This window comes from Marinobacter iranensis, assembly GCF_029207565.1.
In the GTDB taxonomy this organism is placed as follows: Bacteria; Pseudomonadota; Gammaproteobacteria; order Pseudomonadales; family Oleiphilaceae; genus Marinobacter; species Marinobacter iranensis.
Genome location: NZ_JANCMW010000002.1, coordinates 286,202 through 401,544, shown reverse-complemented (window position 1 = coordinate 401,544; position 115,343 = coordinate 286,202). Strand labels below are relative to the sequence as shown.

The 115,343-nt window shown below is 58.0% G+C and carries 99 protein-coding genes, 1 tRNA gene and 1 other RNA gene (1 of these 101 cut by a window edge); 34 read left to right on the top strand and 67 right to left on the bottom strand.

Annotated elements, in window-relative coordinates; translation table 11 throughout:
* Together NLU14_RS05080 and dctP (NLU14_RS05075) are read right to left on the bottom strand one after the other, a co-directional pair.
* Window positions 1–162: the start of a TRAP transporter small permease subunit gene (locus NLU14_RS05080; protein ID WP_275705088.1), read on the bottom strand. It extends 552 nt beyond the left edge of the window; the window shows 162 of its 714 coding nt (coding positions 1–162); its start codon is at window positions 160–162; the stop codon falls past the left edge of the window.
* 98 nt (window positions 163–260) lie between these two features.
* Entirely contained in the window at window positions 261–1,397 is a 1,137-nt protein-coding gene (gene dctP, locus NLU14_RS05075; protein WP_275705087.1) for a TRAP transporter substrate-binding protein DctP, read from the bottom strand.
* 249 nt (window positions 1,398–1,646) lie between these two features.
* Between dctP (NLU14_RS05075) and NLU14_RS05070 the strand changes: the two genes are divergently transcribed.
* The 6 genes from NLU14_RS05070 to astE all read left to right on the top strand — a co-directional run bounded on the left by NLU14_RS05070 (window position 1,647) and on the right by astE (window position 6,770).
* On the top strand, window positions 1,647–2,405 hold the full coding sequence (locus NLU14_RS05070) for an FCD domain-containing protein (RefSeq protein ID WP_275705086.1): 759 nt from the start codon (window positions 1,647–1,649) through the stop codon (window positions 2,403–2,405).
* Between the two features lie 153 nt (window positions 2,406–2,558).
* Window positions 2,559–3,329, top strand: a complete 771-nt coding sequence (locus tag NLU14_RS05065) for an ABC transporter ATP-binding protein (protein WP_275705085.1) — start codon at window positions 2,559–2,561, stop codon at window positions 3,327–3,329.
* A 135-nt stretch (window positions 3,330–3,464) separates the two neighbouring features.
* A complete protein-coding gene (locus NLU14_RS05060; RefSeq protein ID WP_275705084.1) occupies window positions 3,465–4,217 on the top strand; it encodes a transporter substrate-binding domain-containing protein in 753 nt (250 codons plus the stop codon).
* Between the two features lie 51 nt (window positions 4,218–4,268).
* Complete coding sequence (locus NLU14_RS05055; protein WP_275705083.1) at window positions 4,269–4,973, top strand: ABC transporter permease; 705 nt, start codon at window positions 4,269–4,271, stop codon at window positions 4,971–4,973.
* 3 nt (window positions 4,974–4,976) lie between these two features.
* Window positions 4,977–5,699 (top strand): ABC transporter permease, encoded by a 723-nt coding sequence (locus NLU14_RS05050; RefSeq protein ID WP_275705082.1) that lies wholly within the window; start codon window positions 4,977–4,979, stop codon window positions 5,697–5,699.
* Between the two features lie 36 nt (window positions 5,700–5,735).
* On the top strand, window positions 5,736–6,770 hold the full coding sequence (astE, locus tag NLU14_RS05045) for a succinylglutamate desuccinylase (protein ID WP_275705081.1): 1,035 nt from the start codon (window positions 5,736–5,738) through the stop codon (window positions 6,768–6,770).
* Between the two features lie 12 nt (window positions 6,771–6,782).
* On the opposite strand, the gene NLU14_RS05040 is transcribed toward astE, so the two are convergent.
* Window positions 6,783–9,812 (bottom strand): efflux RND transporter permease subunit, encoded by a 3,030-nt coding sequence (locus NLU14_RS05040; protein ID WP_275705080.1) that lies wholly within the window; start codon window positions 9,810–9,812, stop codon window positions 6,783–6,785.
* The gene (locus tag NLU14_RS05035) at window positions 9,812–10,891 is read right to left on the bottom strand and encodes an efflux RND transporter periplasmic adaptor subunit (protein ID WP_275705079.1); all 1,080 of its coding nucleotides are present in this window, start codon (window positions 10,889–10,891) and stop codon (window positions 9,812–9,814) included. The genes NLU14_RS05040 and NLU14_RS05035 overlap by 1 nt, the downstream gene beginning before the upstream one ends.
* A 165-nt stretch (window positions 10,892–11,056) precedes the next feature.
* Here NLU14_RS05035 and NLU14_RS05030 point away from each other — a divergent pair, with 165 nt between their 5' ends.
* Window positions 11,057–11,698 (top strand): TetR/AcrR family transcriptional regulator, encoded by a 642-nt coding sequence (locus NLU14_RS05030; RefSeq protein WP_275705078.1) that lies wholly within the window; start codon window positions 11,057–11,059, stop codon window positions 11,696–11,698.
* A gap of 196 nt (window positions 11,699–11,894) precedes the next feature.
* On the opposite strand, the gene astB is transcribed toward NLU14_RS05030, so the two are convergent.
* Genes astB through NLU14_RS05000 form a run of 6 tightly spaced genes read right to left on the bottom strand, consistent with a single transcriptional unit; the run spans window position 11,895 to window position 19,591 of the window.
* On the bottom strand, window positions 11,895–13,235 hold the full coding sequence (gene astB, locus NLU14_RS05025; protein WP_275705077.1) for an N-succinylarginine dihydrolase: 1,341 nt from the start codon (window positions 13,233–13,235) through the stop codon (window positions 11,895–11,897).
* Between the two features lie 13 nt (window positions 13,236–13,248).
* Window positions 13,249–14,724, bottom strand: coding sequence for a succinylglutamate-semialdehyde dehydrogenase (astD, locus tag NLU14_RS05020; RefSeq protein WP_275705076.1), 1,476 nt, complete (start codon window positions 14,722–14,724; stop codon window positions 13,249–13,251).
* Between the two features lie 5 nt (window positions 14,725–14,729).
* Window positions 14,730–15,776, bottom strand: coding sequence for an arginine N-succinyltransferase (astA, locus tag NLU14_RS05015; protein ID WP_275705075.1), 1,047 nt, complete (start codon window positions 15,774–15,776; stop codon window positions 14,730–14,732).
* 28 nt (window positions 15,777–15,804) lie between these two features.
* Window positions 15,805–16,821, bottom strand: a complete 1,017-nt coding sequence (locus NLU14_RS05010) for an arginine N-succinyltransferase (protein WP_275705074.1) — start codon at window positions 16,819–16,821, stop codon at window positions 15,805–15,807.
* Between the two features lie 50 nt (window positions 16,822–16,871).
* Complete coding sequence (locus NLU14_RS05005; RefSeq protein ID WP_275705073.1) at window positions 16,872–18,089, bottom strand: aspartate aminotransferase family protein; 1,218 nt, start codon at window positions 18,087–18,089, stop codon at window positions 16,872–16,874.
* 50 nt (window positions 18,090–18,139) lie between these two features.
* Window positions 18,140–19,591 (bottom strand): exonuclease domain-containing protein, encoded by a 1,452-nt coding sequence (locus tag NLU14_RS05000; RefSeq protein ID WP_275705072.1) that lies wholly within the window; start codon window positions 19,589–19,591, stop codon window positions 18,140–18,142.
* Between the two features lie 206 nt (window positions 19,592–19,797).
* Here NLU14_RS05000 and NLU14_RS04995 point away from each other — a divergent pair, with 206 nt between their 5' ends.
* Window positions 19,798–20,943, top strand: a complete 1,146-nt coding sequence (locus tag NLU14_RS04995; RefSeq protein ID WP_275705071.1) for a DcaP family trimeric outer membrane transporter — start codon at window positions 19,798–19,800, stop codon at window positions 20,941–20,943.
* A gap of 664 nt (window positions 20,944–21,607) precedes the next feature.
* Here the strand turns inward: NLU14_RS04995 and aceF are convergent.
* Together aceF and aceE are read right to left on the bottom strand one after the other, a co-directional pair.
* Complete coding sequence (aceF, locus tag NLU14_RS04990; protein ID WP_275705070.1) at window positions 21,608–23,290, bottom strand: dihydrolipoyllysine-residue acetyltransferase; 1,683 nt, start codon at window positions 23,288–23,290, stop codon at window positions 21,608–21,610.
* Window positions 23,291–23,300: 10 nt separating this feature from the next.
* Entirely contained in the window at window positions 23,301–25,970 is a 2,670-nt protein-coding gene (gene aceE / locus NLU14_RS04985; RefSeq protein ID WP_275705069.1) for a pyruvate dehydrogenase (acetyl-transferring), homodimeric type, read from the bottom strand.
* 643 nt (window positions 25,971–26,613) lie between these two features.
* Here aceE and NLU14_RS04980 point away from each other — a divergent pair.
* Complete coding sequence (locus tag NLU14_RS04980; RefSeq protein WP_275705068.1) at window positions 26,614–27,978, top strand: KamA family radical SAM protein; 1,365 nt, start codon at window positions 26,614–26,616, stop codon at window positions 27,976–27,978.
* A 161-nt stretch (window positions 27,979–28,139) separates the two neighbouring features.
* Window positions 28,140–28,322 carry a hypothetical protein gene (locus NLU14_RS04975; protein ID WP_275705067.1) on the top strand — a complete coding sequence of 61 codons (183 nt, stop codon included), beginning with the start codon at window positions 28,140–28,142 and terminating at the stop codon, window positions 28,320–28,322.
* 117 nt (window positions 28,323–28,439) lie between these two features.
* Here the strand turns inward: NLU14_RS04975 and NLU14_RS23085 are convergent, their stop codons facing one another.
* Together NLU14_RS23085 and NLU14_RS04970 are read right to left on the bottom strand one after the other, a co-directional pair.
* Entirely contained in the window at window positions 28,440–28,829 is a 390-nt protein-coding gene (locus NLU14_RS23085; protein ID WP_420845032.1) for a PaaI family thioesterase, read from the bottom strand.
* 91 nt (window positions 28,830–28,920) lie between these two features.
* The gene (locus tag NLU14_RS04970) at window positions 28,921–29,325 is read right to left on the bottom strand and encodes a carboxymuconolactone decarboxylase family protein (protein WP_420845031.1); all 405 of its coding nucleotides are present in this window, start codon (window positions 29,323–29,325) and stop codon (window positions 28,921–28,923) included.
* A 269-nt stretch (window positions 29,326–29,594) separates the two neighbouring features.
* Between NLU14_RS04970 and NLU14_RS04965 the strand changes: the two genes are divergently transcribed.
* From NLU14_RS04965 to NLU14_RS04955, 3 genes are read left to right on the top strand one after another with little or no spacing between them, the layout of a single operon-like run.
* Window positions 29,595–30,425: an N-acyl homoserine lactonase family protein gene (locus NLU14_RS04965; protein WP_275705066.1), complete on the top strand. Its 831-nt coding sequence runs from the start codon at window positions 29,595–29,597 to the stop codon at window positions 30,423–30,425.
* Window positions 30,422–31,207: a 3-hydroxybutyrate dehydrogenase gene (locus tag NLU14_RS04960; protein WP_275705065.1), complete on the top strand. Its 786-nt coding sequence runs from the start codon at window positions 30,422–30,424 to the stop codon at window positions 31,205–31,207. Before NLU14_RS04965 ends, NLU14_RS04960 begins: the two co-directional genes overlap by 4 nt.
* Window positions 31,208–31,230: 23 nt before the next feature.
* The gene (locus NLU14_RS04955) at window positions 31,231–32,019 is read left to right on the top strand and encodes an SDR family NAD(P)-dependent oxidoreductase (protein WP_275705064.1); all 789 of its coding nucleotides are present in this window, start codon (window positions 31,231–31,233) and stop codon (window positions 32,017–32,019) included.
* Window positions 32,020–32,142: 123 nt separating this feature from the next.
* Here the strand turns inward: NLU14_RS04955 and gabD are convergent, their stop codons facing one another.
* The 4 genes from gabD to NLU14_RS04935 all read right to left on the bottom strand — a co-directional run bounded on the left by gabD (window position 32,143) and on the right by NLU14_RS04935 (window position 38,116).
* Window positions 32,143–33,603, bottom strand: a complete 1,461-nt coding sequence (gabD, locus tag NLU14_RS04950; RefSeq protein ID WP_275705063.1) for an NADP-dependent succinate-semialdehyde dehydrogenase — start codon at window positions 33,601–33,603, stop codon at window positions 32,143–32,145.
* Between the two features lie 81 nt (window positions 33,604–33,684).
* Window positions 33,685–35,058, bottom strand: coding sequence for an MmgE/PrpD family protein (locus NLU14_RS04945; protein WP_275705062.1), 1,374 nt, complete (start codon window positions 35,056–35,058; stop codon window positions 33,685–33,687).
* A gap of 11 nt (window positions 35,059–35,069) precedes the next feature.
* Entirely contained in the window at window positions 35,070–35,996 is a 927-nt protein-coding gene (locus NLU14_RS04940) for an NAD(P)-dependent oxidoreductase (RefSeq protein WP_275705061.1), read from the bottom strand.
* A gap of 35 nt (window positions 35,997–36,031) precedes the next feature.
* A complete protein-coding gene (locus NLU14_RS04935; protein WP_275705060.1) occupies window positions 36,032–38,116 on the bottom strand; it encodes a TRAP transporter large permease subunit in 2,085 nt (694 codons plus the stop codon).
* A 218-nt stretch (window positions 38,117–38,334) separates the two neighbouring features.
* On the opposite strand from NLU14_RS04935, the gene dctP (NLU14_RS04930) reads away from it, so the two are divergent.
* The gene (dctP, locus tag NLU14_RS04930; RefSeq protein ID WP_275705059.1) at window positions 38,335–39,384 is read left to right on the top strand and encodes a TRAP transporter substrate-binding protein DctP; all 1,050 of its coding nucleotides are present in this window, start codon (window positions 38,335–38,337) and stop codon (window positions 39,382–39,384) included.
* A 201-nt stretch (window positions 39,385–39,585) separates the two neighbouring features.
* Window positions 39,586–40,203, top strand: a complete 618-nt coding sequence (locus NLU14_RS04925; RefSeq protein ID WP_275705058.1) for a GntR family transcriptional regulator — start codon at window positions 39,586–39,588, stop codon at window positions 40,201–40,203.
* Window positions 40,204–40,329: 126 nt separating this feature from the next.
* Here NLU14_RS04925 and NLU14_RS04920 read toward each other — a convergent pair whose 3' ends face one another.
* On the bottom strand, window positions 40,330–41,199 hold the full coding sequence (locus NLU14_RS04920) for a thioredoxin family protein (protein ID WP_275705056.1): 870 nt from the start codon (window positions 41,197–41,199) through the stop codon (window positions 40,330–40,332).
* A gap of 216 nt (window positions 41,200–41,415) precedes the next feature.
* On the opposite strand from NLU14_RS04920, the gene lon reads away from it, so the two are divergent.
* Window positions 41,416–43,866 carry an endopeptidase La gene (lon, locus tag NLU14_RS04915; RefSeq protein ID WP_275705055.1) on the top strand — a complete coding sequence of 817 codons (2,451 nt, stop codon included), beginning with the start codon at window positions 41,416–41,418 and terminating at the stop codon, window positions 43,864–43,866.
* A gap of 258 nt (window positions 43,867–44,124) precedes the next feature.
* Here the strand turns inward: lon and NLU14_RS04910 are convergent, their stop codons facing one another.
* A complete protein-coding gene (locus NLU14_RS04910) occupies window positions 44,125–44,619 on the bottom strand; it encodes a MarR family winged helix-turn-helix transcriptional regulator (protein WP_275705054.1) in 495 nt (164 codons plus the stop codon).
* 298 nt (window positions 44,620–44,917) lie between these two features.
* On the opposite strand from NLU14_RS04910, the gene NLU14_RS04905 reads away from it, so the two are divergent.
* From NLU14_RS04905 to NLU14_RS04880, 6 genes are all read left to right on the top strand, one after another.
* Complete coding sequence (locus NLU14_RS04905) at window positions 44,918–45,790, top strand: TPR end-of-group domain-containing protein (RefSeq protein WP_275705366.1); 873 nt, start codon at window positions 44,918–44,920, stop codon at window positions 45,788–45,790.
* Between the two features lie 164 nt (window positions 45,791–45,954).
* A complete protein-coding gene (locus tag NLU14_RS04900; protein ID WP_275705053.1) occupies window positions 45,955–47,067 on the top strand; it encodes a branched-chain amino acid ABC transporter substrate-binding protein in 1,113 nt (370 codons plus the stop codon).
* A gap of 163 nt (window positions 47,068–47,230) precedes the next feature.
* Window positions 47,231–48,157 carry a high-affinity branched-chain amino acid ABC transporter permease LivH gene (gene livH / locus NLU14_RS04895; RefSeq protein WP_275705052.1) on the top strand — a complete coding sequence of 309 codons (927 nt, stop codon included), beginning with the start codon at window positions 47,231–47,233 and terminating at the stop codon, window positions 48,155–48,157.
* Window positions 48,157–49,428: a high-affinity branched-chain amino acid ABC transporter permease LivM gene (locus NLU14_RS04890; RefSeq protein WP_275705051.1), complete on the top strand. Its 1,272-nt coding sequence runs from the start codon at window positions 48,157–48,159 to the stop codon at window positions 49,426–49,428. Before livH ends, NLU14_RS04890 begins: the two co-directional genes overlap by 1 nt.
* Window positions 49,429–49,434: 6 nt before the next feature.
* Complete coding sequence (gene livG / locus NLU14_RS04885; protein WP_275705050.1) at window positions 49,435–50,190, top strand: high-affinity branched-chain amino acid ABC transporter ATP-binding protein LivG; 756 nt, start codon at window positions 49,435–49,437, stop codon at window positions 50,188–50,190.
* Between the two features lie 9 nt (window positions 50,191–50,199).
* The gene (locus NLU14_RS04880; protein WP_275705049.1) at window positions 50,200–50,901 is read left to right on the top strand and encodes an ABC transporter ATP-binding protein; all 702 of its coding nucleotides are present in this window, start codon (window positions 50,200–50,202) and stop codon (window positions 50,899–50,901) included.
* Between the two features lie 101 nt (window positions 50,902–51,002).
* Here the strand turns inward: NLU14_RS04880 and NLU14_RS04875 are convergent, their stop codons facing one another.
* Entirely contained in the window at window positions 51,003–51,443 is a 441-nt protein-coding gene (locus NLU14_RS04875) for a hypothetical protein (protein ID WP_275705048.1), read from the bottom strand.
* Between the two features lie 325 nt (window positions 51,444–51,768).
* Here NLU14_RS04875 and NLU14_RS04870 point away from each other — a divergent pair, with 325 nt between their 5' ends.
* The 3 genes from NLU14_RS04870 (at window position 51,769) to NLU14_RS04860 (ending at window position 55,030) form a co-directional block, all read left to right on the top strand.
* Window positions 51,769–52,233 (top strand): DUF3015 domain-containing protein, encoded by a 465-nt coding sequence (locus NLU14_RS04870; protein ID WP_275705047.1) that lies wholly within the window; start codon window positions 51,769–51,771, stop codon window positions 52,231–52,233.
* Between the two features lie 95 nt (window positions 52,234–52,328).
* The gene (locus NLU14_RS04865; protein ID WP_275705046.1) at window positions 52,329–54,194 is read left to right on the top strand and encodes an Lnb N-terminal periplasmic domain-containing protein; all 1,866 of its coding nucleotides are present in this window, start codon (window positions 52,329–52,331) and stop codon (window positions 54,192–54,194) included.
* Window positions 54,164–55,030, top strand: a complete 867-nt coding sequence (locus NLU14_RS04860) for an alpha/beta hydrolase (protein WP_275705045.1) — start codon at window positions 54,164–54,166, stop codon at window positions 55,028–55,030. Before NLU14_RS04865 ends, NLU14_RS04860 begins: the two co-directional genes overlap by 31 nt.
* Window positions 55,031–55,222: 192 nt before the next feature.
* Here the strand turns inward: NLU14_RS04860 and pnp are convergent, their stop codons facing one another.
* From pnp to rlmE, 14 genes are all read right to left on the bottom strand, one after another.
* Window positions 55,223–57,346, bottom strand: coding sequence for a polyribonucleotide nucleotidyltransferase (pnp, locus tag NLU14_RS04855; RefSeq protein ID WP_275705044.1), 2,124 nt, complete (start codon window positions 57,344–57,346; stop codon window positions 55,223–55,225).
* A 308-nt stretch (window positions 57,347–57,654) separates the two neighbouring features.
* Complete coding sequence (rpsO, locus tag NLU14_RS04850) at window positions 57,655–57,924, bottom strand: 30S ribosomal protein S15 (protein ID WP_275705043.1); 270 nt, start codon at window positions 57,922–57,924, stop codon at window positions 57,655–57,657.
* Window positions 57,925–58,017: 93 nt separating this feature from the next.
* Window positions 58,018–58,938: a tRNA pseudouridine(55) synthase TruB gene (gene truB, locus NLU14_RS04845; RefSeq protein ID WP_275705042.1), complete on the bottom strand. Its 921-nt coding sequence runs from the start codon at window positions 58,936–58,938 to the stop codon at window positions 58,018–58,020.
* Window positions 58,935–59,372, bottom strand: coding sequence for a 30S ribosome-binding factor RbfA (gene rbfA / locus NLU14_RS04840; protein WP_275705041.1), 438 nt, complete (start codon window positions 59,370–59,372; stop codon window positions 58,935–58,937). The genes truB and rbfA overlap by 4 nt, the downstream gene beginning before the upstream one ends.
* 25 nt (window positions 59,373–59,397) lie before the next feature.
* Window positions 59,398–61,956 carry a translation initiation factor IF-2 gene (gene infB, locus NLU14_RS04835; RefSeq protein WP_275705040.1) on the bottom strand — a complete coding sequence of 853 codons (2,559 nt, stop codon included), beginning with the start codon at window positions 61,954–61,956 and terminating at the stop codon, window positions 59,398–59,400.
* A 17-nt stretch (window positions 61,957–61,973) separates the two neighbouring features.
* Window positions 61,974–63,467 (bottom strand): transcription termination factor NusA, encoded by a 1,494-nt coding sequence (gene nusA / locus NLU14_RS04830; protein ID WP_275705039.1) that lies wholly within the window; start codon window positions 63,465–63,467, stop codon window positions 61,974–61,976.
* Window positions 63,468–63,509: 42 nt separating this feature from the next.
* Window positions 63,510–63,971, bottom strand: coding sequence for a ribosome maturation factor RimP (gene rimP, locus NLU14_RS04825; protein WP_275705038.1), 462 nt, complete (start codon window positions 63,969–63,971; stop codon window positions 63,510–63,512).
* Window positions 63,972–64,301: 330 nt separating this feature from the next.
* A tRNA-Leu gene (locus tag NLU14_RS04820) sits at window positions 64,302–64,386 on the bottom strand.
* A 7-nt stretch (window positions 64,387–64,393) separates the two neighbouring features.
* Window positions 64,394–64,771 (bottom strand): preprotein translocase subunit SecG, encoded by a 378-nt coding sequence (gene secG / locus NLU14_RS04815; protein WP_275705037.1) that lies wholly within the window; start codon window positions 64,769–64,771, stop codon window positions 64,394–64,396.
* A 76-nt stretch (window positions 64,772–64,847) separates the two neighbouring features.
* Window positions 64,848–65,606: a triose-phosphate isomerase gene (gene tpiA, locus NLU14_RS04810; RefSeq protein ID WP_275705036.1), complete on the bottom strand. Its 759-nt coding sequence runs from the start codon at window positions 65,604–65,606 to the stop codon at window positions 64,848–64,850.
* Window positions 65,607–65,681: 75 nt separating this feature from the next.
* Window positions 65,682–67,025: a phosphoglucosamine mutase gene (gene glmM, locus NLU14_RS04805; protein WP_275705035.1), complete on the bottom strand. Its 1,344-nt coding sequence runs from the start codon at window positions 67,023–67,025 to the stop codon at window positions 65,682–65,684.
* Complete coding sequence (folP, locus tag NLU14_RS04800; protein WP_275705034.1) at window positions 67,022–67,855, bottom strand: dihydropteroate synthase; 834 nt, start codon at window positions 67,853–67,855, stop codon at window positions 67,022–67,024. Before folP ends, glmM begins: the two co-directional genes overlap by 4 nt.
* 92 nt (window positions 67,856–67,947) lie before the next feature.
* Window positions 67,948–69,891, bottom strand: coding sequence for an ATP-dependent zinc metalloprotease FtsH (gene ftsH, locus NLU14_RS04795; protein WP_275705033.1), 1,944 nt, complete (start codon window positions 69,889–69,891; stop codon window positions 67,948–67,950).
* 155 nt (window positions 69,892–70,046) lie between these two features.
* On the bottom strand, window positions 70,047–70,667 hold the full coding sequence (gene rlmE / locus NLU14_RS04790; protein ID WP_275705032.1) for a 23S rRNA (uridine(2552)-2'-O)-methyltransferase RlmE: 621 nt from the start codon (window positions 70,665–70,667) through the stop codon (window positions 70,047–70,049).
* Window positions 70,668–70,831: 164 nt separating this feature from the next.
* Between rlmE and yhbY the strand changes: the two genes are divergently transcribed.
* Entirely contained in the window at window positions 70,832–71,143 is a 312-nt protein-coding gene (gene yhbY / locus NLU14_RS04785; RefSeq protein WP_275705031.1) for a ribosome assembly RNA-binding protein YhbY, read from the top strand.
* A 94-nt stretch (window positions 71,144–71,237) separates the two neighbouring features.
* Here yhbY and greA read toward each other — a convergent pair whose 3' ends face one another.
* The 7 genes from greA to grpE form a co-directional block, all read right to left on the bottom strand.
* Complete coding sequence (gene greA, locus NLU14_RS04780) at window positions 71,238–71,717, bottom strand: transcription elongation factor GreA (protein ID WP_275705030.1); 480 nt, start codon at window positions 71,715–71,717, stop codon at window positions 71,238–71,240.
* Between the two features lie 4 nt (window positions 71,718–71,721).
* The gene (gene carB, locus NLU14_RS04775; protein WP_275705029.1) at window positions 71,722–74,937 is read right to left on the bottom strand and encodes a carbamoyl-phosphate synthase large subunit; all 3,216 of its coding nucleotides are present in this window, start codon (window positions 74,935–74,937) and stop codon (window positions 71,722–71,724) included.
* Window positions 74,937–76,061 (bottom strand): glutamine-hydrolyzing carbamoyl-phosphate synthase small subunit, encoded by a 1,125-nt coding sequence (gene carA / locus NLU14_RS04770; protein ID WP_275705028.1) that lies wholly within the window; start codon window positions 76,059–76,061, stop codon window positions 74,937–74,939. Before carA ends, carB begins: the two co-directional genes overlap by 1 nt.
* A gap of 431 nt (window positions 76,062–76,492) precedes the next feature.
* Window positions 76,493–77,293, bottom strand: a complete 801-nt coding sequence (dapB, locus tag NLU14_RS04765; protein WP_275705027.1) for a 4-hydroxy-tetrahydrodipicolinate reductase — start codon at window positions 77,291–77,293, stop codon at window positions 76,493–76,495.
* A gap of 11 nt (window positions 77,294–77,304) precedes the next feature.
* A complete protein-coding gene (gene dnaJ, locus NLU14_RS04760; protein WP_275705026.1) occupies window positions 77,305–78,432 on the bottom strand; it encodes a molecular chaperone DnaJ in 1,128 nt (375 codons plus the stop codon).
* 78 nt (window positions 78,433–78,510) lie between these two features.
* The gene (gene dnaK, locus NLU14_RS04755) at window positions 78,511–80,436 is read right to left on the bottom strand and encodes a molecular chaperone DnaK (RefSeq protein ID WP_275705025.1); all 1,926 of its coding nucleotides are present in this window, start codon (window positions 80,434–80,436) and stop codon (window positions 78,511–78,513) included.
* Between the two features lie 111 nt (window positions 80,437–80,547).
* Entirely contained in the window at window positions 80,548–81,153 is a 606-nt protein-coding gene (grpE, locus tag NLU14_RS04750; RefSeq protein ID WP_275705024.1) for a nucleotide exchange factor GrpE, read from the bottom strand.
* Window positions 81,154–81,398: 245 nt separating this feature from the next.
* Between grpE and recN the strand changes: the two genes are divergently transcribed.
* Window positions 81,399–83,078 (top strand): DNA repair protein RecN, encoded by a 1,680-nt coding sequence (gene recN / locus NLU14_RS04745; RefSeq protein WP_275705023.1) that lies wholly within the window; start codon window positions 81,399–81,401, stop codon window positions 83,076–83,078.
* Between the two features lie 113 nt (window positions 83,079–83,191).
* Here the strand turns inward: recN and fur are convergent, their stop codons facing one another.
* Window positions 83,192–83,602, bottom strand: a complete 411-nt coding sequence (gene fur, locus NLU14_RS04740; RefSeq protein ID WP_275705022.1) for a ferric iron uptake transcriptional regulator — start codon at window positions 83,600–83,602, stop codon at window positions 83,192–83,194.
* Between the two features lie 122 nt (window positions 83,603–83,724).
* Here fur and NLU14_RS04735 point away from each other — a divergent pair, with 122 nt between their 5' ends.
* Window positions 83,725–84,051 (top strand): outer membrane protein assembly factor BamE, encoded by a 327-nt coding sequence (locus NLU14_RS04735; protein WP_007153121.1) that lies wholly within the window; start codon window positions 83,725–83,727, stop codon window positions 84,049–84,051.
* Window positions 84,052–84,058: 7 nt separating this feature from the next.
* On the opposite strand, the gene NLU14_RS04730 is transcribed toward NLU14_RS04735, so the two are convergent.
* The 3 genes from NLU14_RS04730 to NLU14_RS04720 form a co-directional block, all read right to left on the bottom strand.
* Window positions 84,059–84,340 (bottom strand): RnfH family protein, encoded by a 282-nt coding sequence (locus NLU14_RS04730; protein WP_275705021.1) that lies wholly within the window; start codon window positions 84,338–84,340, stop codon window positions 84,059–84,061.
* A complete protein-coding gene (locus NLU14_RS04725; protein ID WP_275705020.1) occupies window positions 84,337–84,783 on the bottom strand; it encodes a type II toxin-antitoxin system RatA family toxin in 447 nt (148 codons plus the stop codon). The genes NLU14_RS04730 and NLU14_RS04725 overlap by 4 nt, the downstream gene beginning before the upstream one ends.
* An 80-nt stretch (window positions 84,784–84,863) precedes the next feature.
* On the bottom strand, window positions 84,864–86,489 hold the full coding sequence (locus NLU14_RS04720; RefSeq protein WP_275705019.1) for a sodium-dependent transporter: 1,626 nt from the start codon (window positions 86,487–86,489) through the stop codon (window positions 84,864–84,866).
* Window positions 86,490–86,668: 179 nt separating this feature from the next.
* Between NLU14_RS04720 and smpB the strand changes: the two genes are divergently transcribed.
* From smpB to ssrA, 3 genes are all read left to right on the top strand, one after another.
* Window positions 86,669–87,148 carry an SsrA-binding protein SmpB gene (gene smpB, locus NLU14_RS04715; protein WP_275705018.1) on the top strand — a complete coding sequence of 160 codons (480 nt, stop codon included), beginning with the start codon at window positions 86,669–86,671 and terminating at the stop codon, window positions 87,146–87,148.
* 164 nt (window positions 87,149–87,312) lie between these two features.
* Window positions 87,313–88,731 carry a WS/DGAT/MGAT family O-acyltransferase gene (locus NLU14_RS04710; RefSeq protein ID WP_275705017.1) on the top strand — a complete coding sequence of 473 codons (1,419 nt, stop codon included), beginning with the start codon at window positions 87,313–87,315 and terminating at the stop codon, window positions 88,729–88,731.
* A gap of 85 nt (window positions 88,732–88,816) precedes the next feature.
* Window positions 88,817–89,181: a transfer-messenger RNA gene (gene ssrA, locus NLU14_RS04705) on the top strand.
* A gap of 117 nt (window positions 89,182–89,298) precedes the next feature.
* Here ssrA and NLU14_RS04700 read toward each other — a convergent pair.
* Entirely contained in the window at window positions 89,299–89,658 is a 360-nt protein-coding gene (locus NLU14_RS04700; RefSeq protein WP_275705016.1) for a hypothetical protein, read from the bottom strand.
* Window positions 89,659–89,880: 222 nt separating this feature from the next.
* Here NLU14_RS04700 and NLU14_RS04695 point away from each other — a divergent pair, with 222 nt between their 5' ends.
* On the top strand, window positions 89,881–90,480 hold the full coding sequence (locus NLU14_RS04695; RefSeq protein WP_275705015.1) for an exopolysaccharide biosynthesis protein: 600 nt from the start codon (window positions 89,881–89,883) through the stop codon (window positions 90,478–90,480).
* 141 nt (window positions 90,481–90,621) lie between these two features.
* On the opposite strand, the gene NLU14_RS04690 is transcribed toward NLU14_RS04695, so the two are convergent.
* The 5 genes from NLU14_RS04690 to mqo all read right to left on the bottom strand — a co-directional run bounded on the left by NLU14_RS04690 (window position 90,622) and on the right by mqo (window position 98,200).
* Window positions 90,622–91,494 (bottom strand): hypothetical protein, encoded by an 873-nt coding sequence (locus NLU14_RS04690; protein ID WP_275705014.1) that lies wholly within the window; start codon window positions 91,492–91,494, stop codon window positions 90,622–90,624.
* 58 nt (window positions 91,495–91,552) lie between these two features.
* Window positions 91,553–93,223, bottom strand: coding sequence for an acetolactate synthase large subunit (locus NLU14_RS04685; RefSeq protein WP_275705013.1), 1,671 nt, complete (start codon window positions 93,221–93,223; stop codon window positions 91,553–91,555).
* A gap of 30 nt (window positions 93,224–93,253) precedes the next feature.
* The gene (locus tag NLU14_RS04680; RefSeq protein ID WP_275705012.1) at window positions 93,254–95,278 is read right to left on the bottom strand and encodes a hypothetical protein; all 2,025 of its coding nucleotides are present in this window, start codon (window positions 95,276–95,278) and stop codon (window positions 93,254–93,256) included.
* Window positions 95,279–95,331: 53 nt separating this feature from the next.
* Window positions 95,332–96,564 (bottom strand): ATP-grasp domain-containing protein, encoded by a 1,233-nt coding sequence (locus NLU14_RS04675; protein WP_275705011.1) that lies wholly within the window; start codon window positions 96,562–96,564, stop codon window positions 95,332–95,334.
* A gap of 154 nt (window positions 96,565–96,718) precedes the next feature.
* Entirely contained in the window at window positions 96,719–98,200 is a 1,482-nt protein-coding gene (gene mqo, locus NLU14_RS04670) for a malate dehydrogenase (quinone) (RefSeq protein ID WP_275705010.1), read from the bottom strand.
* Window positions 98,201–98,485: 285 nt separating this feature from the next.
* Here mqo and NLU14_RS04665 point away from each other — a divergent pair, with 285 nt between their 5' ends.
* Window positions 98,486–99,457: a calcium/sodium antiporter gene (locus NLU14_RS04665; protein ID WP_275705009.1), complete on the top strand. Its 972-nt coding sequence runs from the start codon at window positions 98,486–98,488 to the stop codon at window positions 99,455–99,457.
* A 19-nt stretch (window positions 99,458–99,476) separates the two neighbouring features.
* On the opposite strand, the gene msrB is transcribed toward NLU14_RS04665, so the two are convergent.
* The 3 genes from msrB to chrA form a co-directional block, all read right to left on the bottom strand.
* Window positions 99,477–99,905 carry a peptide-methionine (R)-S-oxide reductase MsrB gene (gene msrB / locus NLU14_RS04660; RefSeq protein ID WP_275705008.1) on the bottom strand — a complete coding sequence of 143 codons (429 nt, stop codon included), beginning with the start codon at window positions 99,903–99,905 and terminating at the stop codon, window positions 99,477–99,479.
* Between the two features lie 10 nt (window positions 99,906–99,915).
* Window positions 99,916–100,563, bottom strand: a complete 648-nt coding sequence (gene msrA / locus NLU14_RS04655) for a peptide-methionine (S)-S-oxide reductase MsrA (RefSeq protein ID WP_275705007.1) — start codon at window positions 100,561–100,563, stop codon at window positions 99,916–99,918.
* An 83-nt stretch (window positions 100,564–100,646) separates the two neighbouring features.
* Window positions 100,647–101,825, bottom strand: a complete 1,179-nt coding sequence (gene chrA / locus NLU14_RS04650; RefSeq protein WP_275705006.1) for a chromate efflux transporter — start codon at window positions 101,823–101,825, stop codon at window positions 100,647–100,649.
* A gap of 145 nt (window positions 101,826–101,970) precedes the next feature.
* Between chrA and NLU14_RS04645 the strand changes: the two genes are divergently transcribed.
* Window positions 101,971–102,945 (top strand): metallophosphoesterase, encoded by a 975-nt coding sequence (locus tag NLU14_RS04645; RefSeq protein ID WP_275705005.1) that lies wholly within the window; start codon window positions 101,971–101,973, stop codon window positions 102,943–102,945.
* Window positions 102,946–102,954: 9 nt separating this feature from the next.
* On the opposite strand, the gene NLU14_RS04640 is transcribed toward NLU14_RS04645, so the two are convergent.
* The 12 genes from NLU14_RS04640 to exaC all read right to left on the bottom strand — a co-directional run bounded on the left by NLU14_RS04640 (window position 102,955) and on the right by exaC (window position 115,127).
* Window positions 102,955–103,437, bottom strand: coding sequence for a CDP-archaeol synthase (locus tag NLU14_RS04640; RefSeq protein ID WP_275705004.1), 483 nt, complete (start codon window positions 103,435–103,437; stop codon window positions 102,955–102,957).
* Between the two features lie 42 nt (window positions 103,438–103,479).
* Window positions 103,480–104,856, bottom strand: coding sequence for a class II fumarate hydratase (locus tag NLU14_RS04635; protein ID WP_275705003.1), 1,377 nt, complete (start codon window positions 104,854–104,856; stop codon window positions 103,480–103,482).
* A 30-nt stretch (window positions 104,857–104,886) separates the two neighbouring features.
* Complete coding sequence (locus NLU14_RS04630) at window positions 104,887–105,171, bottom strand: hypothetical protein (RefSeq protein WP_275705002.1); 285 nt, start codon at window positions 105,169–105,171, stop codon at window positions 104,887–104,889.
* A gap of 49 nt (window positions 105,172–105,220) precedes the next feature.
* Window positions 105,221–106,972, bottom strand: coding sequence for a PAS domain-containing hybrid sensor histidine kinase/response regulator (locus NLU14_RS04625; protein ID WP_275705001.1), 1,752 nt, complete (start codon window positions 106,970–106,972; stop codon window positions 105,221–105,223).
* Window positions 106,956–108,119 carry an alcohol dehydrogenase-like regulatory protein ErcA gene (ercA, locus tag NLU14_RS04620; RefSeq protein ID WP_275705000.1) on the bottom strand — a complete coding sequence of 388 codons (1,164 nt, stop codon included), beginning with the start codon at window positions 108,117–108,119 and terminating at the stop codon, window positions 106,956–106,958. The genes NLU14_RS04625 and ercA overlap by 17 nt, the downstream gene beginning before the upstream one ends.
* Before the next feature lie 58 nt (window positions 108,120–108,177).
* Window positions 108,178–109,872 carry a S9 family peptidase gene (locus tag NLU14_RS04615; protein ID WP_275704999.1) on the bottom strand — a complete coding sequence of 565 codons (1,695 nt, stop codon included), beginning with the start codon at window positions 109,870–109,872 and terminating at the stop codon, window positions 108,178–108,180.
* A 169-nt stretch (window positions 109,873–110,041) separates the two neighbouring features.
* Window positions 110,042–111,196: a pyrroloquinoline quinone biosynthesis protein PqqE gene (gene pqqE / locus NLU14_RS04610; RefSeq protein WP_275704998.1), complete on the bottom strand. Its 1,155-nt coding sequence runs from the start codon at window positions 111,194–111,196 to the stop codon at window positions 110,042–110,044.
* Window positions 111,193–111,471, bottom strand: coding sequence for a pyrroloquinoline quinone biosynthesis peptide chaperone PqqD (gene pqqD, locus NLU14_RS04605; RefSeq protein WP_420845030.1), 279 nt, complete (start codon window positions 111,469–111,471; stop codon window positions 111,193–111,195). The genes pqqE and pqqD overlap by 4 nt, the downstream gene beginning before the upstream one ends.
* Entirely contained in the window at window positions 111,468–112,223 is a 756-nt protein-coding gene (gene pqqC, locus NLU14_RS04600; RefSeq protein WP_275704996.1) for a pyrroloquinoline-quinone synthase PqqC, read from the bottom strand. The genes pqqD and pqqC overlap by 4 nt, the downstream gene beginning before the upstream one ends.
* The gene (gene pqqB, locus NLU14_RS04595; protein ID WP_275704995.1) at window positions 112,220–113,149 is read right to left on the bottom strand and encodes a pyrroloquinoline quinone biosynthesis protein PqqB; all 930 of its coding nucleotides are present in this window, start codon (window positions 113,147–113,149) and stop codon (window positions 112,220–112,222) included. The genes pqqC and pqqB overlap by 4 nt, the downstream gene beginning before the upstream one ends.
* A 53-nt stretch (window positions 113,150–113,202) precedes the next feature.
* Window positions 113,203–113,274, bottom strand: coding sequence for a pyrroloquinoline quinone precursor peptide PqqA (pqqA, locus tag NLU14_RS04590; RefSeq protein WP_007153157.1), 72 nt, complete (start codon window positions 113,272–113,274; stop codon window positions 113,203–113,205).
* A gap of 332 nt (window positions 113,275–113,606) precedes the next feature.
* Window positions 113,607–115,127 carry an acetaldehyde dehydrogenase ExaC gene (gene exaC, locus NLU14_RS04585; RefSeq protein WP_275704993.1) on the bottom strand — a complete coding sequence of 507 codons (1,521 nt, stop codon included), beginning with the start codon at window positions 115,125–115,127 and terminating at the stop codon, window positions 113,607–113,609.
* Window positions 115,128–115,343 lie beyond the last annotated feature (216 nt).

Genomic DNA, 115,343 nt, shown 5'->3' with positions numbered 1-115,343 from the left:
TTGCTGAAGCTTTTCATTGGCCGCAGCATTTTTGTCGACGGCTTTAACGCCGCGCTGGGAAAGCCAACGATCCAGCGCCATCATGATCAGCGGCATTACCGCCAGCCAGCCCCAGTAAAACCAGTGAGGCATCACAAAGCCGAACGCACTCAGATCAGACATGTTTTATCACCTTTAATCACAGAGCGGGGAAGGCAGGGGATGTGCCGTCAGCGCACTCCCTGCCTTCCCCGTGATCAGTTTGTTATGGTTGTGCAGGCTTACATGCCTTTGATGTCTTCCTCGTCGATGTAGCCGACGGTCTCGTTCATCATGTACTCAAGCTGAATATCCAGTATCGCCCTGGCATCCTCGTTCTTGGCGGCCCAGTTGAACCAGATCGGGATAGCAGCCTTACGGAAGTCCTCGAGGTCTTGCTGGCTCAGGCGTGTCACCGTATCGCCATCAGCCTTGAACTTCTTCATCGCCTCAATGTTGCGTTTCTGGATGGTGAGGTAGTGCTTCTGGGAATAGTTGCGAACCTCGTCCTCAACCAACTGCTGCAGTTCCGGATCCAGTGCATTCCACGCCCGCAGGTTGACGGTCAGGTCCATCAGGTCCACCGGCTGGTAGATAGACATAACGCCTGGAGGGCCGAACATGATGTAGTCAGTCACCTGGGAAAAGCCAAGCTCATAGTTCACCGCAGGGCCGACGTAGTCAGCCGCATCGATGGTGCCCTTCTCCAACGCCGGGAAAATATCCGAGCCCGGCAGGCTCACCGTTGACACACCAAACTGCTGGAACACCTCGGCCACCATGCCGCCCGGTACACGCATCTTCATGCCTTCCATGTCTGCCAGGCTGTTAACCGGCTTCTTGGAGTGGATGATGTTGGCGTCGTGTTGAATCGGGCCGACGTAAAACAGGCCGAACTTCTCATAGATTTCGCGGGTTTTTTCCAGCATGCCCATGGAGTAGAACATGATGTCCCACTGGTGCGGCTGGTCAGGGCCGGCGGGGTAGGATGACAGGAAAACCGAGGCCGGAATCTTGCCGGACCAGTACAGGGTGAAGGGGTTCATGCCCTGCAGAACGCCGTTGCGAACTGCTTCAAAAAGAGCGTTGTTATCCGCTGCGACCGACTTGGCCGGGTACGGCTTGATGATCAGCTCGCCGCCGGATTTCTCTTCCATGCTGTTGGCCCATTCCTCGAACAGGTCATAACCGACGGTGCCAGCGTCCCATACTGACTGTATTTTCCAGGTGGTGGCAGCCATGGCCTGGCCAGCCCCCGCAAGCGCGATGCTACAGACGGTGGCCAGAGCAGCCGACCTCAGGAAGCCGCGCCTGGGGGCGATTTTTCCGGCCTGCGAATCCTGAGCAATATACTGCTCACTGTTGTTGTTGGTATTCATCGACACATCTCCGTTGACATTGTTTTTATCTGGGTCAGGTCAACGCCGGCAACAACCGGCATTGAATCGATATTCGTAGTCCTGCCCGGTTTAGTCCAGTGGATTGCCAACTGGTCAGACCAGTTTCGTAAATCGCAGATAGACGAATAGGCTGTAATGGGCCATATTTACTGGTCCCGAAAGGGATTCTTTAATTCGCAACACAATAAAAACAACTGGTCAGACCAGTGCATCCTTGCAGGTAGAACCATGGCGATCGCGCAGGAAATCTCCTATCGACTTGAACGACTGATCCTCGACGGCGGGTTGGCGCCGGAACAGAAAATGCCGTCAGAACGGCAACTGGCCACCAGGCTTGGCGTGTCCCGCGCCATCATCCGGGAAGCCCTGCACGAACTGCAGGGCCGTGGCGTGATTGAAACCCGGCACGGCAAGGGCTCGTTCGTGGCCCGAATCGTGCCCGGCAGCGAGGAGGATGGCGAGGACAGCCCGCTGTTGCAGATGTTCACCGGCCATCCGCGCACCCTGTATGACCTTCTGGAAGTTCGCGAGCAACTGGAGGGCCAGGCCGCCTATCTGGCGGCACAAAGGGCCACCACGCTGGATCTCCACCGTATTACCAAGGCTTACTCCGCCCTGGAACAGACCGACCCCCTGACCAACGCCCGCCCGGACCACAGTTTCCATCAAGCCATCGTGGAAGCCTCCCACAACCCGGTGCTGGTCCACGTACTCAATGGCCTCAAGAACCTGATGCTGTTGACCGTGGAGGCCTCCGTGGCGAACCTGAACCCACGGGAGGAGATGCGCAACAAGATCTCCCGACAGCACAAGAGGATCTACCAGGCGGTGATGGCAAGAAAACCCGAGGCAGCAAAGCGCATCGCCATGGCCCATGTGCGATTCGTCAGTGATGCCATGCGCACCATCGAACAACAGGGAACCGCCATCATTCGCGTTTCCTTCAATGCGTCGGCGTCGCCGGAAAAGGCATCACAACGGGCGTAATCGGCAAAAAGCTTGCATCAAACGTTCAATAATCCACAATTAACAGGCGGCATCTGTGGTGAAAGACAATAAAACCCTCCCCCCGGGGTATTGATTTCCACCACCACAGTCCGTAAAACTTGCGCCTTTGTTACATAGCCTCAGGAGCCACCTATGGCAGATTCAGCGCCTCTGATCTGCAAGGATATCCACAAGACCTTCGATCAACTGGAAGTCCTTAAGGGCATTTCACTGGAAACCAAAAAAGGTGACGTTGTATCCCTGATCGGCAGCTCCGGCTCCGGGAAGAGTACATTTCTGCGCTGCGTCAACATGCTGGAAACACCCACTTCCGGCGACATTATCGTGCACGGCGACCCGATTCGGTTCACAACCAACCGCAAGGGTGAGCGAATTCCCGCCGACAACAAGCAGGTGGAACTGATTCGCGCCCGGCTTTCCATGGTGTTCCAGAGCTTCAATCTCTGGTCCCATATGACCGTTCTTGAAAACATCATCGAAGCCCCCGTCCACGTCCTGAAAGTCCCCAAGAAAGAAGCCATCGAAAGAGCCGAAGCCTACCTGAACAAGGTCGGCATCTATGAACGCAAGGACTACTACCCGGCCCAGATGTCAGGCGGCCAGCAACAGCGGGCTGCCATCGCCCGGGCCCTGGCCATGGAGCCGGAAGTAATGCTGTTTGACGAACCCACCTCCGCGCTTGACCCTGAGCTCGTTGGCGAGGTTTTGAGGGTTATGCAGAACCTTGCGGAAGAAGGCAGAACCATGATCGTGGTCACCCACGAGATGTCTTTTGCACGGGATGTATCGTCCCAGGTCCTGTTCTTGCATCAGGGCGTGATCGAGGAGCAAGGCACACCGGACAAGGTCTTCGACAATCCGGACTCAGAACGAATGAAGCAGTTTCTGGCTCCCAACTTCTGATGTGCAGTGCTATCTTGAAACCATGTTTCCTTGCCGGGGCGGATCCGCTCCGTAAGAAAACACCAAAACCAGCAAAATAAGGCAGACCACTGCCGATAATAAAGCCCACAAGGCTGACTACTGGAGAAGTGACTCATGAGAAAACTGATTGTTGCAGCAAGCGTCGCCCTGGCCATGATGGCAGGTGTCGCCCACGCCCAGGAACGCAATCTTCGCATCGCCTTCGACGTGCCCTACGAGCCGTTCGAATACAAGGATGAAAACGGCGATCTGACCGGTTTTGAAGTGGAACTGGCCGAAGCCATGTGTGAAGAGATGAACGCCAACTGCGAATTCGTCATTCAGGCATGGGACGGCATGATTCCGGGCCTGCTGGCACGCAAGTTCGACCTGATCATGTCTTCCATGTCCATCACCCCGGAGCGCGCGGAGCAAGTCCTCTTCTCCGAGCCATATTACAACACCCCGGGTGGCTGGTTCGCACCTGAAGACTTCAACACCGACGTGACCGACATGGAAGCCATGGAAGGTATGACCGTTGGCGTACAGCGTGGCACCACCATGGACACCTTCGTGACCGAGGAAATGGGCGGTGTTGTATCCATCAAGCGCTACACCACCGCGGACGACATGGTCCTTGACCTGGAAGGCCAGCGCCTGGACGTAGTCTTTGTTGACTACCCAGTGGGCGAACAGACCGTCCTGAGCAAGGAAGGCTTCAAGGAAGTGGGTGAGCCGGTCAAGCTTGGCCAGGGTGTAGGCGTTGCCATGCGCAAGCGTGACAAGGAACTGGCCGAGGAAGTGAACGATGCCCTCGCCACCCTGAAGGAAAATGGTACCTACGATACCATCATGGAAAAGTACTTCGCATACGACGTCAAGATGTAAAACTGGCCCGGGGGCAGCCGTTTTGGCTGCTCCCGCTTACCGGATGTTCCCATGATTGACTTGAAAGGCTACGGGCCGGCCCTGCTGGATGGGGCTGTGGTCACCATTGAACTGGCCTTCCTTTCCCTTGCCCTCGCGTTGGTGCTTGGGCTGATTGGTGCCTCTGCCAAGCTATCCAAAAGCCGGGCAGCCATAGGGATTGCTACCACCTATACCACCCTGATCCGTGGCGTACCGGATCTGGTGATGATGCTCCTGTTTTACTACGGCGGTCAGGTGGCCGTTAACAACCTGTCTGATTATCTGTACAACGCCTACGGTGTGGACTTCTTTTTCCAGTTTGACCCGTTTATTTCCGGCGTAATCACCATTGGCCTGATCTTCGGCGCCTACATGGCGGAAACCTTCCGCGGTGCCTTCCTGGCCGTTGACAGTGGCCAGATTGAAGCGGCCCGGGCCTATGGCTTCAGCCGCTGGCGCACCTTCCACAGAATCATACTGCCGCAAATGCTGCGCCATGCCCTGCCCGGCATCGGCAACAACTGGCAGGTACTGCTGAAAACCACCGCGCTGGTATCCATCATCGGTCTTACCGATATGGTGCGCGTGGCCGAGGAAGCGGCCAAAGCCGAACGCATGCCGTTCCATTTCTTTATTCCGGTGGCGTTTGTCTACCTCAGCCTCACAGCCGGTTCCGAGCTGTTTATCAAGTGGCTCAACAAGCGCGCCAATGTTGGCGTGGTACAGGGGAGCTGAACCATGCCTGATTTTATCGCTGAACTACTCAACCGCAACGATATCTTTACCGCCTCGACCATCATGGAGTACTGGGGCGGGCTGGTTACCACCGTCCAGCTGGTCTTCCTGTCGCTGGTACTCGGCCTGGTCATTGCCATTCCGCTGGCAATCATGCGCACCTCGAAAAACCCGCTGATCAATGGCCCGGTGTGGTTCTACACCTACCTTTTCCGGGGCACGCCGCTACTGATCCAGCTGTACATTATTTACTACGGACTGGCCCAGATTGAGGGCATCCAGCAGACATTCTGGTGGGAGATCTTCCGTGGGGCCTTCTACCCTGCCCTGCTGGCATTCACCCTGAACACGGCTGCCTACACCACGGAGATCATCCGTGGCGCCATTGTGGCCACGCCCAGCGGCGAGATTGAGGCGGCAAAGGCCTATGGCATGAGCTGGGCCCTGCGGATGCGCCGGATTATCCTGCCGAGCGCGGCCAGACGGGGGGTACAGGCGTACTCCAATGAAGTTATTTTCATGCTTCACGCCAGTGCCATTGCCAGCGTGGTAACCCTGGTGGACCTGACCGGCGCGGCGCGGAATATTTATTCCCGGTTCTACGCGCCGTTTGATGCCTTTATCTTTGTGGCATTGGTGTACATGGCCCTGACCTTCATACTGGTATTTGCGTTCCGCAAACTGGAAAACTACCTGTTGCAGCATCAGCGGCCCGTCAGTGGCTGACATTCCAGTTTGTGGCCTGTTATAGCGGGAAGTTGCATGAACCTACAAGCACAGTTGTTCGGCCCTGACCTGGACTGGCTCTCCCACACGCTTGCACGGGCAGAGCACGTCTCGTCCGAAAAAATTGTTGTGCTGGATGATGGCGCAGGGCTGCAGCTGCAGGATTCCGGATTGCTCTACCTGGAACCGCCGGCGGATCGTCCCAACCCCAATAACGAATCACTGATCGTTTCCGCCGGCGTACACGGTAATGAAACGGCGCCCATTGAGGTTCTTAACAACCTGCTGAACGAGTTGCTGCACGGGAAGTGGCAGTTGGCCTGTCCGGCCCTGTTCATCCTCGGTAATCCGCCAGCAATGGATGCCGGCAAGCGGTTTCTTGATGCAAACCTCAACCGGCTGTTCGGGGGAGCTCACCGCAAGCCGGAATATCGGGGCCTTCCCGAGGCGGATCGTGCCCGGCTTCTGGAGAACGCCTGCAAGGCCTTCGCTGCAAAACATTCCACCAATCTGTGCCACTACGACCTGCACACAGCCATTCGCCCTTCCCTGCGGGAGAAGTTCGCACTCTACCCGTTTGTGGAGGGCAGGGACATTCCCGACGAGCAGGTTGATTTCCTGTTGGAAGCAGACGTGGAAACGCTGCTGTTGCAGCACCGCGAAGGCACCACCTTCGCCTCCTTTTCCTCGTCCGAACTGGGGGCGGAGAGCTTTACCGTGGAACTGGGCAAGGTGCGGCCATTCGGGCAGAACGACCTCAGCCGGTTCACCGGCATTGCCAACGCATTGCGCCGGCGCCTGCAAGGCGAGCCCCCACCAAAGCCTGATAGGGCCTCAGGGCAGATCACGGTGTTTGAAGTGGTGCACGAGATTCTGAACACCGGCGACAGCTTTCGCTTTCACGTGCCCGACGGTGTTGCCAACTTCACCATGTACGACCCCGGCACGGTGATCTGGGAAGACGACACCACCTGCTACAAGGTGGGCGACACGCCCGAAGGCATTGTCTTCCCGAACCGCGACGTGCCCGTGGGCCAGCGTGTGGGCCTGATGATCAGGCCCCGGAGCTAACCAGACGGAATACTAGGCCGGTGCGTTCTCCGGCTCCGCCACCTTGCAACTGATCACCCGGGTACAGACCGAGGGCACCACCAGCAATGTCAGTACGGTGGAGGCCAGCAACCCGGAAATGATGGCCCAGGCCATGGGTGGCCACAGGGTGGAGCTGGAGAACGCCAGTGGCAGTAGCCCGGCAACGGTGGTGGCCGTTGTCAGCAGGATGGGCCGGGTGCGCTGCTCCACCGCCTTGCGAACGGCATCACGAATGTCATCCCCTTTTTCCAGCTGCCGGTCCATCACATCCAGCAGTACGATGGCGTTGTTCACCACGATGCCCACCAGCGCGACCACACCCAACAGCGACTGAAAACCGAACGGCGAGCCGGAGAACACCAGCCCCGGGAAGATACCCACCGTTGCCAGCGGCACCGTCAGCAGGATAATCCCCACGCGGCGGAAAGAATTGAACTGTATCAACAGGAAGAACAGCAACAGCAGCACACCGATGGGCGCCGTGGTCAGCAACGCATTATTGGCATCACCGGAGCCCTCGGCATCACCGCCCATTTCCAGCCTTGTTCCCGGTGGCAACGGGTTGCTTGCAAGAGCCGCGTCCAGCCCTTCCAGGACCTGGCTGAAACTGTAACCGGTATGCAGGTTGGACCAGACGGTATTCATCCGGGTGCCATTGCGCTGGTACCGGGCGGCCGATTGCCACGAGGTTTCCACCGAAGCGATGGCAGACAGTGGCACCGCGTCGCCCTGATCATTGTAGATGTTCACCGACAACAGCCGTGGCAATGACAGGCTGGTGCCTTCGCGGGAACGCAGCACCAGAGGAATCGGGTCTTCCTCCTGGCGATACTGCTCCGCCACCACACCGAAGCTCTGGCCATACAGGCTTTGGGCAACATCGGCGCGGTCCAGGCCATAACGGGCGGCGCTGGCATCGTCCACATTGATGGCGATGCTGGGCACGCCGATATCCAGGTCGTGGCGGACATCCACAGTGCCTTCAACCCGGCGTAGCGCTGCAAACAGCTGTTCCGTTGCCTGGGCACGGGTTTCGTCGTTAGCGTGATACACCCGTACTTCCACCGGCGCTGCCCGTGGTGGCCCCTGGCCGAGGATACCCACGGTTACCTGCAGTTCGGGCATTTCCTGCCCGGCATAATCCCGTATCCACTGCACCAGGCCGGTGGTGTCTTCCAGGGTGGGTGTCGACACCACAATCCGCCCACGATTCGGGGCCTGGGGCTCCCGCTGCAGGTTGTAATAGAAGCTGGGGCCGGTAAAGCCGGTGAACCGGTGTACCAGCAACGCCTCCGGACGAGTACGAATGGCCCGTTCAAGATCCGCTGCCACGCTGGATGTGCGTTCCTGGTCAGTGCCCTCCGGCATATATAGCTCAACCACCACTTGCGGGCGATCCGCATTGGGAAAAAACTGCTGTTTCATGAAGGGCGTCAGCGACAGGCTGAACACCACCAGTGCCGTACCGGCAAGAATCAATGTACCGGGTCGCCTGGCTACCAGACTGCCCAGGTAGCGGGACAGGCCGATCAACCGGTCCTCCCGCGCATCCGCCTTGCGGGGCTTCAGGAAGCGGGCCGCCAGCAGGGGCACGGCGGAAACCGCCAGCAAGTAGCTGACCGACAGGGTAAGCATGATCATCACCGGCACACCGCGGGTAAAATCCGCCGTTCCACCCTTGGACAGCAGCAACGGCATGAATGCCGCTATGGTGGTGCCCGTGGAGGCTCCCAGCGGGCCTGCAAGTTCCCGTACTGACCGCTTCAGGGCGTCCAGCCGGCGCATGCCGTCGTCCAGGTACCCCTGGATGCTCTCCACAATCACGATGGCGTTATCAATCAGGATGCCCAGGGAGATCACCATGCCGATCACCGCAATCTGGTGCAGCACTCCGCCACCCAGGTCGTAGAGGCCGATACTGATCAGCGCCACCATGGGCAGGATCGACGCCACCAGGATGCCCATGCGGATACCCATGCCGGTGAACACCACCGCCACAATGATGATGACCGACATCACCAGGCTCCAGGCCAGGTTATCCAGGCGCTCTTCCACTTTGTCGGGCTGGAAGAACATCTCGCGGATCTCGTAAGGCGCGAATTCGTCACGGATCAGCGACAACCGCTCCCGCACACGTTCGCCGAAACGGATGGCATCGGTACTGCCCTCTTCCATGATCATCGACACCAGGACTACCCGTTCACCGTCGTACCAGGCTTCCGGCTGCCGGGGCTCGGCGGGGCCACGCCACACCTCCGCTGCTGCGGCCAGGGGCACCTGTGAACCGTCCGGCAACTCAATCGGCGTGGCACGAATGGCATCCACGCTGGTGAACTCACTGTTGGGCAACACCGACAGGCGGCGGCCGTCCGAGACCACAAACCCCCCGGGTATGGTCTGGTTGCGGCGTGAAAGGGTGTCCAACACCCGTGCGGGTGAAATGCCCAACCGATACATGGCGGCATCGTCCAGTGCCAGGGTGATCTGTTCGTCGGCGTCGCCGTCCAGCTCAATGCGGGATACACCGGGAATATCCGCCAGGTTCTGTTTTAACCGCTCGGCAACGTCACTCAGTTCCGTTACCGAACCGGAACCACCAACGGCCAGTATGATGGCGGGAATATCGATCAGGCGGTCATCAAGCACCATCTGGCCGACATCATCCGGGAAATCCAGCCGCGCCCGGTCCATCGCCTGGCGCACCCGGTCCCAGGCCGAGTCGGTATCGTAGATGGTATCGTTCAGGCGCACGTTGAACACCGCTACCCCCGTGCGAGCAGTGGCCTTGGTGAAATCCACTTCCTCCACCTGGCGAAGCTCATCCGACAATGGCTGCAGCACCAGCCGTTCAACCGCTTCGGCACTGGCGCCAGGGTAGTTGATGGTGATCAGGCCGGCACGGTAGGGAAAGGATGGGTCTTCCTGGCGGGGCATGGTGCTGTAGGCAGCAATACCCAAAAGGCACAGCATGGTGACCACCATGCCCAGCAAGCGCTGGAAATTAAGCAGGCGCACTGACATTAGTGCACCTCCACGGCATCACCGTCGGAAATACGGGTCATGCCTGCGAACACCACCTGGTCACCGGCGGTAAGGTCGGTTGCGTCCACCACCACACGCTCGCCGATAATCCGCTGAACCGTTACTGGCACCCGGTGGGCAATGCCATCCGCAATACGAAACACACTGGCGCCACCGTTGGATTTCATCACCGCCAGCAGCGGCACAGTAGTGGCAACGGTTTCGCGGGGTGTAATGCCCACCTCCACCGGCTCGCCCGGCTCCAGCGTGTCCGCCGGCAGGCTCACCAGCACCGGATGAAGCTCTCCGCGAACACCACCGGACTGGGCAATCTCCACAATAGAGCCGGTTACCGGCGCACGGTTGCGGTCCTGCACCGACCATACGGGCAGCAGTTGCGACAGCGCCACATGGTTGAGCATGTAGGCGGGTACTCGCACCTCCACCTCACGGCCTTCCGGTGAAGACAGTCGCATCACCGGTTGCCCCGACGCCACAAACTCATCCCGCTCCACCAGCAGGGCTTCCACCCGGCCATCGAACGGTGCCCTCAGTTCACTCTCCCGCAACAATCGCGTCGCCTCTGCCAGCGACGCTTCCGCCGTTGCCACACTGGCCTTCAGGCTATCGCGCCGGGAGGCCAGTTGTTCCAGCCCCTGCTCCGACACCACACCGCGTTCGTGCAACTGGCGGGAACGCTCCCATTCCCGTCTGGCCTGGTCATACTGGGTTTTGAGTTCTTCCAGCCGCGCGGCGGCGGAATCCCGGGCCGGCTCCAGGGCCGGGTTGTAAACCCGCCCCAGCAGGTCGCCGGCTTTCACGGCCTGCCCCAACTCCACCGCCCGTTCACGCAGAGTACCGCTTACCTGGAATGTCAGCGTCGCTCGCTGGGCCGCCCGCACAATACCGGAGAAACGCAGTGATACACCTTCCGTCTGGCCGCCGGTCACCTCGGCAGCACGCACCGTCACCGGGGCAATGCCCCTGTCCGGAGCCGGCTCACTGGATTTACAGCCACTGACAAGCAAGATTGCAACGGCCGCGAGGGAAACGATAGCGGAGCGCCGGGTAGTGTTCATTGAGAAGTCCTCTCTTCCATCTTCACGATGTGTTATTGCTCGTCCATCCGGTGGACAAAAATTTATTATTAGACATAATGTCATTCTTTGACAATTTGTCAATAACCAGCTTTGATCGTATACCATGTATCATGAGAGCGCAGTTTCAATAATCCGGAAGCCCCTATGAGTGAGCCGTTAAAAACCCGTAGAGAGAAAGAAAAGCAGGCCAGGTACGACGCCATCCTGGACGCTGCGGAACTGGTGTTTTCGGAGAAGGGCTACGAGCGCACGTCCATGGACGACATCGCCCGCACGGCCGCGCTCAGCCGCGCACTGCTGTATGTGTACTTCAAGGACAAGGCGGCGATCCAGCGCGGCATCATGCTGCGCGCTGGCCACAGCCTGTGCCAACGCTTCGAGGACGCCCGCCAGACGGCGGATACCGGGCTGGCTCAGATTACGGCCATGGGGAATGCCTATTACCAGTTCTACCGTGAGCAGCCGGATTATTTCTCGGCGCTGACAACAGCCTCAACGGCCATGGCGGAGGCGGATGACGAGTTGGCGGGAGAGATGTTCTGCTGCAAGGCCCAGACCATGGACCTGATGGTGGGTGCGATAAACCTGGGGCTGGAAGACGGCACCATGAACCGCGACCGCATCCATGACCCAGTGGAGACGGCGCTATACCTTCGTGGCGCGCTGCACGGCGTGATCATGCTGTGCCAGAGCGAAATGGCCGAGAGTGGCCTGGAGGGTGGTTTTCCCGCGGAGTCGCTGATTCGTCACACCATGGAGATGCTGACTTCCTCGATCGCCTCTTAATGGGGCTCGCCTGTTAATTTTGGAGATACCGCGGCGGTGGGGAGGCTTCCCCAAAACACGCCCGTAAATACGTCCCTGTAGGGCTCGGTCGCGCCATCCCTGGCGCTCCACGGTTTTGGGGAAGCCTCCCCACCGCCGCTCGCTCAACCACAGATACGTAGGTCGGATTAGCGAAGCGTAATCCGACAAAAATCACTCAAAGCTGAAAGTCGTATATGGACCCAAGCCCCAGAATCCCCGTCAGCTCATCAAGCGCCTTGCGAACCTCCTCCAGCAACATCGGGTCACCCAGGTCACCCTGCGACAGTTCCTCCCGGTAATGCGCCTCCACCCAGGTTGTCAGCCGCTCATATAGCGCATCGGTAAGCAATACCCCATGATGCATGGCCTTGAGTTCGTCGTCGTTCAACACCACCCGCAACCGCAAACACGCCGGCCCGCCGCCGTTGCGCATGGACTGTTTGACGTCGAAAACCTCCACCGAGGTAATCGGGCCTGCGTCTTGCACCAGTTCATCAAGATAGCGACTGACCGAGGCAATTTCCCGGCACTCTCCCGGCACTGCCAGCATCATGCCATCCGGTGTGTTCAGTAACTGGCTGTTGAACAGGTACGAGGCTACGGCGTCTTCCAGCGGCACCTGTTCACTGCTCACCCGCACCGCTTCCAGTTCCGCACCGGTCAGGCGGGAGCGGATGTTGGCCAGGACGGTTTCTTCCTCCAGGAACGCCAGTTCGTGGTAGAACAGGGTATTGCCATTGCCTACCGCGATAACGTCATTGTGGAAGACGCCGGCGTCGATGGCCTCGGGGTTCTGCTGGGCGAAGACCACATGGCTGTCTTTCAGGCCGTGCAGCCGGGCGATGGCCTGGGAGGCTTCCAGGGTCTGGCGGGCGGGATAGAGTTTGGGGGCCGGGGCCTTTTCGTTGAAGGCAATCTGGCCGTAAACAAACAGTTCCACGCCCGGTTCGCCGTAACCCGCGCACAAGCGGGTGTGGTTGGCCGCACCTTCGTCGCCGAACTGGCTGACTGATGGCAAGGACGGGTGGTGGGCAAACCAGGATTCATCCGCAAAGATGGATTTCAGGGCCCGGCCAGTTACACGATGCTCAATGGACCGGTGGAACTTGGCGCTCAGGTTGGCCGGGGTGAAGTGTACACGGTGATCAGCCGTGTCCGCGCTCGGCGAGACCGTCGCGGCATTGGCCGTCCACATGGTCGACGCCGAGGAGGCAGCTGCCAGGATGGAAGGGCTCTGGTCAGCAGCGGCGCGGAGGATGTCGCTGTCCGAGCCACTGAAACCCAGTGCCCGCAAGGTGGGAATGTGTGGGCGCTCATGAGGCGGAAGCACCCCCTGCACGAAGCCACGGTCCGCCAACCGTTTCATCTTGGCCAACCCCTGCAACGCTGCTTCCTTGGGGTTGGACACCGAGCGAACGTTGGACTTGGAGGCCACGTTGCCCCACGACAACCCGGCGTAGTTGTGGGTCGGCCCTACCAGGCCATCAAAGTTGGCTTCTACCGCGTGCTTGGCCATGTCTTGTTTTCCATCAATCGAAATTTAATCCTGGTGCAAGGCTTTCCGGCACTTCACTCTTCTTCGCTTCCAGCGAGGCCATGGGCCAGGCGCAGTAATCAGCGGCGTAATAGGCGCTGGGGCGATGATTGCCGCTGGCGCCAACACCGCCGAACGGAGCCGCACTGCTGGCGCCGGTCAATGGACGGTTCCAGTTTACGATGCCGGCACGCACTTCGTCGGCCAACCGCTCATAGAGTTTGTGGTCATCGGTCAGGATACCGGCAGATAGCCCGTAACGGGTGTTGTTGGCCAACTCCAGGGCCTCGTCAAAGCTCTTGTACCGGTAAACCGTCAGCAGCGGCCCAAAGAACTCCTCATCCACCAGGTCCAGGCCGGTGGCATCCACGATACCCGGCGACAGCAGGCCGGTGCCTTCCCGCAGCCGTTTCATTTCCAGTAGCGACTTGCCACCTTGCTCCAGCAGGCTCTTCTGGGCCGCCAGCAGCTTATCGGCCGCCTCCGACGAGATCACCGAGCCCATGAACGGTTGCGGGTCAGCGTCGAAATCACCCACCTTTATGCGGCTGACCACTTCAGTGAAACGTTCCAGGAACTGGTCACCCTTGGTGCCTTTGGGCACCAGCAGACGGCGGGCGCAGGTGCAACGCTGGCCGGCAGACAAGAAGGCAGACTGCAGCGCATGGTGCACGGCGCCATCCACGTCATGGATGTTCTGTACGATCAGCGGGTTATTGCCGCCCATTTCCAATGCCAGGATTTTCTCGGGCTGGCCGCCAAACTGTTTATGTAGCAAATGCCCGACAGTGGAGCTGCCGGTAAAGAACAGCCCGTCCACGCCGGGGTGTGAGGACAGGGATTTGCCAGTTGACGCCGCCCCCTGAACCAGGTTAATCACGCCCGGGGGAATACCGGCCTTTTCCCAGAGCTTAACAGTCACTTCGGCGACACCGGGGGTCAGCTCGCTGGGCTTGAACACCACGGTATTGCCCGCCAGCAAAGCCGGTACGATGTGGCCATTGGGCAGGTGCCCCGGAAAATTATACGGGCCGAAGACGGCCACCACGCCATGGGGGCGATGCCGCAATACAGCGTGGCCACCGGCAACGTCGGACTCGGAATGGCCGGTGCGGTCATGATAGGCATTGACGGATATTCCAATCTTGCCAATCATCGCCGCCACTTCGGTGCGGGATTCCCACAGGGGCTTGCCCGTTTCCGATCCGATCTGGTGCGCCAACTCCTCCTTGTGCTCTTCCAGCAGTTTACCAAACTTCTCCACCAGTGCCTGGCGCTCACTGAACGGGCGCTTGCGCCAGTCAACAAACGCATTGCGGGCCTCTCGCACGGCGGCGTCCACGTCCTCGATGCTGGCGCTGACGCCATCCCAGATCGTGTCACCGGTAACCGGCTGGAGGGATTCGAAAAAGTCGCCATGGCCTTCCAGCCAGAGTCCGTCAATAAACAGTTGGCCTGTCAGGTTTGCCATAATCATTACCTCCTTCCGGTATCTTTCAATGGGGCTAGCCGCACACGGTCGCCGGACTCCACTTCCAGCACCTCCGCCACTTCAGCCGGGACACTGACAGTATCGAGCCCGATACACTCGGCCGGTATGGTGGTTACCCGAAAGTCCCGGAACGAGCGGTTGGATATCATCACCTGCTCTTCCGCCGGCACGTTCATATCCAGCGGCTTCTTGCGGATCATGACATGGCGGCTGATGCCCTCGCGCACGGTGCGGACGTTGTGAATGAATGCCTCAACCACCGGGCCACCGTCGAAGATGTCCACCATGCCATTGAAGTTGAATCCTTCCGCCTGCAGCATTTTAAGCGCAGGCGCGGTGTTCTCGTGTACCTGGCCAATCACTGCCCGGGCCGCATCTGGCAGCATGGGCAGGTAAATGGGGTATTTCGGCATCAGTTCCGCAATAAACGATTTGTTGCCAAGGCCTGACAGCATGTCTGCCTCGCTGAATTCCATGTCAAAGAACTTGCTGCCCAGGGCATCCCACAATGGGCTCTGGCCGTTGTCGTCCGACACGCCCCGCATCTCGGCAAACACCTTCTCGGAAAAATGTTTCCTGAAATCGTCCAGGTACATGAAACGGCAGCGGGACAGCAACAGGCCGGTTCCACCACCCCGGTGGGAACTCGACAGCAGCAGCGAACAGATCTCGGTGGTGTCCGTCATGTCGTTGGACAAATGCAACGTGGGCGTGCGTACATGCACATCCAACTCGCGGGATGCATTCACGGTAACGCTGAGCCGGTAATTGTAGAACACCTCGTCCAGGCCAACCCGGGCCTGTATACCGCTGATACCCACACACCGCTTCAATTCAGTGTCTTCCAGGGCAAACAGGTAGAGCCCCGCTTCCGGGGCGCAGCGCTGGTTGAAGGTTTCCCGGGCATGGTTGATTTTCTTCGTTAGCAGTTCCCGGTCCGCGGGCAAGGTGGTCAGCCCCTTACCGGCCCCCTCCGCCATCGCGTAAAGGGCGTCCAGATCGTTTTCCTGCAAGGGTCGGATTACCAGCATTCCGGCCTCCTGTCTGTGATTGCCCTGCTCATAACGGCGTAATCCTTACCTTGTCACCGGAACTCCTGCCCAGGCATTCCCAGGTTTTTAGCGGCACCTTCACTTCGCCCTGAAGGCTCTCGGTGAGCGTGGTCAATGTGCAGCGAAAGCCTTCACCCTCACCCCCGGAAATCAGGCACAGCTCGCCGTCGTCGGTATTGGCAGCATGCAAGGTTTTCGGGTGGCTGGTGACAACAGACTTGAGTGCGTCGGTGCGGGCTTCCAGAACCGGCCCGGCATCAAAGATATCGAGATAACACCCTCCCCGGAACCCTTCCTGCTGAAGCAGTTTGAAGGTTGCACGGGTTTGGGTATGGGGCTGCCCCAAGGCTTCCCGGGCAGCCTGGCTCAATAAGGTGACATAGATCGGGTTGGGTGGCATGAGTTCTGCAATAAAGGTTTTGCTCAGCAGACCGGAATACTGATCCGCGGTTTCAAAATCCATGTTAAAGAAGTGCCGCCCCAGACTGTCCCAGAAGGGAACCTTGCCGTCGTCGGTTTGTACCCCCTGTATTTCCACGACAACCTGGTCCGTGAACAGTTCACGATGGCTCGCAATGAACAACATCCTGGCCCGGGACAGCAGCTCAAACGCATCGCTACCGCGCAACTCGGGTGTAATCGTGAATGAGCACAGCAGAGTGTGGTCCGTCAGCGCATGGGAGGGGTACAGGACTTCCACCCGGCGGGAAGTGCCCAACTCATGGGACGCATGGATAAGCGCGTCCTGCCGGTAATTATAGAAGGGTTGGCCATTGCCCGCCCGGGCGTCAATCCCGGACACACCCTGAACTTTGCCAGTGCTGGCTTCTTCCAGCACAAACAGGAACCGTTTAGGCTCGTCGGCCTTGTTCGTGCCGGCAAAGGAACGGGCGGATTGTTCAATCTTGGCGGACAGCGCGTCCTCTTTTTTGGGCAGGGTGGATGACATCCGGGGGCCCTGGCCCCCGGCGATGTCGAGTATGTCGTTCAGGTCACCCGGCTGAGCCGGACGTACCAGCCACATAGGCGGCTCCCCTATTAATGTCTGTGGTTAATGTCCTTGCCTGACGCCTGCTATTTGCCACAAACCTTTTTCACGCCAGCCTCAAACCGTGCCAGCGCTTCGTCAATATCCGGCTCCGGAATAATCAGTGACGGCGCCAGTCGCACCACGTTGGGGCCGGCAATCAACACCATCACGCCCTCATTCAGACCGGCGTTGAGGAATTCCTTGGCCTTGCCCTTCCACTCGTCAGTCAATACGCAACCGAGCAGCAGGCCGGAACCGCGAACTTCGCTGAAAATGCCATAGCGCTCACCGATGTCCATCATGCCTTTGCGCAGGTGGTCGGAACGGGCCGCAACACCCTTGAGGATGTCCGGCTGGCTGACGGTGTCAATCACCCTTTGGGCAACGGCACACGCCAGCGCATTGCCGCCGTATGTGCTGCCATGGGTGCCAACACCCAGACTTTTGGCAACTTTCTGAGTGGTGAGCATGGCCGCCACCGGGAATCCACCACCGAGGCCCTTGGCCGTGGAGAGGATATCCGGCGTGACATCGTACATCTGATAGGCGTAAAGGTGGCCGGTACGGCCAACGCCGGACTGGACCTCGTCAAACACCAGCAGGGCATCGTTCTCGTCGCAGAGCTGGCGCAGGCCCTTCAGGAACTCAGGATCGCCAGGCATTACCCCGCCCTCGCCCTGGATAGGCTCCACCACCACGGCGCAGGTCTTGTCTTTGGAGATCAGTTTTCTGACCGATTCCAGATCATTGAAGTCGGCATGGTGAATCCCCCCCGGCGACGGCTCGAAACCTTCGAGATACTTGGGTTGCCCCCCTACGCTGACGGTGAACAACGTGCGCCCGTGGAAAGAGCTCTTAAAGGAAATGATTTCGTTCTTATCCGGGCCGAAATGCTCCCAGGCATACCGACGGGCCAGTTTGAACGCGGCCTCGTTGGCCTCGCCACCGGAGTTGGCGAAGAACACACGTTCGGCGAAAGTGAGGTCGCACAGGGTTTTGGCCAGCCGCAGCGCGGGCTCGTTGGTCATCACGTTGGACAGGTGCCAGATCTTCTCGGCCTGTTCCATCAACGCGCCCACCAGGCCCGGATGAGAGTGTCCGAGACAGGTCACGGCAATGCCGCCCGCCAGGTCCACATATTCCTTACCTTCCTGGTCCCACACGTGGGAGCCTTCGCCCCTCACCGGGATCACCGAGCCCGGTGCGTAGTTGGGGACCATTACTTCATCGAACAATTCACGGCTGACAGGTTCTCTGTTCATCGGTGTCTCTCAAACAAAAACATGAAAAGATACGTTTAATCATACGCCACTCAGGGCATGAGCACATCCGGCGCGCCCACCGCATCCAGTTCCAGAACCTTCAGCGACCGACCATCCTGCCCCATCAGGGCCTTGACCACCAGTTTGTAGGAATCCAGGTCAAAATTGACGGCCTGGCCCCGCAACGACAGATCTTCCAGCTCATCCATTCCATGCAGCGTTGCAACGTGCATCCAGTTATAGACCACCAGGATATCGGTCCTGCCGGTTTTGTCGTTGTGCTCCACCACACCCACGGGGCCTTTCCAGGGCCAGGTTTTCAGGCGCAGCCCGTGGAACGCGATCTGTACCCTCAGGTTGTACTTCACCACATCCTCGCCACCGTCACAGGCGCCCTTGCAGCGGCCGAGGGAACGCTGGAAGCAAGGGCCGTCGTCATCCGGCTCCAGCCCCAGCAACTTGTTGCACAGGTCGTTCTTTGCGGCGATGCCACTGAGCGCTTTCTCGGCGTCCTTTTTACTGCGAAACAGACCAAAATAGTCGCCCAGCCGGTGTGGTTCAATCTCCCACACCAGACGCGCCTGCAAATAGCCCGACGCGTTCTCCGTCAGCTCAATACTCACTAGGTTCTTGGCCGCCCGGGAGCGCCGGTTAAACAGCGGCTTCAACTGCTTTATCTGCTTTAATTCAAGCAGTAACGCGCCCAGCTCGCCAGCGGTTTCTGTCCAGTCCACCCGCCGCAGGCTCTCGGACATGCGGATGCCACGGCTGGAATTGTGATCACCAGAGAAGTGAGAGGCCACACGCTGGGCGATGTTAGTACTTTTACCTACGTATAGAAGCACGTCGTTTTCGCCATAGAACCGATAGACCCCGGGCCCGCGCGGAAGATCCTGAAGCATATCCGTGGGCAGATTGGAGGGAATGCTCGGCCGCTGGAGCAGATCACGGATCGCCACCTCCATGGCATCGCTTCCTTTCTCCGTCAGTGCACGATCAAAGAACGCCATCATCGCGGAGACATCCCCCAGCGCACGGTGGCGCTGAACCTGCCCAAGGCCGTGGCGCTCAATCAGGGCATCCATATTGTGACGGCGGAAGCCAGGATACAGCTTGCGTGACAGCTTCACGGTGCAGAGCACCTTTGCTGAAAACAGCAAACCCAGGCGCCGGAACTCGGCTTTAATAAAGCCGTAATCAAAACGGGCGTTGTGGGCAACAAAAATAGTGTCCTTCAACTGGCCCTCCAATTCCCCGGCAATGTCCGCAAATACCGGCGCATCCGCCACCATGGCATTGGAGATGCCGGTCAGGCTCTGGATGAACGAGGAAATCCGCGTTTCCGGATTGACCAGCGTCTGCCACTCGCCCACGACCTGCCCGGAACGCCAGAAACGGATACCAATCTCCGTAATCCGGTCATGGGAGGCATTGCCGCCAGTGGTCTCAATATCGAGAAAAGCGAAAGTGGCAGAGCCAAGAATTTGAAAATTTTTCGTCATGGGAGATAGGTACGCAAAGCCCGAAATAGCCGATGTTCTGCCCTACTGGCGCGGGGAAATAAACACAATCCTCAAAAAGTTCCCCTAACCCACCGATTTCGTTGTATAGACATTCGTCTAATTAATGCAAGAATTTATTTGAAATGTCATGGATTCGTAACTACTTTGAAATGGGTCCAACAAAAATAAGTGTGGAGACAACAAAGATGCAAAGCAACAAACTGAGAATGGCAATTCGATCAACGGCTGCGGTAGCAATTCTGGGGGTAGCTGCGCAGGCAAATGCAATCAGCTTTGAAACTGGTGGCTACCAAACCGACATCTACGGCTATGGCCGCCTCAACGCTTCCTACGATATTGACAGCAACCAGGCGCTGAGCACTCGCTCTGGTTCCTACGATGGCCTTGTAAACAACGACGATGCAGCCGACGGCCACTTCGGCGCTGACGCATTCCAGAGCCGGATTGGCCTGAAAACCGTAACACCGGAAGGCGTTACAGTTAATGTGGAAGGTGACTTCCGCGGCGGCGGTGGCGGTTCGCTTCGTCTGCGCCATGCCTATGGTGAGTACAATGGCGTCCTGATGGGCCAGACCTGGTCTAACTTCACAAGCTTTGTAGGTAACACCTCGACGCTGGACTTCGACTCTCTGCCAGGCCTTGCCGGTTATCAGGGTCGTGTAGCTCAGGCTCGTTACACCACTGGTCCTCTGTCGTTCTCTCTTGAGGATCCGCAGAACTCTCTGCTTGATCCCACAGGCGCTTCCACAGACACAAAAGATGGCCTTCCAGCGATCACTGCTCGCCTGCAAGACTCTCAGGGCGGCCTGTCATACTCCGCTGCCATTCTTGCGCATCAAGTCGGTTACGACACTGGCACGGAAGACGAGAGCTCAATGGGGTTCGCCACCTTCGGTGCGCTGAAGATGGCTCTGAGCGATATGATCACCATCCAGGGTACACTGTCCTACACTGATGGTGCTAACAGCTTCCTGTACCGCTCAGGTGACAACTTCGGTGCTGCAAGCGCCTATGTTGACCCAGCATCTGGTGATGTGGAAACCATCTCCGGTTACGGCGGTTCGGTTGGCGCGGGCTTTAACCTTGGCGGTGGTCGCAGCATCAACGTTGGCTACGGCATGGTCGAAGTTGACTGGGATGATGCTGAAGATGACGGTGTAGCCGTTGGAGACCAGAGCGAATCCAACTCTGCTGTCATGGCCAACTACCAGTGGACTCCGGTCAAAAACGTCATGATGGGCGTTGAATACCAGTTCCTGAAACGTGAAAACGTCAGTGGCGACGACGGCGACGCAAGCCGCCTGCTGTTTGCCGCTCAGTACAACTTCTAAACCTTTTAGAAGTTAACTCTACAGAGACCCCGGCTTCGGCCGGGGTTTTTGTTTGTGGCCACAAGAACTACTCCCGCGCCCACGCCTGCAACAACGCAAAATCCCGCTCATCCTCCAGCACCACATTCCCCGGCTCGCCGATATGGCGGCGATCCATCATCACGCTCCCGGTAATAGAAAGCCCCGTGCCGCCCTCGGCCCATGTCCGGTAGAGCCGTGGCAGATCCCTTCGTCACACGGTTATCCATCGTACCCAGGGTTTCACTCATGGCGGACTTGGCAAAGCGATTGGAAGTCACCGCCCCGTTTTTCAGGGTCAGTGGCTGGGAAAGAAGTTCGACGCCGTTCATTGATCGGCCTCCGTAGGATGCCTGAGTTGTCTGAAGGCGAGCCCCGATCATGGAGACAAACAGAAGCGCTGCATTGGCCGGAATGCCGAGAAAAATCCAGTTACCAACAAGTCTGCAGCAGAAACAAGTGGAGGATGGCGATATCACAGAAGGTAAAACAAGCGAGGCCGGTAAGGTTACTCAGAACCGTGGAGCGCCAAGGATGGCGCGACCGAGCCCTACAGGGACGTATTCACGGGCGTGTTCTGAATAACCTTACCGGCCTCGCGACCGCCCCATAACCCGCAGGCTACAAAGGCGGCCATACACCGAAGTCAAAGAAGAAGAGAGCGAATATCCCCCAACAACTGACTCAACAGGGAAGTAAACCGGGCCGCATCCGCCCCGTTCACCGCCCGGTGATCATAAGACAGCGACAACGGCAGCATCAGGCGCGGCTGGAAAGCCTTGCCGTCCCAGACCGGCTTCATCGCCGCCTTGGAGACACCAAGAATCGCCACCTCCGGCGTATTCACAATCGGCGTAAACGCCGTGCCACCGATACCACCCAAGCTGGTGATGGTAAAGCAGGCACCCTGCATCTCCGCCGGCTTCAGCTGCTTGTCCCGGGCCTTCTGGGCCAGGTCCGCGCTTTCCGCGGCGAGCTCCCAAAGCCCCTTCTTGTCCACATCCTTGATCACCGGCACCATCAGCCCGTGAGGCGTGTCCACCGCAATCCCGATGTGAATGTACTGCTTGCGGATCACTTCCTTGCGGCCCATGTCCAGCGACACATTGAACTGCGGCAACTCCGCCAGCGCCGTGGCACAGGCCTTCAGCATGAACGGAAGCGGTGTCATTTTCACACCTTTCTTCTCGCCCGCCGCTTTCTGCGACTTGCGGAAGTCTTCCATGTCGGTGATGTCCGCATCCTCAAACTGGGTCACGTGAGGCACGTTCAGCCAGCTGCGTTGCATGTTGTTGGCCGTGGCGAACATCATCCGCGACATGGATTCGCGTTCAATCTCACCAAACTGGCTGAAGTCCGGCAGTTTCACACCGGGAATACCGGCACCGCCACCAGCCACTGTGCTGCCCTGCTGCGTCTGCTGCAGCTGGCTCTTCACATAGGCCTGCACATCATCCTTGAGGATGCGGTTTTTCGGGCCAGAGCCCTTGATAAGGGTCAGATCCGCGCCAAACTCACGAGCGAGCTTGCGTACCGCCGGGCCGGCGTGAACCTTGGTGCCCGGCGTGGGCGGCTCATAGGTAGTTGACGGTTGCGCCGGCTTTGGTTCAGCGCTCTTGCCCTTGGGCTCGGCCTTGCCTTCCTGCCTGTCGTCACCCGAAGACTTTTCTGAACCAGACGACGCTGCTTCCTCGTCGCCCTCTTCACCGCCTTCTTCCACAACCGTCATTTCGACCAGATCGAGACCTTCGGAGATCTTGTCACCTTCGGCCACCAGAACCTTGCCGATCTTGCCAGCGTATGGAGACGGGATCTCCATGGTGGCCTTGTCGGATTCCACGGTGACCAGCGCGTCGTCAACTTCAACCTCGTCGCCCTCGCTGACGTTGATCTCGATCACCGGTACGTTGTCGAAACCATCCAGCGCTGGCACCTGCACGGTTTCCTTGCGGGAACCGCCGGTTTTTTTCGGCGCGGGCTTTTTCTCTTCCGCCTTGCCTTCGGACTTGGCTTCAGCCTCCTCATCCTTGCCGGAGCTGGCTTCTTCCTCGGAACCGGAGTCCTTGTCGTCATCCGACCCACCGGCGTCGCCGCTGGCCTCCATCATGCCAACAACGTCGCCTTCCTTGACCTTGTCACCCACCTTGACGGTGATCTTGGTGATCTTGCCGGCACCGGGCGACGGCAATTCCACCGACGCCTTGTCGGATTCCACCGTCAGTATCGGATCTTCTTCCTCAACCGAATCCCCCTTGCTGACGAGCACTTCAATAACCTCGACCTCGTCTGCACCGCCGAGATCCGGAACCTTGATTTCCTGTTCACTCATGGCGGTCTCCTTAGCTCAGCACCGGGTTCGTTTTGTTGCGATCGATTCCGTACTTGCGCATAGCCTCGAGAACCACGTCATTCTTGACTTCACCGTCCCGTGCCAGAGCCGCCAGCGCGGTCACCGCCACGTAGTAGCGGTCCACCTCGAAGTGGCTCCGCAGTTTTTCGCGGGTATCACTGCGGCCAAAGCCATCGGTGCCCAGGGTCAGGTAGGTTTTCGGAATGTAGGCACGCACCTGCTCGGACAACAGCTTGATGTAGTCCGTGGAAGACACCACCGGCCCCTGCTGGTTCTCCAGGCACTGAGTGATGTACGACTTCTTGGGCGTGTCGTCCGGATGCAGGCGATTCCAGCGTTCAATGTGCAGGCCGTCCCGGGCCAGTTCGTTAAAGCTGGTCACGCTCCAGACATCACTGGCCACGCCAAAGTCGTCCTTCAGCAGTTCTGCGGCGGCACGCACTTCGTTGAGGATAGCGCCGGAGCCCAGCAGCTGAACCCGTGGGGTTTTCTTGCGTCCCTTGGTTTCGACGGAATCCAGCAGGTACATACCCTTGATGATGCCGTCTTCCACCTTCTTGCCTTTCGGCATGGCGGGCTGCTCGTAGTTTTCGTTCTCGATGGTCAGGTAGTAGAAGACGTTCTGGTTGTCTTCAAACATCTCCTTGATGCCATGCTGAACCACCACCGCCATCTCGTAACCGTAAGCCGGGTCGTAGGCCTTACAGCTGGGGATGGTCTGCGCCAGGATATGGCTGTGGCCGTCCTGGTGCTGCAGGCCTTCACCATTGAGCGTGGTACGCCCGGCGGTGCCACCCACCAGGAAACCACGGGCCTGGATATCACCAGATGCCCAGGCCAGGTCGCCAACACGCTGGAAGCCGAACATGGAGTAGAAGATGTAGAACGGTATCAACGGGAAGTTGTTGGTGCTGTAGGAGGTCGCTGCCGCCATCCAGGCCGCCATGGAACCATCCTCGTTGATCCCTTCCTCAAGGACCTGACCTTTCTTGTCTTCCTTGTAGTACATGATCTGGTCACGGTCTTCCGGTACGTACTTCTGGCCTTCCGACGTGTAGATACCAAGCTGGCGGAACATGCCTTCCATACCAAAGGTACGGGCTTCGTCCGGTATGATCGGAACCACACGCTTACCGATACGCTTGTCCTTGGTCAGGGCCGTCAGCAGGCGCACGAACGCCATGGTGGTGGAGATCTCACGGCCATTGGAGCCTTCCAGCAGGTTCTTGAAGGTATCCAGCGGCGGTGTCTGCAGCGGCTGGCAGTCCTTGCGGCGCTTGGGATAGAAACCGCCCAGCTCCTGCCGGCGCTTGTTCATGTAAACGATTTCCGGGCTGTCCGGCGCCGGCCGGTAGTACGGCACGTCCTTCAGTTCTTCGTCCTTCAGCGGCACTGCAAAACGGTCGCGGAAGGCCTTGAGCTGCTCGATATCGAGCTTCTTCAGGGAGTGCGCGGTGTTCTGGGCTTCGCCCGCCTTGCCAAATCCATAGCCCTTGATGGTGTGGGCCAGGATGACCGTCGGCCGCCCGCCATTGTTGTGGATGGCGTGGTGATAGGCGGCATAAACCTTGTAGGGGTCGTGACCACCGCGGTTGAGTTTGTTGATGTCCTCGTCGGTGAGATTTTCCACCATCTTGGACAGCTCCGGGTACTTACCGAAGAAGTGCTTGCGAGTGTATGCCGGGCCGTTGCTCTTGAAGTTCTGCAGGTCGCCGTCCACGGCTTCGTCCATAACACGCTGCATCAGGCCGTCCTGGTCTTTCTCGAACAGCGGATCCCACATGCGGCCCCAGACGACTTTCAACACGTTCCAGCCGGCCCCCCGGAACACACCTTCCAGTTCCTGGATAATCTTGCCATTGCCCCGTACAGGGCCGTCCAGGCGCTGCAGGTTGCAGTTAACCACGAAGATGAGGTTGCTGAGATTCTCGCGGCCGGCCACAGAGATGGAGCCCAGGGTTTCCGGCTCGTCGCACTCACCGTCACCGACAAAGCACCACACCTTGCGGTCGCCCATGTCGATCAGCTCGCGGCTGTGCAGGTACTTCATCACGTGGGCCTGATAGATGGCCTGGATCGGGCCCAGGCCCATGGAAACCGTGGGGAACTGCCAGTAGTCCGGCATCAGCCAGGGGTGCGGGTAGGACGACAGGCCGTCGCCGTCAACCTCTTCCCTATACTTGTCCAGTTGCTCTTCGTCAAAGCGGCCTTCCAGGTAAGAGCGGGCGTAAATGCCAGGCGAGGAGTGGCCCTGGAAATACACCAAGTCCGATTCCCGTTTCTCGTCACCGCCGTGGAAGAAGTAGTTAAAGCCGACATCGTACAGCGTGGCTGCCGAGGAGAATGAAGACACATGCCCGCCCAGTTCACCCGGGCGCTGATTGGCCCGCAGTACCATGGCCATGGCGTTCCAGCGGATCAGCGAGCGAATACGTCGCTCCATGAACAGGTCACCCGGCATACGGGCTTCCTGGGTCACCGGGATGGAATTGCGGAACGGCGTGGTAATGGAATACGGCAACTCGGTGCCGTCGCGGCTGGCTCGTTCGGAGAGCCTTTCCAAAATGTACTTGGCGCGATCAACGCCCTCCTGTTCGATCAGAGACTCCAGCGCATCCAGCCATTCACTGGTCTCTATGGGATCATCGTCCTGGTACATCAAACCTCCCCTTGGCATAAAAAGTGCGGCGCGTGCCACGATCAGCAGCTGAGCGCCTTGCAGTATCGATAAGCTGCGATGGAATGCAGAACGTTTTATTGTGGGTATTCGCCTGTCAGTTACCTTGAACAAGCATAGAACACGATTGCCAGTTTTACTGCCTGAAGCGCCCTTGCTTCATCTGGCTTTTGGCCTGGCAGAGCCAGACAGCAATCTCGTACCGGCCGAACCATCCCGAATATCTCGTAGTATTTTTACTACATTTCGGGGTGTAAATTCAATTCTTGAGGAAATTCCACGAAAGCCTGCCGGACTATTTCGGTTACTTACGCAAGAATGGCGCCTTTTTCTTCCTCAAACAAGCATGTTCAGACCAATGTCGTAGGTTTCCTATCAAACCCGAAAACGTTAATACGCTAAAAGAATAACGGCCAGAAGATTCACCCAAAGACTGAACGGCGGCCATTATTATCATTTATTTTCAATGAGTTGAAGCGCCAACAAACAGCCTCACCATGACATCTTTGATTAGACCTGAAAATAATTTTAGATTTATGTATACTCGCCTGCCCGTTTTTTAACCAGCGGAGCGGTGGCGAGCCCCACTCTCCCGAATTTGGCGCATAACTAAAGAGGGCGATCTATGAACTCCATCGTCACGTTCCCGAACCGCATCCCCACGGCAGAGTTCGAAGAGCGGCGTTTCAAGGTCTACACAGACCGCCAGCTCGACAAGATCGACGTTATCCAGAATCTCCCCGAAGAGACACTGTTTGAAATGAAGGTGGTGGCCAGCGTGCTGCCCTTCCGCGTTAACGAGTACGTGATCAACGAACTGATCGATTGGAACAAGGTTCCGAACGATCCGCTCTACCAACTCGTCTTCCCCCAAAAGGGTATGCTGAAGGATGAGCATTACGAGCGCATGGCAAAGCTGCACCGGGAAGGTGCCGACAAGAAAGAGATCCAGGCGGTGGCGAAGGAGATTCGCGACGAGCTGAACCCACACCCCGCCGGCCAGATGGAAATGAACATGCCGGAACTGAACGGCGAAATTCTGGACGGCGTTCAGCACAAATACCGGGAAACCGTGCTCTTCTTTCCTGCCCAGGGCCAGACCTGCCACTCCTACTGCACTTTCTGTTTCCGCTGGGCGCAGTTCGTGGGTGACAAGGACCTGAAGATGGCCAGCACCGAAGCGGAAAAGCTCCACGGCTATCTGCAGGAGCACACCGAAGTCAGCGACCTGCTGGTGACCGGCGGCGACCCCATGGTGATGAAAACCAAGAACCTGGTGCAGTATCTGGAACCGCTGCTGCAGCCGGAGTTTGACCACATTCAGACCATCCGCATCGGCACCAAGGCCCTCACCTTCTGGCCGTACCGTTTCGTGACCGACAAGGACGCGGACGAACTGATCGACCTGTTCGCCCGCCTGGTGGACGCCGGCAAGCACGTTGCCATCATGGCCCACTACAACCATTGGCAGGAAATCACCACCGATATCGCGGAAGAGGCCATTCGTCGCCTGCGCGCCACCGGTGCCGAAATCCGCGCCCAGGGCCCGTTGATCAAGCATGTGAATGACAATGCCGACGACTGGGCAAAGCTGTGGGACAAGGAAGTGCAGTTGGGCATCATCCCCTACTACATGTTTGTGGAGCGGGACACCGGTGCCAAGAACTACTTTGAGGTACCGTTGGTAGAGGCATTCAACATCTACCGCGAGGCCATGAAGCAGGTCTCCGGCCTGGCCCGTACCGCCCGTGGTCCGTCAATGAGTGCCGGCCCGGGTAAGGTTGAGGTGCAGGGCATCACCGAGATACACGGCGAGAAAGTGTTCGTGCTCCGGTTCATCCAGGCCCGCAACCCGGACTGGGTGCAGCAGCCCTTCTTTGCCAAGTACAGTGAAACGGCTACCTGGCTACATGAGCTGGAACCGGCCCTTGGGGAAGAGAAGTTTTTCTTTGAGGATGAGTATGAAGAGATGAAAAAGGGTAACGGTTAACCGCCATCTTTGATTCAGCGGCCCCCGACGGGGCCGCACCGCCCCGTACCCTGTGGCAAGGAGGCACCCAATGATCAGACAACACACCCTTCGTTTCTGACTACTGCTATGGCAACCGGCTGAAGATTTACTCTGGAAATGCCCACGGCGCCCTGGGCGAAATGACTCGCAGGCTGACTGCCAACCAGTCACTCACGGAAACGCTCGGGCTCGACCAGACCGCTGCCTGCCTGGTGATAATGCGATCCTGCCAGTCCGACACCGGGCTCCACATTGGCCGGGCACTGCCCTCTCGCATAATCGATGGCGGCCACTACAGCGCTCTATCGTCGATCTGGGATTGACTCCAGCCTGATAGACACCGACACAGATTATGTAATTGAAGGCTGCTCCGAGAGTGATTGCGCACCCGTAATCATTCAATCGGACCTTAAGCGAGTATTTCTGGTGTCCAGCCGCGTTTATTGCAATGAGAGACTGTGACGACGGAAGCTACCGGAGGCTGTTGCCACGATGACGCCCTCATCACTTATTAGCTCCGCTTCTGAGAAGAAGATTCTCCTCCCCCCACCTACCCTCCGGGCCCTGGCTATGAGGCACCCCCTTGTAGCCTTAACCATAAAGTGAACTGTGAGAGATACAGTCGCTGCACGCACCTCTTCTGACTCGGAGTTTGAATAAGAGCCACTGTACCCACAGGCCACGTCTAATAGCGTCGCAATGACACCGCCCTGTAACGAACCTTGGGTATTCAGATGATGAGGGGCAATTTCCAGCTCCCACTCACAGAGCCCGTCCTCCCATTTTCTAAGATGCGCTCCGAGCAACGCTAGAAAAGGATTGTCGAGCATTGTGAATACCTATTATGCTTCAGTTGGTATTAAAACGGGCAGTGCATCAGCTCCGGATGCACATTTACGCCCTTGGCAGGAGCCGAAGAGACTACTCTTCTGCATCAATTTCCTTGAATACTTCTACCACCGCCTTTTGAGCATCCAAGGCTGCCGGTGCTCCACAGTATATTGCCACTTGTAGGACCACCTCTCGGATCTCTTCACGAGTAACACCATTATTCAGGGCTCCTCTGAGGTGAATTCGCATCTCATTCGGACGATTCAGAGCAGCCAACATCGCGAGGTTCAGGAAACTGCGAGTGCGGCGATCGAGTTGGGGGCGACCCCATACTTCACCCCAGCACCATTCCGTAATCAGTTTTTGCAAAGGCGCAGTCATATCATCTGCAGCGGCCACTGAGCGATTGACATAGGCATCACCCAGAACTTCACGCCGGATTTGCAGACCTTTTTCAAACAACTCACCCTGGAACTCTGGACGATTAGACATCATTCACCTCCTTAACATCACGAAAATATTGGCTAGGGTACTGGCATGCCGGAAAACGCCAGGCAGCTATGCAACTTCATACCTTTCCGGGCAGTCATCCCATGGACCCATCCTGGTTGCATTGTATTACTGTATTATTGTATGTTGCAAGAAAGAGGGAAATGCTGCCTCATTTAATCGGTAGCTCGAAAATCCTTCCGTCCAGTCGATACTTGGTATAAACAGTGTGCGCCTCACGCCTTGAGGCCGTAATCACAATAAAGGGCGTTTTTATGAACAATCACGCGACCTCATCCAGCAGTAACCCCGCGCCGTTTGAGCTTTACGCGATTCGCTATGCCAACCATAGCAACCGGAAATCCAGCGACAACATGATCGGCGGGGATCTTCACGAGGAAGGCTCGGACCTTGACTACTTTGTTTGGGTAGCGCGGCGTGCTGGCGAGGTTTTTCTGATCGATACAGGCTTCGGGAGAGAAGCGGCAGCCCAGAGAGGGCGCACCCTACTTCAAACCCCCGCAGAAGCGGTCGCGCTGCTCGGAATCGATGCTGCCGAAATCAGGCACGTGATACTAACCCACCTTCATTACGATCATGCTGGAACTCTTTCCGACTTTCCTGCCGCCCAATTTCATGTGCAGGACAGCGAAGCAGCCTTTGCTACCGGTCGGTGCATGTGCCACGACTTTCTCCGGGCCCCCTACGATGTCGAGGACGTGGTTTCTTTTATCCGCCATGTATACGCTGACAGAGTCAAGTTCCACGACTCGGATGTCGAGTTAGCCGAGGGCTTGTCCCTTCATCGAGTCGGAGGGCATACAGCGGGCATGCAAATGGTTCGGGTCTGGACGAAGCGGGGCTGGGTGGTGCTCGCTTCAGATGCATCACACCTCTACGCTAATTTCCAGAGTCGTAAAGCTTTCCCGGCGGTTTACCACTTGGGAGAACTTCTGGAAGGATATGGCGCAATGGACCGCTTGGCCGATAGTGCGGACCACATCATTCCGGGGCACGACCCCCTTGTCATGCGTCTTTACCCTACCCCTTCGCCAGATATGGAAGGTGTAATTGTGAGCCTCGATGTGGAGCCTGAAAAGCTATGACTCTGAAAGGAAAGTGCGCCCTGGTAACAGGTTCAAACTCAGGGCTGGGATACGCGGTCGCTGACAGTCTGGCAGCTGCAGGGGCGAATATCGTCCTGCACGGTCTGTGCCTGGACGAAGAAGGCGAGCGCACGGCTCATCAATTAGCAGAGACCCATGGCCTAGACGCCATTTATGTTCGCGCGGACCTGCGGCACGTCTCGGAAATCGAAAAGATGGTGGCCACAATAAAGGATCGTTTTGGTTCCATCGACATCCTTGTAAACAATGCGGTGATGCGCCATTTCTCCCCGATCGAAGAATTCACAGCGGAAGATTGGAATGACTCCATCGCCGTTAACCTGTCGGCTGCTTTTCACCTCTCCCGTCTCTCTATCCCTGGGATGAAGGCAGGGAACTGGGGACGCATAATTCACATGGCATCCATATACAGTGAACGCGGTGCGGAAAATCGCGTTGATTATGTCACCACTAAAACCGGGCTACTGGGAATGACGCGTGCCATGGCAGTTGAGCTGGCTCAGACCGCCATAACATGCAACGCAGTGTGTCCGGGAACGGTAGCCACGCCAGCTATCAATGAACGCATAAGGGAGATTGCTCGAGATAAAGGCGTGGCGGTTGCCGAGTCTGAGCAGGAGTACCTGGCGACACGAAATCCTACCGGACGGTTTGTTGCTGCGGAAGGAGTAGGCGCATTGATAGCGTTTCTTTGTAGCCCTCAGGCCGCGGATATAACCGGAGCGTCACTACCCATTGATGGTGGTTGGCTCGCGAAATAACTACTTGTTATGGGAACAATCGTATGAGACTGGAAGGTAAAACCTGCCTAATAACTGGCGCAGCAGGCGGCATCGGACTAGCCATGAGTCGGGCGTTTATAGCCGAAGGTGCGCACGTTGTAATGACTGACCTTGCCAGCTCTCAACTGGAGCAGCAAGCTCAGGAACTTCTCGCAGCTGATGCCACGGGTGCAACAGACCGTTTGCTGGCACTGGTGATGGACGTGACAGATCCGGCGTCCATCAAGTCAGTCTACAACGCTCTGGTGGAGAAAAAATGGCCTGTGAACGTACTTGTCAACAATGCCGCAGTTATCACGGTAGGCAACCTACTCAACACGTCGAACGAGGACCTCAACCGCGTTTTCAAAGTCAACGTGGAAGGTCTACTCAATGTCACCCGAGCCTTTCTGCCGGCAATGATAAGCGCAGGGAGTGGCAACGTATTGAATATGGCGTCGCTGGCGGCTGTTCGCGCCATGCACGACCGGTTTGCCTACGGGGCCTCCAAAGCTTCAATCCAGATGATGACGCGCTCCATTGCGGTAGACTTCGTCAGCCAGGGCATTCGCGCCAATTGCATATTGCCCGCCCGCGTTCATACAGATTTTATCGAGGGATATATCGAGCAGTATTATCCCGGAGAAGAGGAATCCCGCATGGAGGAGTATTCCAGATACCAGCCTATCGGCCGGATGATCAAGCCGGAGGAGGTGGCGCACGCAGCCGTATATCTCTGTTCTGATGAGTCCGCAATGGTTACGGGTACAAGCATGCTGATCGATGGCGGTGTTATGGCAGGTGACAACTAGGCCTGACTCGCCGTAAGCTCCACACATGCTCAGCGTTGGCATGGCTGGCTCCAAAATAATCTGGAGCCGGCCATAAGATAAGCCGGCGAGATTGCACTTCAGTGTCGGATATTTCTTGGCAGCTTATAAACCCTCTATTCCTCCTAGACACAGATACTTTATTTCCAGGTAGTCTTCAATGCCATACCGGGAGCCTTCACGGCCCAGTCCTGAGGACTTTATGCCGCCAAAAGGTGCCACTTCGGTGGAAATAAGGCCTGTGTTGATGCCGACCATCCCATATTCCAGAGCCTCAGCCACACGGAACACACGGCCAAGATCACGAGCGTAGAAATATGAGGCCAGCCCAAACTCAGTGTTGTTGGACATGGCAACCACTTCTGCCTCGTCCTTGAATCGAAATAATGGTGCGAGCGGACCAAATGTTTCTTCCTTGGCGACCAACGCAGAAGCCGGCACGTCAGCAAGAATGGTTGGCTCGAAGAAACAGCCTCCCAGGGCGTGGGGTTTGCCACCAGTGACCAGTCTGGCTCCTTTGTTCAGAGCATCATCAATGTGCTCCTGTATTTTTGCGAGTGCCTTCTGGTCAATCAGTGGCCCGGCAGTGACGCCTTCCTCCAGGCCATTGCCAACCTTCAGCTTGGCCACAGCCAACTTCAGCTTTTCAGTAAACGCCTCGAATACACTATCCTGCACATAGAGGCGGTTTGCGCAGACGCAGGTCTGGCCATTATTGCGGTATTTGGAGACTAGGGCGCCCTCGACTGCAGCGTCCAGATCAGCATCTTCAAAGACGATAAACGGCGCATTCCCCCCCAATTCGAGAGAAACCTTTTTGATGTCTTGACTGCACTCGGCCATCAACTGACGACCTATATCCGTCGATCCGGTGAATGATAGTTTGCGCACAATCGGATTGCCGGTCAGTTCTTGACCAATATCCCCTGCGCTTCCGGTCACAACATTCAGAACGCCTCTGGGGATACCGGCACGCTCTGCCAGCTCGACCAAAGCCAATGCAGAGAGCGGTGTTTGCGATGCCGGCTTGAGCACCATGGTGCACCCCGCAGCCAGCGCCGGACCAGCCTTCCGGGTGATCATTGCGGCCGGAAAGTTCCACGGCGTAATCGCCGCCGTAACCCCGATTGGCTGTTTGATCACGATCAGCCTTTTGTCCGACTGATGGCCGGGAATGGTATCGCCATAAACTCGCTTGGCTTCCTCAGCAAACCACTCGATAAAAGAGGCTGCGTAGCTGATTTCACCTTTGGCTTCGGCCAACGGCTTGCCCTGCTCCAGAGTCATCAGTAAGGCAAGATCATCCTGATTTTCCGTGAGAAGCTCGAACCAGCGGCGCAATTTATTCGAGCGCTCCTTGGCGGTAAGCCGCCTCCAATCAGGGAGGGCTCGATTGGCCGCGCCAATGGCACGACTCGTTTCGGTCGCGCCCATCCTGGGTACGCTGCCGATGATCTCTCCGGTAGCAGGATTGCTGACTTCGATAGTCTGCCCGGTGTCGGCATCCAGCCAGGTGCCGTCAATGTATGCTTGCTGGCGAAAAAGCTTGGAATCTTCAAGTTTCATTGCGGTTTCCTTATCAGTAAGGCCAAGCGGCGCGTCTGGTCAGGCAGACCCGCGAAAAGGTTTAGGTCGGCGAGGTATTCTTCATAGTCGAGCTAAGGCCATAATCTCTGAAACATCCTTGATCTGATCAAGCCGCCAGATCGCATCTATAATGGGCTCCGGGTCCACCCCGGAACGACCGTAAACAATCAGGTCGCGAAGTTTCTCCTCAATGTCCCTGTCGCTCAGAGGATACTCTGCATCCCCACGAGCGTGCTTAACAGTCGCTTCCAAAACGGTATCGTCGGTATACACTGCAATCACGTGCGCAGCCCCCACCATGGCCGCATCATCGACGACAACTTTCACTTTTTTGCGCAACCAGAGGACGTCTTTTCGATTCACCGCTTCGTCAGAAAACTCGTTCAGGCTAGAGGCCTTGTAGAGTAAACAGACCGCAGCAGCATGCTGAGCGCTTACCTGGGCCTCGCGCCCAGTTTCGACCGTCGGACGATCAGCGCGCTCACGAAGCAATGAATGACCGCTGATTGTCACACTTTGAATCCGGCTCGCATCAAAATCCGGAGCATTTGCTATTTCCAGACAGGCCTCGATGACGGGATTGAGCACCACTCCACATGGATAGGGCTTATAGGTGTTTCTTGATAGTTCCCAGTTGCTACCAAGATTTTCCACCAGGGCAGGCAAGTTTGGTGAATCAGACGTTACCTTCAAGAACCCTCGCTCACCTTCAAGAGGCCTGCCTGGGCCTTCTACGCCGTTACCGGCCATCAAAGCGGCCGACAGGCCATTCCGCGCCGCGTTGCCGACGCCGACGCTCTTCGCCATGCTCCCCAGCGTCTCCACAAGACCGCTTGATTGAGCAGAGGCGTTTCCCAGTGCCCAGACCATCCGCTCCTTATCCAGCCCGAGAATCTTGCCCGTCGCAGCAGCGGCACCAAACACGCCACAAGTCGAAGTGATATGCCAGCCCCGCTTGTAGTGACCAGGGGAGATAGCATTCCCTAACCTACACTCCAATTCCACACCCAGAATAAATGCCTCAAGTAGACGACGACCGGAAAAAGGCCGGTGCTCACCCAGTGCAAACAACGCTGGCGAAACAGGCGCTGTGGGATGAATAATGGTGCCAGGGTGAGTGTCGTCGAAGTCGAAGACGTTGGTACTGACTGCGTTCAGAAAGGCAGCCGTAAGCACGTCAAAACGCTCCTTCCGACCTGTGAGGCTCGCCTGGGGCCGCCCCGAAAACCCGCTGAGCGTCTTGACCAATCTCTCCATAGCGGCATCACTGCAGCCTGCAAAGGCCGTTGCGAAACCATTTAGAATAGAACGTTTCGCCTCGTGGATCAGAGCCTCGGGCATTTCATCCAATCGCGCCGAGACGAGAAACTGAGCAAGATATCTGGAAGTGTGACTTTGCTCTTCGTTACCCGCCCTCTCCGTGCCTATCTTCATAGCCTGACCTTTCAGCTGTTTTCTGGCTTGGCGTTTGCCCCGCGAACTTTAATTCCGGCCCATTCCTCGACAGGCTGAATGATTGAGGTCATGTCAGCCTGGGGGCCGAGCTTGGCCTTCGTTATTTTCAACATCTCCCGAACAGCAGAACCAACTACCATAGGCACACCCAGAGCCTCGCTTTGTTCGAGGCAGAGCCGCGCATCCTTGACGGATAGGTCGAGAGCAAAACCGAAATCGAAACTGCGGGTAAGTACAAATTTCGGAATCTTGGTCAGGCTCGCATTGCTCTGACCGCTGCTGGCATTGAAGACATCAACCATGACATCAGGGTTGAGCCCGGCCTTCGTACCCAGCACAAGAGCTTCTGAAGTTATCGCCAACGCTGTGACCGAAACCAGATTGTTGATGACTTTAATCATTTGACCCATACCAGGTTCCGGCCCGACGAGGAAGGAATTTCCCAACACCTTCAACACATCACCAACATTCTCGACAACCGAGGGGTCACCGGAGGCCATCAGCGCAAGGGTTCCTTTCTCTGCACCGCCGACACCGCCGCTCACGGGACAGTCTATGGACTTGATGCCCTTGCTCGACAGACCTTCCGCCAATGCCCTGGCGCCTTCGGGTCCGGTTGTTGAAAGATCAATCACGGTTTTCTGAGTGTCAGAATCCACTCCATAAACAATGCCGTTCTCCCCAAAAGCAACGGCGTCCACGATGTCGGGGGTGGGCAGGGACAGCAAAATAACTTCGCTGTTAGTGGCAACTTCTGCGGGATTTTCAGCACCAGTTGCCCCCTCTTTAACCAAGGACTTCACTGCCTCTGCGTTGGGATCAAAGACAACCACGGAGTACCCAGCCTGAATGAGTCTTCTAGCCATTGGCATACCCATGCGACCAATGCCTATAAAGCCCAGTTTTGGTAACGACATACTATTTGCTCCTGCAAATTTGAGGGTTTAGTAAATTAATCGTTCATCTTTTCAGGAAGCCAAAGCACGACTTCAGGGAAGAAGTAGAGAAAGACGATGAAACTCAACATAATCAACACAAAGGGAACTACACCAAGGACAATTTCTTTTAATGGCACGGAATCACTAAGGCCGCGGAGAATGAACAGAATGATCCCCACCGGGGGCGTTACCAGCCCGATTTCGATGAGCAGCACCAGAACCACACCGAACCATATAGGGTCGAAGCCAAGGGAAATCACTATGGGATAGGTGACGGCAAGCGTCATCAGCATCATGGAAATAGACTCAATGATCGTCCCCAATGCCAGATACACTCCACCAATTGCCAGCATTACTACCCAAGGGGCCAGATTCGAGCCCTGCACGTACTCAACCATTTCCCTGGGCAGTTGTAGAAAATCGAATACCCAACTGAATATTGCCGCACCAACGACAATCAGCATAATGAATGCCGTCACCTGGACGGTTTCCAGTGCCGTCTCGTAGACAAGCTTTACCGTGAGCTTCTTACGTTGGAGGCATAACAGCATCGCGATAAGCGCACCCACGCCTCCGGCTTCAGTAGGGGTCGCGATGCCCGCATACAGGGACCCCAGCACTGCGGTAATCAGGATCAGGAATGGAAGAAGCTTACCCAGAGACGCGACTTTCTCTCCCAGGCGACGAGACTCTTCTTTTGGCGCGGCACCTGGAACAAAGACTGACCACACAAGCACAGTAGTAATGAAAAGGCCTATGAGTATTGCACCCGGCACCATGCCCGCGAGAAACAGTTGGGTGATGGAAACCCCGACCACGTTCCCGTATATGATCATTGCAATACTGGGGGGGATAAGAATGCCCAGTGTGGCCCCTGCAGCAACTACTCCGTAGGTGAGGCGGGCACTATATCCTCGACGCATCATTTCGGGCGCAGCCACTTGGCCAAGCGTGGCGGCTGTTGCCAGGCTGGAACCTGACACTGCTGCAAATACCGCAGACGCACCGACACTCGCATTAGCAAGCCCGCCCGGCATACGGCCAAACCAGCAAGTCATGGTGTCGAAAAGATCGCTCGTAACCCCGCTTCGAATCAAGAAGTGCCCCATTAGCACAAACATTGGGATTGCGGTAAGCGTAAACGTATTAATGCTGGTCCACGACCGATCTGCCAGCATTGCCAAGTTGGGAGACGAAAAAAGTAGCAGCAGCCCAAGTAGACCAACGACCCCCATCGCGAGCCCCACCCGGACACCAGCCAAAAGTAACAACAGAAGACTCCCCACCAACAACAATCCGACTGACAACTTGCTGGTGTCACCAAGTGCGTAGTAGAGGAGGCCAAGCGCAAGATAAGATAAAGCAAAGACTGACGCGATCCGTAATCCGCTCCAGGCCCAGGCACACGCAAAGAGGGCGACAAAGATACTCACCAGACCAAGGGTAAGCCCACTCTCAAATAGCTCAATCCGTTCATTGCCGATGAGCAAGAGGCCGGCAACCAGAACCAGACTTATGAGGGGAACAATCCATTGTTCAAACATTGAGCGAGGCGGGCGCAGACGAAAGATTTCGCCCAGAATGGAAACTGCAAATAGGATAAGACCGAGACTTACGGCCAGTTCGGGGATCCACTGCGGGGTAGCCAACAGGCCCCAATCCCTGGTGCCATTGACATATTCCCTGTAATTGAACTTCGCCATCTGCCAGGCCGCGACCCCCACAAAAAACAGTGAGATCCAACAAGCGGAAAGCTCCACCTGCGTTCGTCGTGGCCCATCCAGCCGACTAACCAGAATCTCGACCTGAACGTGGCTACCACTTCGCTGTGCCACTGACAGCCCCAAGAAAGCGATTGCAACAAAAATGTAAGTCGCAATCTCAATGCTCCAAGAGGTTGGGGAATTGAAGAAATAACGCGAAATCACCTCGAAGCAAATAATTCCGGTCATAATGAGAAGACCGGCAGCGCTTATAATTCCAGCCAGGCTGCATAGCCCGTCAATACTGCGCGAGATAGGATGCGGGGAGTCAGTTGGCTCCCGTTTTTCTAGGGTTTCACTTTCGTGCGGTACTGCATCCAGATAACTGTGGGGCATCTTGCTTTCTCCCATAACTCTCGCCCATGTTGACGGCTCTGTGCGGAGCATTGGGCAGCCAAATACAAACTCGTCAGCCCAAGCCTATTATTAGTATTCTATTGACGAACTCTTTGTCATATTGTATTACGGTACTACGCCTTGGTGCAAGCAAGTGGTTCTTATTCGGAATCCCGCGAGCATCAGGATAGCGTTCAGATAATCCGGAGGAAAAAACAATGACAATGCAATGCGTAACAAGTTTTTCATTTGCCAGAAAAATCATGGGCCAGACTCTGGCGGCCGCCCTTGTAGCAGGGTCTTTTTCGATGCCAGCTGTCGCTGAAGAGGCAGAATATGAATTCACTATGGGGGCGATCGTATCCCCGGGCGACATCTATGGAAAAATGACGACAAGCGTCCCGGAGCGGGTTGCAAGGGCGACTAATGGCAAAGTCGAAGTAACTGTGAGCGACTCGCTGATCGCTGCGTCACAAGTCGCCTCAGCTGTGCGAGACGGTCGCCTCCCCATGTCAGCTGCTCTTCATACCTATCTGGCTGGCGATGAGCCCCGCATGGGTATCTTCAACCTGCCTGGTTTGATCGAAAATATCGACGATTACCAGAAAGTGCGTAATGCCTTCTGGGCCGAGGATGTAGCCCGAATCTGGGACGAATCCTGGAACGCAAAGGTCTTCGCCGAAGGTGCGTGGTGCAATACCCGACTTTTCTCCAAGACGCCCATCCATTCAGTTGAAGACTTTAAAGGAAAAAGACTTCGTGTCCACAACCCACAGACTGCCAGCCTGATTGAGTCGCTGGGCGGCAAAGGTACGCCGATGCCAATGACAGAAATTGTGCCCGCATTGGAGCGTGGCGTTATTGACGGTGTATTCACGTCTGCCTGTGTAGGCGGAACAATGGACATCTGGCGCGAAGCTCCCCATGTACAGGATTGGGGAATCGCTCCCGTTACCGGCTGGGCTATTCTGATGAATAAGGATGAGTGGGAGAAGCTCCCCTCAGACATTCAGGAGCAGATCCAAGGTGCAATGGACGAACTGCAGAAAGAAGCCTTCGGCGGGTATAAAGACTTTGTGCAGAAAGCAATGGATCAGATGGAGGAAGACGGCGCCAAAGTCTGGAGCGCTTCAGAGAAAGAGCGAGCTGAGCTGAACCAGGAAAAGTACACTCAAGGCGCGTACGATTCTTGGTATCAGAGAGCGGAAGAAGTTGGCTTTGACGGTCCCGCTTATGTGCAAAAAATCCGGGATGTATTGGACAAGTAGCAGGCATTGGTCTTGCTTTTGTTGAGCAAATGACCTCAACCACGCCCGAGGTTATGGTAATATGCGGCGTGGTTGAGCTTGTAAAATATCTTCAGATTAAATACAGATAATCCGACCGATGTGTGACCCATTTGAGCCTCTCTCATGAATGAAGCGCCCAATTTCCGAGTAGTGCGCTCTGCAGCACCGCTCCGACATAGTGTGACTGAAAATATACGCAACGCGATTGCAGTAGGACATTTTCAACCTGGCGAACGGCTTCCCGAACGGGAGCTCTGCGAAATGATTGGTGTGAGCCGAACGTTAGTGCGAGAGGCTCTGCGCCAACTGGAGTCTGAAGGTCTGATTCACATTATTCCCCATCGCGGCCCGGTGGTTGCGACCCTGACGGTAACCCAGGCGAAAGGAATCTATGCAGTCAGGACAGAATTGGAAGGCCTCGCAAGCGAACTGTTTGCTGAGCATGCATCTGATGCTCAGAGATCAGCCTTGAAGAACGCTTTTGAGGAACTGAAGATAGCACTAACTGAAAGCGGCCCGATTGACCGGCTCAAAGCCAAAAACCACTTTTACGACTGTTTGATAGAGGGTTCAGGCAACGAAGCGCTGGGGGATACCCTACGCATGCTAAACTCTCGAGTGACTTTGCTGCGGGCGACTTCTCTGAAAACAGCAGGTAGAACCCAAAAAAGCATTGAAGAATTAGAAAAGCTTATGGAAGCGCTATCTTCCAGGGATGCGTCAGCCGCCCGCAAAGCTGCCGCTCTCCATGTGAAAAACGCGGCTGCAGCGGCGCTCGCGCAACTGAGTAACAGCTAGCGCACGTTATCACTGGCAGATTTCACCGCCTGGGATTTAGGGAGAAGTTTCGGCGTTGGAGAGTACCCGTCGGGTTTCGCCTTTGGCTCTACCCGACCTACGATTGCAGTGGCCCTGACAGATCGGTCAGTGCATAAGGGTATAAAGCTTGCGCCGATAGGTGCGCACATCCGGGTTGTTGTTACCCAGCTTGTCAAACAGCTCAATCAGTGTGGTTTTCGCCACTTCGTCCTTATACTTGCTGTCCACCTGCATCAGTCGAATCAACAGCTCCATGGCTTTGGCGTTGTTCTCCTGCAGGATGTGGTGCAGCGCCAAAAGGTGCAGGGCGTTGGGATCTTTCGGGTCTTTATCGAGAGAATCTTCCAACTCCTTGATCGGCGGCAGTTCGGCTGAGGCCCGGAGGAATTTGATGCGTGCCGCCAGCTGTTTGGCCTGGTGCTGCATTTTCTCTTCCGGCGGCAGGCTTTCCAGCACCTGTTCGGCGGTTTCCAGGTCGCCCAGCTCGGCCTTCAGTTGAGCCAGGTCAATCAGCACTTTCAGGTCTTCCGGGTTGTTCCGGTTCATCTCGGTGAGGACCGCCAGGGCCGCCTCCACGTCGCCTTCTTCCCAGAGACGGTGAGCCTTGTCGTAAGGCGCCTCTTCGTCTTCCGGTATTTCAATGTGCTTGTCGAGGACCTTGCGGATTTCGCTCTCCTGCAACGCGCCATTGAAGCCATCAACCGCCTGGCCGTCTTTCACCAGGATCACGGTGGGCAGGCTGCGCACGCCCAGGCTACCGGTCAGTTGCTGCTGCTCGTCAGCGTTGACCTTGGCCAGCAGGAATCCGCCTTTGTACTCATCCGCCAGCTTTTCCAGAAGCGGCATCAACTGCTTGCAGGGCGCACACCACTCTGCCCATACATCAATCAGCACGGGTGTTCGGGACGAAGCTTCCATCACATCCTGCTGGAAGTTCTCCATCGTGGCTTCAAAAACGTACGGCGAGTTACTCATGGATGGCACCTGAAAGTGGGTTCCTGAAATGTTGTTAACGGATTGTTGTTGGTAGTGGGGGCTGGAGGCCGAAATTCAAGGTTTCCCCGTTATTCTGCAGCAATCCACGCAAATACCTCTCCTTGCCTTGAAATAATGGCCGGCGCCGCTACATAGGCAGTAGGCCCGGGAGCACAGTTCCCCGGATCAACACCCCCCGGAGGATGCTTGCACGGTATGAACGACGACAACCGCGACGACACTTTTGAAGCACCCGAAGAAGACCCGACCGAATACATCGGCAAGGACGAGAACAGCAAGAGCCTGGTACTGCCAAAACAGCAGATGCCCCGGCGCATGTACGTTCTGCCTGTGTCCAACCGGCCGTTCTTCCCCGCCCAGGTGCAGCCGATAGTGGTTAACCAGAACCCCTGGCAGGAAACTCTCAAACGCGTGGGCGAGACCGACCACAAGGTGCTGGGCATCTGCTTTGTGGAGGACACCGACCCCGAGCAAGGCATCCCGGGTAGTGAAGAGCTGGAAACCGTCGGCTGTGCCGTGCGGGTTCACCATGCCCAGGGAGACAACGGCAAGGTTCAGTTCATTGCCCAGGGCCTGCAACGCTTCCGCATTACCCAATGGCTCCGGCGCCGGCCGCCCTATCTGGTGGAGGTGGAGTACCCGGAAGAACCGGAAGAGGCTGCCGATGAACTAAAAGCCTACACCCTTGCGATCATCAGCTCCATCAAGGAACTGCTGCGCACCAACCCGCTCTACGGCGAGGAAGTGAAGCAGTATCTGTCCCGTTTCGGACCAGACGACAGTTCTCCACTGGCCGATTTCGGCGCCTCCATGACCAGTGCTCCGGGAAACGAGCTGCAGGAAGTGCTGAATACCGTGCCCCTGCTGCGGCGCATGGAGAAAGTGCTGCTGCTGATGGCCAAAGAGCAGGAAGTTGCCCGCCTGCAGGCGGAAATCAGTGAGGAAGTGAACGACAAGGTGCAGAAGCACCAACGTGAGTTTTTCCTGAAGGAACAGCTTAAGGTGATTCAGCGAGAGCTGGGCATGGCCAAGGACGACAAAACCGCCGATGCCGAGCGTTTCCGCGAGCGCATGGAAAAACTCAACCCGCCGGAGCAGGTACAGGAACGCTTTGACGATGAGCTCCAGAAACTCCAGGTGCTGGAACAGGGTTCACCGGAATACGGCGTTACCCGCAACTACCTCGACTGGCTGACACAGGTGCCCTGGGGCGTAACGTCGGAAGACCATTTCGACCTGGCCGAGGCCCGCTGCATCCTGAATCGCGACCATGATGGCCTGGAAGACGTGAAAGACCGCATCGTCGAGTTCCTGGCAGAAGGCACCTTCAAAGGCGAAGTCAGCGGCTCCATCCTGCTGCTGGTAGGCCCGCCCGGCGTGGGCAAGACCTCCATAGGGCACTCCGTGGCCGATGCCCTTGGCCGCCAGTTCTACCGTTTCAGTGTGGGCGGCATGCGCGACGAAGCCGAAATCAAGGGCCACCGCCGCACCTACATAGGCGCCATGCCCGGCAAATTCGTGCAGGCCCTGAAAGACTCGAAGGTGTCGAACCCGGTGATCATGCTGGATGAAATCGACAAGATCGGCGCCTCCTTCCAGGGCGACCCGGCCTCCGCATTGCTGGAAACCCTGGACCCCGAACAGAACCGGGAATTCCTGGACCACTATCTGGATGTACGCATGGACCTGTCCAAGGTCCTGTTCATCTGTACTGCCAACCAGCTCGACACCATTCCCCGGCCCCTGCTGGACCGCATGGACGTAATCCGCCTGTCTGGCTACATCGCCGAGGAAAAGCTCGCCATCGCCAAGCACTTCCTGATGCCGCGGCTACTCAAGCGGGCCGGCCTGCTGAAGAAGCAGATGAACATCACTGACGCCGCCATCAAACAGATCATCGAAGGCTACGCCCGGGAAGCCGGTGTTCGTAGCCTGGAAAAACTGCTGCACAAAGTCATCCGCAAGGGCATCGTGCGATTGCTGGAAAACCCGGACCAGCCGGTGAAAGTCGGCGTGCCGGATCTGCAAACCTACCTGGGGCAGCCGGCGTTCCGGAAGGAAAAATCCCTGAAAGGCACCGGCGTGGTAACAGGCCTGGCCTGGACCGCCATGGGCGGCGCCACCCTCAGTATTGAAGCCTCGCGCATCCACAGCACCCAACGCGGTTTCAAACTCACCGGGCAGTTGGGTGACGTGATGAAGGAGTCCGCCGAAATCGCCTACAGCTACGTGTCCTCAAATCTGAAACGATTCAAGGGCGACCCGACCTTCTTCGACAAATCCTTTGTGCACCTGCACGTCCCCGAAGGTGCCACCCCCAAGGACGGCCCCAGCGCCGGCGTCACCATGGCCACCGCCCTGCTGTCCATCGCCCGCCGGGAAGCGCCACAACAGAACCTCGCCATGACCGGCGAACTGACTCTGACCGGCCAGGTGCTCCCGGTCGGCGGCATCCGCGAAAAAGTCATCGCCGCCCGCAGGCAGAAAATCAGCAACCTGATTCTGCCGGAGGCCAACCGGGGGGATTATGAGGAGTTGCCGGAGTACCTTAAAGAAGGGCTGACCGTTAATTTTGCCAAGCAATACAGCGATGTGTTTCAGGTGTGTTTCGGGAACAAGCCGAAGAAGGGGGCTTCGGTGCATTGATTGAATCAGGGGGGATTATGGGGCCTGGTTGTCGGATTACGGCCCTGTGGGCCTAATCCGACCTACGCGGGAGTTATCGACCTGGGGAGTTGTAGGTCGGGTTAGCCGAAGGCGTAACCCGACAAATCCCGGACCGACGAACAAAGCCGGAATCGGTCCCGGGGCGGGGGTACCTTTTCTGCCAGAAAAAGGTGTCCGAGCGAAGCGAGTTCTTTTTCCAAAGAAAAGGTACCCCCGCCCCGGGACCAGCCCCATAGCTCAGGCTTTAGCCTTCCACCCATCCTCACGAAGCACAGGCCCCACATCCAGCACCGGCGACGCATCAATGTCGTCGGCATCCATCATATTGGCCACTCGCTGCAACGCAGCCAGAATCATCGTCTGCTCCCACTCCGCCAGGCTTTGGAACTTCTTGATAAAATCCTCCTGCAACGGCTGCGGCGCACGGGCCAGAATGTCCGCGCCCTCCTCCGTCAGGTGCGCGTGCACCTTGCGCTTGTCCTGGGTGTTGCGAACGCGGTAGACCAGCTTGCGATGCTCCAACCGGTCCAGAATCGTGGTCACGGTAGCCTGGCTCAGGCTCACCTTGTCGGCAATAGTCCCGATGGTGACCTCGCCCAGATCACGGATGCTGCGCATAATCAGCAATTGCGGGCCGGTCAGCCCCGCATGCTTGCTCAGGCGTTTGGAATGCAGGTCCGTTGCCCGAATCACCCGGCGCAACGCCACCAAAACCTCTTCATAATTGTTCAACGCACCACTCCGCTTCATAGTCGTCAGATTATTTATACCACTAACTATTAGAGGTCTTTGCTCCAATTATTGCAAGCAGCAGCCTCCACTCGCCAACCACAATCCCGGAACACCTATTGCGCTGACCTGCCAGCGCTTTTACGAATTTCAGCATTTTTTCCGCCAACCACTATGCTAAGGTCACCACCTTGTTGAATTTCCGCAAAACGGACATCGCCTGATGAATACCCGAGTACAGAATACCTTCCCGCACACCCCTTCCCGGAAACGCCTGACAACAGTCCTCGCTTCATGCCTGATGGCACTGTTTTTCAGTGCCGGAACCATGGCCCAGGAACCCGGCGAAAATCTCACAGCCGAGGACGTCCAGCAGCGAATCGACACTGCGGAAAAGCCCATGTACACGCCGTTCGTTGAGCTGTACCTGCTGGAGGAAACCAAGGCGCTGCGCAAGGAAATGATGAACACCCGGGCCGAGCTGATCGAGAAAGTGGTGGACAAGGAACTCTCGGTGGCCGACAAGACCATGTCCTACGCTACCGACACCGTCACCTACTTCTTCTACCTGATCGCTGGCGCCACTTCCATTCTGGTGGTCATAGGCTGGAACTCCATTCGCGACATGCGCAATCAGCTCACCAGCCTGGCCGAGAAGCGGGTCAACGAACTGGTGGTGGAGTATGAGAAGCGCCTGGAGTTCATTGAAGACCAGCTCAGGCAGAAATCTGACATCATCCACCAGAACCAGGCCGAGATTGAGCGCACCAACGAAGTGCATTCCCTGTGGCTGAAAGCCAGTCAGGAAACCTCCCAGCAGAACAAGATCTCCGCTTACGACACCATTCTGGATCTTCGCCCGGACGACGTGGAAGCACTCAGCTATAAAGCCGATGCGGTGCTGGAGATGCAAGAGCCTCTGTGGGCGATCAGCCTCTGCCAGCGTGCCCTTAAGCTGGCACCTGAAAACGGCCATGCCCACTATCAACTGGCTTGCGCCTATGCTGAGATAGGCCGCTGGGATGACGCCGTGTCGACGCTGCAAAAGGCGATTAATATTTCCGAGGCCTATAAGGATGACGCTTCTGTCGACCCCAGCTTTGAACAACTAAGGGATCACGAAAGCTTCCGGAAACTGATTTTCCCGGAGAACGAGGAGCAGCCCGACACCTGAAGCGACAGGTCGGCACGCCCTTTGCTGCATCCTCACGGAGAGAGCCGCAGTCGACATTCAAGCTCACTCACTGCATCTGCGTGCTTGACAAGGTGGCAGGTGTGGTGTTTGTTTACATCGCTGAGACCATAAGAAAAACCCTGACACAAAACAGGACAGACCCAATGAGAACACCAGTCAAGAAACTCGTAACCGCTATTGGTACTTCCATCGCTGTAATGGGCGCCGGCCAGGCCGCTGCCGAAATAGAAATAGGTATCGCGGGGCCCATGACCGGCCCCGTTGCCCAGTACGGTGATATGCAATTTTCCGGTGCCCGCATGGCGATCGAACAGATCAATGCCGATGGCGGTGTCATGGGAGAGAAACTCGTCGGCGTTGAGTATGACGACGTATGTGACCCCAAACAGGCCGTAACTGTTGCCAACAACATGGTGAACGATGGCGTGCGGTTTGTGGTCGGACACCTTTGCTCCAGCTCGACCCAGCCGGCTTCCGACATCTATGAGGATGAAGGCATCCTGATGGTGACCCCTGCCTCCACCAGCCCGGCCATTACCGAGCGTGGTTACGAATTGGTGTTCCGCACCATCGGCCTGGACAGCATGCAAGGCCCGGTGGCCGGCAACTATCTGGCCAGCCTGAACCCGGAGCGTGTTGCCGTTATTCACGATAAGCAGCAGTACGGTGAAGGCATTGCCACCGCCGTGCGTGACACCCTGAAGGACAAGGGCGTGGAAATCGCCATGTTTGAAGGTATCACTGCTGGCAGCAAGGACTTCTCCTCGCTGGTGAGCAAGCTGAAACAGGCCGATGTCGATTACGTCTATTACGGCGGCTACCATCCCGAGCTGGGTCTGATTCTGCGCCAGGCACGTCAGGCTGAACTGGACGCCATCTTCATGGGTCCGGAAGGCGTTGGCAACAAGGACATCAACACCATTGCCGGCGAAGCTGCCGAGGGCCTGCTGGTAACTCTCCCGCCCGCGTTCGACCAGAAAGAAGCAAACCAGGAACTGGTTGAGGCGTTCGAAGCGAAGGGTGAAGACCCCTCCGGCCCGTTCGTACTGACCTCTTACACCGCTGTTCAACTAATTGCCGAAGGCATCGAGAAGGCGGAATCAACCGATCCATTTGAAGTGGCCGAAGCCCTCCGCAACGGCACGTTCGAGACACCCATCGGAACCGTGGAATACAACGAAGCCGGTGATATGAAGTCGTTCGAGTTTGTCGTTTACGAATGGCATTCAGATGGAAGTAAAACTCCGGTAAACTAAGCCCCAATCGTTAACAAACGGTAATACTGAGAGCACCTTCTCACCGCGATCCGGGAGAAGGTGTTTTTCTAGGCTCCTGTTGATCCTTTCCCGTTGCCGGGCTGGTTATCCCACGCCCTGGTGATGCGGTCGTTGAGGGAGCAGGCTTTCGGAGTTACACACAATGTCAGAAGCTTCACTGTATTTCATCCAGCAGCTCGTCAACGGGCTGACGATTGGCAGCACCTATGCGCTGATCGCCATCGGCTACACGATGGTTTACGGCATCATCGGCATGATCAACTTTGCCCATGGTGAGATCTACATGATCGGTGCTTACACCGCACTGATTGCCATCACCGGCCTGGCGACTCTCGGCGTTTCCTGGCTGCCCCTGATACTCATCGTCGCCCTGGTGTGTGCGGTGATTGTCTCAAGTGCCATGGGATGGGCTGTGGAACGGGCGGCCTACCGGCCGGTTCGAGGCCGCCACCGGCTGATCCCGCTGATTTCCGCCATCGGTATGTCTATTTTCCTGCAGAATTATGTCCACCTGGCGCAGGGTTCCCGCAACATCGGCTTTCCATTAATGATTCAGGGCGGTTTTGACTTTGGCGGCGATGACACGTTCCGGGGTTCGATTTCCTATATGCAGATGACAATCTTCGTCACCACATTGATCTGCATGACTGCCCTGTCGCTGTTTATATCCAGATCCCGTATTGGCCGCGCCTGCCGTGCGGTATCCCAGGACCTGGGCATGGCGAACCTGCTGGGCATCGACACCAACCGTATCATTGCCGCCACCTTTGTGATTGGCGCCGCCCTGGCGGCGGTGGCCGGGCTGTTATTGGGCATGTACTACGGCTCTATCGATCCGCTGTTTGGTTTTATCGCCGGCCTGAAAGCGTTCACCGCCGCGGTCCTGGGAGGTATCGGAAGCATTCCCGGCGCCATGCTGGGGGGGCTTATCCTGGGCGTTTCCGAGAGCATGACCTCCGGCTACATCAGTGGTGCGTACAAGGACGTTGTGTCCTTTGGCCTGCTCATTCTGATTCTGCTGTTCAAACCCACCGGCCTGCTCGGCAAACCGGAGGTTGAGAAGATCTGATGATTGCCAATAATCTGAAACACGCGCTTTTTTGCGCAGTTATTACGCTGGTTATCTCCTACCCTATCCTGGGCTTCAACTTAGTAGCCAGGGGTGTCGACATCACCCTGACCGGTGCGGACGCTACAACCCTGGTAATGGTTGCCTTGGCTGCGCTCATCGTCTTCGGATTCCAGTTGTTCCGGGACCGGATTGTAGGCACGATCACCGACATCACCAGGCCCGGTTTCGGCACCCATAAAGAACCCATGGAAGAAAACAGGCGCGCCCGGATTGAATCCTGGGTGCTCACCGGCATTCTGGTACTGGCGCTGTTCTGGCCGTTCTTTGTTTCCCGGGGCTCGGTTGATCTGGCGACTCTGGTGCTGATCTACATCATGCTGGCCCTCGGCCTGAATGTGGTGGTGGGTCTCGCCGGCCTGCTGGACCTGGGTTATGTTGCCTTCTACGCAGTCGGTGCCTACACCTTTGCCCTGCTCTCCGAGTACCTCGGCGTGTCGTTCTGGATGGCCCTGCCGATTGGTGCCTTGCTGGCCGCTTTGTTCGGCCTGTTACTGGGCTTTCCTGTGCTGCGACTGAGGGGCGACTATCTGGCTATCGTTACGCTCGGGTTTGGCGAGATCATCCGCATTCTGCTGAACAACATGACCAACCTGACCGGTGGGCCCAATGGCATCGGTGGTATTCCGGAGCCGACTTTGTTCGGTATGGAGTTTGGCCGCCGCGTCAAAGAGGAAGGCAACACGTCTTTCCATGAAACCTTCGGCATAGCCTACAGCAGCGAGCACAAGGTGATCTTCCTGTACCTGATTGCCCTGGTGCTGGCAGTGATAACCGCCCTGGTCATTCGCCGCCTGATGCGCATGCCGGTCGGTCGCGCCTGGGAAGCCCTTCGTGAGGATGAAATCGCGGCCAAATCCCTGGGATTGAGTCGCACTGCGGTAAAACTGTCTGCCTTCACCATCGGCGCCTTCTTTGCCGGCTTCGCCGGTACGGTGTTCGCCTCCAAGCAGGGCTTCATAAGCCCGGAATCGTTTGTGTTCCTCGAGTCGGCCATCATTCTGGCCATTGTGGTGCTCGGCGGCATGGGGTCTCAGATGGGGGTTATTCTTGCCGCCATTGCCGTCACCATCCTGCCCGAACTGGCGCGCGAATTCTCCGAGTACCGGATGCTGATTTTCGGCGCAGCCATGGTATTGATGATGGTCTGGCGTCCCCAGGGCTTGATGCCCATGCGACGCATCCACATCGAACTGAAAAAGCAGGAGTGACGGATAATGCTTGAAGTACAGAATCTGTCGATGCGCTTTGGCGGGCTCCTGGCAGTGGATCAGGTGTCGCTGGACGTCAACGAACACGAGATTGTCGCGATTATCGGCCCCAACGGCGCCGGAAAAACAACGGTATTCAATTGCATGAGCGGCTTTTACAAGCCGACCGGCGGTAAGATTCTCTTCCAGGGCAAGGAAATTCAGGGCACACCTGATTACAAGATTTCCCGCCTCGGGCTGGTAAGGACCTTTCAGCACGTGCGCCTGTTCAGCCGCATGACGGTGGTGGAAAACCTGCTGGTGGCCCAACATCGCCACCTCAACACCAACTTGCTCTCGGGCATACTGAACACCCCCAACTACCGGGAGAAAGAACAGAAGTCACTGGACCGCGCCGCTTACTGGCTTGATCGGGTAGGGCTGACCGATATGGCGAATCGCGAAGCGGGCAATCTGGCTTATGGTCAGCAGCGCCGCCTCGAAATCGCCCGCTGCATGGTCACCGAGCCCAGGCTGCTGATGCTGGACGAGCCCGCCGCCGGGCTTAATCCGGCTGAAACCAAGGACCTGAACCGGTTGATCATCAGCCTGAAGGAAGACTACAACGTCTCGGTGGTGCTGATTGAACATGATATGAGCCTGGTGATGGATATCTCCGACCGCATCAATGTGATCAACCAGGGCCGCCCCCTGGCCAGCGGCACACCGGACGAGATTCGCCGAAACGATGACGTCATCAAAGCCTATCTGGGTGAGGCCTGAGGAAAAACCATGCTTGTACTAGAAGATGTCCATACCCATTACGGCAAGATTGAGGCGCTTCACGGTGTCTCGGTTGAAGTAAAGAAAGGTGAGATTGTCTCCCTGATCGGCGCCAATGGCGCCGGAAAAACCACGCTGCTGATGACCGTCTGTGGCAATCCCCAGGCCACGTCCGGCCGGGTTATTCTCCAGGGACGTGATATCACCCGGGACCTGACGTCAAATATCATGCGCTCCGGTATATCCATTGTGCCGGAAGGCAGGCGCGTATTCTCCGGCCTGACGGTTGAGGAAAACCTCCACATGGGTGGCTTTTTCAACACCAAGTCGGAAATCCGCAAGAGCCAGGAGCACGTCTACGAACTGTTTCCGCGCCTGAAAGAACGGGAGCACCAGCGCGCCGGCACCATGTCCGGTGGTGAGCAGCAGATGCTCGCCATCGGCCGGGCGCTGATGAGCAAACCGAACATGATCATCCTGGACGAGCCCTCGTTGGGGCTGGCACCACTGGTGATCAAGCAGATTTTCGAGATCATCGGGAAGCTGCGTGAGGAAGGTATTACCGTGTTCCTGGTGGAACAGAACGCCCACCAGGCCCTTAACCTGGCCGACCGTGGCTACGTGCTGGAAACCGGACGCATTCGGCTTCACGACACGGGGAAGAACCTGTTGGCCAACCCGGATGTGCAAAACGCCTATCTTGGCGGTTGATCAGGAAATGGCCCGATCAAAGGGTGGGCCCCTGAACGCAAAAAGCCGGAACATGCTGACATGCTCCGGCTTTTTTGTACCACCTGGCGTTAATCAGGGAATTACTTAACGCTTTTGATGGTGCCCTTGTAACCTTCAACGGATACGTTGATGGTTCCAAATACTACGTAGTCGTCCTTCTGGACGGTGTAGCGCGGAGCGACAATCACGTCAGCACCGGATTCCTGAATCGCATTGTAGGCGGCCGCTGCCTTAACAGCCTCAACGGGGTTCGGCAGCGCGAAAGGCAGGGCACTTCCGCCGTTTCCACCGGCAGAGTATGCAACGCCATCAGCGTATTCAGTCTCAGCACCCAGGGTAAAGAACAGAACCTTGGTAGCTGAGGATTGACCGGTGATTTTCTCGCCTACTTCGATGTCGGCTTTAACGTCGGTAGCAACGGAGCCGGACAGGGGCAGGGAGGGAGCACTGGTGTTCAGCGAGGAACAGCCAGTCAGTGCGCCGGCGAAAATCAGTGATGATGCGACAAGAACTTTTTTCAAAACTCAATCTCCATGTGTTGTGTATAAGCCTTCATGGCCGCGCGCACTATACCCAAACTGCTGCTATATAACAAGATCATTGCAAATGAGCATTTTTTAGCCGATTTAGAAATATGAACACATGATCACACTTTGACTTTGTGGGCCAAATCAATCACTCAGCGCCTTTGTAATTTGCCTTTCTCATATATGAACTATACTCAGAGTCAACGGTCGACCTGTCTCCACGGGAAATCAGTCAGGGCCGTTAGCGCGCCAGCCCGGGACCCTCTCAGGCAACAGTGGCGCGTTTGCGACGACAGCTAAACAAACAAGGAGTGGATTAATGAAAAAACTCATCGCAGGTGCACTGCTTATGGGTGCTTCTACCCTGGCCTTCGCTCAGCCCGGTTGTGGCGTTGGTGCCATGATCTGGAAAGGACAGTCTGGTATTGCCCCCCACGTTTTGGCCGCAACCACCAACGGTACCTTTGGTAACCAGACCTTTGGTATGACCACTGGTACCCTCGGTTGCCAGACCAACCAGTCTGTACAATCCATGGCCATGTACATGGACAGCAACATTGACAAGGTTGCCCGCGACATGTCCCGTGGCTCCGGCGAAAACCTGGACACCCTGGCAGTACTGCTGGGCGTTGACGAAGCGGATCGTGATTCGTTCCGCAAAGTCCTCCAGGACAACTTTGCAACCATCTTCCCGTCGTCTGACACCACGTCTGGCGAAGCGGTTGATGCGATTGTAGCCCTGCTGGAAAAGGATGAAACGCTGAGCAAGTATGTAGCAGCCTGATCCTCCAGCCCGAAAAAGGATCTTATGCGCCAGGGACGGCGCAACGGCTTCCAGGCCATCCACCCGTCGTTCAACCCGGAATTGACTGACCATCCATGCGCACTTCGCTTCGGTTCGCGCTGGCCTTCTTCTGGCTGGCATCAGCTTCAAACGTACATGCCACCCAGCTTCCAGACACCGGAAACCTCCATCAACACCCCGCATGGCTGACGCTGCTTCACTATCAGCCCGATCGCTTCGGTGACGGCCATACAGGCCAGGCGGACGATGACCGCTTCTACCTTAGTGACAACGGCAAAACCTCACCAAAGGCAGAACTTGAAGCGACCCTGAAAGCCATCACCCAGCCAGGCGGCGGGAACAATCATGCCCGCTGCCGCTTCCCCGCGCGGGACCGCTGGCTGAGGGAACAGCTGGACCTGCCACAACAACCTGCAGACTGCCCGTCCTTTGAGAAGTGGATCGAAGAGCTGAACACCGAAACCGTGACACTGGTGTTTGCAGCGTCCTACCTGAACAGTCCGTCGTCCATGTTCGGCCATACCTTCCTGCGCCTGGATCCGCCTCAGAAAGACGAGGAAACCAACCTGATCCTGGCCAACACCATTTCCTACGCCGCCGACGCGGCCGCCCACGACAGCGAAATCCTGTTTGCCTATAAAGGCATTTTTGGCGGCTATCCGGGCATTACCTCGATCCAGCCTTACTACGAAAAAATCCGCCTGTATTCCGACATCGAGCACCGGGATTTGTGGGAATACAAACTCAACCTCACCCAGGCGGAAGTGGACATGATGCTGGCCCACACCTGGGAGATACGTGATCGCAATTTCGACTACTACTTCTTCGACGAGAATTGCGCCTACCGGCTGCTGGCACTGATCGACGTGGCCCGCCCCGGCACCGACCTGCTGGACGAAGTCGGAACCCATGCCATTCCCTCAGATACCGTCCGGTGGGTGGTGGATAAAGGCTTGGTAGAGGAGGTTTATTACCGCCCCTCCGCGGCAACCAGTGTCAGCCACAGCATCGACTCCCTGCCCGACGACCACCAGACGCTGGCCGCCGCCATCGCCAACGGGTATGTGGCGGCGGACGCCCCGGAAGTGAGAGCCTTGGGCGATAACGAACAGGCACGGGTGCTGGATACCACCTACGACTACGTTCGCTACCAGAGCGAGGCCGAAGGCTGGCCCCGTGAGCACGCGGCACCCCTCTCCCACGACCTGCTACGGCAACGCAGCCAGATCCGTGGGGTAGCTGCACAGGACGGCCCGCCTGAACCAGCCATCCGTGACGACCAGGGGCACGGCACCTTCCGCGCCAGCGTCAGCGGTGGGCGCATGAATGAACGCAACTTTACCGAACTGACACTTCGCCCCGCCTACCACGATGTGCTGGACCCGCCCGCAGGCTACCGGGGCGGCGCCCAGCTCCAGTTTCTGCGCCTGGACGCCCGCCTGTACACCGACAACGATGAACTGCAGATAGAACAACTGACCGGCGTGGAAATCCGCTCCCTCTCGCCTCGCAACCAGTTCTTTTCGCCGCTGTCCTGGCAGGTGGGCTTCGGCGGCCGCCGCACCGACACTGAAGCCGACCGCGTATTCACCCCTTACCTGGAGGGCGGCGCAGGTGGAAGCTGGCTGCTTGCCAGCGGCACCCAGGCTTTCGCCATGGCCACCGCCGACCTGGAAATCGACGACGACCTGCGACGCGGCTACGACGCCGCCCCCGGTGCTGACCTGGGCATACTCCACCAGAACAACCAGTTCAGCCTCCTCGGCGGCGTGAAAACCAAAGCCTGGATCGTCAGCAGCCAACACCGCCAGGACCAGGCCTACCTGGAGGGAAACTGGCACTTCGGACGGGACTTCAGCCTGTTCGGAAAATTCAGCCGTGAAGACCACTACGACAGGTACCGCAGCACATGGCAACTCGGACTCCACGCGTACTTCTGAGAACACTGGCCGGCATCACAGCCGCATTCACCCTGCTCCTGCAGACCGGCTGCAGCAGTGTGTTCTTCTATCCCGACCAGGTCACCTACATCACCCCGGACCGCCTGAACCTCGAATACGAAGACGTCTTTCTTGATACCCCGGACGGAGAAACCCTCCACGGGTGGTGGCTGCCCGCGCAATCCGACCCGAAAGGCACCGTCTACTTCCTCCACGGCAACGCCCAAAACATCAGCAGCCACATCATGAACGTCGCCTGGCTGCCTGAGAAGCGCTACAACGTGTTTCTGATCGACTACCGGGGATATGGCCGCTCCACCGGCGCACCAGACATAGAGGGCACCCTGCACGACGCAGAGGCCGGTCTTCGGTGGCTGATCGACCGCCCGGATGTTCAAAACCAGCCCCTGTTCCTGCTGGGCCAGAGCCTGGGCGGTGCACTGGGAACCGCCCTGGCCAGCGAGTGGGTCAAACGAGGCGAACAACCGCCCCTGGACGGTGTGATTCTCGACGGCACCTTCTCCGGCTTCCGCGCCATTGCCCGGGAGAAACTGGGCAATTTCTGGCTCACCTGGCCGTTGCAGTTTCCACTAAGCTGGACCATTACCGACGAGTATGAAGCCACTGAAATGATCGGTGACATCAGCCCTGTGCCGGTGATGGTGATTCACAGTGAGCGGGACGGGATTATTCCGTTTCATCATGGGGAGCGGCTGTATGAGGCGGCGGCGGAGCCCAAGCGATTTTTGCAGACAGATACGCCCCATGCGTCGACGTTTGTGATTCCGGGGTATCAGGCGGCGGTATTGGGGTTTATGGATGCTAATGGTGAATAGGGGGGCTGGGTTGTCGGATTACGGCTTCGCCTAATCCGGCCTACGGGTAGGCGCTTCACTGAATTTAGAGGCCTGGAGATAAAAAACCCGCCAAACTCGAGAGAGCGGCGGGTTTTTTGTCGGATTACGCCTGCGGCTAATCCGACCTACGGGTTGGTGCAACCCGCAGGATCAAGGGTTACAGCGCGGAGACTACAGTGCAGAGAGATCCGTGGGCTGCTCGCCTTCCTTTACTTCCTTCATGGACAGTTTTACGCGTCCACGGTTATCCACATCCAGTACCTTGACCAGAACTTCCTGGCCTTCGCTGAGCTCGTCGGTGACGTTCTCGATGCGACGCTCGGAGATCTGGGAGATGTGCACCAGACCATCCTTGCCGGGCAGGATGTTGACGAAGGCACCGAAGTCCACGATGCGCTCAACGCGGCCACTGTAGATGGCGCCCACTTCGATTTCAGCAGTGATTTCCATCACCCGCTTCATCGCGGCGTTGGCTGCCTCCTGGTTGTCGGCGTAGATCTTCACGTTGCCATCGTCATCCAGATCGATGGAGGCACCAGTCTCGTCACAGATAGAACGGATCACGGAACCACCCTTGCCGATAACGTCACGGATTTTCTCCGGATTGATCTTGATGGTGGTAATGCTCGGCGCGCGGCTGGAAAGCTCTTTGCGAGGCGCGGAAATCACCTTCGCCATTTCACCCAGGATATGCAGGCGTGCTGCGTTGGCCTGGTCCAGGGCAATTTCCATGATCTCGTCGGTGATGCCCTGAATCTTGATATCCATCTGCAGCGCAGTGATACCTTCAGAAGTACCCGCTACCTTGAAGTCCATATCGCCGAGGTGATCCTCATCACCCAGGATGTCGGTCAGAACCGCGAACTTGTCGCCTTCCTTGACCAGACCCATGGCAATACCGGCAACCGGAGCCTTGATGGGCACACCCGCATCCATCAGCGCCAGGCTGGAACCACAGACAGACGCCATGGAGCTGGAACCGTTGGATTCGGTGATCTCGGACACCGCACGGATGGTGTACGGGAATTCTTCCATGGTGGGCATAACCGCAGCCACACCACGCTTCGCCAGACGGCCGTGGCCGACTTCACGACGACCCGGCGTACCAACACGGCCGGCTTCGCCAACGGAGTACGGAGGGAAGTTGTAGTGGAACAGGAACGGGTCCTTGCGCTCACCTTCCAGGGCATCAATGATCTGCATGTCGCGGGCGGTACCCAGCGTGGTCGTCACGATGGCCTGGGTTTCGCCACGGGTGAACAGGGCAGAACCGTGGGTGCTGGGCAGAACGCCAACTTCCACTTCGATGGGACGGACAGTCTTGTTGTCGCGGCCGTCGATACGTGGCTTGCCATCGATAACCTGCTTGCGAACGATGGTCTTCTCGACCTTGCCGAAGTACTTCTTGACGTCATCCGCGGAAGGCTGGCCTTCTTCTTCACCCGCTAGTTTCTCAACCAGCGCGCTCTTGATCTCGCCCAGACGTGCATAACGCTCCATCTTGTCGCGGATGCTGTAAGCTTCTTCGATAGCACCAGCCGCTTCGGCGTTCACGGCATTCAGCAGCTCGGTGTTTTCCGGCTCTGGCTGCCAGTCCCAGCGAGGCTTGCCCACTTCAGCGGCAAGTTCCTTGATGGCGGTAATCGCTGTCTGCATTTCCTGGTGGCCATAAAGGACGGCACCCAGCATCTGGTCTTCAACAAGGCCCTTGGCTTCCGACTCAACCATCAGAACCGCATCCTCGGTACCGGCAACAACCATGTCCAGCAGGGAGGTTTCCAGCTCTTCGAAGGTCGGGTTCAGGAAATAGCCACGCTCATTGGTGTAAGCCACGCGCGACGCACCGATAGGACCATCAAAGGGAATACCGGAGATGGACAGGGCTGCAGAAGCGGCAAGCATGGCAGCGATATCCGGGTCCTGGTTTTTGCTGGATGACATCACCGTGGTGATGACCTGGGTTTCGTTCATGAACCCTTTGGGGAACAGCGGACGAATCGGACGGTCGATCAGGCGGGATGTCAGGGTTTCTTTCTCGGACGGACGGCCTTCACGCTTGAAGAAACCACCCGGAATTTTGCCTACCGCGTAGGTTTTCTCGAAGTAGTTGACGGTCAACGGGAAGAACGGCTGGCCAGGCTTGGCTTCCTTGGCAGCCACCACGGTACCCAGTACCGAGATGTCGTCCACGGTAACCAGAACGGAACCGGTGGCCTGACGGGCAATACGCCCAGTCTCAATGGTGACGGTCTTGCCGCCGAGTTCAAACGATTTTTTTACGGGATTAAGATCCACGGTAACTCCTGAAATCATCATTTCAATTGGTTGGCCCGGACAATCCGCCCCTGCGAATTATCCGCTATAACTGCAACATCGTCTGAAGTGATGAACTGAAGGGTAGCCCGTCTGAAAGCTAACAGGCTGTTGTAAAACCCCGGGCAGGGAACTGCATCTCCTGAGGCCGGGCTTTTCAACAACCTGCTATCAATTTCAGCTTTCCGTTACGACAGGGAGTTCCTTCAGGGTTCACTGACAGACACGATGCAGGGGAGAAGCACAACCGGCGAGGCTATATGCCCCGCCGGCCGTTAAGTACAACCGGACTAGCGACGCAGGTTCAGACGCTGGATCAGTTCCAGGTAGCGATCTGCGTTTTTACGCTTCAGGTAGTCCAGCAGTTTACGACGCTGGTTAACCATCCGGATAAGACCACGGCGGGAATGGTGATCCTGCTTGTTGGTCTTGAAGTGATCCTGCAGCTTGTTGATGTTGTGGCTCAACAGTGCAACCTGAACTTCAGGAGAACCGGTATCGCCATCACCCTGCTGAAAATCCTTAACGATCTGTGCTTTCTCGTCGGCAGAAAGTGCCATAACTCACCTCATTGTCGCGATGCTATCGAATTCGGCCGAACCACGCATCTCTACAGCCCGGCTAATCAGCTGCAACCCGTCATAAGACGGTTGTCAGCTACTCTTCACCAGACGGCGAGGCACCAGTTTGGTGACCTCCCCTTCCGGGAATCCTTCCGCCAGCCCAACAAAACGTCCGCTGCCATAGAGGCGAACAAACCCTTCGGCTGGCTGACCGGATATTCTAACTGGTTGTCCGTTCAATATCGATACCAGTGAACTTCCTTCCAGTTCCTGTTCCGGAAACATCGACAGCGCCGCGTCCGGGGCCACCAGCAGGCCATCCAGACTCTCACCCTGTTCACGCATGGATTCCAGGGCACTGACCTCGACAGCATCCGCCAGTGTGAACCCCGAAGCCATGGTGCGCCGCAGTGCCGTTACATGGGCACCACAGCCAAGCGCCTCGCCAATGTCTTCAACCAGCGAACGGATATAGGTGCCTTTGGTGCAACTCACCGCAATGTCGATCTCGGTCTCCCGCACATCCAGCAGTTTCAGCTCGTAGATGGTAACGGGACGGGACGGGCGCTCCACTTCAATGCCTTCCCGCGCGTATTCATAGAGCGGGCGGCCCTTGTGCTTGAGCGCGGAGTACATGGAGGGCACCTGCTGGATATCGCCACGAAACCGGTCGAGGACCGGCTCCAGGGCTTCGGCATCCAGCCCCGAAGGCACCGGTTTTTCAGCAACGACTGCGCCCTCGCTGTCCCCCGTTTCCGTCCGCACACCCAGGCGCGCAGTAGCGATGTAAGCCTTGTCGCTGTCCAGCATCATCTGGGAGAACTTGGTGGCTTCGCCAAAACACAACGGCAGCACACCGGTGGCCAGCGGGTCCAGGGCGCCGGTATGGCCGGCCTTGGCCGCACCAAACAGACGCTTCACCTGCTGCAGGATACCATTGGATGTAATATCCATCGGCTTGTCGATCACCAGGATGCCGTTTACGTCACGGCCTTTGCGACGTCGGCTCAAGCGTCCCGCTCCGGATCATCGGAAGAACGGTCGTCACCAGCTTCATCATCACGATCGACCGCTGGCTTGTCGCCAACGGCTTCGCGAATCAGATTATCCATGTGGCGGCTGTGCCCAAGCAGCGAATCGAAATGGAAACGCAGCTGGGGCGTTACCCGCAACTTCATGGCGCGGCCAACCTGCCCACGGAGGAATCCGGACGCCTTGTTCAACACCGCCAGGGAGTCCTTCACCTGCGGCGACTCCTCGGTCAGTTCCTCGGTGGTGAGCAGGGACACGTAGATATCTGCGTAGCCCAGATCACGGCTTACCTTGACGGCATTGACCGTCACCATGCCCACCCGCGGATCTTTGACCTCCCGCTGGATGAGCTGGGCCAGCTCACGCTGCATCTGATCGCCGATGCGATCTATTCGGCTGAACTCTCTTGGCATCAGGCTTCCCTTAATCTCAAGCGCATCACGCGCCGGTAGACTCAAGCTTGCGCTCGACCCGGACGCGATCGAACACCTCGATCTGGTCACCGACTTTCACGTCGTAACCCTTAACGCCGATACCACACTCCATGCCGTTACGGACTTCAGGTACGTCATCCTTGAAGCGGCGCAGGGATTCCAGCTCGCCTTCAAAGATCACCACGTTGTCACGCAGGACACGAATCGGCTTGTTACGGTAAACGTTACCCTCGATCACCATGCAACCGGCCACCTGGCCAAACTTCGGTGAACGGAACACATCACGCACATCGGCGATACCCACGATATCCTCGCGGAATTCCGGTGCCAGCATGCCGGTCAGGGCCGCCTTCACATCATCAATCAGGTTGTAGATGATGCTGTAGTAGCGCAGATCCAGACCTTCCTGTTCCACCAGGCGCTTGGACGCGGTATCGGCACGCACGTTGAAGCCGAAGATAACCGCATTGGTCGCCATGGCCAGGCTCACGTCTGTCTCGGCAATACCACCGACGCCGGAGGACACAATCTTGACCTGCACTTCGTCGTTGCCCAGGTCCTGGAGCGATTTGGTAATGGCTTCCAGGGAACCACGAACGTCGGTCTTGAGGACCACGTTGAGGGTTTTGACCTCGTCCTTGCCCATGTTCTCGAACAGGTTCTCGAGCTTGGCTGCCTGCTGTCTGTGCAGGCGCTGCTCACGCTCGCGGGCCTGGCGGAATTCCGCCAGTTCCTTGGCCTTCTTCTCGTCGGCAACCGCGAAGAACTCATCGCCGGCATTCGGCGTGCCGTTCAGGCCCAGGATTTCCACCGGAATGGAAGGCCCGGCCTCTCTGACCTGCTTGCCGGCTTCATCGGTCATGGCGCGAACCTTGCCGAAGAAGGAGCCAGCCACAACCATTTCGCCCTGGCGCAGCGTACCATTCTGGACCAGTACGGTGGCCACAGAGCCACGACCGCGTTCCAGGCTGGATTCGACAACCACACCCTTGGCTGGCGCATCCGGAGAGGCCTCCAGCTCAAGGATTTCGGCCTGCAGCAGCAGCGCTTCAAGCAGGTCATCGATGCCGTCACCGGTGTGGGCGGATACCGGGATAAACTGGACGTCACCGCCCCAGTCTTCCGGAATCACTTCCATACCGGCCAGTTCGGTCTTGATGCGGTCCGGATCGGCCGCTTCCTTATCCATTTTGTTAATGGCAACAACAATGGGCACGCCAGCGGAGCGGGCATGCTGCACCGCTTCCTTGGTCTGGGGCATCACGCCGTCGTCAGCCGCCACCACCAGGATAACAATATCGGTGCACTGGGCGCCCCGTGCACGCATGGCCGTAAAGGCGGCGTGGCCCGGGGTATCCAGGAAGGACACCATGCCGTGGTCGGTTTGCACGTGGTAAGCACCGATATGCTGGGTGATACCACCGGACTCACCGGAAGCCACCTTGGTGCGCCGGATGTAATCCAGCAGCGAGGTCTTACCATGGTCAACGTGGCCCATAACACTGACCACCGGTGCACGCTTGCTCTTTTCCTTGCCCTCGAAGGCGAATTCGCTCAGAACTTCTTCCTCGAACGCATCCTCGCTGACGGTGTTGGGCTTGTGGCCAAGCTCTTCGGTGACCAGCACGGCGGTTTCCTGGTCGAGAGCCTGATTGATTGTCGCCATTACCCCCATGCCCATCAGTTTCTTGATGACGTCAGCTGACTTGACGGCCATCCGCTGGGCAAGATCACCCACTGTGATCGTTTCGGGAATATCGACTTCTCGTACCATTGGCTTGGTCGGCCTCTCAAAAGCATGACGCTTTTCTTTGGGTTTCTTTTTCGCACGAAGTGGCTTGCGCAGCGTGGTGTCTTCTTCCTCTTCATTGATAATCAGAGGTTCTTCCACCGGACGGCTACGGGGCCCACGATGTCCTGCGGACTTCTTCTTGGGCTTGCCTTCTTCCGGCTCGTCACCGCGCTCTCGGGCCTTCTCTTTCTTCTTCTTCGGCTTACGATCCTTGCCCTCGCCTTCTTCAGGCGGCGGGATCGGCATATCTTCCGGCGCGGGCACCGGTGATGGTTCCGGCTCGGCAGCTGTTTCCGGCTTTTCTTTCTCTTCCGGCTTGTCTTCAGCAACCGGCGCTTCCGCCGGCGACTCGGAAACCGGCGTTTCCGTCTTCGGAGCTTCGGCAGACTGTGCCTGCTCAGCCGCTACACTCGGCGCTTCTTCCGGTGCTGCGGGAGCCTGCTCAGCAGCTTCTTCCTGCTTCGCCGCTTCCGGCTCCAGCTCGGCGCGTTTGATATACGTACGGCGCTTGCGAACCTCAACATTGACCGTTTTGGCACGGCCCGCTTTCAGCGTGGTTGTTGTCTTGCGCTTGAGAGTGATCTTTTTCGGTTCGGCTTCACTCTCACCGTGATTCTTTCTCAGATAGGTCAGCAACTGTTGCTTCTCATCACTGGTAACAGAATCTTCTTCGGAGCGGGCTTTCAGGCCAGCCTCCACGATCTGTCGCAGCAAACGATCCACGGGAGCGCCTACATCTGCGGCCAGTTGTTTTACCGTTACATCAGCCATACTGGTCCTCCTCCCGATTAAGCCTGGTCTTCAAACCAGGGGGCGCGTGCAGCCATAATCAACTGGCCGGCACGCTCTTCTTCCATTCCTTCAATGTCGAGCAGATCATCAACTGACTGCTCCGCAAGATCCTCCATGGTACGGATACCCATACCGGCCAGCTTGAAGGCCAGGCCGCGCTCCATACCGTCCATTGCGAGAAGATCTTCCGCGGGCTCTGCGCCCTCAAGCGCCTCTTCACTGGCCAGGGCCTGATTCAGCAGGGCATCCTTGGCACGGCGACGCAATTCGGTGACGGTCTCTTCGTCAAAACCGTCAATAGCGAGCATCTCCTCCATGGGGATGTACGCCACTTCCTCAATGGAAGTAAATCCTTCCTCGATGAGAACGCCCGCAAACTCCTCGTCCACATCCAGATTGCTGGTGAAGTGCTCCAGCAGTGAATTATATTCCTGCTCCTGGCGCTCACCCGCTTCTTCCTCGGTCATGACGTTCAGCGTCCAACCGGTCAGGTCCGTCGCCAGGCGCACATTCTGTCCGTTACGGCCAATGGCCTGGGCCAGGTTATCCTCGGCAACCGCCACTTCCATGGTGTGACGGTCTTCGTCCATCACGATGGAAGCCACTTCCGCCGGCGCCATGGCGTTGATAACCAGTTGCGCGGGGTTGTCGTCCCAGAGCACGATATCAACGCGCTCGCCACCCAGCTCATTGGAAACCGCCTGCACCCGTGAACCGCGCATGCCAACACAGGCACCCACCGGATCAATCCGGCGGTCGTTGGTTTTAACCGCGATTTTGGCGCGGGAACCGGGATCGCGGGCAGCGCCACGGATTTCGATCAGCTCCTCGGCAATCTCCGGCACTTCAATGCGGAACAGCTCGATCAGCATCTGCGAATCGGTACGGCTCAGAATCAGCTGCGGGCCACGATGATCGGTGCGGATTTCCTGCAGCAGCGAACGTACCCGGTCACCCATGCGGAATGTCTCGCGGGGGATCAGGTGTTCACGGGGCAGCAGGGCCTCGGCGTTGGCTCCCAGATCCACGATGACGTTGTCCCGTGTCACTTTCTTTACGGTACCGGAGACCAACTCACCGACGCGGTCACGATAGCTGTCAACAATCTTGGTGCGCTCGGCTTCCCGTACTTTCTGGAAGATGATCTGTTTGGCTGCCTGGGCACCGATACGCCCGAAAGCAACGGATTCCACCTTCTCTTCGTGGATATCACCCGGCCTCAGATCCTTGTCGATCTCTTCGGCTTCCTGCATGGTCAGTTCAGTGCCAAGTGCAGGAACGGCATCGTTATCAACCACCAGCCAGCGACGGAAAGTCTCGTATTCGCCGGTGCGGCGATCGATGGAAACGCGAATATCCGCTTCCTCGTCGTCGTAGCGTTTTTTGGCAGCGGTGGCGAGCGCCAGCTCGATTGCTTCAAAGATCACATCCTTCTCGACACCCTTTTCGTTCGAGACGGATTCAACCACCAGCAAGATCTCTTTACTCATTGGATTGCCCTGCCCTTAAAAATAAACTTTGCGTCCACTGACTTACTCAAATACCGGAACGATGTTGGCTTTCTCGATGCTATCGAATGGCAGCAGGTATTCGTGATCATCAACAACCACGACAACGTCCTCGCCTTCAACACCCTTGATCAGGCCCTGAAATTTGCGACGCCCTTCAAATGCCATCCGTAATTTGATCTGGACCTGGTGGCCGGCAAATGCCTCATACTGCTCCAGACGGAACAACGGCCTGTCCATGCCCGGAGAGGAAACCTCCAGGGTATATTCGGTCTGGATGGGATCCTCCACATCCATTACGCCGCTCGCCTGGCGGCTGACTTTTTCACAGTCCTCAATGCCGATACCGTTCTCGGCATCGTCAATAAAAATTCTCAACAGGGAATGGTGTCCCTGGGAGCGAAATTCAATGCCCCAAAACTCGTAACCCAGGCCTTCCACAATGGGCCTGAGCATTTCTTCCAGCTGCTTCAACTTTGCTGACAAGGCGATCCTGTCTCCGTTACTCGATTTTCCGACCCCAAAAACAAAAAAAGGGCTGTTGATCAGCCCTTTTTATGCACCAGGGCCTGATGCGCCAGGCCCCTTAATCAAAAAGCCCCTGGAAAGTGGGGCTCTTTGTTGCAAGAACTCACAGGAGATAACCACAGTAAAAAATCCCCTGCTGACAGACACCTGGCCTGCCAAGAACCGGCAGGGCAAACAATGCCCGGAGCCTGCTCCAATATCCGCCGGAGTATAGAGACGCCGGCTTTGCTGGTCAAGGACTGACCAAAAAAAACGGCCTGGTAAATCCAAGCCGTTTTTCTTCTAGTATGGTGCCCAGGGCCGGACTCGAACCGGCACGGCTTTCGCCACTACCCCCTCAAGATAGCGTGTCTACCAGTTCCACCACCTGGGCAACAACCTTACTCGAGCTCGGGGAGGGCATCACCCTCTTCCCCGCGCCCGGCTTCGCCTTCAGTCGCTGATTCGCTCTCGGCCTGGCCGGCATCGGAACTGGACTCCTGAACAACAGGAATACCGGCTTCCCCAGCCACTTCGGCACGTTGCTTGGCGAATACAGCCAGCGAAAAACTTGTTACAAAAAACACAATGGCCAGCAAGGTTGTTGCGCGAGTCAGGAAGTTGCTGCTGCCCTCACTGCCAAACACCGTCTGGGAGGCACCGCCACCAAACGCGGCGCCAGCATTTGCACCCTTACCCTGCTGGAGCAGGACCAGCGTCACCAGCGTCACCGCAATGAGCACGTGCAGAACGACTACCAGTGTTTCGACCCAATCCATAATGTCTCTCTAATAACCTAATGACTCGCTAATAACCCAGTAACTCGCGCTAATGACTTTCGCGAACCTTTAACTTTCAGTATTTACCCGGCAGGGCCCGGCAAATACTCACAAAATCTTTTGCGCTCAACGATGCGCCACCTATCAGGCCGCCATCAATGTCCGGCTGAGCAAAAAGCGCCGCAGCATTATCCGCTTTTACACTGCCGCCGTAAAGCAGGGATACCTCATCCGCCGGAGCCCCAAGGGACATCAATACGGCGCGGATGCTGGCATGCATGGCCTGAGCGTCTTCAGTGGTGGCGGTTTTTCCGGTCCCTATGGCCCATACTGGTTCATAGGCTACCACAACCTGCTGCCACTGCTCTGCGCCGACGTCCGCCACTGCCTTCCGAACCTGCGCAGATACCACTTCCTCAGCCTTGCCGGCCTCGCGCTCTTCCAGGGTTTCACCAACGCAGATGACTGCGCCCAACCCCGAAGCCAAAGCCCTATCGACCTTGGCCGCAACCTGACTATCGGTTTCGCCGAACAACTGCCTACGCTCGGAGTGGCCCACCAGCGTATAGCTGCAACCGGCATCCCTGGCCATTCCCGCGGCTATTTCCCCGGTATAGGCGCCTGAATCCCAGCAGGCAACATTCTGGACGCCAACAGCAATCTGGCTGCCTGCAAGTGCGACAACATCGCTGACATACAGGGCGGGAGGAATAATAACAACCTCCACACCATTATCAAGCGGTGCCAACTCTGACCGGACTTGTCCGACCAGGCTACTCACAAGGTCTTTCGACCCGTTCATTTTCCAGTTTCCGGCGACGATCTTACGGCGCATAAAAAACCCCTGAATCAAGGGAGGGCGAACTATACAGCAGTCTTTTACGGCAGACAACTGCCCTCGGGTACAAAATCAGGCCCTGGAATTTTCCACGACAACAGCAAGTTCCTCGGCAATCTTCACGATTTCCGATTCATCCTGCCCTTCCGTCATTACCCGGATCAGGGGTTCCGTGCCCGACGCCCGCAACAGCACACGGCCGCCGCCACCGAGCCTGGCTTCCGCCGCTTCGATAGCAGTGACAATATCGTGACGTCCGAGAGGATCAAACCGCTGGCCTACCCGCACATTTATCATTTTCTGGGGTAGCTTGCTCATTCCACGGCGAAGATCCGCCAACGGGCTGCCCGCACGGCTGATGGCCAACAACACCTGCAAGGCCGACACGATGCCATCACCGGTGCTGGTACAGTCACGAATCACCATATGGCCGGAACCCTCGCCGCCAAGCAGCCAACCCCTGTCAATCAGCCGCTCCATCACGTAGCGATCACCCACCTTGGCACGCTCGAAATCGATACCCCGGTCCCTCAGGGCCAGCTCGACCCCCAGGTTGGTCATCAGCGTACCCACAACGCCGCCCTTCAGGGTGCCGGCGGCGTGGCGCTGGGCGGCAATCACGTAAAGCAACTCATCGCCATCCACTTCCGAGCCATCGCGATCCACCATCAGGACCCGGTCGCCGTCACCGTCAAAGGCAATCCCCAGGTCAGCCTGCTTTTCCAGAACTGCCTTGCTCAGGGAACCCAGATGGGTGGACCCGACATTGAGATTAATATTCAGGCCATCCGGGTCTGCGCCAACCACGGAAATTTTCGCACCCAACTCACGGAAAACCTTGGGGGCAACGTGGTAGGTCGCACCATGGGCGCAATCCAGCACAATGTGCAGACCTTCCAGGGAGAACTCGTTGGGCACGGTGCTCTTGCAGAACTCCACATAACGGCCGGGGGCATCGTCCACCCGGAACGCCTTGCCCAGCTCCTTGGAACCACAGACTTCAATGGGCCTGTCGAGCCAGTGTTCAATTTCTGCTTCCAGGGCATCATCCAGCTTGGTACCGGCCGGCGAGAAAAACTTGATGCCATTGTCATGATGCGGGTTGTGGGAAGCGCTGATCACAATACCCGCCGAGGCCCGAAAGGTTCGGGTGAGATAGGCAATGGCCGGAGTGGGCATGGGGCCGAGCAGTTTCACATCTACTCCGGCCGCCGACAGGCCTGCCTCCAGGGCAGACTCGAACATGTAACCCGACAGGCGCGTGTCCTTGCCGATCAGCACGCTGTTGCGCTGGCCGTCACGCTTAAAGGCCTGCCCGGCAGCCCAACCCAGGTGCAACATGAATTCCGGTGTAATGGGATATTCGCCGACCCGCCCCCGGATACCGTCCGTGCCGAAGTATTTTCTGTCGCTCATCGTCCAGCTTCCTCCATTGCCGTTACCAGTTTGACGGCATCGACTGTTTCCCTGACATCGTGGACGCGAATAATGGATGCGCCCTTCATGGCGGATATTGTCGCGGCAGCGAGACTTGCGGGCAAGCGTTCACTGACTTCACGGCCGGTTATATGGCCCAGCATGCTCTTGCGGGAAAGCCCCACCAACACCGGATGACCCAGTAACTGCAGCTGTTCCAGAGAGGCCAGCAGCTGTAAATTATGCTGCACGGATTTGCCGAAACCGAAACCCGGATCCAGGATGATGTTGTCGGGCCGCACTCCGGCTTTTTCAACAACCCGCATCCGCTCGGTAAGGAACGAGCTGACTTCCCGGCGCACATTTCGGTAACGCGGGTCATCCTGCATGGAATCCGGCTCACCCTGAATATGCATCACACACACCGGGATATCCGCTCTGGCGACTTCCTCGGGCGCGCCATCCCTCTGCAACGCCCTGACGTCGTTAATCATGCCGGCTCCCAACTTTGCCGCCTCAGCCATAACCCGGGGCGAACTTGTATCGACCGACACGATGACGTCAATCTCGCGGGCAATCGCCTCGACTACCGGGCAAACCCGTTCAAGTTCTTCCTCGACGGGCACCGGGGTTGCACCCGGTCGAGTGGACTCACCGCCGACATCGATGAAAACCGCGCCATCCGCCGCCATTTCGCGAGCCCTGGCCAATGCAGCGTCCACCTGATTGAACTGGCCGCCGTCGGAAAACGAGTCCGGCGTTACATTGAGGATTCCCATCACATGGCAGAGGGACATATCCAGCGCCCTGCCCGCAAAGTTCATCTGCATAAGCAACCCTTTGTGCAACCTGAAAAACAAACGCCGCCCCGGCAGGGGCGGCGTTCAATCGTCGATAAGCTCTGGCCCGGAACTACCCAGGGTCAGTGTTCACCGGCCGGGCGACCAACACCGGGCTGGCGTCCGTCATCCGAACCTTTTGGAGCAGGCGCCTGCTCCGGCTCGTCGGCTGGTACGCCGCCGGAGGGCCCACTGTCACCCCACCCTTTCGGCGGACGGGGCTCGCGACCTTCCATGATGTCATCAATCTGGAAACGATCAATGGTCTCATACTTCATCAGGGCGTCGGCCATCAAGTCGAGCTTGTCGCGGTTATCGATCAACAACTGACGGGCCTTCTCGTAGCAGCTGTCGATGATGTTGCGGACCTCCTCATCAATACGCTGCGCCGTTTCCGGAGAGTAGACGGTCTGCGCCTGCCCCGCCGAACGACCGAGGAAAGGCTCTTCGGTATCAGTGTCGTACTGCAGCGGCCCGAGCTTCTCCGACAGCCCCCAGCGGGTGACCATGTTACGCGCCAGACTGGTTGCCCGCTCGATATCATTGGAGGCACCAGTGGTGACGCCATCGAAACCAAGGGTCAGCTCTTCGGCAATACGGCCACCGAACAGGCTGCAGATAGAGCTGATCAGGAACCGCTTGCTGTGGCTGTACTTGTCTTCCTCGGGCAGGAACATGGTGACACCCAATGCCCGCCCACGGGGAATGATGCTGACCTTATAGACCGGGTCGTGCTCCGGCACAAGGCGACCAACAATGGCATGACCGGACTCGTGATAAGCGGTGTTACGCTTCTCTTTCTCACTCATCACCATGGACTTACGTTCAGCGCCCATCATGATCTTGTCCTTGGCGAGCTCAAACTCCTCCATGGAAACCAACCGCTGGTTACGCCGGGCAGCAAACAGGGCCGCCTCGTTCACCAGGTTAGCCAGATCGGCACCGGAGAAGCCGGGCGTACCACGAGCAATCAGTATCGGCTCCACGCCATCGGCCAGAGGCACTTTCTTCATGTGCACCTTAAGGATCTGCTCACGGCCGATAATGTCGGGCAGACCAACCACCACCTGGCGGTCAAAACGGCCCGGGCGCAACAATGCCGGGTCCAGCACATCTGGCCGGTTCGTCGCGGCGATTACGATAACGCCTTCGTTGCCTTCGAAACCGTCCATCTCGACCAGCAACTGGTTCAGGGTCTGCTCACGCTCGTCGTGACCACCACCCATGCCGGCACCACGATGGCGACCGACCGCATCGATCTCATCGATAAAGATAATGCAGGGGCTCTGCTTCTTGGCCTGCTCGAACATGTCACGAACGCGGGACGCACCCACACCCACGAACATTTCCACAAAGTCCGAACCGGAGATGGAGAAGAACGGCACCTTGGCCTCGCCGGCAATCGCCTTGGCGAGCAGGGTCTTACCGGTACCCGGCTGCCCCACCATCAGAACGCCCTTGGGAATGCTGCCGCCAAGACGCTGGAACTTGCTGGGATCCCGCAGGAAATCCACCAGCTCCTTGACGTCTTCCTTGGCTTCATCCACACCGGCGACATCGCCGAAGGTGGTCTTGATCTGATCCTCGCTCATCAGGCGGGCCTTGCTCTTGCCAAAGGACATGGGCCCTTTGCCGCCACCACCCCCCTGCATCTGTCGCATGAAGAACACGAACAGCGCAATGATGATAAGTATCGGGAAGGCAGCCACCAGCAATTGGGTCCAGAGGCTTTGGCGCTCCGGTTCCTTGCCGATGACTTCCACGTTGTTGGCCAGAAGGTCATCCATCAGTTTGTTGTCGGACACCTGTGGACGCACTGTCTGGAACTGGGAGCCGTCACCACGGACACCCTGAACCTGCAGACCGTCAATGGTGACCTGACGGACCTGTCCGTCCTGCACCATTTCCACAAACTGCGAATAATTGACCTGTTGTCCGCTGGTGGTGGGAGTAAAATTCTGAAACACCATCAGCAGTACGGCGGCTATAATCAGCCAGAGAACCAGATTTTTTGCCATATCGTTCAAGGATCATCACCTGTGAATTGAAGGATCGCCCCGTCAGGAGAAAGCCTTTTCTGACACCTTACACCAATTGTACGCCCGTCCACCAGAATCGGCCTATCCGTATCGACCACGGCAGGGGTGTCAATCCCCATGGCCACTTCCGTCCTGCGGGCGGGTCAGCCCTTAAATCCCTTGCACACCTGATAGATCTCCCTGGATCGTGCCCGGGAGGAGTCAGGCTTCCTGCTGACAACGGTGCCAAAACTTTTACGCATCTCAGCCAGCAGGGCATCAAATCCCTCACCCTGAAACACCTTGGCGACAAACACACCACCCGGCTTCAATACCTGCTGCGCCATATCCAGCGCCAGCTCCACCAAGCCCATGGCATTGGGAATATCCACTGCCGCCATACCACTCATATTGGGTGCCATATCTGAAATTACAACGTCAGCACGGCGATCACCCAGCAAATCCAGCAATTCGTCCAGTACCGACTGCTCGGTAAAATCCCCTTGAACAAACTCCACACCCGCAATCGGACTCATCTCCAGGATATCGCTGGCGACAACCACACCCTTGTCGCCAACCCGCTCGACGGCCACCTGGGACCACCCACCCGGGGCAGCACCCAGGTCCACAACCACCTGCCCGGGCCGGAACAGCCGGTCTTTGTCATCAAGCTCAATCAACTTGTAACTGGCCCGTGAGCGATAACCGTCTTCCCGGGACTTTTTGACCCAGACGTCATCAAAATGTTCCTTCAGCCAGCGATCACTGGTTTTCGAACGGGCCAAGACCTACCTCCATAAAGCGTTACAACCACCGGCCCGATAATGCAGGTACGTGGTAACTGCCATTTCACCGGCCAGACGATCTGTTACAATCCCGCGATTATACGGAATTGGCGAGCGTTTCGCCGCTGACGTTTTATTAATCGTACCCATAAAGAGATTACATAATGAGCCTTTCGCCGGAACAGCGCCGGGAATACCGGGGCATCGCCCATAACCTGAAGCCAGTCATTATTGTCGGCGACAAGGGCCTGACAGAAGGGCTTCAGGAAGAACTCGAGCGGGCCCTAAACGACCACGAGCTGATCAAGATCAAGGTGGCCAGCCAGGACCGCGAAACCCGCCAGGAAGCAGTCGCCGCCCTGTGCGAGGCGTCAGGTGCGGAGCTGGTGCAGACCATCGGCAAAATCGCCGTCATCCTGCGCCGGGCGAAGAAGCCCAATCCCAAACTGTCCAACCTGTTGCGCCAAAAAAGCTGACGCGCGCACCCTGACGACAGCAAGCACCATGCAAAAAGCCGGCTGGGTTTCCACAGCCGGCTTTTTTATTGGCAGCATCAGCCCGGTTCGGAGCTCAGATGTGCTCTACCTGCTCAATCTCGTACTCAACGGTACCGGAGGGCACGCGCACGGCAACAACGTCACCTTCGCTCTTGCCCACCAGAGCCCGGGCAATGGGAGAGGAAATCGACAGTTTGCCTGCCTTGATATCCGCCTCGTCCTCACCAACGATCTGATAACTGACCTGCTCGTCCGTATCCACGTTGAGCAGACGTATCGTGGTGCCGAAAATCACCTTGCCGGTGTTCTCGATGGTGTTGACGTCGATCACCTGGGCCGCGGACAGTTTGCCCTCGATCTCCTGGATGCGGCCTTCGATAAAGCTCTGCTGCTCGCGGGCGGCATGGTATTCGGCGTTCTCTTTCAGGTCGCCGTGTTCACGGGCGTCGGAAATAGCCGCGATCACCCGGGGACGATCTTCGGACTTCAGTTTCTGAAGCTCCTCGCGGAGGCGGATCTCGCCCGCTTTTGTCATGGGTACTCTGTCAGCCATAGTCTTACTTTCCTGCGTGTAGATCCTGGAGACGACGAACAGTGCGTTCAGGGCCAAACTTGATGGCCCTGCAGAAGGCTTCGCCGCCCGCCAGTGTCGTTGTATAGGTTACCTTGGTCTGCAGGGCCGACTGGCGAATCTGTGCCGAGTCGGAAATCGCCTTGCGACCTTCGGTCGTGTTGATAATCAGTTGAACCTGGCCATTCTTAATGGCGTCCACAATGTGCGGGCGGCCCTCACGAACCTTGTTCACCCGGTCTACGGTGATGCCGGCTTCCTTCAGCGCCTTGGCGGTACCGGTGGTGGCGATCACCTTGAAACCGGCGTCGACCAGATCCTGCGCCACCTTGGCGGCGCCGGGCTTATCCACGTCCCGCACGGACATGAAGGCTGTGCCCTTGGCCGGCAGCCGCTCACCGGAGGCCAGGGCCGCCTTGGCGAAGGCTTCGTCGAAGCTGTCACCAATGCCCATCACCTCACCAGTGGACTTCATTTCCGGCCCCAGGATGGGGTCCACCGCCGGGAACTTGTTGAACGGGAACACCGACTCCTTAACGGAATAGTAGGTCGGTACGATTTCCCGGGTGAAGCCCTGCTCCGCCAGTGACTTACCGGCCATGCAACGGGCCGCGACCTTGGCCAGGGACACACCAATGGCCTTGGACACGAATGGCACGGTACGGGAAGCCCGGGGGTTCACCTCGATCACGTAGATCTGGCCGCCCTGCCACGCCAGTTGCACGTTCATCAGGCCGATCACGTCCAGCTCGATGGCCATCTTGCGGACGGCTTCGCGCATTTCGTCCTGCACGTCTTTGGGCAGCGTGTAAGGTGGCAGGGAGCAGGCGGAATCACCGGAGTGCACGCCGGCCTGCTCAATGTGCTGCATGATACCGCCAATCACCACGTCCTTACCGTCACTGATGGCGTCAATGTCCACCTCAATGGCGGCATTCAGGAAGTGATCCAGCAATACCGGGCTGTCGTTGGAAACCAGCACCGCATTGCGCATGTAGCGAACCAGCTCATCCTCATCGTAGACAATTTCCATGGCACGGCCACCCAGCACGTAGGACGGGCGAACCACCAGCGGGTAACCGATCTCGCGAGCCGCCAGGATACCTTCCTCGTGGCTGCGCACGGTGGCGTTTTCCGGCTGGACCAGGCCCAGGCGGCCGATCATCTGCTGGAAACGCTCCCGGTCTTCGGCGCGATCAATGGCGTCCGGGCTGGTACCGATGATGGGCACACCCGCCGCTTCCAGGCCTCGGGCCAGTTTCAGCGGCGTCTGGCCGCCGTACTGGACGATCACACCCTTGGGTTTTTCCACGTGGATGATTTCCAGCACGTCTTCCAGGGTGATCGGCTCAAAATAGAGACGGTCGGAGGTGTCGTAGTCGGTGGAGACCGTTTCCGGGTTGCAGTTGATCATGATGGTTTCATAGCCATCGTCGCGCATGGCCAGCGCAGCATGAACACAGCAGTAATCAAACTCAATGCCCTGGCCGATGCGGTTGGGGCCGCCGCCGATAACCACGATCTTCTCACGGTCGGAGGCGTCCGCCTCGCACTCTTCCTCATAGGAGGAGTACATGTAGGCAGTGGAAGAGGCGAATTCCGCGGCGCAGGTGTCCACCCGCTTGTAGACCGGGCGAATGTTCAGGTCATGGCGCAGCTTGCGCAGGCTGACTTCTGAAATGCTCAGCAGCTTGGCCAAACGGGCATCGGAGAAGCCTTTGCGCTTGAGGCGGAACAGGGTATCGCGATCAATGTCTGCCTTGCCGGCGGACTTCAGGGCGGTCTCTTCGCGGATCAGGTCCTCGATCTGAACCAGATACCAGGGGTCGACATGGGTGTTATTGAACACTTCGTCGACGGTCATGCCCGCACGGAACGCATCGCCGATGTACCACAGGCGCTCGGCGCCGGGCACGTTCAGCTCCTGGGTCAGGGTTTCCTGGCCGTCAGTGGTGCTCAGGTCCACCTTCTCTTCAAAGCCGTCGGAACCCACTTCCAGGCCGCGCATGGCTTTCTGCAGGGACTCCTGGAACGTCCGCCCGATGGCCATCACCTCACCCACGGATTTCATCTGGGTGGTCAGGCGGGCGTCGGCCTGGGGGAACTTTTCAAAGGTGAAACGCGGAATCTTGGTGACCACGTAGTCGATGCTGGGCTCGAACGAGGCCGGGGTCACGCCACCGGTGATTTCGTTGCGCAGCTCATCGAGGGTGTAACCCACCGCCAGCTTGGCTGCCACCTTGGCAATCGGGAAGCCGGTGGCCTTGGAGGCCAGGGCCGAGGAGCGGGACACCCGCGGGTTCATCTCGATGACGACCATGCGGCCGGTATCCGGGTTTACGCCAAACTGTACGTTGGAGCCGCCGGTTTCCACGCCGATCTCACGCAGCACCGCCAGTGAGGCATTCCGCATGATCTGGTATTCCTTGTCCGTCAGCGTCTGCGCCGGCGCCACGGTGATTGAGTCACCGGTGTGCACGCCCATCGCGTCAAAGTTCTCGATGGCGCAGACGATGATGCAGTTGTCGTTCTTGTCGCGGACAACTTCCATCTCATACTCTTTCCAGCCGATCAGGGATTCGTCGATCAGCAGCTCATTCGTCGGCGACAGGTCCAGGCCACGGGTACAGATTTCCTCAAACTCGTCGCGGTTGTAGGCAATACCGCCCCCGGAGCCACCCATGGTGAACGACGGCCGGATGATGCACGGGAAGCCGATGTCATCGGCCACTTCCCAGGCTTCCGCCATGGAGTGGGCGATGGTGGCGCGCGGGCACTCCAGGCCGATTTTCCTCATGGCCTTATCGAAACGGTCGCGGTCTTCGGCCTTGTCGATGGTGTCGGCGTTGGCGCCAATCATTTCCACGCCGTGCTCCGCCAGTACGCCGTGCTTTTCAAGGTCCAGCGCGCAGTTCAGGGCCGTCTGGCCACCCATGGTGGGCAGCAGTGCGTCCGGCTGCTCTTTCTCAATGATCTTGGCGACGGTTTTCCAGGTGATGGGCTCAATGTAGGTGGCATCCGCCATCACCGGGTCGGTCATGATGGTGGCCGGGTTGGAGTTCACCAGGATAACCCGGTAGCCCTCTTCCCGCAGGGCCTTGCAAGCCTGGGCTCCGGAGTAGTCGAACTCGCAGGCCTGCCCGATCACGATGGGGCCGGCGCCCAGGATCAGAATGCTTTTAATGTCGGTACGCTTTGGCATCAACGTGCCTCCATCAGGCGGATAAATTCATCAAACAGCGGCGCCACATCGTGGGGGCCGGGGCTGGCTTCCGGATGGCCCTGGAAGCTGAAGGCCGGCTTGTCGGTGCGGCGAATCCCCTGCAGGGAGCCGTCGAACAGGGATTTGTGGGTGGCCCGCAGATTGTCCGGCAGGCTGGTCTCATCCACCGCAAAGCCGTGGTTCTGGCTGGTGATCATTACGGTACCGTCGGCGATGTTCTGTACCGGGTGGTTGGCACCGTGGTGGCCATGCCCCATCTTGATGGATTTGGCACCACTGGCCAGGGCCAGTAACTGGTGGCCAAGGCAGATGCCGAACACCGGAATGTCGGTTTCCAGTACTTCGCGGATGGCGTTGATGGCGTAGTCGCAGGGCTCCGGGTCGCCAGGGCCATTGGACAGGAAAATGCCATCAGGATTCATCGCCAGCACTTCAGACGCCGGCGTCTGGGCCGGCACCACGGTAATGTCGCAGCCCCGGCCTGCCAGCATACGCAGGATGTTGAGCTTTACGCCGTAGTCCCAGGCGACGACCTTGAACTTCGATTCAGTGCGCTCGCCGTAGCCGCTTTCGATGTTCCACTCGCTCTGGCTCCAGGTCCAGGTTTTTGCCGAGGTTACTTCTTTCGCCAGGTCCATGCCCTTCAGCCCGGGGAAAGCGTTGGCCAGTTCCAGCGCGCGCTCAGCGGTGGCGTCCGCGCCGGCAACCACCGCGCCGTTCTGGGAGCCCTTGTCCCGCAGGATGCGGGTGAGGCGGCGGGTGTCGATGTCGGCAATGCCCACGATGTTGTTGGCGCGCAGGTAGTCCTGCAGCGAGCCGGTACTGCGCCAGTTGCTCACCAGCAAAGGCAGGTCGCGGATAATCAGGCCGGCGACCTGGACGCGATCTGACTCGATGTCTTCTTCGTTCACACCGGTGTTGCCGATGTGGGGGTAGGTGAGGGTTACAATCTGGCGGGAGTAGGACGGGTCGGTCAGGATTTCCTGGTAACCGGTCATGGCGGTGTTGAACACTACTTCGCCGCTGGTTTCCCCTTCAGCGCCAATGGCGGTGCCGTAAAACAGGCTTCCGTCTGCGAGTGCAAGGATGGCTGGTGTACTCAAGGCTTGTATCCTCATCGAGTGGCGTACAGGTTCGTCACGAACAGGAACGCAAGCGCAAATTCAGGTCGCAAAAAAGCGAGAGGGAGTTGAACTCCGTCCCGCTTTTTCTATAGAGCGTTGTCAAAGCTACGCTTGGTGCAGTTAAACCGCCTTATTGTAAGAAATATGGGGCTTTGTGTCCATGCGAAATCTCGCTTGTCGCTACATGCAGCACCGGCTATTGGCTGGGGCACCTTCCCCGGGAAACGCCACAAGCACATCCATGTGCGCTTGACTTCGGCCGTCCCTGGCCGAAGACATTCCCGGGCAAGGCACCCCAGCCAACAGCCTCAGAGTTCGCCTGCAACTAACGTAGGTCGGAGTCCAGCCACCGTAGGTCGGATTAGAGGCGCCAGCCTCGTAATCCGACAACCCAGCTCAAACCAACCCCCCTACTTCAACCCCAACACATCCTGCATGTCGTAGAGCCCGGCAGGCTTGCCATCCAACCACAAAGCCGCCCGCATCGCCCCCTTGGCAAACGTCATCCGACTGCTCGCCTTATGGGTGATTTCAATACGCTCGCCTTCTGTGGCGAACATCACGGTGTGGTCACCCACCACATCGCCAGCACGGATGGTTTCAAAACCAATTTCCTTGCGGGTGCGTTCGCCGGTAAAGCCTTCCCGGCCGTAGACGGCGCATTCCTTGAGGTCGCGGCCGAGGGCGTCGGCGACGACTTCGCCCATGCGCAGGGCGGTGCCGGAGGGGGCGTCTTTTTTGTGGCGGTGGTGGGCTTCGATGATTTCCACATCATAGTCGTCACCCAGCGCCGCGGCGGCGGTGCGCAGCAGGTTGAGGGTGACGTTGACGCCCACGCTCATGTTGGGGGCAACCACTATGGGCGTTTTTTCAGCAGCGAGGGCAAGCTGTTCTTTTTCGGCGTCGGTCATGCCGGTGGTGCCGATAACAATCATCTTGCCGTTGGTTCTGCAGAACTCGGTGTTTTCCAGGGTCAGGTCCGGGAAGGTGAAGTCGATGAGTACGTCGAACTCGTCCTTCACGTCGGCCAGGCTGCCGGCCATTTTGATGCCGGTTTTGCCGATGCCGGTCATTTCACCGGCGTCGGCGCCGATGAGGCTGCTGCCTGGCTCGACAATGGCAGCGCCAAGCTCGAGGCCCTCGGTACCGTCAACGGCTTCGATCAGCACTTTTCCCATGCGCCCTGCGGCGCCGATGATTGCTACCCTCATCTCGTCTGCCCTCAGAATTTCATTTCGTCGAAGAAGCTTTTCACGCCTTCAAACCAGGAGGTTTTTTTCGGGCCGTGCTGGTTGCCGCCGCCACTGTCCAGTGTCTGCTGGAATTCTTCCAGGAGTTCTTTCTGGCGTTTGGTGAGATTGACGGGGGTTTCCACCGCAACGCGGCACAGCAGATCACCGGAGGGACCACCACGAACAGGGCTGACACCCTTGTTACGCAGGCGGAACAGCTTGCCGGTCTGTGTCTCCGGTGGAATTTTCAGTTTCACGCGGCCGTCGAGTGTGGGTACTTCAAGCTCGCCGCCAAGTGCGGCATCCACAATGCTGATGGGCACTTCGCAGTAGAGATTGCGACCGTCACGGGTAAAGATGGAGTGCTCACGAACGGCAATCTGTACATACAGATCGCCGGAAGGCCCGCCTTCGACACCCATCTCGCCCTCGCCGGAGAGGCGAATGCGGTCACCAGTGTCTACGCCGGGAGGCACTTTAACGGACAGTGTTTTCTCTTCCTGTACGCGGCCGGCACCGTGGCATTTTTTGCATGGGTTCTTGATGATCTTGCCGGAGCCACGACAGGTCGGGCAGGCCTGCTGCACGGTGAAGAAACCCTGCTGCATCCGCACCTGACCCATGCCGTTGCAGGTGCCACAGGCTTCCGGACGGGAACCCTTCTCGGCACCGGTGCCGTCGCAGGTATTACATTCGGTATGACCGGGAATACGGATCTGGACGGTTTTACCTTTTACGGCTTCTTCCAGGTCCAGCTCCAGAGTGTAGCGGAGGTCGGCGCCGCGAGTGGTACGGCCGCGGCCGCCACCGCCGAAGATATCGCCGAACACATCGCCGAAGATGTCGGAGAAGCTGGCACCGCCACCGCCTCCGAATCCGCCGCCGGCAGACCCATCAACGCCAGCGTGGCCAAACTGGTCGTAGGCCGCGCGCTTGGAAGAATCAGACAGTATTTCATAAGCTTCGCTGGCTTCCTTGAACTTATGATCGGCGTCCTCATCATCCGGATTACGGTCAGGATGGTACTTCATTGCAAGCTTGCGGTAGGCTCGCTTGATCTCTTTTTCATCCGCTTCCCGGGACACCCCGAGAATCTCGTAATAATCGCGTTTGGCCATGCTCTAAAACCCTGTTGGTAAAACGAGGAAAACGCGGGAGAGCTCCCGCGTTTTCCAACTGCCTGAAGTACTTCAGATTTATCGCTTGTCGTCGTCTTTGACTTCTTCAAACTCGGCATCAACGGCGTCATCACCAGTACCGGACTTGGCGTTTTCTTCGCCACCGGCCTGCTGCCCCTGTTCTGCCTGATCCGCGTACATCTTCTGGGCCATTTCGGAAGACGCTTCTGTCAGTTTCTGGGTCTTGGCCTCAATCTCGTCCTTGTCGGAACCGGCCAGTGCTTCCTCAAGCTCCTTGATCGAAGCCTCAATGGACTCCTTCTCGCTGTCGCTTACCTTGTCACCGGCATCCTTCAGGGTCTTGCGAACGGTGTGAACCATCGCGTCGCCCTGGTTACGGGCCTGGACCAGTTCCTCGAACTTGCGGTCCTCGTCGGCATTGGCCTCGGCATCACGGACCATCTTCTCGATTTCATCGTCGTTCAGGCCTGAAGAAGCCTTGATTACGATGGACTGCTCCTTGCCAGTAGCCTTGTCTTTGGCAGACACGTTCAGGATACCGTTGGCATCGATATCGAAGGTAACCTCGATCTGCGGCGTGCCACGCGGTGCCGGCGGGATGTCGGCAAGGTCGAAACGACCCAGTGACTTGTTCTGTGCCGCCTGCTTGCGCTCACCCTGGACCACGTGAATGGTCACGGCAGTCTGGTTATCCTCGGCTGTCGAGAACGTCTGCGACTTCTTGGTCGGGATCGTGGTGTTCTTCTCGATCAGCGATGTGGCCACACCACCCATGGTTTCGATGCCCAGGGTCAGCGGTGTTACGTCCAGCAGAAGAACGTCTTTCACATCACCGGAAAGCACGGCCGCCTGGATGGCAGCACCCATGGCTACGGCTTCGTCCGGGTTCACATCCTTGCGCGCTTCCTTACCGAAGAAGTTCTTGACCTTCTCCTGAACCAGCGGCATGCGGGTCTGGCCACCGACAAGGATCACCTCGTCGATTTCACCGATCTTGGCACCGGAATCTTCCAGCGCGGTGCGGCACGGCGCAAGGCTGCGTTCAATCAGGTCTTCTACCAGCGACTCCAGCTTGGCACGGGTCACTTTCACGTTCATGTGCTTGGGACCGCTGGCATCCGCCGTTACGTACGGCAGGTTGACGTCGGTCTGCTGGCTGCTGGACAGCTCGATCTTGGCCTTCTCGGCAGCTTCTTTCAGGCGCTGCATGGCCAGTGAGTCGCCGCGCAGGTCGATACCGCTGTCCTTCTTGAACTGATCGGCCAGGTATTCGATCAGCTTCATGTCGAAGTCTTCACCACCCAGGAAGGTGTCGCCGTTGGTGGCCAGTACTTCAAACTGGTGCTCACCGTCCACATCGGCAATCTCGATGATGGAAATATCGAAGGTACCACCACCCAGGTCGTACACGGCCACGGTGCGGTCGCCGCTCTTCCTGTCCAGGCCGTAGGCCAGGGCAGCCGCCGTCGGCTCGTTGATGATGCGCTTCACATCCAGGCCGGCGATCTTGCCTGCGTCTTTAGTGGCCTGGCGCTGGCTGTCGTTGAAGTAAGCCGGCACGGTGATAACAGCCTCGGTCACTTTCTCGCCCAGGTAGTCTTCGGCGGTCTTCTTCATCTTCTTGATGATTTCCGCGGATACCTGCGGCGGTGCCATCTTCTCACCCTTCACCTCTACCCACGCATCACCGTTGTCGGCCTTGGCGATCTTGTAGGGCACCATCTTGATGTCCTTCTGGACCACGTCGTCTTCGAAACGACGACCGATCAGGCGCTTGATGGCGTACAGGGTGTTGTTCGGATTGGTGACCGCCTGACGCTTGGCGGACTGGCCGACCAGCGTTTCGCCGTCTTCGGTGTAGGCGACAATAGACGGGGTGGTGCGATCACCTTCGGCGTTTTCAATAACCTTGACCTTGTCACCATCCATGATGGCTACACAGGAGTTTGTGGTTCCCAGGTCGATACCAATGATCTTACTCATGCAAATACTCCAATTCGGTTGTTCAATTCAGTTCCGGCTATGTCCAGAGCTTTTCCGGGAAACCCGGTGCGCCGCCTGTTTACTGGCTATATTGGCGCGTTAATCTGCTTTTCAAGCCTGTTCGTCGATTTTTGGTGCATCCTCGGCTTTGGCAACCACTACCATCGCGGGACGAACCAGGCGCTCGTTCAGTGTGTAGCCCTTCTGGACCACAGCCACAACGCTGTTGGGCTCGGCATCAGGCGCCGGCACCATCGACATGGCCTCGTGCAGTTGGGGATCGAACGGCTCACCCACCGGGTTAAGCTGCACGACGTTGAACTTGGCGAGGCTGTTCATGAACAGGTTCAGGGTCATCTCGACCCCTTCACGTATCGAAGCCACCAGTTCGCCGGCGTCTTCATGCCCTTCGGTACTCTCAACCGCCTTCTCAAGGCTATCCGCTACCGGCAGGAGTTCCTTCACAAACTTCTCCAGCGCAAACTTGTGGGCCTTTTCCACATCGATCTCGGCGCGACGGCGAACATTCTGCATCTCCGCCTTGGAGCGCAACATCTGCTCCTGGAACTCCTGAGCCTGCGCCTTCAGAGCCTCGATTTCGCCTTCCGGGGTATTGTCAGAGCCTTCTTCGCCAGCCCCTTCCTCTTCCGGAACTTCTTCCGCGGCGTCTCTCAGCTCTTCTTCAACCTGTTCGTTACGATTTTCGTCAGCGCTCATGACTACTCCTGCTTGATCGTCGGCGGCCAGACGACCGGCCGGTTATCTATGGTTCCCGGCCGCCGTGGACCGGGTAAAACGTGTTTGCGAACGGATATGGGGCCCGTATCGGATGTTTCAACCGTTGAGAGCCTTATTCATTCACAAATTCATCCTCAGATGTTTGCAAACCAGAAAAACCCTGTATATATTCACAGTCACTGTATGTAATCACAGTATTCAGGAATCGAGCGGAGGAATTCTGCATGCTCACACAGCTCACCGTTTCCAATTACGCCATTGCCGAGCGGGTTGAACTGCAATTCGGCAAGGGCATGACGGCACTCACCGGGGAAACCGGTGCCGGCAAATCCATTGTCCTGGATGCCCTTGGCCTCGCCATGGGCGGTCGCGCCGACGCCGGTGCCGTCCGCCATGGCGCCAAGCGGGCCGACATCACTGCAACCTTCGATGTGTCCCGCATTGCCGAGGCCCGGCAATGGCTGGAAGACCATGAGCTGGATGACGACAACGAATGCATCCTCCGCCGCGTGATCAGCAAGGATGGCCGCTCTCGCGCCTATATCAACGGCCAGCCCTGCCCCCTCGCCCACCTGAAGGACCTGGGCAGCGCCCTGATGGACATCCACAGCCAGCATCAGCACCAATCACTGCTGCGCAAGGAAACCCATCGCAAATTGCTGGACGAGTTTGCCGGTGTGGAAACACTGGGTGAACAGACCCGGGAGGCCTGGAAAATCTGGCACAAGACCCGCCAGCGGCTGACCGAGCGCCAACAGAATGCGGATGAGGCTGAGGCCCGCCTGCAACTGCTGCGCTACCAGGTGGAAGAGCTGGACCGGCTGGCGCTGGAAGAGGGCGAACAGGCGGAACTGGAGAAAGAGCAGGAACAGCTCAGCCATGCGGATACCGTTCTGCATAACAGCCACCAGGCCAACCTGCTGTGCACGGAAGATGACGGCAGCGCAGCAGCACTGGTGCGTCAGGCGTTGCAGCAGCTGGAACAACTGCCCGTGGGAGTACCGGCGCTGGCAGAAACCATCCAGATGCTCAACGAAGCCCAGATCCAGATCACCGAGGCCGGCGACAACCTGCGCCACTTCGTCGAAGATTACGATGCGGACCCGGCCAGGCTGGCCGAGGTGGAAGAACGCCTGAGCGCCATTTACCAGATGGCCCGCAAACACCGAATAACTCCGGAAGCCCTGTCTGAATTCCACCAGGCCCTGAGTGCCGAGCTGGCCTCACTGGACGACGGCGAAGGCAGTGTTGAAAAGCTGGAAGCTGAACTGGAAGAACAACGGGCCCGGTTTAACGAGCTGGCCTCCGGGCTGTCAGAAGCCCGCCAACAGGCAGCGGCCAACCTGGACCAACGGATCGCGGAAGAGCTGGCGCAGCTGAGCATGCCAGCCGTTCAGTTTGTCACCCACCTGAACCGCAACAAGGGCGACGAGCCGGCACCCCATGGCCTGGAAGACATAGAGTTCCTGGTCAGCGCCAACCCCGGGCAGCCGGCACGGCCATTGGCGAAAGTGGCATCAGGCGGTGAACTCTCACGCATCAGCCTGGCTATCCAGGTTGTGGTTGCCCAAACCTCCACCACACCGACCCTCGTCTTTGACGAAGTAGACGTAGGCATCGGCGGCGGAACTGCTGAAGTGGTTGGTCGCTTGCTGAGGAGTCTGGGCAACAACGGGCAAGTTCTGTGCGTGACGCACCTGGCCCAGGTGGCGGCACAGTGCCATCAGCACCTGTTCGTCAGCAAGTTTACGGAAGCAGATGCTACCTACTCGAAGATAGAGTCACTGGACGACAACGGCAGGGTCAGCGAAGTGGCACGGATGCTCGGCGGGGTGGATATGACCGAACACACCATTGCCCATGCCCACGAAATGTTCACCAAGGGCCAGGCAACGCACCACTGACGAATTGAAAGGCTAAGCGTATTCCCCTCTCGATCCTGAGAGTTGTTGGGGCGGGCTAAACACCCGCCCCCTTTTTTTCTCTTCGATTCCCGGCCTTAACAAGCCCCCAATATTCAGGATTTGATGGGTTTGACGTAGAGAATCAGGCTGTGGTCCACAATTTCGTAACCGCGCTCTTTCGCGATTTTCTGCTGCCGCTCTTCGATAACGTCGTCAACGAATTCGATCACTTCACCGGTCTGGGTACAGACCATGTGGTCGTGATGATCGTCGCCGGCCATTTCGAACACAGCGTGCCCGCCTTCAAAATTGTGGCGCAGAACCAGGCCAGCTGCCTCAAACTGGGTCAGCACCCGGTACACAGTTGCCAGGCCCACGTCATCACCCTGTTCGAGGAGCTTTTTGTACACATCCTCAGCACTGAGGTGATGCTCCTCGGAATTCTCCAGGATATTGAAGATCTTCACTCTCGGCAGAGTAACTTTAAGACCGACTTTTCGTAATTCGGTGTTTTCGGATGACATGTTACGATTCACTCTTTGGTGTGCCTCACGGCTTCCGGTATGATGAAGCCGCATGTTAACGGTCAGACCGTGTCACACCTGCCCCTGGCAGGCGATTTCAAGATAGAGGATTTCCCCCGGCGATGCAAAAGCTCACAGCTCTCATTCTAACTCTCATCATGGCTGGCTGTGTTTTCCCAGGCGTATACAAGATCAACGTACAGCAGGGAAACATACTGACCGACGAAGAGCTGACTTCACTGGCCGAGGGTATGTCCCGCAGCCAGGTCCATTCCCTGCTGGGAACACCCTTGATGACAAACCCCGCAGATCCTTCCCGGGAGTACTACGTGTACACCTTCCAGCGCAGCGGTGGTGACATCAAGGAGCAACGGGTCATCGTTTACTATGATAACGACCAGTACTCACATTACGAAGCCCAATTGCTGGAAGAAACCCCCGCCTACTGAGCCGACATCAGCCCTTCTTCTTTGCCCGGTTGAGCCGGGCCTGCTTCGGGTCGATCTTCAGCGGCCGGTATATCTCAACCCGGTCGCCGTCCCTCAGCTCATGGTCTGAAGGGTTCTTGATCACCTTGCCGAAGATCCCCATGTCGTCGTTTTCCGGGTCCACCTCCGGAAACACAGCAGCAATGCCAGAGCGCTTCACAGCCTCGACAGCGGTGGTACCCTCATCCACATCCAGGCTGATGATTTCCTGCCTGTCCGGCCGGGCAAAAGCAACCTCCACACGGATCATGGGGTACCTCCGAGATACACCTGGTCCGCACGGCGGCAGAAAGCATCCACCATGGTTGTCGCCGCCTGGTTGAACACTGGCCCGAACGTCATCCTCGACAGCGATCCGGAGAACTCGAACTCCAACGTGAGCACCACTTTGCAGGCATGGTCATCCAGTGGTTTAAAGTGCCAGCGGCCAGTGAGATTACGGAAGGGCCCGTCCACCAGGCTCATTTCAATGGTGTGCGGCAGGTACAACTGGTTGCGTGTTGTCAGCCGGTGCCTGATACCGCCCTTGGCGATATCCATGGACGCCATGATTTCACTGTCTGTCTGTTCATGTATTTCGGTGTCGGCGCACCAGGGAAGAAAATCGGGATATCTGGCAACATCATTGACCAGGTGAAACATGCGTTCCGCGGAGTGCATGACCAGCGCAGTTTTATCGATCTGATGGGGCATTGGAACCGGATGTCCTGATTACAAACTCACTTGAATATAAAGCCCTGTTACGGGCGGCACCCTCACGAAGGCCAACAATGTCAGACACTATGATAAAGGATATCGTCGTTATTGGGGTCATTTTCCTGCCCCTCCTGACCATTCTCCCCGCTTTCCCCGCTTTCCCCGCTTTCCCCGCTCGGTCTCGCTTCAGGCGCTTCTTCAACGTCTGGCTCATCGGCCGCGCCATGCCCATCTCCTGAACTGGATGCCTCTGGCGCAACCAATTCAGGCGCCAGCACTTCCGAATGCCCGCACCAGAAGGCGTTACTGCCGTTATCACACAGTGCCACCAGGGATGTAGCCGTGTACTGAAGGCCGATATAGGTCACCACCAACGGGAGAACCAGCCGCATCACCCAGAACCAGATCCGGCCAAACAGCCGCGGTGCTTTACCCAGCATGGTAAAGGTCAGGTTGCGGGTAAGGCACCAGCCGGCAAATACTGAAATCAGAATACTCACCAGCGGAATCATCAGCCCACCGGTAATCAGCTCCAGCCAACGGAACAGTGTGCCGCCAGCGAAGCGCTCCTCGGCCCAGAGATTGAACGACAACAACGAACCGAGCCCCGCCAGCCAGACCGCGCAGCCCATCAGGAACGCCGACCAGCCCCTCGGCGCGCCCGTCCACTCCCGGAACCAGCCAACCACCGGTTCCAGCAGCGAGAGCGACGTCGTCCACACGATCATGACGATCACCAGAAACACAGCGGCAATCAGAAACTGGCTCCCCGGGAACTCCGACAGCGCCACCGGCAGGGACAGGAACAGCAACCCGAACCCGCGCTCCCCTTCCATGGAGTGACCGCCGGGAGCCAACGAATAGATCGCCAGCCCGGCAGCGATGGCAATCAGGGTATCCATCAGCACCACAGCCAGAACCGAACGCTTCAGGCGGGTACCCGCCGGCGTATAGGCCCCGAACAGTGTCCACACCCCCATACCAAGGCCGAGGGTGAAAAATGCATGGAACAGGGCGGCGCGCAGGCTGCCCAGGGTAACGTCGGCCGGATGGAAGCTCAGCATGAAATCCGACGCGCTACGGAATTCACCACCCCAGGCCGCCAGGCCACAAAGCATCAGCAGAATCAGTATCATTGCCGGCGCCACTACCCGCACCGCCCGTTCGACGCCGTCAACCACGCCCTGCATCGACACCCACACCACCAGCACCATAAAGAAGCCGTGCCAGCCCATGAATACCCGGTAGTCGCCCGGGTCCGACACCAGCGCGGAGAGAATGCCCGCCGCCTCGGTTTCTTCAGCCCCGATAAACCGCCCCATGGCACCGTAGAACACATAGGCCAGCGCGATGGCACCGAAAACAGCGGTAAAGGACAGCACCAGAAACGCCGCCAGAACACCCAGCCGGCCGGCCCAGATCCAGCCGCGGGAGCACCCTGCACGGCGAACATAACCGTCCATCGCCAGCACCAGACCGTGCCGGGCGTACCGCCCCATGGCGGATTCCGTGACCATCAATGGCAGGGTAACCAGCAGCAGGCAGACCAGGTACAGGAGAATAAACAGCCCACCACCGTGCTTGCCGGCCAGATAGGGAAACTGCCACACATTCGCCAGGCCGAAGGTTGCCCCCGTCGCGGCCCAGAAGAAAGTGGTTGGCCGGGTCCACGACCCGATTGGTGTTTCGTATGGTGTAGGCATTCCGTTCCCTGACGACATCTGAGCGCACATTGTAGCGGAGGAATTACAACCCATACGACCATCGACTCAGTCAATCGCGCCGATTTCGTGACCGGTCTGGCACTCCTGGGCTACAATGCGCCCTTTTCCGGCCTGAATACGCCCGGTAAATTCCTTGTCCGACTCCGGATCATCGATTCATGAGCAAGAAGAAACCCGGCGCACCGAGCGCCACCATTGCCCTGAACAAAAAGGCAAAACACGAATACCATATTGAGGAACGCTTCGAGGCGGGCCTGGCACTGCTCGGCTGGGAAGTGAAATCCATCCGCGCCGGCAAAGCGCAACTGACCGATGCCTACGTATTGCTGAAGGACGGCGAGGCCTGGTTGCTGGGTTCCCACATCATCCCCCTGAGCACAGCCTCCACCCATGTTATTGCGGACCCGACCCGAACCCGCAAACTGCTGCTGCACGCCAAGGAAATCGCCAAAATTGTGGGTAAGGTGAACCAGGCCGGGTATACCTGCATTCCACTGGCCATGTACTGGAAAAAGAACAAGGTGAAGTGCGAGATTGCCCTGGTGAAAGGCAAGAAGCTCTTCGACAAGCGCGCCACTGAGAAAGAGCGTGACTGGAACCGCCAGAAACAGCGCATCCTCCGCGAAACCAACGTCTGACCGGCCGGGCTCGGGCCCGGCATGATGCGTCGCCATTTATGTCGCATCTGCATCCTCTTTTCGCCCCTTCCTGATCGTCCTATACTCGTTCCTTTCCCCACACGCACTATCCGCACATCGACAGCGGCCACCCAGGGACAGACGGGAACCAAAGGGAGCGCAAGATGACTCGCAGACAAACATCCATGTCCGCAGTAGATCGCTCATGGCTACGCATGGAATGCCCCGAGAACCCCATGATGATTTCGGCGGTGCTGGTATTTGAACAGCCCATCGCCCTGAAACGCCTCAAACGCACACTGGACGAGCGCTTTCTGACCTTCCGCCGCTTTCGCCAACGCGTCGTTACCGAAGGCGACCGCACGTACTGGCAGGACGACCCGCTTTTCCATATCGACAACCACATCCACGTAATTGCCCTGCCAGGGAACGGAGGCAAGCAGGAACTGCAGGCCCTGACCAGCGACCTCACCAGCACGTCCCTGGATTTCCGGCGGCCGCTCTGGCAAATCCACTACATCGAAAACTATCAGGGCGGTTGTGCCCTGCTGGTACGCATCCACCACTGCATAGCCGATGGCATCTCGCTGGTTCGGGTACTGCTCTCGCTGACAGACAGCTCCCCGGAACCACGACTCAGTACGGTATCAACCTCAAGCCATCCCACAGTCCGGCCGCCCGCGGGTTTGCGCCAGCTTTTCAGCCGTGCCCTGCACAACGGACAAACCGCCATTGAGCAGGCAGGGCTGTTCCTTAAATCCATCCGCAACGAGCCGGATTACCCGATCAAGCTGATCAGTGCCGCCGGCAACATCGCCGTCGACCTGCTCAAACTCGGGCTTACACCAGCGGAACCCGACACCTGCCTGAAAACACCCCTGAGTGGGCGCAAACGCGTGGCCTGGGCCGACCCCCTGAGCCTGGCCGAGGTTAAGGTGTGTGCCAGGGCACTGCGGGGTACGGCCAACGATGTCCTGCTATGTGCCGCGGCCGGTGCCCTGCAACGACACTTCGTCGCCTCCGGAGAAGTCACACCGGAGTGCGGTATACGTGTTGCCGTACCGTTCAACCTGCGCCCGATGAGGCAACCGATAGAAACCCTGGGTAACCAGTTCGGCCTGGTACTGGTAACCCTGCCCGTGGAAGAGACTGACCCAGTGATGCGATTCCGCCAGGTACAGGAAAACATGAACCGGCTGAAGCGCTCCTACCAGGCCCAGGTCACCTACAGCCTGCTGGACCTGTTCGGGCGTGGCCCCGATGTGCTGGAGCGGCGCGCACTCTCCATGCTCAGCAACAAGGCCTCGGCGGTGCTTACTAACGTACCTGGCCCCAGGGAACCGGTTTACCTGGCCGGCGCCAAGCTTACCCAGCCCATGTTCTGGGTTCCACAAAGCGGCAATATCGGCATTGGCATGAGCATTTTCAGTTACGCAGGCACCGTGCAGTTCGGCATCACCATCGACAAAAACATCAAGGCCGACCCGGCCGAGGTAATAGGCCATTTTCGCAACAGCTTTGCCGAACTCCTGGACGCTGCCCTCCACAACAGCGAACAGGAAACCGCCCTCGCGGTGGGCTGATAGGTACAACTGCCCAACGCGCGGCACAAAACAAAACCAGTTAAGCCTTGAAGTTGGCGGAAGCAGCCACATATACTGTCGGTAAGGGGACGACATGGCTTCGACGCCGGTGGCGAACCCTTGGGTGCATGTCGAGATGGCAGCGAATCTCGTTAATCCAAAGCTGCAACGCAATAGTCGCAAACGACGAAAACTACGCACTAGCAGCGTAAGCTGCTAGTCGTCCTGACCGGGTCGCCCGTAGCCCGGAAGCAACATCTCAGGACGTCATCGCTTACGGGATGCTCCGTTTTCCAGAGTTCACTGGCTAACGGCTAAGATTTAAAGAACTCGGTTCTTGCACCCTGGCTCTCGGGTCGCTTGAACTTAAATCAATAGAGAGACGCTAAACATGTAGACCTCAAGGCTGAGTACTGGCGGACGCGGGTTCAATTCCCGCCGTCTCCACCAACCAAGAGTTTCAGGAGGTCCATCGAGATCCACCGAAACGCCCCAAAGCCCCGGAAACGGGGCTTTTTATTGCCTGACGAATTCGAACTGGCGAGCCTTTGTTATCAATCTCCTGATTCAACCGAAGGCTTTCTTTCCTTCACTGTTATCAGGATCGTGGTGGTTATCATCGCCACTCAGAGCTCGCATATCCGCCGACTTCTCGCGCAGAATGCGACGTTTCTCTGCATCCGCAAAGCGTTTCAACACTTGGCGAATCAACGGTTGATATCCAATCCCGTTAATTTCAGCGATATTCTTAAAGTCTTCTATCAGTGATTTCTGAAGACGAATCGAAATCATCTGAAGGCCTGTTGCATTGTTCAGAGCCTTTTCATCGATCGGTTCTGCAACAGTGGCATATTCTTCATCTCTACCAAGTGAACCGTCTACCCAGGCATCTTCAGTATCCTGGACTGTCTTCATTTTGTCGCTCATATCTAATTTCACTATGCTTATAGAACTTTGATCGCCATCACACGCCAACATTAACTGGAGAAGCGGCTTGGACATCCTCCTTAATGTTGTATATACAAAATATATACATCGGCACAAACAGAATCAAGGTGCCGAATAAGTGTCCACGGTGTTGCAACTCTGAATGGCCTGCACGACGTGCGATGTTGTAACTATCTGTTTCCAGTATCAGGATTACACGTGATGGAAAGAAACCACGACGACCCCACCAACATGCAACAACTCCTGAACCAGATCCGCGAGTCGGCGGGCAGTTCCGGGCAGGTGTCAGTGAACGATATCCTCAATGGCGTGGGTGAGCGTTCCTTCGGGCCGGTGGTGCTGGTGGCGGGGTTAATCACCCTTGCGCCGCTGATTGGCGATATTCCGGGGGTGCCTACAATACTCGGAATGATTGTGGTGTTGACCTTGGGGCAGCTGTTGTTCCGGCGCCGGTCCATCTGGTTGCCGTCGTGGATTTCGCAGCGCTCCGTTCCGCAGGAAAAGCTGTTGAAGGGAATTGACTGGCTGCACAAGCCGGCGCGGTTTCTGGACCGGTGGACAGGGCCACGGCTTATGTTTCTGGTGGACGGGCCGGGGCTCTATATTATGGCGATTATCTGTATGGCGGTGGCCATGGCCATGCCGGCGATGGAGGTGGTGCCGTTCAGTGCCAATGGCGCAGGGGCGGCGCTGATGGCGTTCGGGCTGGCGATTGTGGCCCGGGACGGACTGCTGGCGATTGTGGCGACGTCGCTCACTTTGGTGACCGGCTGGTTTGTAATAACCAGTCTGGCGGGATAATGCTGCAACGATCGTTCTGCATAGAAAAAAGGGCCGTCCGATGGCCCAAAGATGCAGTGGAGCAGGAGCTCCCGTAGTCGCTTTCAGTGACTAACACATCCTCAGTACATCAGAACAATATGACAGTGATATGACGGCTGGTTATCGACCACTACCTTCAAGGTCCTCGAAAAACGCCCGGGTGCGCTCTCTGATTTCGTCCAGTCTGGCGTCCCATTCCCGCTGGTAGTCTTTGAAGGCGTCGTCACTCAGCCGCGAAAACCGGGCCCCTGCCTCCGCCAATGCGCGGGAACTGTCTGCAAAAGCATCAAAGTCCGGCTCATCCAGCCTGTCGCTGCTCTGGTCAAGGTCTGCAGCGGTTTGCTGCAAGGCACTGCGGTCTCTGGCGGGGGCCTGCTGGTTGTTCTGCAGGGCCTCTTCAATGGATTTTTCCAGTTCTTCCATAAATCCCTGCAGGGCACGGCCGTAGTCTTCCATGGCCTGCTCTGCCCGGCGGCGGGTCTGCTCGGAATAGGCCTCGAACTCGCGGGCCATGGCGTCCATCTCGCGGGCGAGGTCGTCGGAGGACTGCCCGAAGGTGGCGGTCAGGCGCTCGCCCAGCTTGTTGATCTCGCCCACCAGACCGTCAAAAGGCGAGGGGTTCATGATGGCCTCGCCGGTGCGGTCGTAGTCCACCAGCCAGTCACCATTCAGTTCCACAAGATAGGTCGTCACTTCCCGGCGCTCGCCGGAGGCTCCGTTTTCGGAGGGCAAACGGGTCACGATTGTGGCTTCGCGTTCATCGATAATTACCCGCCCGAAGTCCGGTACGGTGTCAAACCACTCGCGGTCATAGCCGTCGAAATCGGAAGGGTCAGCAAGGGTCGACAGCTCAGCGATGGCGTCGGCATCGTTCTCCGCCATGGCCTGCCAGAACTCCGCCGCCACTTCCTGAGGGGTTTCCGGTTTACTGCACCCGGCAACCACTACGACGACCAGCGCCAATAGCGCCAGCTTGAACCACGAGTTATTCATCCACCCACCCCTCAAACGCATAACTGATTTCAATTCAGGGCGAATGATACTACAGCGGTTACAGGTTGCAGGTCAGTTTTACCAATTCTTCATCAAACACACGGCGGTTTTCGCTGTAGTCCACGGGCACCTCGATCAGGTGTACGCCGCCGGCGGTCAGTGCGCTCTTCAGTGTGGGCCGCAGGTCTTCGGTGCGGCTGATTCGGTGGCCGGTGGCGCCATAGGCATCAGCGTATTTCACGAAGTCCGGGTTGTTGTAATCAAGCCCGAAGTTCTCGAAGCCTTCCTGGGCCTGCTTCCATTTGATCATGCCGTAGGCGTTGTCGTTGATGATCAGTATCACCAGGTTGAGCTTCAGCCGTACGGCGGTTTCCAACTCCTGGCTGTTCATCATGAAGCCACCGTCGCCGCACACGGCCACTACCTTCAGGTGCGGGTACAGCATGGCCGCCATCATGGCACTGGGCAGGCCGGCGCCCATGGACGCCAGGGCGTTGTCCAGCAGCACGGTGTTGTTGTCGTAAGCCGGGTAGTTGCGGGCGAACCAGAGTTTGTACATGCCGTTGTCGAGGGCGATGATGCCGTCCTCCGGCATGACCTGACGCACGTCGTGGACAATGCGCTGGGGAATCACCGGGAAGCGGCCGTCATCGATTCTCTCGGCCAGATGGCTGTCCACCGAGGCTTTCACTTCCATAAACCGGCTGAAGTCGTGGGTAGAGCACTGGCCACAGCGTTCAGCCAGATATTCCACGCTGTTGGCGATATCCCCCACCACTTCATGTTGCGGGAAGTAGACCGGGTCCACATCCGCGGCGCTGAAGTTTACATGGATAACCTGCTTGCCCCCGGGCTTCATGAAGAACGGGGGCTTCTCGACCACATCATGTCCTACGTTAATCACCAGGTCGGCATGGTCAATGGCGCAGTGTACGAAGTCGCCGGTAGAGAGGGCGGCGTTGCCCAGGTAGCGGGGATGGCGCTCGTCCACCACCCCCTTGCCCATCTGGGTGGTGAAGAAGGGAATGCCGGTCGAATTCACCAGATGGATCAGGGCCTGGGATACCCGTTTCCGGTTGGCGCCGGCGCCAATCATGATCAGCGGATGCCTGGCCTTGCTGATCATGTCGCAGGCGGTGTCCAGGCTCTTGGCGCTGGCGGTGGGTCGGCGGGCGTCACTGGGCTGGAAAATGTGGGTGTCGGCCTCGGCCACTTCCGAGGCTATATCCTCCGGCAATTCCAGGTGGACCGCACCGGGGCGTTCCTCCGCTGCGAGCCGGAACGCCTCCCGCAATTTGGCGGGGATGGTGTTGGCATTGCTGATCTGGCGGGTGTACTTGGTAAGCGGGCGCATCAGATCCACCACGTCCAGGATCTGGAACAGGCCCTGTTTTGATGACTTGATGGGTTTCTGCCCCGAGATCATCATCATGGGCATGGCGCCAAGCTGGGCGTAGGCCGCGGCCGTTACCAGATTGGTGGCACCAGGGCCGAGGGTAGACAGGCAAACGCCCACCCGGCCAGTCAGGCGCCCGTAAGTGGCGGCCATAAAGCCCGCCGCCTGTTCGTGGCGGTTGAGAATCAGCTCAATGCTGGATTCACGCAAGGCCTCCAGAAGGTCCAGGTTTTCTTCACCCGGTACCGCGAAGATGTAGCGAACTCCTTCGTTTTCCAGGGCACGAACAAACAATTCGGCACCATTTCGGCGATTACTGGCCTCTGCGGTCATCCTCTCTCCTGTTCTGGCTTGGCTGGCTAATTATCCGTCCCGCGGGGGTTCCGCCTGCAATGAATCGGCAGGCAGCCTGTCCCTGCCCCAACTACGGTGAACACGGCTGATAACCCGTTCCAGTTCCTCCTCACCCACTTCCGCAGGCTCGCCCCGCTCAAGGGGGTCGAAGTGGAAAATGTACAGCCGCGAGGCAAACTGTTCAAAGGGTAGTGACGCCTCACCAAACCGTTCACCCTTCCTGGCTGTGCTGACCACCACTTCGTCGCCCCAGTTCTGGCCACTGTCGTTATTGGGGTTGAAGAAATACACCCGCATAACGTCGTCCGGGTCCAGCGTTACCCGGAGTATAGTGATGGCATGCCAGCCGATAAACCTTGCAGCGCTGTCGGTAACCGCTACGCCCGCAGGCTGCGGGTGGATCAACGGCTGGTTGCCGTTGTAATAGGGATGGTAACTGGCGTAGAAGTGCCGCAGGAAGTTTTCCAGGTCATCCAGTTGGCCGGTGGCCACATCCACATTGATGCGGAATCCACGGCCGGCCGACCAGCCGTGGAACTCCGGGTTCACCCATTGGTGGGGATCGCCCTGCCTGCCAACACACAGCCGGCCCATTTCCGCGTAGATCCTGTCCAGATGCGGCACCACAACCAGCGACACCGGGTCCAGATCCAGCGTCACTTCAGAGGCAACACCGCCCTGGCTGGCGGCGGAGGAAACCGGCTGGCCTTCGAAATGCATGATGATCTCGTTGTCCCGCGCGGCCCAGGCCACCATCTGTAACAAGTAGTCCGGGTCGTTGTAGGCCCACATTGACAGCGCACGCGCCGACTGGCAGGTGGGGTTATTGCCCTGCCCCACACCAAGAGGCTGGCCCAGCATATTCAGCACGCCCTGAGTCAGCCAGGCCTTGGGTTGGGGTTGGTAGCCGTAGGCCAGTTGGATTCGCTCGCGCGCCTCGGGACAGATGGATAAACGCGCCTGCCGCCAGAGCGCTGGTGCCACCGGTGGTTGGTAAAGAATACCCCGCTCCAGCAGCAGTGACAGGCCATAGAGGCCTTGTGCCGTTTCCGGATATACGCCTTCGGTGACCAGCTCGTGAACCAGGTCCTTGTAGCACAACAGGCAGTCGCGGCCCGTGCTGGAAAGGCCCAGTGCCTCGGTCAGCATGGAATCCTGCTTTTCCAGGATGTAACGCACAAACGAGGCGTGATAGGGCGACACCAGGCCGGTATCGTGCATGGAGCGGGCAAAGCCGGTGGCCTCACTTTGCAGGGCCACCGAATCCATGGACTGCAGCCGTTCTTCATAAACCGGAATGCCAGGGTCTTCGCGACAGGCCTGGGTCGGCCCGTAAAGGCTTGAAATCAGGCGTTCCGCACCCTGCCCGGCACCGCCCATATCCACACTCGGGTCAACCCGGCACAGGGCAATCTGGGTGATCATCTGGCGCACACTGGTCACCTGGATCGGCCGTTGCTGCAGAATCCGCCAGATTTCGTCAATGAGCTGGTCAATCACATGCTCGTAGCCGATTCGTCCGGCAATATGCTGCACCACCGCACGGCTGATCAACGCCAGCTTGCCCTGTTCACGCTCCGCTTCTCCGGATTCGCCGAACAGCATGTTCAGATTGATCGCCAATACCTGGGTCAGGTAATGGTGCGCCTGTTCCGCCGACACCGATTCGTGCAGGTAGTCACCGTGGGCAACGGCCAGCAAACGCAGTTCGCTGAGCGCTTCGATAATCACGGTATCGGTGTGTGGGCTTTGCAGGGAGAAGGTGGTCAGTGACGGTAAAAGGATGGAGGGGTCTGCCCAGTCGGTTCCGAGGAACACACCGGCATTTTCAAGCCATTCAGCGCGTTCCTGAACCGCAGAGCAGCCCCCCGGCTGGAGCAGCACCCGGCGAACGATATCGAACAACCGGGGCAACTTGCCGGGTTTGGCAAAGGCGCGACTCTCATCAAGAGCCTTTATGGCATCATCCAGTCGCTGTACCAGCTTATCGAAATTGACGACAGGTGCCGGGTTTCCAGCGTCGGAGTTGCTCAAACTGTCTTCCTCAGGGTCTGGACCAGACCCGTTGTTGTTAATTCCTTCCGGAATTATACATAGAAATCCAGTTCTTCCTGATGTTTCAGCAAATCTCTCATCACATAAGGGTCTTCACCGAAGAAGTAAATCAGGCCCCAGTGCGTGCCAAACGCGGTACGCTTGGTGACTGTTTCCTCCAGCGGCGGCGTCAGTTCGTGAGACTCGAAGTAATCGTGATTCTCGGTCTCCTCCGGCATTTCCAGCTTGCTGACCACCCGGCGGCGCGGATAGACACCGAAACAACCGGCATAGCCCTTGGCATCCACCACCTCTTTCGGGAAGAAGGCCTTAACCTCTTCGTCGGTGGTTTTCGGGTCGAACGTCATGATCAGTGCCTGATAGGCGTTGAAGCCGTAGGCACGCTCAAGCAGCTCGAACACCTTGAAGCCCGGCGGCCGATAGGCCACTTCACCGAAGTACATGGTGCTGTCGCTGGTGACGAAGTACTCGGGGTGGATAAACCCGAACTCGATATCGAATGTCTTGATCAGTTTCTCGATCTCACCGGTAATCTGCGCCCGGTACCGTTCCAGGTCCGGTGTAGCCGGCACGAATACGGAATAGCCCAGAGTGACGTACTCCGAGATGTTCAGGAACGCCACCTTGCCGTTGTGAATCCAGGCTTCAACCGCGAATTCCCAACCGTCCAGGTGGGACTCCATCAGCACCGGAAACTCTTCGTCGGGGATGGTATCGACTTCGTCCGGGGTGCGGATAACCCGGTGTCCAAGACAGCCGGCCTTGTCGAAGGCCTTCAGGTGGATCGGGTCGTTGGGGTCACCGTCGAGCTTCAGCAGCGTCTGGTTGACGCGCTTGAGGAAGCGGATGACGTCTTCCCGGTCGTGGGCCTCCTCGAAGATACCGACGCGGATACCGCCCAACTGGGCGCGACGTTTCATCAAGGCCTTGTCCCGCAACAGCATGGATTGACCAAACAGCTTCGGTTGGTCCATCAGCACCGAGTTGATGGCACCGGCCCACTCGACCGTTTCCTCGAAAAGCGGGATCGCCACATTCACGCCCATTTCGTTGAGCGTCTGCGCAATTTCAACAGAGCGGTCATTCAGGCGTTCGAAGTTCCAGGGAACATAGGGAATGTCATGTTCCTTGCAGTAGGCCTCAGCCCAATCAGGGGCGACCACCACGTAGCGGCGGTCAAACTTGTCCGCGGCCTCGACCGCGCTCAGACTCCAGCCCAGGAGTGCGACATAGCCTTTATTCGAATCGAACTTGTGCTCGCTCATATGCGTTCTCCTTTGGGGGGGTGTACTTATAACCTAACGCTTTGAGTGCAAATCGCAACCAAACTTGGCGCCCGAAATGCCAAAAGCGCTGGCAGGACGGGCGATTAGGCCAGTGCTGGCAGCGCTTCCGATTCGCTTAGATCGTTTGGGTATATCACCCCAGTTTCAGGGTTGAGAGCGTTCGTTCCCGCACTTTATTGAGTAATTGCTCATCATCCACCAGCGACTGGCCGTAGGAAGGCACCATGACTTTCATGCGTTCCTTCCATTCCGGTGTCTTGATACGCTCCGGGAAACAGCGTTCGATCACATCTATCATGGCGTGAGCTGCGGTCGAGGCCCCCGGTGATGCCCCCAGAAGGGCCGCCAGGGTGCCGTCTTTCGCTGCCACGATTTCGGTACCAAATTCCAGCTTACCGCCGCCATCCGGTGATTTCTTGATGATCTGCACCCGCTGGCCGGCGTCCTGCAGGCGCCAGTCTTCCTCGCGAGCATCCGGGAAGTAATTGCGCAGGGAGGCCACGCGGTCGCTGTGGGACTGGAATACTTCGCCGATAAGATAGCGCGTCAGGTCCATGTTGGTTCGGCTCACGGAGAGCATGGGGAAAAGGTTGGTGGACCTGACCGAGCCGAACAGGTCAAACACGGAGCCCTGTTTGAGAAAACGCGTGGTGAAGCCGGCAAAGGGACCAAACAGCAAAGCCGGCTCGCCATTGATGATGCGGGTATCCAGATGCGGCACCGACATCGGTGGTGCGCCAATCGGCGCCTTGCCGTATACCTTGGAGTGATGTTGCTCGACGATTTCCGGCTTCTGGCAAACCAGCCACTGACCGCTGACCGGGAAGCCGCCATAGCCCTTCGATTCATCGATGTTGGACTTCTGCAGCATTGGCAGCGCGCCGCCGCCGGCACCGAGGAACACGAAGCCGGCTTCCAACTTGGTCAGCTCACCGGTTTTCTGGTTTTTCACGCGAACCTTCCAGCGGCCGTTGTCACGCTTGGCGAGATAGTGCACGGGGCTGCTCAGCATCAGTTCAAAGTTGGGGGTGGATTCCAGGAACTTCACCATGCTGCGGGTCAGCGAACCGAAATCAACGTCGGAACCATGCCTGATCCGTGTAGCGGCCACCCGCTGCATGGGGTCACGGTTGTTGACGATCAGTGGCATCCACTCTTCCAGATCCCGCGGGGATTCGGTGTACTCCATTTCGCGGAACAGGTGGTGGGCACTGAGCTTTTCGTAACGACGCTTGAGGAACTTCACACCGTCCTCGCCCCAGACAAAGCTCTGGTGTGGCGTGCGGTTGATAAAGGATTTGGGGTCCGACAGGATGCCCTGCTCAACCATGTGGGACCAGAATTGCAGCGAGACTTCAAACGAGGCATTGATTTTCAAAGCCCGCTCGATAGCGACGTCACCATCTTCGGTTTCCGGAGTGTAATTCAGCTCGCAGTAGCCGGCGTGCCCGGTACCTGCGTTGTTCCATCCGTCGGTGCTTTCATGGGCCACGTGATCAAGACGCTCCACCATGACGATGTCCAGGGAAGGATCCAGCTGCCTGAGCATCATGCCGAGGGTAGCGCTCATGACGCCACCGCCGACCAGCACTACATCTGCCTGTCTAACGGCCATTGGTTATCACCCTAGCTAGTTTAAAACCTGTTGCCCGTCCACGATCAGCAGAGGGGCCTTGGAAGTTGTGGCGCGATTATCCTGCTTTTTACCCGGATAATAAATTGCGATTACCAACTGATAGCCAACGTCCTGATTTTATTTGCGAACAGTGGCCGTGAGTGGGTCAAACGTTTAAAATGCGCCGGCCGGACGTGCTTTCTCTCATTCTCGCGTCTGCGGTCAACGATATCACCGCCACTTTAGTCTCATACTGTGCGGCTTACACCATCAGGGCATCTTTCTATGCTATCGGCAATTGCAGCAATCATCGCTGGTCTGGTTCTTCTTGTCTGGAGCGCAGACCGATTCATTGAAGGCGCGGCCGCCACCGCCAAACATCTGGGCATGCCATCGCTGCTGATCGGCATGGTGATTATCGGGTTCGGCACTTCCGCCCCGGAACTGGCAGTGTCAGCCATGGCCGCGCTTGATGGCAACCCGGGGCTGGCACTGGGCAACGCCTATGGCTCGAACATAACCAATATCGCGGTGATCGTCGGCCTTACTGCTGTGATCGCTCCGATTGCGGTCCATTCCCAGGTGATCCGCAAGGAACTTCCGCTACTCCTGGTACTGACGGCCATCGCCGGTTACCAGCTGATTGATGGCCAACTGAGCAGGCTCGACGGCTGGGTGCTGCTTGGTGTATTCGCAGCCGTCATGGGCTGGTCTATCTACCAGGGGATTCAAGGCAAGGGAGATTCGTTGATCGGCGAGACCGACTCGGAGCTGGTTGCTCATCCAATGCCGCTGAAAATCGCACTGATGTGGCTGGTAGTAGGTCTGGTTTTACTGTTGGTGAGCTCTCGCATGCTGGTCTGGGGGGCGGTGTTCATTGCCCAGAGCCTGGGCGTCAGCGACCTGATCATCGGGTTGACGATTGTGGCCATTGGCACCTCGCTACCGGAACTGGCGTCCGCGCTGGCGGCAGTGAAGAAAAACGAGCACGACCTGATCCTTGGCAACATCGTGGGATCGGGCATTTTCAATACCCTGGCGGTTGTCGGCCTGGCCGCGACTATCGAGCCATTGGCCGTTGATATGGAAGTACTCTACCGCGACTGGACGCTGATGACGGCCCTGACAATAGGCCTGCTGGTGATGAGTTTTGGCCTTACCGGCAAATCCCGGACCATCGGGCGGCCCGACGGTCTGTTACTTCTGCTCGTGTACGTTGGCTACGCCAGCTATCTGGCATCCACCGTTATCCGCTGAACACCGCGGGTAAGGCAGCCTAGGCCTGGTTTTCCCGGAACACCATTGCCACCGAGTTCAGGCAGTAGCGTTGCCCGGTTGGTGGAGGCCCGTCGGGAAACACGTGCCCGAGATGGCTGTCGCAGCGCGGGCAACGGATTTCCGTGCGGGTCATGCCCATGCTGGTATCTTCGATATAGCGGATATGGTCGGTATCGAACGGCTGGAAAAAGCTGGGCCAGCCGGTGCCGGAATCAAACTTGGAGTCGGAGCTGAACAGCGGCAACTCACACAGCCGGCAGTAATAAACGCCGGCATTCTTGTTATCGAGCAGGGTACCGCAGAAAGGCCGCTCGGTGCCGTGATCCAGCAACACACGGCGCTCTTCGTCAGTCAGGCCCGCAGCCTTTTCGTCCACCTGTTGTGGTGTCAATGGGGTCAGGTCGTAACCTGCAGCAGAAACGCTCATAGCAGCCTCCTCAGGCAATATTGTTGTCGGTGTAGCCAGGCTTCAACTGGTCACCGAACGTATCCACAAGCTTTTCCATCTTTGGTGCCGCAACAGCCATGATATAGGGCTGGTAGGGGTTCCGGGCGGCAAAGTTCTGGTGGTAGTCCTCCGCCGGGTAGAAGGCTTCCAGCGGCTCCAGGGTCGTCACTACCGGGTTGTCGTAGACACCCGACACATCCAGTTGACGGATGTAGGCTTCCGCCACCCGTTTCTGTTCTTCGGTTTCATAGAAAATGGAGGAACGGTATTGGGTGCCACGGTCATTGCCCTGACGGTTAAGCTGGGTCGGGTCATGGGCAACGGAGAAAAACACCTTCAGGATTTCCCCGAAGCTGACCGTTTGCGGGTCGTAATGGACATCCACCACTTCGGCGTGGCCAGTCTGGCCGCTGCAGACCGCATCGTAATTGGCGGTATCCGCGCTGCCGCCGGCGTAGCCGGATTCCACCCTGCTGACGCCGTTAACAGCCAGGAAAACGGCTTCCACACACCAGAAACAGCCACCACCAAGCACCACCCGCTGCTCACGGTCACTGCTGGCGGGTAAATCGTTCTCCGGGTCCGGAAAGCGGCTTTTCGGTACGTTCAGGCCTGGAATATTGCAGGATGTCGACATATCTGCCTCTGAGTCTCATTACCGTTAATTCACGTGCAAGTGTGGCCTTCCTGACGGGTTTTAGCTACCCCCTGATAGTCTCATCAAAAAATCAGCAGGCCCACCAGCGCACTGCCGGGTGCCACCAGCCACACAGGCACTCGCCAAACCGCCAGCGACACCCAGGCCAACAGCACAAATGCTATCCCGCCAGCGCTATGTACGGCGGAGGTCCAGACCGGATCATACAGTGCCGCCAGCAGGAGCCCGACAACACCCGCATTCACGCCAGCCAGGGCCGCCCTGGCAACCTCATGGCTACGAATATAGGACCACAGGGGTAGACCGGCAAACACCAGCAGGGTTCCTGGCAGGAATACGGCAATAACGGCCACGGCAGCACCAGCCCAACTACCCTCAATTCCACCAAGAAATGCAGAGAAGGAAAACAGGGGCCCCGGCATGGCCTGGGCCACACCGTATCCGGCGAGGAAAGTGTCCGCCGACATCTGTCCGGATGCCACAAAGCCCTCCTGCAGCCAGGGCAACACGACATGCCCGCCACCAAACACCAGGGCCCCGGCACGATACAGCTCCGCCCCGAGCCAACCCAGCGAGCCTGAGCTCAGTGGCAGGAAGGCCAGCACCAACAGCACTGAAAAAACGACAAGGAATACCATCGGGCGGCGGGTCTGAACCGGTACGGTCAACGCGTCTTCTGACTGCTTCTGCGGCAGCTTGATGACTGCACCCGCCACACCGGCGGCGAGCAGTGCAAGGATTTGCATCCAGGTTGCGCCCACCGTGAGCAGAACAGCCGCCACCAATACGGCAATGGACCGGCGCGGGCCGTCCGGGCAAAGGTTCTGGCCCATCTGCCAGACCGCCTGGGCGACAACCGCCACCACAAACAGCTTGAGGCCGGTGATCCATCCACCCTCCCCGGCACCCGGCCACAGGCCAAGGCCGAGGGCAAACAGCGCCATCAACAGCGCCGATGGCAATGTAAAGCCCAGCCAGGCCGCTGCGGCGCCACTGTACCCGCGTTGCAGAAACCCAAGGGTTAACCCCACCTGGCTGGATGCCGGCCCCGGCAACAACTGGCACAGTGCAACCACCTCGCCGTAGGCGGAGTCCGACAACCATCGGCGGCGCTTTACAAACTCGTCGTGAAAGAACCCCAGGTGGGCAGCCGGGCCACCGAATGAGATCAGGCCAAGGCGCAGAAACAACAGGAAAATGTGCCGGGTGGGCAATGCCCCGGCGTAGGCGTCCTTGGTCATGGAACTCTCTGGCTGTGACAGCGTGAATTAAGAATAATGAACATTATGACTTCCCGGTTGCATCACTCCCAGACCCAACCATAATGAAGGGACGGGTTGACCGGATCGTGACAGGTAATGTTTCTAACAACCAACAGGATCAGCAATGACCGCCCGGGCCCATACACCAGAAAATCAGGATGAACTCCTGGAGTATCGCCTGAGCCTCCGCCTTGGCCCGGTGCACGCACGCCAGCGCCTCGGCATTGAGCGGGAAGCGGAGGCCCGCGTTTTCGGCCCGGACCGGCATTCCTTTCACCTGGAAAATATCACCTCAGCGCCACGGTTTATCAGCGCCTGCCTCAAACTGGCCGGGCTGTTCCGGCGGGGCCAGGACAACAGCCGCCGGCTGGATACGGTCCACAACTGTTTTCATGTCACCGACCTGCCCCCTGCGTTTGAAGGCTACCAGATCCTGCACCTGACGGACCTCCATGTGGATATGGACGAGGCCAACCTGCAGGCGGTCATCCGCCAGATCGAACCCCTTGAGTACGATGTGTGCGTGCTCACCGGTGATTACCGGCGCCTTACCTGGGGCCCAATCGACAACGCCATGGAGGGTATGGGCAGGCTGCGGGATGCCATCCGCGGGAAGGCTTACGCGGTTCTGGGCAACCATGACAGTGTCCGCATGGTACCGGGCCTTGAGGACATGGGTTACCACCTGCTGATGAATGAGCATGTCGAGCTCCAACAGGCAGACGATAAGCTGTACCTGGCCGGTGTCGACGACGCTCATTTCTACAAGGTCCACAACCTGCACAGGGCTGGTGACCACATACCGGCCGGCGGTGTGAGCATCCTGCTCAGCCATACGCCGGAGATCTGGCGCGAAGCCGCCCATGCAGGCTATGACCTCTTTCTGTGTGGCCATACTCATGGCGGGCAGATCTGTCTTCCAGGGGGCGTGCCCGTTACCCTGGATTCCGACTGCCCGAGGGAGCTCGGTCGTGGATACTGGCGACGAAATGGTATGCAGGGCTATACCTCACCGGGTGCCGGCACCTCCGTGGTCAATGTGCGCCTGAACTGCCCGCCGGAAGTCACCATACACACCCTCACCCGGGGTCCCGACTGATTCCCCGGCTCAGTGCGGCTGGTGGCGGATGCCGAGCCGAAACAGCAACGGCGACAACAGAATATTGGAAAGGGTAAAAAGCGCTACTACAGCGGCAACGATGTAGCCGTTAAGCTCTAGCCACAGCCACGCCAGTATCATTGGCAGCAGCGCTTCGGGGATCTGGTCAAGCCCGATTGCCCGGGCGCTGGAGGCAAGCCCGGCACGGCGTTTTATGAAACTGCTGATCATGTCCCCAACCAGCCCCAGCAATCCAAACACCATTCCAAACAGCAGACCCATTCCTGTAATCAATGCAAACAGGCCGCAAGCCAGCATTCCGGACACAATGCCGCGCCAGGTTTTGCTGGTTCCCAGCAGCGGCCGACCATCACGCCACAGCCTGCCGCCGTCAACTGGGGCGGACCAGCGACGGCCAAACAGCCGGGCGGCAACAACCGGTGTCCCGTTTGCCAGCACCAGCATCACGAAGAGCTCGAGAGAAATCAGCAAACTGCTCAGTCTCCGTCAGGGCCGCCCGTCAGGCGGATGATGTCAGGAAATGCCGCCTTTGGTCAGTTTCAGCGGGTCCATCAACTCCTCCAGCTGGTTACGGCCAAGGCCACTGCGCTCTTCCGCCACATCGATCACTGGCCGCCCGGTCTGATAGGCCTCCCTGGCAATGTCCGAAGCCAGGTTGTAACCGATTTCCGGGTTCAGCGCGGTGACCAGTACCGGATTCTTGCCAACCGCCGCGTTCAGGTGATCGGCATTCACAGTGAAATCCCGGATCGCCTTCTCGCCAAGTATGGTGGATGCGTTGGTGAGCAGATCGATCATGTCCAGCAGGTTGGCGCCCACCAACGGCAGCATCACGTTCAACTGGAAGTTGCCAGACTGACCTGCCATGGCAACAGCACTGTCCAGCCCCATCACCTGGGCCCCGACCATGGCCACGGACTCTGGAATCACCGGGTTGACCTTGCCCGGCATGATGCTGCTGCCTGGCTGCAGGGCCGGCAGGCTGATTTCAGCCAGGCCGTGAATGGGCCCGCTGTTCATCCACCGCAGGTCATTGGCAATCTTGGTCAGCACAATGGCCAGTCCCCGAAGCTGGGACGACAGGGCTACCGGCGCATCTATGGCACTCTGCCCCACAAACTTGTGTTCGAGTGAACGGAACTGATAGCCGGTGTTGGACTTGAGGAATTTAACGAACTGCTCCGGAAACTCATGCAGCGCATTCACGCCGGTGCCGACCGCGGTCCCGCCCTGAGGCACGGCCAGCAATTCATCAGCTACGGCCTCAAGCCGCTTTTCAACGGCCAGCAATTGCTCACGCCAGGTTCTCAGTTCTTGCCCCAGGGTAACCGGCATGGCGTCCATGAGGTGGGTGCGACCGGTCTTGACCTGATCCGCGAACAGGGCCTCACGCTCATAGATAATGCCGCAGAGGTGGGTCAGAGCGGGAATCAGCCGTTCGTGAACACCCGCAACCGCACTGACATGGATCGCCGTCGGGATCACGTCATTGGAGCTCTGGCTCATGTTGACGTGATCGTTGGGGTGAATCTCGACATCATCCTGGCCGGCCAGGGTCGCGATGACCTCGTTCACATTCATATTGGTACTGGTACCCGAGCCGGTCTGGTAGCGGTCAATGGGAAACTGGTCTGCAAATTCACCATTAACCAGCCGGTCACCAGCCGCCACAATCGCATCCCGCAGGTCATTATCCAGCAGGCCAAGGCTGGCGTTGGCGTCCGCAGCCGCCTGTTTCACCCGCACCACCGCCGCAATGAACGCCGGAGGCATCGGCAGGCCGCTAACCGGGAAATTTTCCACCGCCCTCTGGGTCTGGGCTCCCCACAGGGCATCTTCGGGAACTCGTACTTCGCCCAGGCTGTCTTTTTCGGTCCTGAAATTAGTCATGACATCCTCCTATTTGGCCACCAGTGGGCATTACCCATTTGGCGGGGACTTCAACCTGACATGGTCGCAAATGCCGGTAACCCGATCAAAATTCAGGATCAGGGTATGGACCGTGTTGGTGTAGGTATCGTGCAGGTGAAACTTGAAACGGTGCTGCTTCTCACCCTGCAGGAAGCCGTCGTACTCCCTTACCAGTTCACGAACGTCGCCGCCCTCGTCCCTGGACCAGGTGGCATTGAAGGGCCCGAGGACGGCACCGCCAGACAGGCATACAGTCACTTCGTGATTGGTAAGGGCGTTTTCGGGAACGGACATGGCACACTCTCCTGACAAAACGATGATTGGCAGAATAAAGTGTAGACCGTCATTTCAAACCTTGGTTCATGGATGCAACGAGACTGGAGATAAGTGCTCGCAGGCGGTTGGGCTTTACCGGCTTGTTGAGAACGGGCAGGTACTGGGCGCTGATGAGTTTGCGCGTTTCGTCACTGCGGTCCGCGGTAATGATGGCCGCTGGTATGTCACCGCCAAAGTGGTGCCGAACGGTATGCACTGCCTGGCAACCGGTCAGGTTCTCATCCAGGTGGAAATCCGCAAGGATGATGTCGGTACCGGTACAGTGCTCAATGGCCTCGGTAGCGCTTCCCGCTGTTTCCACCTCGCAACCCCATCGCTCCAGCAGCGCCCGCATGCTTTCCTGCACCGGTTCTTCGTTATCGATCACCAGCACGCGAAGGCCTTCGAAGGACGCCGGGGCTATTGCGGTGGCCTCCTTGCCAAAGCCGCCGGCAGGGGCTTCGGTGACTGTAGTGAGGGGAATCAGGACACTGAAGCAGGAGCCCCTGCCATGGTGTGAATCCACCCGGATGTCACAGTCCAGTACCCTTACCATACGCTCGACAATGGCCAGCCCCAGGCCCACACCCTGGCGGCTGCCGCCCTTGGGCAATATCTGGTGAAACTCCCGGAAGATATCCTCGAGCTTTTCCCGCTCGATGCCCACGCCGGTATCCCACACCCCGATCTCCAGATTCGAACCACGCTTGCGAGCCGCAAACAGCACACCGCCCTCAGAGGTATAGCGAAAGGCATTGCTGAGCAGGTTTCTGAGTACCCGCGTCAGCATTCTTGGGTCCGTGCACACATGGCCGGTCCCCGCCCGTACGCGAAAGTTCAGTTCCGCATTTTCCGCCACCAACTCGAATTCCTGGGCCAGGCCCCGCATCAGCTCGCCAATCTCGGTATCGACAAAATCCGGCTGCATGGCTTTCTGGTCCAGTTTGGAGATATCCAGCAGATCCGCCAGTAGGTCCTCGGCGCTCTCCAGCGACCTCTGCACGCGCCGCACCAGGCGGTTTTCATCCGCCGGCAGTTTGCTGTCCATCAGGGCAGACACCAGCAGGCGGGCGGCGTTCAGGGGTTGCAACAGGTCATGGCTGGCAGCCGCCAGGTATTTGTCCTTGCTCTCATTGGCTTCCCGGGCAGCATCCACCGCCACCACCAGTTCCCGCTCTACCTTTTCCCGTTGTTCGATCTGGTACCGCAACACCACGTTGGCGTTCTGCAGCTCGTCGGTGCGCTCCTCCACGCGGCGCTCCAGATCGGCGTTCAACTGGCGCAGTTTTTCCCGCGCCTGGTGACGTTCGGTAATGTCGGCAACAAACGCCTCCACCACTTCCGGGCCCAGGTCCGGGCGCCGCAACAGTGTGATCGCCACCTGCACCGGCGTGTTGTCCGCACGCCGCAGCCGGGTTTCCCGGGCGCTGAGGCTGCCGTTGTCCAACAGCTCCTGGCGGATGGCATCAAACTCGCCGGAACTGCAGAACAGCTGCTCACGCAAGCGTATGACTCCGGTTATCAGGGCATCGGCGCTTTCATAACCGCAGATACGGGCCATGGCAGGGTTGGCGGCCACAAAACCGCCCCTGAGATTGGCCTGGAAAATTCCATGAAGGGCGTTCTCAAACAGCCACTTGTAACGGTTGCGCTCCTTTTCCAGTTCATCGATCCGTTCCTGCAACGCCGGGTAGTAATTCTTGCGTACCGACTGACTGCCAAGACCAAGCAGGTCATCGATATCGTAATCGGCGTCACTGGAATCAGAGGGCTTCTTCATAAACGACTTCGACATCCCGGCGGGAGGATTTGCGGGGATTGGTGAGGATGCAGGGATCCTGCAATGCAAACCCCGACAGATAGGGAATATCGGAGGTGGTCACCCCCAGCTTACCGAGCTTCGCTTCCAGGCCCACCGCCTGTTTCAGAGTAATGATCCGTTCCATCAGTCGCCGCTTGATCACCGGTTTTGACATGCCGCGGGTATCGATATCCATGGCTTCGGCCACTCTCTGGAAGCGGTCTTCGGCTGAGGTGTAGTTATAGGCCACCACATGTTCCAGCAGCAACGCATTGCAGAGGCCATGGGGCAAATCAAGGAAGCCACCCAGGCTGTGGGACATGGCGTGAACCGCGCCCAGTATGGCATTGGAGAACGCCAGCCCTGCCTGCATCGAGGCCAGCATGATCTGCTCCCGCAGGTGCACGTTTGCCGTATTCAGCACCAGTGGCTCCAGGTTGCGATTGATCAGCCGGATTGCTTCCAGTGCGTTGGTGTCAGTGAGCGGCCCGCTGCCGGTGGAAACATAGGCCTCGATCGCGTGCACCATGGCATCAACCCCGGTGCAGGCGGTCAGGTAGGCGTCCATGGTTTCCGTCACTTCCGGGTCAATCAGCGATACGTCCGGCACCACCGCCTTGCTGATGATGGAGAACTTGAAGCGACGGTTAGGGTCGGAAATGATCGCAAACTGGGACACGTCGGCGGACGTGCCGGCGGTGGTGGGAATCAGGATCATCGGCGGCGATGGCGAGGTGATGGTATCCACCCCTTCGAACTCAAGGATATTCCGGCCATGGGCGCTGACGATACCAATACCCTTGGCGCAATCCATGGGGCTGCCGCCGCCGATGGCGACGATCACGTCACACTCGTTGGACCGGTAGAGCTCTGCCCCGGCCATGACTTCCTCCACCTTCGGGTTGGCGGAAACACCGGTAAAGAGCGTGACACGAAGGCCCGCCGTCACCAGGATGTCCATGATTTCCGCCACCCAGCCGGCCTTCTCCACGCCGGGGTCCGATACCAGGAACACGTGCCGGGCACCGAAGTTGCTGGCGAAGTTGGCCACTGCCTTGCGGGAGCCGGCACCAAAAACGATTTCGGGGGAAACAAACTTGCGCAGAGCGGAAATATCGTAGCTCATGGGCGTTCTCTTCAGCGTTGCCGTTGTTGTTATATAGGGCTCAAGTTTACCTGAACTGCTAACCGCCATCATCGCACTTTTGGCTATTCCGCTGATAGAACGCCAGTAGGTTCCTGAGCAGCGAAACCTGATTGTGACGTTGCCGGAAACCGTGCCCTTCTTCCTCGAACCACCAGAGTTCAACGGCCTGGCCATTCCGTTCAAGCTCCCCCACCATCGCCCGGGTTTGCTCGGGTACCACCACCCGGTCCTGCCCTCCCTGGAAGAATATCATCGGCCTGCGAATGCGATGCGACTGCCGCACCGGCGTGCGCTCATGCCAGCGCTCGGGAAACTGCTCCGGCGAGCCCAGCAGCCAGTCGAGGTAGCCCGATTCGAATCGGTGTGTCAGCTCCCGCAAACGAGCCGGATCACTGACTCCAAACAGGCTGGCCCCGGCCCGGAAGCGCTGGCTGTGGGTCATGGCCATCAAGGCCGTGTAACCACCGGAGCTACGGCCCTGGATAAACAGCCGCCGGGCGTCAGCCTTGCCAACGGCTGCGAGGTAGTCTGCGGCTCGCTCCATGTCCTCCACATCCGCCTGTCCCCAGTTACCGGCCAGCGCCATACGAAAATGGCGGCCAAACCCGGAACTGCCGCGGTAGTTGACCTCCGCCACGGCAAACCCGTGATGGCACCAGAACTGAACCTGTGGATGGAATACCGGCCAGGCCGTCGATGTGGGCCCACCATGGGCGATCAGGATCGTTGGCGGTGGATCGCTTTCGGACCAGCCTTCAACGGGCGGATACCAGAACCCGCCCACCTCTTCGCTCACACCCTTCGATGGCGGAACCTGAAAGGCTTCAGGGGCAATGATTGGCACATCAGGGAACGGCGTTTCATTACCCGCAAGAATGCGGACCTGGGCAGTTGCAACGTCCACTGCCAATATCGAGTCAAGCCGGGTCGCCGACCGGGCGATGCAATATAGCTGGTCGTTTTGGACCACAAGATGGCGAAAGTCGGTAAAGTCCGGGGCAATCTTTCCGGGCGATGAGCCAGCGGGCCGCTTCAGCCATAGTTCCCCGACCCCGTCCATGTAACGCACCCGGGCCCAGCCATCCTGACCAAGCTCGCAGTAATGGCGCTCGCCCAGTTGCCAGGGCGCACTGGCGTGATCCGCCGCTGTCGTGTCCAGACAGGTCCAGTTGGCCTGGCCGTCTTCGAAAGAAACTCGCCATGGCTGCCACCAGCCCTCGTGATCCGACAACACGTGCAGTTTTTCACCGTCGAACACCGGCTGCTGGACACTGCCCTCAGCGGGTGTCGGCCAGCAACGGGTGTGAACCAACGTGCCGTCCTCATCAACATCCGCGACCCAGAGAACAGACCTCACCCAGGGCACATCCGGTAGCGACCAGCACACCCAGGCCATCTGCTTACCGCTGGCAGACAGCGCCGGCGCACTGTAAAAATCCTCGCTGTCGTGTAGCGGCAAAACCTCGTTGTGGTCCCGGACTGCCACCAACTGCTGGCGTCCCGCGCATTCACGTACTGCCAGGACACGATGATGACAAGCGTCCCACACCAGCCCGCCAAAGCTGGCGTCCGGGTCCTGCGTTACCGCTTTTGTGATGCCGGTTTCCGGATCGATACGATGAATCTGTTGTTGGGACGCCTCAACCGCAAACGCGGCGTCCGGCCCGGCGCATAAGGCGCCACCGCCATAACCATTAACCTGGCTGCGAATAGCGAAATCCGGGGCAGTCACCCATTGAGGGTTTTCTTTACCTGCCTTCCGGAGCAGGTTGTTGCCACTGTCCGGATCAAACTCCAGCCAGAAAACACCTGCCCGTGATGCCGTTAGCGGCCCTCTCTGGGTTAATGCAGCGGAGGCCTGCTCTGCCGAAAGCGGTGAAAACCGTGACGTATCCGAAGCGTCAGCCCCTGAAGAACAACCGGGAGTTGTTGGCGTTGCGATAGGTCAGCTCCTCCAGCCCGGCAGTGGCGTGGTCCGCCGCCTTGCGGGCGGCAAGGATGCGGTCATGGTGGGGCGATTTGCTGCATACCGGGTCGGCGTTGTCGGCATTGCCGGTCAGCAGGTAGGCCTGGCAACGGCAGCCGCCAAAGTCCTTGTCTTTTTCATCGCAGGAGCGGCAGGGCTCCGGCATCCAGCTGTCTCCCCGGTAGTGATTGAAACCCGGGCTGTCATACCAGATGGAGTGTAACGAGGATTCCCGCACATTGGGAAATTCGATGGGCAGCAGTCGAGCGCTGTGGCACGGCAAGGCGGCGCCATCTGGGGCAACGGTAAGGAACAGGCTGCCCCAGCCGTTCATGCAGGCTTTTGGGCGCTCTTCGTAGTAGTCCGGTGTGACGAAAATCAGCTTCATGGCCGAGCCACTCTCAGCCAACCGCTCGCGATACGCATTCACTTCGGCCTCGGCGGTTTGTAACTGCGCCTTTGAGGGCATCAGCCCTTCGCGGTTCTGGAAAGCCCAGCCGTAATACTGGCAGGTGGCCAGCTCCACATAGTCCGCACCCAGCCGCTCGCAGAGGCTGATGATATCGCCCATCTGGTGGATGTTGTGGCGGTGGATCACGAAGTTGAGCACCATGGGGTAGCCCGCTTCCTTCACGGCCCGGGCCATGGCCAGCTTTTGGTCGAAGGCCTTGCGGGAACCAGCAACGGCGTTGTTCAGCTCCGGGTCCGAGGCCTGGAAGCTCACCTGGATGTGGTCCAGGCCGGCATCGCGGAAGGCTTTCACCTTGGCCTCGGTGAGCCCCAGCCCGGAGGTGATCAGGTTGGTGTAGTACCCCAGTTGCCGGGCCTCCGCGATCAGCTCCGGTAAATCTGGGCGCACCAGCGGTTCGCCACCGGAAAACCCCAGTTGCGCCGCGCCCATTTCACGCCCCTGGCGCAGCACCCGCACCCACTCCTCGGTGGTCAGTTCCTGCTCGGTCTGGGCGAAATCCAGCGGGTTGGAGCAGTAAGGGCATTGCAGCGGACAACGGTAGGTCAGCTCCGCCAGCAACCACAGTGGCGGGCCGATACCGGGGCGATCACCGGCGGGCATGGCGTGATGGCCGTTCATGTGAACAGTATCCAGTGTTGTTGTTCGGCGTCTTTCAGGAAGTCACCGACATCCTCCGCCAGCGACCCCGCCTCCGGGAACTGCTGCTCCAGGGTCTCCACTATGTCCGCCACCGTGCGCTGCCCGTCCACTTCCTTCAGCACCGCACCGGCGCTGTCGTTCAGCCGCACCATGCCCTCCGGATACAGCAACACATGGGCATTCTGGGCCGGCTCCCACTGGAAGCGGAAGCCCGGGCGCAGGCGAGGTGTCTGTTCCATGGCCAACGTCATCACAGCCCTCGGTGCCACACGGGCTGGTCGGTGACGGTATGATACGGTGGCGTCCGGTGCTGATAAGCCATAGTCAGGGCATCCAACATCGACCATAAGATATCCAGTTTGAATTGAAGGATTTCCAGGGCACGGGCCTGCTGTGCCGCCGTGGTGAAATGATCCAGGGTTATGCTGAGCCCGTGCTCCACGTCGCGGCGTGCTTCCGACAGGCGCTTACGGAAATAGGTATAGCCATCGGTCCTGATCCAGGGGTAATGCTGCGGCCAGCTGTCGAGCCGGGACTGGTGGATCTCCGGCGCAAACAGCTCCGTTAATGATGAACAGGCCGCTTCCTGCCAGGTGGCCCGGCGGGCAAAGTTCAGGTAGGCATCCACCGCAAAGCGTACTCCGGGCAGCACATGGCGCTGGTCGACCACATCCTCGCGGGACAGTCCCACCGCTTCGGCCAGGCTCAGCCAGGCCTCGATACCACCCTCGTCGTCACTGTGGCCGTCATGATCCAGCACCCGCTGCAGCCAAAGCCTGCGTACCGACGCATCCGGGCAGTTGGCCATGATGGCGGCATCCTTGCGGGGAATATTGATCTGGTAGTAGTAACGGTTGGCCACCCAGCCCCGGATCTGTTCCGGCGTGCAATCACCGCCGTACATGGCTTTATGGTACGGGTGATGAATGTGGTAATACTGGCCCTTGGCGCGCAGGGCCTGCTCGAAGTCCCTGCGGTTCATCACCGGGGTCGCGATTGCGTTCATGTGGGCACCGCCATGTCCAGATGCATTCCGTCAAAAGATACCTCAATGCCGTGTTTTGCCAGCACGGCCCGCTCGGGCGAGTCTTCGTCCAGAATGGGGTTGGTGTTATTGATGTGGATAAGGATCTTCCGGCGGGCCGGCATGGTATCCAGCACTTCGATCATTCCGCCGGGACCACTCTGGGCCAGGTGTCCCATCTCCTGCCCGGTTCGCGTACCCACTTCGCAACGCAGCATTTCGTCATCGTGCCATACGGTGCCATCCACCAGCAGGGTATCGGCCTTACGCATCCATTGCAGGATCTGTTCATTCGGCTGACCCAGGCCCGGCGCGTACATCGCCGTTTCGCCGCTGCGGGTGTCTTCTATGAACAACCCGATATTGTCTCCAGGATGTGGGTTGTTCCTGCGCGGCGAATAAGGCGGCGCGTTACTCAGCAACGGAATGGCCGTCAAGCGCAGGGATGGCGCGCAGGGAATGGTGAAGGACTGCTGATCGGTACAGGGCACCTCATGCCACTGGGGGCCACCGTTCCAGTGCGAAAGCATGCGGAACAGCGGGAAGCCGGTACTGAGGTCTTCATGAACCCGGGCCGTGCACCAGACATCCAGCGGCAATCCTTCACGCAGCATCAGCAGGCCGGTGGTGTGATCCACCTGACTGTCGATCAGCAGCACGGCACCGATGCCGGTATCACGCAAGGCGCGGGCGGGCTGCATGGCATCGAAAGAGGCCAGTTGGGCACGAATATCCGGGGAGGCATTACACAGAATCCAGTTGACGCCATCGTCACTGATAGCAACGGACGACTGGGTACGGGCGCTGGCGTTCAGGGCGCCTTTACGGAAACCGTCACAATTGTCGCAGTTGCAGTTCCACTGGGGAAAGCCACCTCCGGCCGCGGAACCGAGTATACGAATCTGCATGAGGAAGACTCCTGAAGCAAAACGGCCAGCGCATCGTGGCTGGCCATCTCTTCTCAGCGGTTGGCGAAGTACATGGTGACTTCGAAGCCGATCCGCAGGTCTTCATAGGCTGGTTTGGTCCACATGATGCTTTCCTCTTGTGATGATTGTTGTGGCATTCAGGATCCGTTAGCCGGCTTTCCGGTAACTCACTCTCAATCCTACCCAGTCTCTGGAGGGGCAAATATGGTACTTTGGCACTGATTTTTGGCCGATCCGGGTGCGGGAATTCATCCTTTCGGACCATCCCTGGATGCCGGCACGGAAACAAAAAAAGGCCCTGGGAAGGGCCTGAAGAATGGCAGGAAAACCCATACACCCCGGCCAGTCACCGGGAAAAATGTGCACATCCGTGTGCTTGCTCGCCACCGGGCCCGTGTGGGTAGGCCCGGGCACAACAGTCATTGCCTTGCCGGGCTCAGAAGAAACCCAGCGGGTTGATGTCGTAGCTGACCAGCAGGTTCTTGGTCTGCTGGTAATGGTCCAGTGCCATCTTGTGGTTCTCGCGGCCAACACCGGACTTCTTGTAACCACCAAAGGCGGCATGAGCCGGGTACTGGTGGTAACAGTTGGTCCACACACGGCCTGCCTGGATGGCGCGGCCCATGCGATAGGCACGGTTGATGTCGCGGGTCCACAGGCCGGCGCCCAGACCAAACTCGGTGTCGTTGGCAATGGCCAGGGCTTCTTCCTCGTCCTTGAAGGTGGTGACACCCACCACCGGGCCGAAGATTTCCTCCTGGAACACACGCATGTTGTTCTTGCCTTTAAACAGCGTGGGCTGAATATAGAAGCCGTTGTTGTAATCACCTTCCATTTCCTCACGACCGCCGCCGGTCAGCACTTCCGCGCCTTCCTGCTTGCCGATCTCGAGGTAGGACATGATCTTGTCGAACTGCTCCTTGCTGGCCTGGGCGCCCACCTGTACATCGGTATCCAGCGGGTTACCGCGCTTGATAGACTTGGTGCGTTCGATAACCTTGGCCATGAACTCGTCGTACATGTCTTCCTGCACCAGGGCACGGGACGGACAGGTACAGACTTCGCCCTGGTTGAAGAACGCCAGCACCAGGCCTTCCACGCACTTGTCGATGAACTCCGGCTCGGCCTTCATCACATCGGAGAAATAGATGTTGGGGGACTTGCCGCCCAGTTCCACGGTGGACGGAATGATGTTCTCGGCAGCGCACTTGAGAATATGAGCACCCACCGGCGTGGAGCCAGTGAACGCAATCTTGGCGATGCGCTTGCTGGTGGCCAGGGCCTGGCCGGCTTCGATGCCGTAACCGTTGACGATGTTGACCACACCCGGTGGCAGCAGGTCGCCGATCAGGTCCATCAGGATCAGGATACTGGCCGGTGTCTGCTCGGCCGGCTTCATCACTGTGCAGTTACCTGCTGCAAGGCAGGGAGCCAGCTTCCAGACTGCCATCAGCAGCGGAAAGTTCCAGGGAATGATCTGGCCCACGACGCCTAGTGGCTCGTGGTAGTGATAGGCAACGGTGTTGTTGTCGATGGAGCTGGACGTGTCTTCCTGGGCGCGGATACAGCCGGCGAAGTAACGGAAGTGGTCCACCGCCAACGGCAGGTCGGCGTTGATGGTTTCACGTACGGCCTTGCCGTTGTCCCAGGTTTCGGCAACTGCGAGCATCTCAATGTTCTGCTCAATGCGATCGGCAATTTTCAACAGGATGTTGGAGCGCTCGGTGGTCGAGGTCTTGCCCCAGGCCGACGCGGCCTTGTGGGCGGCGTCCAGGGCCAGATCGATATCTTCGGCCTGGGAGCGGGGAATTTCACAGATCACATCACCGGTCACCGGGGTGATGTTTTCAAAATACTGGCCTTTGACAGGGGCGACCCACTCGCCGCCGATGTAGTTCTCGTAACGGGGTTTGAAGGAGACGACGGAGCCTTCCTTACCGGGTTGTGCGTAGATCATGGTCTCGACCTCTTGTTGTGTTTGTCGCAGGACAACGCGGCCTTGCGCGTTTACCCATTCAATGTAGACCCCAGCACCGGATAGTTGAATGATTCGATGGAGGTGAAAAACTCCTCCCTTGGTAGTAGATGGCATAAGGGCCGCGGCAGCACTGCGTTCAGTGCCGGGAAACTGTGGCGATTAACAATTGCCCATCAATCCCGCTCGCCGATGCGC

Excerpts from the sequence above, each read along its gene's own strand:
- dctP (WP_275705087.1), bottom strand. The coding sequence starts at position 1,397 with ATGAATACCAACAACAACAGTGAGCAGTATATTGCTCAGGATTCGCAG.
- NLU14_RS05070 (WP_275705086.1), top strand. The coding sequence starts at position 1,647 with ATGGCGATCGCGCAGGAAATCTCCTATCGACTTGAACGACTGATCCTC.
- NLU14_RS05065 (WP_275705085.1), top strand. The coding sequence starts at position 2,559 with ATGGCAGATTCAGCGCCTCTGATCTGCAAGGATATCCACAAGACCTTC.
- NLU14_RS05060 (WP_275705084.1), top strand. The coding sequence starts at position 3,465 with ATGAGAAAACTGATTGTTGCAGCAAGCGTCGCCCTGGCCATGATGGCA.
- NLU14_RS05055 (WP_275705083.1), top strand. The coding sequence starts at position 4,269 with ATGATTGACTTGAAAGGCTACGGGCCGGCCCTGCTGGATGGGGCTGTG.
- NLU14_RS05050 (WP_275705082.1), top strand. The coding sequence starts at position 4,977 with ATGCCTGATTTTATCGCTGAACTACTCAACCGCAACGATATCTTTACC.
- astE (WP_275705081.1), top strand. The coding sequence starts at position 5,736 with ATGAACCTACAAGCACAGTTGTTCGGCCCTGACCTGGACTGGCTCTCC.
- NLU14_RS05040 (WP_275705080.1), bottom strand. The coding sequence starts at position 9,812 with ATGTCAGTGCGCCTGCTTAATTTCCAGCGCTTGCTGGGCATGGTGGTC.
- NLU14_RS05035 (WP_275705079.1), bottom strand. The coding sequence starts at position 10,891 with ATGAACACTACCCGGCGCTCCGCTATCGTTTCCCTCGCGGCCGTTGCA.
- NLU14_RS05030 (WP_275705078.1), top strand. The coding sequence starts at position 11,057 with ATGAGTGAGCCGTTAAAAACCCGTAGAGAGAAAGAAAAGCAGGCCAGG.
- astB (WP_275705077.1), bottom strand. The coding sequence starts at position 13,235 with ATGGCCAAGCACGCGGTAGAAGCCAACTTTGATGGCCTGGTAGGGCCG.
- astD (WP_275705076.1), bottom strand. The coding sequence starts at position 14,724 with ATGGCAAACCTGACAGGCCAACTGTTTATTGACGGACTCTGGCTGGAA.
- astA (WP_275705075.1), bottom strand. The coding sequence starts at position 15,776 with ATGCTGGTAATCCGACCCTTGCAGGAAAACGATCTGGACGCCCTTTAC.
- NLU14_RS05010 (WP_275705074.1), bottom strand. The coding sequence starts at position 16,821 with ATGTGGCTGGTACGTCCGGCTCAGCCGGGTGACCTGAACGACATACTC.
- NLU14_RS05005 (WP_275705073.1), bottom strand. The coding sequence starts at position 18,089 with ATGAACAGAGAACCTGTCAGCCGTGAATTGTTCGATGAAGTAATGGTC.
- NLU14_RS05000 (WP_275705072.1), bottom strand. The coding sequence starts at position 19,591 with ATGACGAAAAATTTTCAAATTCTTGGCTCTGCCACTTTCGCTTTTCTC.
- NLU14_RS04995 (WP_275705071.1), top strand. The coding sequence starts at position 19,798 with ATGCAAAGCAACAAACTGAGAATGGCAATTCGATCAACGGCTGCGGTA.
- aceF (WP_275705070.1), bottom strand. The coding sequence starts at position 23,290 with ATGAGTGAACAGGAAATCAAGGTTCCGGATCTCGGCGGTGCAGACGAG.
- aceE (WP_275705069.1), bottom strand. The coding sequence starts at position 25,970 with ATGTACCAGGACGATGATCCCATAGAGACCAGTGAATGGCTGGATGCG.
- NLU14_RS04980 (WP_275705068.1), top strand. The coding sequence starts at position 26,614 with ATGAACTCCATCGTCACGTTCCCGAACCGCATCCCCACGGCAGAGTTC.
- NLU14_RS04975 (WP_275705067.1), top strand. The coding sequence starts at position 28,140 with ATGACTCGCAGGCTGACTGCCAACCAGTCACTCACGGAAACGCTCGGG.
- NLU14_RS23085 (WP_420845032.1), bottom strand. The coding sequence starts at position 28,829 with ATGCTCGACAATCCTTTTCTAGCGTTGCTCGGAGCGCATCTTAGAAAA.
- NLU14_RS04970 (WP_420845031.1), bottom strand. The coding sequence starts at position 29,325 with ATGATGTCTAATCGTCCAGAGTTCCAGGGTGAGTTGTTTGAAAAAGGT.
- NLU14_RS04965 (WP_275705066.1), top strand. The coding sequence starts at position 29,595 with ATGAACAATCACGCGACCTCATCCAGCAGTAACCCCGCGCCGTTTGAG.
- NLU14_RS04960 (WP_275705065.1), top strand. The coding sequence starts at position 30,422 with ATGACTCTGAAAGGAAAGTGCGCCCTGGTAACAGGTTCAAACTCAGGG.
- NLU14_RS04955 (WP_275705064.1), top strand. The coding sequence starts at position 31,231 with ATGAGACTGGAAGGTAAAACCTGCCTAATAACTGGCGCAGCAGGCGGC.
- gabD (WP_275705063.1), bottom strand. The coding sequence starts at position 33,603 with ATGAAACTTGAAGATTCCAAGCTTTTTCGCCAGCAAGCATACATTGAC.
- NLU14_RS04945 (WP_275705062.1), bottom strand. The coding sequence starts at position 35,058 with ATGAAGATAGGCACGGAGAGGGCGGGTAACGAAGAGCAAAGTCACACT.
- NLU14_RS04940 (WP_275705061.1), bottom strand. The coding sequence starts at position 35,996 with ATGTCGTTACCAAAACTGGGCTTTATAGGCATTGGTCGCATGGGTATG.
- NLU14_RS04935 (WP_275705060.1), bottom strand. The coding sequence starts at position 38,116 with ATGCCCCACAGTTATCTGGATGCAGTACCGCACGAAAGTGAAACCCTA.
- dctP (WP_275705059.1), top strand. The coding sequence starts at position 38,335 with ATGACAATGCAATGCGTAACAAGTTTTTCATTTGCCAGAAAAATCATG.
- NLU14_RS04920 (WP_275705056.1), bottom strand. The coding sequence starts at position 41,199 with ATGAGTAACTCGCCGTACGTTTTTGAAGCCACGATGGAGAACTTCCAG.
- lon (WP_275705055.1), top strand. The coding sequence starts at position 41,416 with ATGAACGACGACAACCGCGACGACACTTTTGAAGCACCCGAAGAAGAC.
- NLU14_RS04905 (WP_275705366.1), top strand. The coding sequence starts at position 44,918 with ATGGCACTGTTTTTCAGTGCCGGAACCATGGCCCAGGAACCCGGCGAA.
- NLU14_RS04900 (WP_275705053.1), top strand. The coding sequence starts at position 45,955 with ATGAGAACACCAGTCAAGAAACTCGTAACCGCTATTGGTACTTCCATC.
- livH (WP_275705052.1), top strand. The coding sequence starts at position 47,231 with ATGTCAGAAGCTTCACTGTATTTCATCCAGCAGCTCGTCAACGGGCTG.
- NLU14_RS04890 (WP_275705051.1), top strand. The coding sequence starts at position 48,157 with ATGATTGCCAATAATCTGAAACACGCGCTTTTTTGCGCAGTTATTACG.
- livG (WP_275705050.1), top strand. The coding sequence starts at position 49,435 with ATGCTTGAAGTACAGAATCTGTCGATGCGCTTTGGCGGGCTCCTGGCA.
- NLU14_RS04880 (WP_275705049.1), top strand. The coding sequence starts at position 50,200 with ATGCTTGTACTAGAAGATGTCCATACCCATTACGGCAAGATTGAGGCG.
- NLU14_RS04870 (WP_275705047.1), top strand. The coding sequence starts at position 51,769 with ATGAAAAAACTCATCGCAGGTGCACTGCTTATGGGTGCTTCTACCCTG.
- NLU14_RS04865 (WP_275705046.1), top strand. The coding sequence starts at position 52,329 with ATGCGCACTTCGCTTCGGTTCGCGCTGGCCTTCTTCTGGCTGGCATCA.
- NLU14_RS04860 (WP_275705045.1), top strand. The coding sequence starts at position 54,164 with ATGGCAACTCGGACTCCACGCGTACTTCTGAGAACACTGGCCGGCATC.
- rpsO (WP_275705043.1), bottom strand. The coding sequence starts at position 57,924 with ATGGCACTTTCTGCCGACGAGAAAGCACAGATCGTTAAGGATTTTCAG.
- rbfA (WP_275705041.1), bottom strand. The coding sequence starts at position 59,372 with ATGCCAAGAGAGTTCAGCCGAATAGATCGCATCGGCGATCAGATGCAG.
- infB (WP_275705040.1), bottom strand. The coding sequence starts at position 61,956 with ATGGCTGATGTAACGGTAAAACAACTGGCCGCAGATGTAGGCGCTCCC.
- nusA (WP_275705039.1), bottom strand. The coding sequence starts at position 63,467 with ATGAGTAAAGAGATCTTGCTGGTGGTTGAATCCGTCTCGAACGAAAAG.
- secG (WP_275705037.1), bottom strand. The coding sequence starts at position 64,771 with ATGGATTGGGTCGAAACACTGGTAGTCGTTCTGCACGTGCTCATTGCG.
- tpiA (WP_275705036.1), bottom strand. The coding sequence starts at position 65,606 with ATGCGCCGTAAGATCGTCGCCGGAAACTGGAAAATGAACGGGTCGAAA.
- glmM (WP_275705035.1), bottom strand. The coding sequence starts at position 67,025 with ATGAGCGACAGAAAATACTTCGGCACGGACGGTATCCGGGGGCGGGTC.
- folP (WP_275705034.1), bottom strand. The coding sequence starts at position 67,855 with ATGCAGATGAACTTTGCGGGCAGGGCGCTGGATATGTCCCTCTGCCAT.
- yhbY (WP_275705031.1), top strand. The coding sequence starts at position 70,832 with ATGAGCCTTTCGCCGGAACAGCGCCGGGAATACCGGGGCATCGCCCAT.
- greA (WP_275705030.1), bottom strand. The coding sequence starts at position 71,717 with ATGGCTGACAGAGTACCCATGACAAAAGCGGGCGAGATCCGCCTCCGC.
- carB (WP_275705029.1), bottom strand. The coding sequence starts at position 74,937 with ATGCCAAAGCGTACCGACATTAAAAGCATTCTGATCCTGGGCGCCGGC.
- dapB (WP_275705027.1), bottom strand. The coding sequence starts at position 77,293 with ATGAGGGTAGCAATCATCGGCGCCGCAGGGCGCATGGGAAAAGTGCTG.
- dnaJ (WP_275705026.1), bottom strand. The coding sequence starts at position 78,432 with ATGGCCAAACGCGATTATTACGAGATTCTCGGGGTGTCCCGGGAAGCG.
- dnaK (WP_275705025.1), bottom strand. The coding sequence starts at position 80,436 with ATGAGTAAGATCATTGGTATCGACCTGGGAACCACAAACTCCTGTGTA.
- grpE (WP_275705024.1), bottom strand. The coding sequence starts at position 81,153 with ATGAGCGCTGACGAAAATCGTAACGAACAGGTTGAAGAAGAGCTGAGA.
- recN (WP_275705023.1), top strand. The coding sequence starts at position 81,399 with ATGCTCACACAGCTCACCGTTTCCAATTACGCCATTGCCGAGCGGGTT.
- fur (WP_275705022.1), bottom strand. The coding sequence starts at position 83,602 with ATGTCATCCGAAAACACCGAATTACGAAAAGTCGGTCTTAAAGTTACT.
- NLU14_RS04735 (WP_007153121.1), top strand. The coding sequence starts at position 83,725 with ATGCAAAAGCTCACAGCTCTCATTCTAACTCTCATCATGGCTGGCTGT.
- NLU14_RS04730 (WP_275705021.1), bottom strand. The coding sequence starts at position 84,340 with ATGATCCGTGTGGAGGTTGCTTTTGCCCGGCCGGACAGGCAGGAAATC.
- NLU14_RS04725 (WP_275705020.1), bottom strand. The coding sequence starts at position 84,783 with ATGCCCCATCAGATCGATAAAACTGCGCTGGTCATGCACTCCGCGGAA.
- NLU14_RS04720 (WP_275705019.1), bottom strand. The coding sequence starts at position 86,489 with ATGCCTACACCATACGAAACACCAATCGGGTCGTGGACCCGGCCAACC.
- smpB (WP_275705018.1), top strand. The coding sequence starts at position 86,669 with ATGAGCAAGAAGAAACCCGGCGCACCGAGCGCCACCATTGCCCTGAAC.
- NLU14_RS04710 (WP_275705017.1), top strand. The coding sequence starts at position 87,313 with ATGACTCGCAGACAAACATCCATGTCCGCAGTAGATCGCTCATGGCTA.
- NLU14_RS04700 (WP_275705016.1), bottom strand. The coding sequence starts at position 89,658 with ATGAGCGACAAAATGAAGACAGTCCAGGATACTGAAGATGCCTGGGTA.
- NLU14_RS04695 (WP_275705015.1), top strand. The coding sequence starts at position 89,881 with ATGGAAAGAAACCACGACGACCCCACCAACATGCAACAACTCCTGAAC.
- NLU14_RS04690 (WP_275705014.1), bottom strand. The coding sequence starts at position 91,494 with ATGAATAACTCGTGGTTCAAGCTGGCGCTATTGGCGCTGGTCGTCGTA.
- NLU14_RS04685 (WP_275705013.1), bottom strand. The coding sequence starts at position 93,223 with ATGACCGCAGAGGCCAGTAATCGCCGAAATGGTGCCGAATTGTTTGTT.
- NLU14_RS04675 (WP_275705011.1), bottom strand. The coding sequence starts at position 96,564 with ATGAGCGAGCACAAGTTCGATTCGAATAAAGGCTATGTCGCACTCCTG.
- mqo (WP_275705010.1), bottom strand. The coding sequence starts at position 98,200 with ATGGCCGTTAGACAGGCAGATGTAGTGCTGGTCGGCGGTGGCGTCATG.
- NLU14_RS04665 (WP_275705009.1), top strand. The coding sequence starts at position 98,486 with ATGCTATCGGCAATTGCAGCAATCATCGCTGGTCTGGTTCTTCTTGTC.
- msrB (WP_275705008.1), bottom strand. The coding sequence starts at position 99,905 with ATGAGCGTTTCTGCTGCAGGTTACGACCTGACCCCATTGACACCACAA.
- msrA (WP_275705007.1), bottom strand. The coding sequence starts at position 100,563 with ATGTCGACATCCTGCAATATTCCAGGCCTGAACGTACCGAAAAGCCGC.
- chrA (WP_275705006.1), bottom strand. The coding sequence starts at position 101,825 with ATGACCAAGGACGCCTACGCCGGGGCATTGCCCACCCGGCACATTTTC.
- NLU14_RS04645 (WP_275705005.1), top strand. The coding sequence starts at position 101,971 with ATGACCGCCCGGGCCCATACACCAGAAAATCAGGATGAACTCCTGGAG.
- NLU14_RS04635 (WP_275705003.1), bottom strand. The coding sequence starts at position 104,856 with ATGACTAATTTCAGGACCGAAAAAGACAGCCTGGGCGAAGTACGAGTT.
- NLU14_RS04630 (WP_275705002.1), bottom strand. The coding sequence starts at position 105,171 with ATGTCCGTTCCCGAAAACGCCCTTACCAATCACGAAGTGACTGTATGC.
- NLU14_RS04625 (WP_275705001.1), bottom strand. The coding sequence starts at position 106,972 with ATGAAGAAGCCCTCTGATTCCAGTGACGCCGATTACGATATCGATGAC.
- ercA (WP_275705000.1), bottom strand. The coding sequence starts at position 108,119 with ATGAGCTACGATATTTCCGCTCTGCGCAAGTTTGTTTCCCCCGAAATC.
- pqqE (WP_275704998.1), bottom strand. The coding sequence starts at position 111,196 with ATGAACGGCCATCACGCCATGCCCGCCGGTGATCGCCCCGGTATCGGC.
- pqqC (WP_275704996.1), bottom strand. The coding sequence starts at position 112,223 with ATGAACGCAATCGCGACCCCGGTGATGAACCGCAGGGACTTCGAGCAG.
- pqqB (WP_275704995.1), bottom strand. The coding sequence starts at position 113,149 with ATGCAGATTCGTATACTCGGTTCCGCGGCCGGAGGTGGCTTTCCCCAG.
- exaC (WP_275704993.1), bottom strand. The coding sequence starts at position 115,127 with ATGATCTACGCACAACCCGGTAAGGAAGGCTCCGTCGTCTCCTTCAAA.